Raw genomic sequence first — 110,435 nt, 5'->3', positions numbered from 1 at the left:
CGAGCAGCGTTGCAGTCGAGTCGGCGCCCGAGGCGCAGCCCGCCCCGTCGCCGTCCGGAGCGCATGTTCCCGAAATTGCCGAGCTCGTTGCGCGGATCGAGGCCTTCCGCCGGCAGCGGGCGGCGCGCAAGCCGGTCATGCCCGGCAATTCCCTGCCCGATGCGCCCCAACCGCGCGTCGCCGCCGCCACCGTGTCCGAGTTCAGCTTCGAGACGGATGCCGAAGGCATGATCCAGTGGAGCGAAGGTGCGCCGCGCGAGGAAGTGATCGGCGTGTCGATAGCCGTTGCCGCGCAGGCCGATCATGGGGTCGACGGCCATGCCGCCGGCGCATTCCGGCGGCGCGCGCCTTTCCGCGACGCGCGGCTGACACTGGCGCATGGCGGCGCGACCGGCGGCGAATGGCAGATTTCGGGCGTGCCTTTCTTCGAGGGCGTCAGCGGGCGCTTCCGCGGCTTCCGCGGCGGCGCGCGCCGTCCGCGCCCCGACGAGCGCGCCGCACCGATCGCGAATGGCCTCTATGGCTCAGGCCTGCCCGCCGATTCGCTCCGCCAGCTCGTCCATGAGCTGCGCACACCGCTCAACGCGATCATCGGCTTTGCCGAGATGATCGACCAGCAGATGCTGGGGCCGGCGGCGGCGGACTATCGCGGGCGGGCGGGGGCGATCCTCGACGACGCGCGGCGCCTGCTCGGCACGGTCGACGATCTCGATGTCGCGGCGCGGATCGACAGCGGCGCCGATCTGACGGGGGACAAGCGAGATGTCGCCGATGCGGCAGCCGCGCTTCGCGCCTGCGCGGCCGAAAGCGGCGCGCTGGCGGCGTTGCGCCGGATCGACCTCGATCTGCGGGTCGACCCCGCGACGCCCGCCGTGGGTGTCGACGCGCTGTCGCTCGATCGTATGTTCTCGCGTCTGCTGTCGGCGGTGATCGGCCTCGCGGCGTCGGGGGAGGCGATCGTCGCCGATCTCGCGCCGGGCGGGACCGCCATCCGCTTTTCGGTGAGCCGGACGCGCGCGATGTTGGGGCGCGACGAGCAGGCGCTGCTCGATCCCGGCTACTCGCCCGACGGCGACTGGCCCGATGCGCCGGCGCTCGGCCTGGGCTTCGCGCTCAGGCTGGTCCGCAACCTTGCGGAGGCGGCAGGCGGGCGGCTGATGATCGAGCCGGAGCGGTTCGTCTTGATCCTGCCCGGCGCGGTGGATAACCCGGTCGAGCGCGAGGGGCAGCGCTGAGGGAGGAGGCGCGCATGGGCGAGGGGGAAGGCAGGCTGGACCTGCCGCCGCCGCCCGCCCGGCTCGCTCGCCTGCCCGCTGCGCTCCACCGCCGCTACCTGATCGGCATCGACACCGAAGAGGAATTCGACTGGAGCCGGCGCCAGCAATGGCTGGCTTATGGCGTCAGCGCGGCGCGCGCGATCCCCGCCATGCATCGCCGCCTCGTCGATGCCGGTGCGCGGCCCATCTATCTCGTCGACTATCCGGTCGCCGATGCGCCGGAGGCCGTGGCGGCGATCACGGAAGCACTCGCCGAGGGTGGTGCCGAGATCGGCGCGCAGCTGCATCCCTGGGTCACGCCGCCCGAAGGGCTGGGTTCGACCTTTGCCGGCGCGCTGCCCGAAACGGACGAGGAAGCGAAGATCGCCGCGCTCGCCGGGCGGATCGACACGGCATTCGGAACGCGTCCCGTCATCTATCGTGCAGGGCGCTACGGCGTCGGCCCGAACAGCGCCGAGATACTGCTGCGGCAAGGTTTTGCGCTCGATCTCTCGCCGCGGCCCCTGTTCAACTATGCCCGCGAGGGTGGGGTCGATTTCAGGCGTTTCGGGCCGCAGCCCTTCTGGGCAGGCACGAACGGCGCGCTGCTTGCCCAGCCGCTGGGCGTCGCGCTGACGGGCGTGCTGCGGGGCGGGGGCTGGCGGCTCTACGCCGCACTCGCAAGGCTGCCTCTCGGCCTGTCACTGGCTGCGCGAGCGCAATTGCTGTCGCGCGTCGCGTTGACGCCCGAGGGCATGCCCTTTGCCGATGCGGCCGAAGCCGTCCGCCTAATGCTGGGCGAAGGCGTGCCGATTCTCAGCTTCGCTTTCCATTCGCCGTCGCTGGTCCCCGGCAACACGCCCTATGTCCGTGATCAGGGCGATCTTGTCGCCTTCCATCGCTGGTGGGACGCGATGTTCGGCTTGCTCGCGCGATTGGGCGTCCCCGCCATATCGGGGAGCGAGCTGATCGCGGCCGCGCACGCGATGCACGATTGAGCAAGGGCTGGCTCGCCGCGAATTTTCTGGGCTATGTCAGCGCTCTCTGGATCATCTGACAGGCGGGGGATGGGGCTATGCCGCCGGAAATCTCGGCATTCGTGAACAGTTTCGTGGTGCCTGTCGGGCTGATCGCGATCATGTTCAGCATGGGTTTGTCTCTGCGGCTTGCCGATTTTGCCGAGGCGGGGCGCAATCCTGTGGCGGTCGGGGCGGGGCTGACGGCCCAGCTCGTCGTGATGCCGCCGCTCGCGCTGGCCGTCGCCTGGCTGTTCGCGTTGCCCACGCCGATGGCGGCGGGGCTGTTCCTGCTCGCCATCTGTCCCGGCGGCGTGACGTCCAACGCGATCACTTTCGCGGCGAAGGCGAATGTTGCTCTTGCGGTGGTGCTGACCTCGCTGTCGAGCCTGATCACCGTCTTCACCATCCCCATCCTTGCCCGCTGGGGGCTGCAGCATCTCTATGTCGGCGGCGCGGCGCCGAAGCTCTCGATCCTGTCGACCATGGCGCAGCTTGCGATCATGACGGTGATCCCGATCGCGCTGGGCATGGCGCTGCGTAAGGCAAGCCCGGCCTTTGCCGAGCGTGCGGCGCCCTATCTCCGCCCGGCTTCGCTGATCGTGCTGATCGTGGTGATCGGCCTTTCGGTGGTCGCCAGCGCATCGCTGCTTCTCGCGAATCTCGTCCGTGCCGGGCCGGCGATCTGGACGCTCAATGCGCTCGGCATGGCGATCGGCCTCGGGCTTGCCGTGCTGATCGGGCTTGAGGCCAGGGATCGGCTGACCATCGCCATCGAGGCGGGAGTACATAATGCGACGATGGCGACGCTGCTGACGCTGTCGATCCTGAAGGATCTGTCGCTGGCGATCACGCCGACGCTTTACGGCGTGGTGATGCTGGTCAACGCCGGCCTTCTCGTGCGCTGGCTCCAGTATCGGCGTTCGGCGTGATGGTCGGGGAAGCCCCCCGCTGCCGGGCGGCGCGAGTCGGTCGCGACAGCTCCATTCCCCAAACTCGGCCGCCCATGGGTAAAAGCCCGCGCCGCCCGGCCGGGGTCTAGAGCTTCGATCCGCCGTCGACGCGCAGCGTATCGCCGGACACCCAGCGCGCCGCGTCGGAGGCGAGGAAGGCGATCGCGCCGGCAATGTCCTCGGGCTGGGCTACATGCTGCAGCGCCTGGATGCCGAGCGTGAAGGCGCGGCCTTCCTCCGTCTTCGCAAAGCTCGACATGTCGGTGGCGACCACGCCGGGCGCTACGGCGTTGACGCGTATGCCTCTCGGGCCGAGCTGGGCTGCGAACTGCTTGACCAGCGTGTCGATCGCTCCCTTGGTCGCGGCATAGGCGGCGATCGTGCCCACGGCGGCATGAGCCGCCAGCGACGAGACGAAGATCACACTCGATCCTTCTCGCAGGATCGGCAGCAATTGCTGGACGAGGAAGAAGGGCGCGCGGACGTTGACGGCGAACAGGGCGTCGAAATCCGCGATCGTCGTGTCCTCGATGCTCGCATTCTTCGCGATGCCGGCATTGGCGACGAGGATATCGAGCCGATCGCCGGCAATGGCGCGCACTTTCCCGGCAAGCTCGGCCGGCCCGTCGGGCCTGGAGAGATCAGCGCCGATTGCCTGGGCCTTGCCGCCCGCGGCACGGATCGCCTCGACCACGTCCCCGGCTTCGGCTTCGCTGCGGCCATAGTGGACGAGGACATGCGCGCCGGCGTGCGAAAGGGCGAGGGCGGCAGCGCGGCCGATGCCGCGCGACGCGCCGGTAACGAGCGCGACTTTGCCGTTGCAGTTGGCCATGGCTCGACCTCCCTCAGGCATTGGTGCCGCCGTCGACGGTCAGGTTCGCGCCGGTGATGTAGCCCGCCTCCGGGCCGGCGACGAACGCCACCATCGCGGCGACATCGTCGACATGGCCGTAGCGCTTGAGCGCAGTGGCCGCGATCTGCGGCTCGGCCCATTCCTGGTCGGCGGGGTTCAGATCGGTGTCGATCGGACCGGGCTGTACATTGTTGACGGTGATGCCGCGCGGGCCGACTTCGCGGGCAAGGCCTTGCGTGAACAGCTTCACCGCGCCCTTGGTCGCCGAATAGGCGACAAGGCCAGGGGTCATCACGCGCTCGCCCACGCAGGAGCCGATGGTGATGATGCGCCCGCCGTCGGGAATATGCTTCAGCGCCGCCTGCGTGGCGATGAACACGCCGCGCAGATTGATGTCGATCACCCGGTCCATTTCCTCCAGCGACGTTTCCTCGAACGGCTTGGGAATGGCAGTGCCGGCATTGTTGACGAGGATGTCGAGGCCGCCGAAGCGGGCGGTGGTCTGCTCGACTGCTGCCTGCACGGCCCTGGCGTCGGCCGCGTCGGCCTGAAACGCGACGGCCTTGCCGCCGGCGGCTTCGATGGATGCCACGACCTTGGCGGCGGCATCCGCGCCCTTGGTGTAGGTGATGGCGACGTTCGCGCCGTCCGCTGCAAGCCGCCTGGCGATCGCGGCGCCGATGCCGCGCGATGCGCCGGTGACGAGGGCGGTCTTTCCGTTCAATTTCGACATGACGAGATTCCTTTGCTTGGTAGGAGGGGAGAGGCGCGCACGCGGCGCACCCCCGGGTCAGGCGTTCAGGAACAGATTGGCTTCGGCCACGAACAGCTCGGGATATTGGTAGATCGAGCCGTGGTTCGAATCCGGGTAGATGATCAGCTGGGCATTCGGCAGGTTCTGCTGGAGCGTGACCGAATGTTCGGTGGGGATGATCACGTCGTTGCTGCCCTGCACGATCAACACGGGCTGCGTGATCGACTTGAGGTAAGCGAGAGCTTCTTCTTCCGGCGCGATCCACTTGCCGATTGCTTCGCCCTGCGCGGCGACGGTCTGCGCGCTCACCTCGGGATCGCGATCCTGGCGGCGCCACTTGCGCTCCAGGAAGGCGAGCCCGGCCTTGCGGCTGGTTTCGGAGGGCGAGAAATGGACCGCGAGCCACAGATGCTCGGGCGGATCATAGCTGCCGGCGAAGATCTCGTTCGAGCGGCTGGCGGTCATGTCGTTGCCGCGATGGCCGGTGCCGACCAGGATCACCTTGCGGACGAGGTCGCCGCCCTGCAGCGCGATCTCCTGCGCGACGAAGCCGCCGATCGAGATGCCGAGCACGTCGACCTGGCCGAGACCCAGCGCACGGATGAAGGCGATGGCATTGGCGCCCATTTCCTGGAAGCTGGACGGCGTCTCGCCCGACGAGCTGGAAACCCCCGCATTGTTGAACAGGATGACCTCGCGGGTCTGGGCCAGGCCGTCGGTCACCGCCGGGTCCCAATAGTCCATCGTGCCGGTGTAATGCTGGTTGAAGACGATCGGCACGCCGCCCGACTTGCCAAAGCGGCGATAGGCGAAGCGGATGCCATTGGCCTCGACGAACTGGGTCGGGGCGGTTTCATGCGTGTAAGTCATAACATGTCTCCTTGCGGCTGGCGGCGCCGGGCAGGGCATGGGCGCTCACGGAATCCGCTTTGCGGAGCCATGCCTTGTGGAACTGAACCTGATCTCGATGGCGGATAGATAGGCTGGCGTTGCGCCGATGAGAAAGACTTTCTATGCTCTCTAGCCATATCTCTCAGGCATGACTGTGGCATGGAACTGCGTCATCTTCGCTATTTCGTTGCGGTCGCCGAGGAGGGCAGCCTGACGGTCGCTGCGGAAAAGCGGCTGCACACCGCGCAGCCTTCGCTCAGCCGCCAGCTGCGCGATCTTGAGCTGGAGGTCGGCGCCCAGCTCTTCACGCGCGGCGCGCGTGGGATCGATCTGACGCCGGCGGGCCGCGCCTTTCTCGATCATGCCCGGCTGGCGCTGGGGCAGGCTGCGGAGGCGGTGCAGGCGGCGCGGCGCGCCGCGCGCCCGGCCAGGGCGGTATTCTCGGTCGGATTCCTCACCGGACAGGAAGTCGACTGGCTGCCGCATGTCACGCAGATCCTGCGCGCCGAACTGCCGAGCATCGAATTCAAGGTGAGCAGCCTTTACTCGCCCGACCTTGCCGATGCGCTGCAGAGCGGCGAGATCGACCTCGGCTTCCTTCGCGTCGAACAGCGACCCGACGTCGATTATCGCGTGGTCGCCCACGAACCATTGGTCGCGATCCTGCCCAGCGATCATCGCCTGGCGCGGGAGGCGGAGGTCGATCCCCGCGATCTGGAGGGCGAGACCTTCGTCGGCTTCACGGATGTCCCGCATGTCCTGCGCGCCGTGGTCGACGATTATCTGCGGCGGAGCGGCGTGGAGATCACCCCGAGCCACCATATCGACAATTTCGCGATGGGCATTTCGCTGGTCGCTTCGACGCGCGGCGTCGCGCTGCTCCCCGCCTATGTCGAGCCATTGCTGCCCTGGTCGGTGGTCAGCCGGCCACTCAAGGGCGAGCCGCCCACCATCGACCTTGCGATCGGCTATCGCGCCGACAATCCATCGCCGGTGCTGAGGGCGTTTCTCAGCCAGATCGATCGACTGGCGACCGGCCCGGCGGGGATCAGGAACCGGAGGTGAGGCGGGAGGTCCGATTTTGCCGTTCGCTCCGCGCTCAGCCGGCTGACGTCAGCGTGCCGCCGAAACCTCGGCCGCGACGCTTGCGACCAGCCCGCGCAGCCAGCGATGCGCGGGATCGTGCCGGTATCGCACATGCCATGCCATCTCGACCGGGAAGGAGCCGAGATCGACCGGCGGCGCCAGCAGCTTCAATCGCGGATCATGCGCCAGCCTGCGGCAGATCAGCCGGGGCAGGGTGGCGCAATAGTCGGTGACGGCGACCATTTCGGCGACCGCGAAGAAATTGGTGACGGACAAGGCGATATCGCGCCGCAGTTCCTGCCGCGCCAGCGCCTGGAACAGCCCCGCGCGCATCCGCCCCGGCGGTACGACATTGACATGGCGAAGCCCTTCGAACTGCCCGCGCGTGATCGTGTCGCCGATCCCGGGGTGATCCTTGCGGACGACGCATTCCAGCCCGTCGTCCATCAGATGCTGGACGACGAGATTGTCGGGCGGGTCGACGAAGCGCCCGATCGCCATCGCCGTCGTGCCCGAAACCACGCCGGTCTCGGTCAGGTCGTTGCCATAAGGCGTCAGCCGCAGCCGGATGCCGGGCGCGACGGCCTCCAGCCGCGCGACGATCGCGGGGACGAGTACATATTCGACATAGCCATTGGGTGCGATCGTGAAGAGGCGCTCGGCGGTCGCCGGATCGAAATCCTGCTGCCCCAGCACTGCATCGTCGAGCGTCGCCAGTGCGTCGGCGATCACCGGCGCCAGCTCGATTGCGATCGGCGTCGGCTGGATGCCGTAACGCTCGCGGATGAAGAGCTGATCCTGCAGCATCAGCCGCAGCCGCGCGAGCGCATTGGACAGGGCCGGCTGTGTCATCCCCAGCCGCTCGGCGGCGCGGGTGACGTTCCGCTCCTCCATCAAGGCGACGAAGATCGGCAGCAGATTGAGGTCGTAGCGCATGAGATATACTCTCATGGCAATATCTAAAATCCAAGAAATAAACTTCTGGAATGAGTGGGCAAGGCGCATCTGGTCCTCGTCCGGTTCGGACGCAGACTAGCAGGAGGCTCAGATGGCCAAGGGTAAAGTGCTTGTGATCGGTTCCAATGCCACCCGGATCGAAGTCCGGGGCGGCGGCTGGGGTGAAACCGGCCAGTATCTCAACGAAACCGTGGTGCCTGCCATGGCGCTGGTCGATGCCGGCTACGAAGTCGTGCTGGCGACGCCGAACGGCGCCAGGCCGACGATCGACGCCGCGTCGGACTCGGCCGACCATTTCAGGGGCGACGAAGCCGCCTATCGCAAGGCGCGCGACTATTTCGACCATGATCCGGCGATGAATATGGTCCGCACGCTGCGCCAGGTGATCGACGAGGGGCTCGACACCTACGCCGGCGTCTTCGTCCCCGGCGGGCAGGCGCCCGTCGTCGATCTGATGCAGGATGCCGAGCTTGGCGAAATCCTCCGCCACTTCCACGAAGCGGCGAAGCCGACCGCCTTGCTCTGCCACGGCCCGATCGCGACCACGGCGGCGATGCCGCACGCCCGCGAATTTCGCGCCGCGCTGATCGCCGGAGACATCGAAAAGGCCAGGCTGTGGGCGAAGGGCTGGCAATATGCCGGTTACCGGATGACCGTCTTCTCCGCGACCGAGGAAAAGGTCGTCGAGGATCATATCCTCCACGCCAGAATCTACTTCGACATGCCCTATGCGCTGGGCGCAGCGGGCGGCGAGGTGACCACCGGTGCCGTCGATTTCGAACCTAAGGTAGTAATCGACCGCGAGCTCATCACCGGGCAAAATCCCCGCTCGGATCGCCCGATCGCTGTGAAGCTGATCGAGGCCCTCGACGCGAAGCGCGTGGGCGCATGAGGACAAGAATGACAGGCGGGGCGCTTCGCCGGCGCTCCGCCGACCCGGCACATGGCAATGGGAGGCGCAAGATGACGACCAATGTGAAGATCGTGGCGGTACTTGAAGCGCTTCCCGGCAAGGCGGACGCCCTGAAGGCATTGCTGGACGGGATGCTCGCACCCTCGCGCGCCGAACCCGGCAATCTCCGCTATGATCTGTGGCGCGATCAGGCGGACGCCAGCCGCTTCCTGCTCGACGAGCTTTATGCCGATGCGGGTGCGGTGGCGAGCCACCGGGCGACACCCCATTTCCAGAACTATCTCTCCCACATCGGCGACCTCGCGGCGCGCACGGCCTTCGTGCTCGACGCTGCCTCGGTCGCCTGAAGCAAAGGATCATCATCATGGCACTCAAGGATATCCTTCCCGGCAAGCTCGGCTTCGGCGCCGCTCCGCTGGGCAACATGTTCCGTGACATTCCCGAGGCCGAAGCGCTCGCGACGGTCGAGGCGGCGTGGAACGACGGCATCCGCTATTTCGACAATGCGCCCTTCTACGGCGCTGGCCTCGCTGAAATCCGCATGGGCGATGCGCTCGCCGCCCGCCCTCGGCACGAGTATGTGATCAGCACCAAGGTCGGCCGCGTCGTGCTCGACGAGATCGAGGATGCCGGCGGCCGCGACAATGGCGAGAAAGGCGAGGTCTTCAAGCACGGCCGCCCCAACAAGGTGGTCAACGACTATTCCGAAGACGCGACGCTGCGCTCGATCGAGGATAGTCTGAAGCGGCTGAAGACCGACTATATCGATATCGTCTGGGTTCATGACGTCGCGCAGGATTTTTACGGCGACGAATGGCTCGGCATGTTCGAAAGCGCACGCAAGGGGGCGTTCAAGGCGCTCGACCGGTTGCGCGGCGAAGGCGTGATCAAGGCCTGGGGGCTGGGCGTCAATCGCGTCGAGCCGATCGAGCTTCTGCTCGAACTCGATGGGCCGCGCCCCGACGGATCGCTGCTCGCCGGGCGCTACACGCTGCTCGATCATGACCGCGCTTTGCAGCGCCTGATGCCCAGGGTCGCAGAACGCGGGCTCGGCATCGTGGTCGGCGGCCCGTACAGCTCGGGCGCGCTCGTCGGCGGACCCAATTTCGAATATGCGCCGGCGACCCCCGCGATCCTCGACAAGGTCGCGCGAATCAAGGCGATCGCCGATCGCTACGGCATCAGCATGAAGGCCGCAGGCCTGCAATTCTCGCTCGCCAACCCCGCCGTCGCAGCGGTGATCCCGGGCGCCAGCCGCCCGAGCCGCATCGCGGAGGACAGCGCGGCGCTTGCCGAGCAGATTCCGACCGACCTCTGGCGCGAGCTGCGCGAAGCCGGCCTCGTCAATCCCGCAGCCCCCCTCCCGGGGCTGGCCTGAACGGCCGGCCCCAGCTCTTCCCCCTCGGAGATCAACATGCCGCAACCGACTCTGTTCACGCCCTTCGGGCTTGGAAAAATGTCCCTCCGCAACCGCATCATCATCGCGCCGATGTGCCAATATTCGGCCGTCGACGGTTCGATGACCGACTGGCACCTCATCCACCTCGGCAACCTCGCGCTTTCGGGCGCCGCGCTGCTGACCATCGAGGCGACGGCCGTGCTTCCCGAAGGCCGGATCAGCTATGCCGATGTCGGCCTGTGGAGCGATGAGAACGAAGCGGCGATGGCGCGTACGCTGGAAAGCATCCGCCGCTGGTCGGACATGCCGATCGCGATCCAGCTTGCCCACGCCGGTCGCAAGGCCTCGACCGATCTGCCGTGGAAGGGCGGGGAGCAGATCCCGTCGAGCCACGTCAATGGCTGGCGGACGGTCGCGCCCTCGGCGCTCCCCTTCGAGGGCAGCGACGAGACGCCGATCGCGCTCGATCGCGCCGGCATGATCCGCATCCGCGATGCCTTCGCCGCCGCCGCCACGCGCGCCGCCCGGCTGGGAATCGACGCAGTGCAGATCCATGCCGCGCATGGCTATCTGCTCCACCAGTTCCTTTCGCCACTCTCCAACCGGCGCGAGGACGAATATGGCGGCAGCCTCGAAAACCGGATGCGTTTCCCGCTCGAAGTCTATGACGCCGTGCGGGCGGCCTTCCCGGCGGACAAGCCCGTCACGGTGCGCGTATCGGGCACCGACTGGGTCGACGGCGGCTGGACGATCGAGGAAACGATCGCCTTCGCCAAGGCGCTTGAAGCACGTGGCTGCGCGACCATTCATGTGTCGAGCGGCGGCCTCGATCCGCGCCAGGCCATCCCGGTTTCGCCCAATTACCAGGTTCCGCTGGCCCGCGCCGTCAAGCAGGCGGTCAGCACGCCGGTGGTGGCGGTCGGGCTAATCACCGACTTCGATCAGGCCGAGGCGATCGTCGCGACCGGTGATGCCGATTTCGTCGCGCTCGCCCGTGGCATCCTCTACGATCCGCGCTGGCCCTGGCATGCTGCCGCGCATCTCGGGGCGACGATCAAGGCGCCGGACCAGTATCTGCGCTCGCAGCCTTACCGCTATCGCAACCTGTTCTCGGATTGACATGATGACGGCCGGGCTGAGCCCGGCCGTTGGTCAATGGCCGCGATGGGGGCGCTCGACCAGCTCGGCCAGCGCTTTGGTGCTGAGCGGCTCCGCGCACAGAAAGCCCTGATAATAGGTGCAGCCTTCCTCGGCGAGGAGCGCCAGCTGTTCCTCGGTCTCGACGCCTTCGGCGACGACGCCCAGCCCCAGCGAACGCGCCATTTCGATCACGCCGCGCACCACCACGCGGTCGCGGCTCGATCCGGTGATGTCCTCCGACAGTCTTTTGTCGATCTTCAGATAATCGAGCGGCAGCGCCTTCAGATAGGCAAGGCTCGAGTAGCCCGTGCCGAAATCGTCGATCGCAACGCGGCAGCCGCCCGCGCGCAGAGCCGCCAGCAGGTCGGCAGCGCTGCTCAGATCGTCGATCAGCCCGCTTTCGGTCAGCTCGACCGTCAGCCGCACGCGCGGAAAACCCGCCGCATCCGCAATCGCCAGGAAATGCTCGGCAAAGCCCGGCCGCCCGATGTCGGCCGCAACGATGTTGACTGACAGGCGCAGCCGCGCGAGCGCGCCGTTCCACGCCGCCGCCTCGGCGATCGCGCGCCGCTGGATATGGTCGGAAAGCTCGACGATATGGTCCGAACGCTCGGCGGCGGCGAACAGCGTTGCCGCGCCCAGTTCGCCATAAGTGGGATGAATCCAGCGCGCGAGCGCCTCGACACCCACGATCTCGCCCGTCGCGATCGCGACCTGCGGCTGGAAGAGTATCTCGATCTCGTCCTGCGCCAGCGCGCGGCGCAGATCGACCGCCAGCGCATCGTCCCACGCCGCCGCCACCGCCTCGTCGCCGCTCAGCCGCCGGATCGGCGCGCCGTCCTGCTCCTTCGCCTCGGCCAGCGCGGCGCTCGCGCGGCGCAGCAGCCCGGTAACCTCGGCCCCGTCATCGTCGGCAATCGCGATCCCCACCCGACAACCTAGCACGAAAGTATCCGCGCCCGAGATGAAGGGGCGGGCGACCGCCTCGACAATATCCCCTGCCAGCAGGTCGATCCGTTCGGCCGACATGCCCGGCGCCACGCCGACGAGGAACTCGGCTCCCGCCATGCGCGCGACCAGAGTCCGCCGCCCGCTGGCGTCGAGCGCCACACGCTCGATCCTCCTCGCCGCAGCCTTGAGCAAGGCATCACCCGCCGCGCGCCCATAGGCGCTGTTGACCAGCTCGAAACGGTTGATCGAAATGAGGAGCAGCCCCGTCCCGGTGCCACGCCTGATCGCCTCGGCGATCCAGCGCCGCGCCTCGCCGCTGTCGGCCAGCCCGGTCAGCGCGTCGCGGTGACGCCGGCCTGGCGTGGTTTCCTGCGCGAGCGGCTCGATCGTGCCCGCGATGCCATCGGGCAGGCGGTGGAGATGGTGCGCGACGCTGGCGTCGCTGCCCGGCATCAGGTGCGTGAAGGCCGTCGCGTCCGCCCCGTCGCGCAGCCGGCGCAGCGCCTCGCGTGCGGCGCTTCGCCCTTGCGGATCGAGCAGTGTATAGAGCATCCGTGGCGCCGAGACCGCACCGATCTCGCCCGCCAACGCATCGCTCAGCATTATGCGCCCTCCGGTCAGGCGCCAGTTGAGCTCTTCGCTTCGGCTCGCGCCCGGCGCGCCCGACGAGCGCCAGCCGGCCGCCATCCTCTCGGCATGCCGCTCGGCGAAGCGCAAAGCCTGACCCAGCTCTGCCTCGCCGAACGGGCTGGCGAGATAATGGGTGGCGCCGGCCGCATGACATTCATCGAGCCGCTCGACGTCGCCGCGCGATAGCAGGATGAGCAAAGCTGCGGCATTGGACTGCGCCGGATCGGCAAGCGCACGCAGCGCCTCTACCCCCGCATCGAACGCGCCCCGCGCGTCGACCACGGCGATCGCCGCCCCGCTGCCGATGAACCGCCGCTCGATCCCCGCCGCGCGCCGCGCGGCGATCGCGCGCCAGCCGGCGCGCGAAACCGCAGCCGCCAGCTCGTCGCGATGCCTGAAAGACAGGATGAAGAGCGGCTGGCCGACGGAACTGTGCAAGGGCGCGATCGGCAACTCGGTCACGTTTCGGTCTCCAGACGAAACGATGCTAGCCGCGCTTTGCCCGCGCGCCAATGCCCTTGCCCCTGCCGATGCGACAGCCTACCTCACCGGGATGGCGACCGTCGCGCCCCCGAAGACCGATGTGCTCGTCGACCGCTATGGTCGCCGGATCACCTATCTGCGTATTTCGGTGACCGATCGCTGCGATTTCCGGTGCCGCTATTGCATGTCGGAGGAAATGACCTTCCTACCCCGCGCCGAGTTGCTCTCGCTGGAAGAGATCGCGACGATCGCCGATCGTTTCGTGGCCCGCGGCGTCGACAGGATTCGCCTCACCGGCGGCGAGCCGCTGGTCCGGCGCGGGATGGCGACGCTGGCGCGGAGCATCGGCGCGAATCTTGGCCACGGTCTTTCCGAGCTCACCATGACGACCAACGGCTCGCGCCTCGCCGAGGCCGCGCCCGAGCTCGTTGCGGCAGGCATGAAGCGAATCAATGTCAGCCTCGACAGCCTCGATCGCGAACGCTTCGCCTGGATCACGCGCCGCGATCGGCTCGACGATGTGCTGGCGGGCATCATGGCCGCGCGCGACGCCGGCCTCGCCGTCAAGATCAACATGGTGGCTCTTGCCGGTGTCAACGAGGATGAGATCGTGCCGATGCTGCGCTGGTGCGGCGAGCATGGCTTCGACCTGTCGCTGATCGAAACGATGCCGCTCGGCCGGATCGACGAGGACCGGCGCGACCGATTCCTGCCGCTGACCCGCGTGCGTGAGGAAATCGAACGCCAATTCGCCTTGCTGCCAACGCAGCATCGCACCGGCGGCCCCTCGCGCTATTCGCTCGTCGAGCCGCTGGGTATCCGGCTGGGCTTCATCTCGCCGCTCACCAATAATTTCTGCGACAGTTGCAATCGCGTAAGGCTTACGACGAACGGGCATCTCTATATGTGCCTGGGGCAAGAGGATCGGGTGGACCTGAAAACCGCACTCCGCGAAGGCGGCGTCGATGCGCTCGACGCTGCGATCGACCAGGCGATGGCCGCCAAGCCGCGCCGGCACGAATTCGACATCGATCGCGCGCGGCCGGCCGTCTCGCGCCATATGAGCGTCACCGGCGGATGAAGCGCGCGCTTGTCGCGTCACCGGTCGATGCAGCTCGTTCGGCCGAGGCAGAGCTGCGCGCGCGCTACGAATGGGTCGATCCACGCGAGGCCGATCTGATCGTCGCGCTCGGCGGCGACGGCTTCATGCTCCAGACGCTTCACGAAATGCTCGAGCGGCGGCGAATCGTACCGGTCTACGGCATGAATCGCGGTACGGTCGGCTTCCTCATGAACGCCTATGATGCGACCGGGCTCGACGCGCGGCTGGCGCGCGCGCGCAGTTTCGCCGTCACGCCGCTGCGCATGGAGGCCCTGACGATCGAGGATGAGCACTTCAGCCTGCCGGCGATCAACGAGGTCTCGCTGCTCCGCGAAACGCGCCAGACAGCCAAGCTCGAAGTCACGGTCAACGATCGCGTCGTGATCGAGGAACTCGTCTGCGATGGCGTGCTCGTTGCGACCCCCGCCGGCTCGACTGCTTATAATCTCTCGGCGAACGGCCCGATTCTCCCGCTCGGCTCGGGGCTTCACGCACTCACGCCGATCAGCCCGTTCCGCCCCCGGCGCTGGCGGGGCGCAGTGCTGCCCGAAAGCGCGCGCGTGCGTTTCCGCGTGCTCGATCCCGTGAAGCGCCCGGTCAGCGCCGTCGCCGACCAGCGCGAAGTGCGCGACGTGACCAGCGTCGAAGTGTCGATCGACCATTCGCTCCCGCTCAGCCTGCTGTTCGATCCCGAGCATGCGCTCGACGATCGGATCGCCATGGAACAATTTATGGTCTGACCGGCTTGCCTTTCCTGAAAAGCCGCTGCTATAGGCGCGCCTCGCCTAGAGCGTTCCCCGGTAGCTCAGCGGTAGAGCATCCGACTGTTAATCGGACGGCCGCCTGTTCGAATCAGGCCCGGGGAGCCATCCTTCTTCGGAAAATGGTTACACAGCGAACGTCGCCTTTCCATGGCGACGCTTCGGCTGCGCGCGTCATTCCGCGCCGCAATTTCGTCCGCCACCGACCTATACCAATATATAGTCTGGCATCTGCGCCTGCTTGTGCCAATTTCACCTTCGTCGCCGATGACCGGCGAAGAATTTCGGGGAGGGCAGGCTATGACGATGCAAGACTCCGATTCAACGACTGGCCACACTCTGGACGTCACGCGCCGCACAGCGCTTGGCGGCCTGACTGCCGCAGCCATTCTCGCTTCGCTTGCCGAGCCGGCGATTGCTGCCGTTCCTGCGCTTCAACATTCAAATGGAGACCATGACATGGGCATGATTACGACGAAGGACGGCACCGAGATCTTCTACAAGGACTGGGGTCCCAAGACTGCGAAGCCGATCGTGTTCCATCACGGTTGGCCGCTGTCGGCCGACGACTGGGATACGCAGATGCTGTATTTCCTGGCGCAGGGCTATCGCGTGATCGCGCATGACCGGCGCGGCCATGGCCGATCGAGCCAGACCGATCTCGGCACGGATATGGACACTTATGCTGCCGACGTCGCGGCGCTCACCGATCATCTCGATCTCAAGGGCGCCGTCCATATCGGCCACTCGACCGGCGGCGGCGAAGTCGCCCGCTATGTCGCGCGCGCCAAGCCCGGCCGCGTCGCCAAGGCCGTGCTGGTCAGCGCCGTCCCCCCGATCATGGTCAAGTCCGACAAGAATCCGGGCGGTCTGCCGATCGAGGTGTTCGACGGGCTGCGCAGCGCGCTCGCCGCGAACCGTGCGCAATTCTATCTCGATGTCGCCAGCGGTCCTTTCTATGGCTTCAACCGTCCCGGTGCGAAAGTCTATGAGGGCACGATCCGCAACTGGTGGCGCCAGGGCATGCAAGGCGCGGCCAAGGCGCATTATGACTGCATCAAGGTCTTCTCGGAAACCGACTTCACCGACGATCTGAAGGCGATCACCGTGCCGACGCTGATCCTCCACGGCGACGACGACCAGATCGTGCCCTATGAGGATGCCGGCGTGCTTTCGGCCAAGCTGGTCAAGGGCGCCGAGCTCAAGATCTACAAGGGCTTCCCGCACGGCATGCTGACCACGCACGCCGACGTGCTCAATCCCGATCTGCTCGCCTTCATCCGCAAGTAAGCGGCCTCGAGTTCGGGCGCTGGCCCAATCCCTCCCGGCCCGCGCCCACGCACCGATGCGCGCCATTCGTCCCTCCGAATGGCGCGCATATCGTTTGTGCGAGGCCGGACCGGGAATCTGGCGGACGGCTGCCTCCTGCGTGCTCAGCGGGACCGAAACAGCCAGGCGAGCGCGCGATCGAGCGACAGGGGGCCGCCGCTCAGCGCCATGACGCCCAGCGCCAGCCCAGCCCAGTATAGGTGGAAATTCGCCCAGCCCTCGGGAACGACCAGTTGGATCACGCCGGTCATGATCAGCAGCCCCAGCGCAGCGAAGCGCGTCGCGAGGCCGAGCAGAAGGAGCAGAGGCAGGGCGATCTCGGCACAGGCCGTCATATAGGCGAGCAGCATCGGCGACGGCAGGTCGACGAGTTGCCCGAAGAGGTGCAGCTTGAACTGATCCTCGAACAGGAACTGCGTTCCCAGCGACAGGGTGGGGAAGGGATCCCAGCGCGTCAGCCCGGATCGGAGGAAAGGTAACGCAAGCGCGATCCGCATCACCGGCGGTGCAGCGTAGCTGCCAATGACTCCGAGCGTCTGCGCCGCGCGCGCGGTCAGGCCGTCGCCCCGAGCCGTATGTCCGTCGTTAAAGTTCATCTTTCACAATCCCTGTTTGCTCGCCGGTAGCGAAGCCTGCGAAAGTCCCGGCTGCGAACAGCCGGGGGAGCATTTCGGTGACATTCAGACCGGGCTCGGCCTCGATCGCGCGGGGCATGCTGTCGGCGATGCTTTCCCCGGCCGCGATTGCGGACAGGAAAGTGAAGGCGCCGATCGATAGGTCGAGCACGGCCACCTCGGCACAGGGCCGCAGGATCAGCGCATGCTCCACTTTGTCTTCGATTTCGGGGACGGCAGGTGGGCCATCGCCCTGATGAAGGCGCCAGACCGAAAGCGCCGGGGTGGCGAAGCGCAGCAGCCGTGCGGAGGGATGCAGGATGAGGCGCAGGCCGGGCCAGCGCTCCGCAGGCAGGGCGCCGAGCGCCGTGGCGGGCATCGAATCGGCGTCGGCCGCGTGATAGCTTTCAAGCCAACGCCATTCGAGCTGTGCGACGTCGGCGAGATAGGTGATCGCGGCGGCGGGCTCGAAGCTGCCGATAAACGCCGGAAAATCTGCGCCATAGGCGAGGAGGACGGGCGAGGCAGGGGGGCTTTGCAGCGCGTGGGTGCGCGCCATCGCGCCGAAGAATTCCTGGCCGACCAGCCGGTCGACCACCGGGAAGCCAGCGCGCAGGGCCTCGATCAGGCCCACCGCGACATTGTTGCGATAGACGGCGAAGCGCTCGACCTCCGCCGCCCCCCGCCGTGTCGTCAGATCGGCGGGCAACGGCGCTTCCGGATCGCGCAGTGCACGGGCGAATGTGGCCTGACGTTCAGCAAGCGAGGGCATGGCGGGCTCCTGCGGCGACGGCGCTCATGCAGGCCTCGGCGCGTCGCGCCTCGGCATGAAGCTCGGTCCATTCGGGAATATCGGCGTCGCGCTCGATCAGCGTCGGGCGCGCGCCGATCAGGTCGATCGCGGCCTGATAAAGCTGCCAGACCGGTTCGGCCACCGGCCGGTCGTGCGAATCGACCAGCAAGGTCAGGCCATTCGCGTCGATACGCGGCGCGTGGCCGGCAAGGTGGATTTCCTCCACCCATTCGAGCGGGAACGCCGCCAGATAGTCGCGCGCCTCGCTGCCGCTGTTGGTCGTTGCGACGTGGACATTGTTGATATCCAGCAGCAGGCCGCAGCCCGTGCGCTTCACGACTTCGGCGATAAAGTCGGTTTCCGCCATCTCGCTTTCGCAAAAGCCGAGATAGGTGGACGGATTCTCGATCAGGATGCGCCGCCGCAACACGGCCTGCACATGATCGACATGGCCGACGACACGCCCGAGCGAGGCGCGAGTATAGGGAAGGGGGAGCAGATCGTTGAGGAAGGCGCCATCGTGCGACGACCAGGCGAGATGCTCCGAAACCAGGATCGGCTCGTAGCGGCGGACGAGCCCGGCAAGCCGATCGAGATGCGCCTCGTCGATCGCGCCGGCGCCGCCGAGCGAAAGGCCGACGCCGTGGATCGACAGCGGATAATGATCGCGGATCGCCCTGAGGTGAAGATGTGGTGGCCCGCCGGCACCCATGTAATTTTCGGCGTGGATCTCGAAAAAGCCGATATCGGGAAGCTCGGTGAGGATCGCCGGCACATGCTGCGGCTTCAGGCCTACGCCGCTGAGCGAAGGCCAGCCGGGCATGGCGTACCGGTTGATCATGCGAGGAGCGCGGCGGCGACCGCCAGCGTGGCGCCCCAGCCGGTCACGAACGCCAGGGTCCTGACGACCGGGATGCCTGCCACATAGACGCCGTAGTGGATGAGGCGCGCAGCCAGATAGATGCGCGCCGCCGGCGCGAGATGCGGGGCATCGGGCGTTGCGATCGTTGCAAGGAGGAGGAGCGGCGCGAACACGGCAAGGTTCTCGACCGCATTGGCATGTGCGCGGTGCGCGCGTTCGGCCCAGGCAGGCAGCGCCGGCGTCGCATCGCGGTTGCCCATCGCCGCCATAAGACCGCCGCGCACCATGAGCGCGACCGTGTAGGGTAGCCACATCAGCACGGTTGCGAGAGCGACCAGGGCGAGATCGGATTGCGCGGGCGAAAGCGCCATCGAAGATATGTCCGGACGAGAGGGGGCGGGTGCGATCGGGCGGGGGTGGACCGCCCGATCGCGTTTCGGGGGTCAGGCCTTGGGGGAAAGGCTGCCCGGCCCCTTGGGGGTCTTGATCGCGGTGCAGGTGCCCTTGGGGACGAGCTTGAAGGCATTGCCCTGATAATCGACTGTGCTGGTTCCGGCGCAGGTGGTGCCAGCGCCGGCATAGCAGTCATTCTTGCCCTTCAGCGCGGCCCCGAAGCACGGCTCGACCTTGCCGGCCTTCACCAGCGCAGTGTGATCGGCCTTCAGCTTTTCGCGCTGGGCCGGCGTATAGTCCTTGGCCGCGACGGGGGCGACGGCACCAGCAGCCGCCAGTGCGCCGATGATGAGAGTCGAGACTTTATTGGACATTCTTACCTCCAGAGGATGCCCCGCGCGCGCTGATGCGGCGGCGTTGCGTTATAGCTTCGATCCCCGCGACGTTCCGGCGCGAGAACCGACGACAGGGCTATGGGATCGGCGGCCCGCAATCTTGCGCGATGTTGCGGTACGTCGCTCCTCGTTGCGTTGCGGGCTGTCCCGTCATGCCGTCGGGGCGTCGCGCTGGGCGGTCGCGCGCCGTTGCGCGCTCATCTCGTAGATGATCCGGCGGAAGCGATTGACGCTGCCGAGCGGGCGGAAGCGCGCGGGCGCATTCCAGGGATCGAAAGCCATCATGTCGATTTGCCGGCGCAGCGCCTCTGCCTTGGCGCTCCCGATATTCTGCCGGGGAATGATCAGGCTCGCTATCTCGGCCGGGCGCGAAATCTCCGGAAGCCAGTCGACCGACGCATCCTCGATCGGCGTCCGCTCCGCATCCACATAGGGCTGGATCGCGAGGCGATATCCAATCCGTCCTACCGCGAGCCGACGGGCAAAATCGAGCGAGAGTCCATCGTCGCCATGGTCCAATGTGCTTTCGATCGGCGTGGTGTCCGCCATCGGTCGAAGCTCGAAACGGGCAGGCTGTTCGCCCCACAAATAGGGGACTGCGCTCCAGAAGCGCTCATCCGCCAGGCTCGTGCAGAGGCGAAAACACGCCTTCATCTGCCGGGCGATCCTGTGCGCCTCGCCTTCCCCCATGCTTTGCGCGATGCGCGCCAGAAACATGTCGGGGGCATCCGCCCGGACAAGGGCGAGATCGCGCGATTGCCGTGCGTTGCGGGCAAAGGCGATGGGGCAGTTGGTGAGCAGCAGATCGTGGACATGACCGCCCGGCAGCGTGAGCCGCATCGCGAAGCCGCGCATGTCGGGCATGCTGTCGGATTGAAAGGACGGGCTGGCGTTGGACAGGCGCAGCGTGACGGGCAGGCGGGTGCCGGGTTGGAAATGATCGACCGCCAGTTCGGCTGGCATGGCGCGATCGACGATCAGGACGGCGTTAGCGAGGCCAATGACGCCTTTTGCGAAGATCGGGCGCGATGCCGTCCCGTTTCTTCTCTCTTCGCTGTCGCCGCGCACCCGCGCCATGATGTCCAGCGCCCAGGACCGGAAGATGATCTCCTCCGACTGTAGCGAGGCGCCTTCATAGACCTCGGCCCAGCACATGCCCGATCTCATCCGGACGATATGTTTTTTTGTCGGCCAGCGGCGCCTGACGATCTCAGTCGTGCGATCGCGACATGCTTCGCCATGGCATCCCTCACAAATCCCCGCTTGCATCCTAATGCGCAAGCGCCTCCTTGCTTGAGGCTTGTTGCTCGGGATGGAACGGGATTGTCTCAGCGGCCGCGCGAAGGGTGATCGGCCAGCTTTTCCGTTTCCTCCGCAGCGGGCGGCGCCAGCGCTTCGATACGGGATTTCAGCCGCCTCTGGATCCGCGCGATCTCGGACAGGAAGGACCGCGTGACGACGGGGGCCGCGAGCGCGACGATCCCGCGGAAGCGCAAATGCAGATCCCGTCGCAGAAGCGTCGAACGCCCGGCAGGAATCAGGCTGTCCTCGACCCGGACGATGATCGTGCCCAGCCAGCGAGGGTTGAGCGTCATGGGCTGTCGGTATGCAATGCGATCGGGACGGTCCATCGCCGCGATCACGCCCCGGCGCGTGCCCCAGGGGCTGGTTTCGACATAGGTCGTGCCAACGCCGATCGGACCGGGCGAAATCGCGCTCGCCCCCCTGAAAACCAGCGAATGAGGCAGCCAATCGCCATAGTGGCGGAGGTCCGCCAATATATCGAAGATCATGGCGCGGTCGCACTCGATCAATATCTCTACTCGTCTGGTCAGCCGCATTGCATCCCCCCGTTGCAAGACGGTCAGTTGCGACGAACGGACCGGCGGCGGCCCATCTCGCGCGCATAGACCGCCGGCGTGCTGCCCATCTGCCGATGGAATCGGCGCGTGAAATGGCTCTGGTCGGCAAAGCCCGTCATCAACGCGATCTGGGCGAGCGGCAGATCGGTATCGCGGATCAGCGCTTGTGCACGGCGGACCCGACACTGTTCGATGAACTGGCTGGCGGTGTGGCCGGTGCTGCGCTTGAACAGCCGGGTGAAGTGGAAACGGCTGACGTTGACGACGGCGGCAAGATCCGCAAGGCCGATGGTGCGATCGATATTATCTTCGATGAAGCTCGTCAGCCGCGCCAGTTCCACCCGGCCGAGCGGCGTCGGATCATGCCGTTCGGGGGCCTCGAACGCATTGTAGCGGCGCAGCAGATGCGCGGCGATCGCGACAGAGATCGCATCGACGATCAGCGCCTGCGCGGGATGCGGCTCCATATCCATCTCGGCCAGCAAGGTCAGCGCCAGCCGCTCGATCACCGGATCGCGCACTTCGAACATGTTGCGGATCTCGACTTGCGAAACGCAACGCTTGCCGGTCTGCTCGGCGGCTCGGGTAACGAGCGCCGCCGGCACGCGCAGGCGCGCCGACGTGGCGGAATCGCCTTCCCAGGTCGAATCATAGCCAGCGGGCATGACCAGCGAGACCCCTGACGATATCAGGCTCTCGTGAACCGTTCCGGCGCGGCCTTGAACGAGCCGTCCGCTACCTGAGGCGCAATAGCTGATCAGATGGTGATCGAGGCCCGGATGGCTTTCGGCGCAATCGACACGCGGAGCGTGGACATCCACAATGACGCCGTCCCACCCCCGATTGCGGCTGGTGACGGTGGGGCGTTGCGGGCGGGCGTCGAGAATCTCGTCGATCGAGATCAGCTTGCGATTCAGCGCAGGATGTACGTGCGATGTCGCTATCATCGATGTCGCCAATCAGATTTACCGGTTTACAGATACTTGTGCGTGCCGGCGGAATAATTCCCCAGAACGTTGCAAGCGCATTGCGCCAACATCTGATTCTTCCCGATATATGACGCAACTCTTGTCTTTGGGGAAACGTTTGTCCGCCGAGACCATGGCCTGTGCACGGCATAGATATGCGAGCGCCGAATCTCTTGGACCGGGATGCGCTGTTTTGAACGGTGTTGCGCGGCACGCGCGTGGCTTAAATCACGGGCTTGTGCCCAGTATGCCGCTTGCCAGCGCGAGCGTCGCGGCGGCGGATAGCGCCATGCTGTAGGAGTCGCTGTATGCGTTTCGCGCCTCGAGCAGTTGCCGCTCGGCAAGCATGATATCGGTCGAGCTGCCGACGCCGTTGCGATAGGCCGCAAGCGCGGCGTCGAAGGTCGTCTGCGCTGCGACCAGCAGTTCGCCGGCTGCTTCGTGCGCGGCAAGACTGGTACGCAGCGCATTGTTCGCCACCACCATCTGCTGGATCGCGTCGTTCCTGACGCGGTCGAGCGTGGCGCGCGCGCTATCGGTGCGCGTTCGGGCCTGTTCGAGCGCGGCCTTGCGTCGCCCGCCGTCATACAGAGGAACGGTGACTCCGCCGACGACGGTCGCGCCCAGCCGCCGATTCGTGATATTGAGCGTCGGGCTGTCCCCCGATCCGATCGCGGGCAGCCCGCTGAGCGACAGATCGCCGCCGGCATAGGTGCCGTTCGCCGAAACGAAGAATTTGGGCAGGAATTCCGCCCGAGCCGCCCGCTCGCCTGCCTGGCTGGCCTTGAGCGAAGCATAGGCCGCCAGCACGTCGGGCCGCCGTCCCAGCGCCGACGCGATCACCTTGTCGACATCGTCGCCCAGTGCCGGGGTCAGCTTGTGGCCGGATGCATCGGCGATCGACATCCTGATGAGCGGCGGAATGCCGACGGCCGCGAGAAGATCGACATAAGTATCTTCCGTCGCACCCCTCGCCTGCACTTCGGCGAGGCGCGCCTGCGCTGTGGCCTGCTTTGCCTGCGCGACTTCGATCACCGTGCCGATGCCATGCTTGTAACGCTGCTCGGCCGCCTGCTGGACCGCCTGGGCGTCGGCAAGCGATCGGGTGGCGCTCGCCGCACGCGACCTGGCGGCCGCGTGGGCGTAGAAGGCGAGGCTGACCTGGTGGATCAGCGTCTGATGCGCGGCGGTGAAGCCGATATCCGCAGCGATCGTCGTCTGATCGGCGCCTTCAACGATCGCCCGCCTTTGCCCGAAATCGAACAGCAGCCATTGCAGCGAAAGCGCGGCGACGCCGCCCCCGACCGAATTGTCCGAACCGGCGCTGAGCCCGAGCGCTGAGGCGCGTCCATGCGAGGCCTGATAGCCGCCGAGCGCGGTTGCCGTCAGGCGCGGCAGATAGCTGCTCCGCGCAATGCCTGCGGCAAGGGCAGCCTCGCGCGCGGCGTTCCACGCCACGCGTGTCGCCGGGCTGTGCGATTCGGCGAGGTCGATCAGGTCGGCAAGATCGTATACGCGCGCCCTGTCGATCGAAGGTTCCGCCGGCAGCGTGGCCAGCGTCTCGTTGGTCGGCAGGACATAGCCGGCGGACACGGGCGGCGAAGACGCGGCCGGGCTACCGGGGATGATTTCGCCGTTGGCGGCGGTATCCGGACGCCATGGCCGATCCGGCGCATCGGGCGCCTGCTGGGCATGACGCCCTGCCGCGAATGTCGGAAACGCCAGCGCGGCAGCCGCCAGCGCGGCGAGCCACGTCGACATGACGAGGGGATCAGGCGCGCGCGGCAAGAGCAGTCTCCAACAGGTTGAGCTGGTCGCGCGCGCGTCGCTGGCGACCATTTACGGGGCGGGGTGCCGATTGGGCGGGTGGGGGATCGGGCCGGTCGCCCGAATGCCGAGCGAGGCGCTCCAGTTGCGCTGCCGCCGGCGTCCAGAAACGCGCATCGTCGTCGAGCAGCAACGGCTGTTCGAGCGCGGCGGCGGCGTCGAGCGCGTCGTCGCGCCGGGCGATCCAGTCGGCGGGCGGGCGCACCGAAGCGGGCTCATAGGGAATGAGCGCAAGATCGCCGCGCAGCGCGGCGAACCGGGCATGGATGGCCGGCGCGCCTCGCCGGCGCGCGTCGAGCGGCAGGCGCGCGAAGGCGGCGAGCGCGTCGAGCAAGGCAGCGAAGCTCTGCTCGATACGCTGCGCGACGCTGACCGGCCAGACGCGCGTGAACATCAGGTAGACGACGAGATTGCCGATCAGGATCCCGATCACCCGGTCGCGCGCGATCGTCAGGTCGAAGGCCGGGCCGGCGCCCTGGATCACGCAGAGGAAAAAGGCGAAGGCGAACTGGAAGCCGGCATATGCGATGCGCGGGCTTCCGGCGGCGATCCATCCGCCGCACAACGCGCCTGCGAAGACGACGGCCAGCAGCCCCCAGATCGAATCGAGCGCGGGCATCACCCAGACGATCGCCGCCGTGCCGATCGCGCCGCCCGCAAGGCAGCCCAGAATGCGCAGGCTGAGCTTTTCGACCGTCTCGCCCGTCGTGCCGAGCGCGACGATGTAGCAGGTGATGAGGCAGGTATGGATGCCCGGCCAGTCGAGCAACACATAAAGGAAGTAGCAGAGCATCGCCGCCGCCGTCGTCTTGATTGTATAGCGGAGATGCTCGGGATTGGTGAAGGCGTCGGACAGGAAGAAGCCGGCCTTCGCCGCTTCAGACGCCTGCGCCTCGGGCACGGGATCGGCGAAATGAAGCAGCACGGTATCGAAGTCCCGGACCAGCGCGCGCGAATCCGCAGGCAGGTCATCACCGCCCGCCGGCGGCGTGATTCCGACCGGATAACCGCCCTTGTCGAATGCGCGCGCCATCGCCTCCAGTGTTTCCGCCGCTTCGTCTCGCCACCGCGCCGTGATACCCGGCTCGGCGCGGATTGCGTCGACCTGCTGCAACAGGGTGGCGGTGGAATAAGCGGCGGCCGTCAAGCGAGGCGCCGCGTCTGCCGCGATCGTGCGTTCGACATGCGCGAGGTGGAGGCGTTCGAGTATCTCGCCGGCGCCTTCGTCGCGGTAGTGCGCAAACCGCTGGCGCTGCCCATCGGCGGGGTCGCGCAGCATTGCGGCGGCCGCGCGGAGGCGATCGGCAATCCCGCGTTCGGCGAGGCGACGCGGCGCGGGCGCGATGAGCAGGTTCACGACCAGCGAGACGCCCGCCGGGATGCCGACGAACAGCCAGGCGTAAAGCAGCGCCCGCGTCGCCAGGTCGCCGGATGGGACGAAGCCGAGCAGATCGAGCGCATAAGCGACGATCATCGCCAATATGGCGCCGATGGGACGCAGTTTGCTGGCCGAGGCGAGGAAGAGGAAGAAGATCGAGGTCATCGCCATTGCGACGACGCGCCATGCGGGCGCGTCGACGACGAGCATTGCAAGCAGCAGCACCAGCCCGATGACGATCGAGATCAGCACGGCGAAGGCAAGATTGAAGATCAGGCTCGTCGTGCGCTCGGGCCGGTTGAGGAAGAAAACGATATAGGCGGTCAGCGCCGGATCGGGGGTGCCGTAATATTGGGCGACGAAGGTCGTCAGCACGCAGATCAACGCCAGCCGGAAGGCCAGTTCGGCGCGGTCGCGCGTCGGCGCCAGCAACAGGGAAAGCGCCGCGCGCGCGCCGCTTCCCTGGTCAGCGGCAGGCTGCGCCATGACGCACTTCGATCACGGCGCTCGCGCCCAGCTTCATCAGTTGCGCGGGCGGGCCGTCGAGCTTCACGCGCACCGGGAAGCGCTGCGCGACCCGCACCCAGTTGAGCGATTTTTCGACATAAGGTACCGAACGCGGCAGGTTGACCCGATCAGTGTCGAGCACGCCCGATCCGATGCCGTCGACCTTGCCGCGGATCGCGTGCGAGCGGTCGATCAGCGAATAGACGGTGGCGCAATCGCCCAGCGCGACATGCCGCAGCGCGCCTTCGCGGAAATTGCCCACCGCATGCCATTCCTCATCCGCGACGAGCGTGAACAGCGACTGCGAGGGCGCGACCATCTCGCCGGACAGCACGGCGAGCCCGACCACCCGGCCATCGTGCGGCGCGCGTACCGTCGTGTCAGCGAGCGCTCGCTTCGCCAACACCAGCGCGGCTTCGCGCGCCTGCACCGCCGCCGTCGCGCCCGCGACCGTGTCGATCGCGGTATGCGCTGCGGACTGTTGTTCGCGGGCCTGCGCCAGCGAAGTATTGGCGTCGCGCAGCGCTACTTCCGCCTGATCGAGCTGCTGGCGCGGGATGTAACCGCTTTCGGCGAGCGGCTTCAGGCGTGCGACCGTGCGCGCGGCGAGCGCCTGATTGGCGGCGGCGCGGCCGACCTGATCGGTGGCGATCGTCGCCCCCGAACGCTGCGTCGCGACGGCGCGCCCCTGCGTGCCGAGCGCGGCCCTTGCCAGCGCCAGCTCGGCCTGTGCCTGCTCGACCGCCGCCTGATAGGGAAGAGGATCGATCTGAAACAGCAGATCGCCCCGGCGGACATGCGCATTCTCGGCGACCGCGATCTTCAATATCCGACCGCCGACCGCCGCGGCCACATGCACGACCTCCGCGTCGATCGTCGCGTCGTCGGTCGACGGATAGCGCTTCGACCGGTCGAGGCTGTAGGCGAGCAGCGCAATCGCGATCAGGACGATGACGAGCACGGCGATTTTTGCAGCGTTGCGGGTGCGGCGTTGGCCGGCGACTTCCATCGCTTATTGCCCCAGCCAGAGCCAGGCGAGACTGGCGGCGATCACGCCGACCGCCACGCAAAGCAGAAGCTGCGCTGGAATCGCTTCGGAAAGGCCGCTGGCCACCAGCGCCAGACGCGTCGCCAGCGCGGCCGCGGCGCCGACGATCCCGCAAAGGATCCAGATCGGAAAATAGGCGCCGAACAGGCTGAGCGTGGGCGCCGATCGCCGTGCGCACCCTGACACAAAAAAGCAAGCCGGAACCCAGACAGCCATGGATTTCAGCCGCATATACTTACCCCACTGTTGCGCCGTGAACCCGCAAGGGATGTAACCTGCGCTCCGACCCGCATCAATCATATAGCGGCCAATCCGGACGCTTTCGCCACGCCGGGGGAAATCCAGCGCCCGATGTCTCGCTCAGCTCGCGCTTCGCATCGGCCGCCGCGCAATGTTCGACCACAACCGGCCGAGGCTTTCGAGGCCGCCCACGGTCGAGCTGAACATGGTCGTGTCGCAGACAAGCAGGGTGCCGGGGAACGCTGCCTCGGTCGACTGGAGCAGCGCGTCGAACCGGTCTCGACCGTCGGCGGTGAAGGGGTGCGGCGGTGCCGCCATGTCGATGCGCTGGCGGGCAAGCACGTCGAGCCGTTCGATACCGTCACCGATCCGTTCGAGCTGCGGCAGATGGGCATGGAGATTGAAGGTATCGACGCCGTCCAGAAGGCCAAGCCGATCCAGCCCGCGCTCCGCGTCGACAGGGCTCGGCGCTCCATCGGCCTCGGCTGCGGGATGAAGCCCGAACCGGTTTTCGACGGGCACGCCAAGGCCGGCGAGCAGGGACCGTGCGAAGCCGCCAAAGCCTTGTCGCGGCGGGATCGCCTTGTCGCCATGGTGGCGATGCTCGGCCACGCGCTGCTCGGCGAGCGACTCCTCCGCGACGTCGTTCGCCTCGCCAATATCGTGATGCGGGCAGACGAAGATGAGGTGGTTGGGATCCTGGAGAAACTGACGGACGGCAGCGACTTCGACTTCGGTCGCGCTTTGCCCCGTCCTGAACGAGTCGAAACTGATCACGACGACGGTATCAACACGCGACAATATCGCTTCATCGAGCGCCGTGACGAATCCGTCGTCGGCAACGCGCTCGATCTGGATGGTCGCGCGCCCGGCCTCGGCGCCCATCTGCTCGGCGAAGGCAGCGAAATTGGGCTTCTGGACATGATCGAGGAAGCCGGCAATGCCCTGGTCGGTCGATGCCGGATCCGCCAGCGGCTCGAACGCGGGATAGAAAAGGCGACGCAGCTCGAAGAGCGCCGGAAAGCGGTCGTCTATGACGGGATAGGGGGCGCCAGCCTCGCCGGGGCGACTCCAGGCAAAGTACAGAAGAACACGGCGGACGGCCATTGGATCATCCCATCTCCGGCTGCGCTTCGGATGCGCATCGCCCGTCTAGGCGCTCGATGTCGCAGCTTATTGATCACGCTTGCTCATTTTGGAGCGCGTTGCCGCGTCGAGGCAAGCCCGGGAAGGATGCCGAATTCTTTAAAAATGGCGGAAGCGGTGGGATTCGAACCCACGATGCGATCTCTCGCATGCTCGTTTTCAAGACGAGAGCCTTCAACCACTCGGCCACGCTTCCCTATGGCCGCGCGCAATATCGTCACCGCGCGCTATGGCAAAGCGAAAAGGCGCGCGGCCTCTTGTGCCTGCCATGCGATGAGGCGAGTGTCATCGGCTCGCTCGCTGTGGCAATGTGGGTCGCTCAAGGGGAGGGCGATGGGCAGATTTTTTGCGGCGCTCGTCTCTGGCCTGATGCTGGCGGCAACGCCGGCTGCGGCGCAGGACGAGGCTGGTTTCCAGACATTCATCACCAGGCTGCGCGCGCAAGCGTTGGCCGAGGGCGTGACGCCGCGCACGCTTGATGCCGTGCTGCCGACGCTCAGCTTCAATCCGCGCGTCGTCCAGCTCGATCAGTCGCAGCCGGGGGGCAATCCCAATGCGCCGGCCTCGGCTATTCCGGCCTTCGCTCCTTATCGCGCGCGCCATGTCGATGCCGATCGCATCACGCGCGGGCAGGCCAAATATCGCGCCGTCCGCGGCCAGCTGCAACGGATCGAGGGCGAAACCGGCGTGCCCGAATCGATCATGGTCGCGATCTGGGGGCATGAGACCAATTACGGCGCCTATACCGGCGACTTCGATCTGCTCCGCTCGCTCGCGACGCTGGCCTATGATGGGCGCCGCCGCGATCTGTTCACCGCCGAGTTCATCGCCGCGCTCAAGATGATCGATCGCGGCGTGTCGCGCGATCAGCTGAAGGGAAGCTGGGCAGGCGCTACGGGCTATCCGCAATTCCTGCCCAGCGTGTATCTGCGTCTCGCGCGCGACGGCGATGGCGACGGACGCATCGATATCTGGACCAGCGCGCCCGACGCATTGGCCTCGATCGCCAATTATTTCGTCAACGCCGGCTGGCGGGCGGGCGAGCCATGGGGGATCGCGGTCAACGTGCCTGCCTCGCTCGATCGCGCCGCGATCGCATCCAGGACAAAATCGCCCCGCTGCCCGCGCGTGCATGATCGCCACAGCCGCTGGCTGACCATCGCCGAATGGCGCGCCAAGGGCATCGTGCCGCAATCGAGCGCCTGGCCGCGCGATGACGAGCTGGCGAGCCTGCTCGAACCCGACGGCCCGGGCCAGGCCGCCTATCTGCTGACCGGCAACTACCGCGTCATCCTCGATTATAACTGCTCCAACTTCTACGCGCTCTCGGTGGGATTGCTGGCCGATGCGGTCGCGCGCTGAGCTTCTGCTCCTTCTCCTCCTCGCCGGCTGCGGCGTCGCGGGGCGCGATCAATCGGCCGGCACGCGCGTCTCGACGCGCACGCCGGTGGCCGAGCCGATCAAGGTCGGCGATCTTTATATGGTGCGCGGCATCGCCTATCACCCGGCCGACGTCCGCGAATATGACGAGGTGGGCTGGGCAAGCTGGTATGGCGAGGAAGTGAAGGGCAACCGCACGTCCAACGGCGAACGCTTCAATCCCGACGGAATCAGCGCCGCGCACACCACCTTGCCGATGCCGTCCTATGTAGAGGTCACCGCGCTCGACACCGGCCGGACCATTCTCGTGCGTATCAACGATCGCGGCCCCTTCTCGCGGCGCAAGCTGATCGATCTGTCGCGCGGCGCCGCACGTCAGCTGGGGATCGAGGGGCATGGCAATGCCGCCGTCCGCGTGCGCCGCGTCGAGGCTTCGGTGGACGAGCAGCGCACCCTGATGCGCGGCGGCAAGGTGGGCGAGCGCCCGCGCGTCGCGCTCGATCAGCTCGCCATGCTCCGCCGCCGCCTCGCAACGCGCCCCGATCGCGCGCTCGCGCCGGTGGGCGAGGGCGTGCCGGCGGTGATCCGCCCCGGCTTCCAGCGCGCCTTCGTTCAGGTCGGCACCTTCGCCAGCAAGGCGAATGCCGAGCGGCTTGCGGCGTCGCTCGGCGGGCTGGCCTCGGCGGCCGGCAGCTATTGGCGTGTGCGGCTGGGGCCTTATGATCCCACCGCAGCGCGACGCTCGCTGGCGGATGTCGTCGCGAAAGGCTATCGCGATGCGACGATCGTCGGCGAGGCGATCAATTGATTTTCAGATATTGTTGAAGGCCTGACATGAAAGCTCTTGTTACCGCTTCTTTTTTTACCATCGCTCTCGCCACGCCGACTATTGCGGCCGCTCCGCCCTTCGAAACGACGGCACCGATCGCCTATATGGAGGACCTGTCCTCTGGCGCGGAGCTTTATGCCAAGGATGCCGATCGCCGGATGCCCCCCGCATCGATGGCGAAGATGATGACGGTCTATGTCGCCTTCGATCTGATCAGGAAGGGCGAACTGAAGCTCGACCAGACCTTCACCGTCCGCCCCGAAACCTGGCAGAAATGGCATGGCCCGGCCGCCGGCTCGACGATGTTCCTGTCGGTTGGCGAGCAGGTCAGCGTCAAGGATCTGCTCCACGGCATCGTCACCCTGTCGGGCAATGATGCCTGCGTCGTGCTGGCAGAAGGCATTCGCGGCACCGAAACCGCCTTCGTCGCCGAGATGAACCGCCACGCCCAGGCGCTTGGCATGGCCAACAGCCATTTCGGCACGTCGAACGGCTGGCCCGACAATGGCGTGACCTACACCACCGCGCGCGATCTGGCCCATCTCGCCGCTGCCACGGTCCGTGACTTCCCCGATCTGTACAAGCAATTCTACAGCCAGACCTCGTTCACCTGGGGCAAGACGCTGGGTGCGGGCGATCCCATCACCCAGGCGAATCGCGATCCGCTGCTGGGCCGCGTGCAGGGGGCCGACGGCCTCAAGACCGGCCACACCGAAGAAGCCGGCTATGGCTTCACCGGATCGGCGGAGCAGAATGGCCGCCGTCTGGTCATGGTCGTCGCGGGGCTCGACACCTTCAACAATCGCATTTCCGAATCCGTGAAGTTCATGGACTGGGGCTTCCGCGCCTGGACGTCCAAGCCGCTGTTCAAGAAGGGCGCCGAGGTCGAGACGGCCGAGGTCCAGCTTGGCGGCGTCAACAAGGTCGGTCTCGTCGCGCCGCGCGATCTGGCGGTGACGCTTCCCGGCGGCGCCGCGAGCGCGATGCAGGTCAAGGTCGTCTATAACGGCCCGGTCAAGGCGCCGATCAAGGCAGGCGACCATATCGCCGATCTCGTGGTTTCGACGCCCGATACCCCGCCGCAGGTGATGCCGCTGGTCGCCGCGAGCGACGTTGCCGAGGCCGGCTTCTTCGGCCGCGCCTGGGCCGGCCTCATGTCGCTCTTCGGGCGTTGAGCGGCTGTTTCATCTCGCTTGAGGGCGGGGAGGGGGTCGGCAAGTCCACCCAGGCCCGGCGGCTCGCCGCGGCGCTGGAGGCGCGCGGGACCGAGGTGGTGCTGACGCGCGAGCCCGGCGGTTCGGCGGGGGCCGAGGCGATCCGCGCGTTGCTGCTCGAAGGCGATGGCGGCCGCTGGAACGCCCGGAGTGAGGCGCTGCTCTTCGCCGCCGCGCGCGCCGATCATGTCGCGCGCACGATCCGCCCGGCGCTGGAACGCGGCGCCTGGGTGATCTGCGACCGCTTCATTGACAGCTCGCGCGCCTATCAGGGCGCGGGCGGGATCGAGGATGCCGACATATTGGCGCTCCACCGCATAGGCAGCGGCGGGCTCCTGCCTGACCGGACGCTGCTGCTGGCGCTCCCCGCAGGCGAAGCGGCCGCGCGCGCCGATCGCCGCGACGCCGGGACCGTCGACCGGATCGGCGGCCGCGATGCCGGCTATCATGCCAGCGTCGCGGCGCTGCTCGGGCGCTTTGCCGACCAGGAACCCGCGCGTTTCCGCGTGATCGACGCCAGCGGCGACGAGGAAGAGGTCACGGAGCGCCTACTTGCCGCGCTCGACGGACTGACGTCATGACGTCGCTCGTCGGCCATGCCGAACAGATATTGGCGCTGCACGAGGCAGCGAATGGCGGCCGGCTCCATCACGCCTGGCTGCTCGCAGGCCCGCGCGGCATCGGCAAGGGATTGTTCGCGCGGCTGGCGGCGCAGTGGCTGCTTGCCGATGCCGCGCTGCCCATGGCCGGAGCGCCCGGCTTCGCGGTACCCGAAGATCATCCGACCGCGCGGCTGATCGCTGCCGGCAGCCATCCCGACTACAAATTGCTGGAGCGCCTGCCGCGCGATACGGGCAACGATCTCGCGCGCAACATCAGCATCGCGCAGGTCCGCGCGCTCCAGCCGCTGCTCGGCAGCACGCCGTCCCAATCCTATCGCCGCGTGATCCTCATCGATGCGATCGACGATCTCGAGCGCAGCGCCGCCAACGCGCTGCTCAAGAATCTCGAGGAGCCGCCGGCCAACACGATTTTCTTCCTCGTCAGCCACGCGCCGGGCCGCCTGCTGCCGACGATCCGTTCGCGCTGCCGCGTGCTTCGCTTCCAGCCGCTGTCCCCGGCCGAGACCGATCGGGTGATCCGCACCCGGCTTCCCGATGCCGACAATGGCGAGGTCGATGCGCTTGTCGCGCTCTCGGAAGGATCGCCGGGCATGGCGCTGCGCTTCGCCGGTCTCGACATAGCCGGCCTCGACGCCGCGCTGGCGCGGCTGGCCGGGGAGGGGGATCCCACCAACGCCGAACGCTCCGCTCTGTCGCGTGCGCTTGCGACCAAGGCGGCCCAGCCACGCTTCGAGGCTTTTCTGGAACGTGCGCCGGCCTTCATCGCCGATCTCGCTGCCCGGCGCTCTGGTCCGGCGCTGGCGCAAACGATAGCGGCATGGGAAGCCGCACGTTCGCTCGCCGCCAGCGCCCAGCCGCTCGCGCTCGATCCGCAGGCCGTGGCCTTCGAACTCGGCACGCTCGTCGCCGGCCTTGCCCCCGGAGCGCCATCCGCTAAAGGCTGAGGCCATGGCGAAGCCCTTCTACATCACCACCGCGATCAGCTACCCCAATGGCCGTCCACATATCGGCCACGCCTATGAAGCGATCGCCGCGGATGCGATCGCGCGCTTCCAGCGCTTCATGGGGCGTGAGGTGCGCTTCCTAACCGGCACCGACGAACATGGGCTGAAGATGGCGCAGACGGCACGTGACCGGGGTGTTACGCCAAAGGCACTTGCCGATGAAATGTCTTCCTATTTCAAGGCAATGGATGATCGCCTTGGGATCAGTTACGATCGATTCATCCGCACGACCGACGCCGATCATCATGCCGCAAGCCAGGCGATCTGGCGCGCGATGGTTGCCAGTGGCGACATTTATTCGGGCCGCTATGAAGGCTGGTATTCGGTCCGCGACGAAGCCTTTTACGACGAGAAGGAACTTGTCGGCGGCGAAGGGGGCACCCGCCTGTCGCCGCAGGGCACGCCAGTCGAATGGACCGTCGAGGAAAGCTGGTTCTTCCGCCTCTCGGCCTATCAGGACCGGCTGCTTCAACATTATACCGACAATCCCGGCTTCATCCGTCCCGAAAGCCGCCGCAACGAAGTGATCCGCTTCGTCGAGGGCGGTCTGTCGGACCTGTCGATCTCGCGCACCAGTTTCGATTGGGGCGTGCCGGTGCCCGACAGCCCGGGCCATGTCATGTATGTCTGGGTCGATGCGCTGACCAACTATCTGACCGGCGCGGGTTACCCGGCTGCGGGATACGAGCATTTCTGGCCGGCCGATCTCCATGTGATCGGCAAGGACATTATTCGTTTCCATGCAGTCTATTGGCCGGCGTTCCTCATGTCCGCCGGCATCGCGTTGCCCAAGGCGGTGTTCGGCCACGGCTTCCTGCTCCATCGCGGCGAGAAGATGTCGAAGTCGCTCGGCAACGTCGTCGATCCGCTCGATCTTACCGATGCCTTCGGCGTCGATGCGCTGCGCTATTTCCTGCTGCGCGAAGTGAGCTTCGGGCAGGATGGCAGCTATTCGGCCGAAGCGATCGTGACACGCGTGAACGCCGATCTCGCCAACAGTCTTGGCAATCTGGCGCAGCGCACGCTCGCCTTCATCGTCAAGAATTGCGAGGGTAAAGTCCCTGTCGGCGGCAAGGCCGATCCGGCCGATGCCGAGCTGCTCGCGCTCGTCCGCCGCGCCTGCGCCGAGGAATTGCCTGCCGCATTCGAGGATCTGGCGCTCGCGCAGGGCATAGACGCCTGGATTCGCGCCGTCTTCGCCTGCAACCAGTATATCGATGCGCAGGCACCCTGGACGCTGCGCAAGACCGATCCCGATCGCATGACAGCGGTGCTGGCGACGCTTTACCGCGCGATCGCCGAGCTCGCGATCGCGATTGCCCCGGTTATCCCGGCTGGTACCACCGCGCTGCTCGATCAGATGGGCGTGCCGTTCGAAGAGCGCAACCACGCCTCCTTGATCGACGATGGCCGGCACGATCGCCTTGCCGCCTCGGGCTTCACGCTCGCGCCGCCGACGCCCGTTTTCCCGAAACTTGAATTGCCGGCCGAAGACGCCAGCTAGACCCTATGTTCATCGATAGCCATTGCCACCTGAACTATAAGGGCCTCGTCGAGGAGCAGGATGCGGTGCTGGCCCGCGCCCGCGCCGCTGGCGTCGCGACGATGCTCAACATCTCGACCCGCGAACGCGAATGGGATGACGTCGTCGCCACCGCCGAGCGCGCGCCAGACGTCTGGGCCACGATCGGCATCCACCCGCACGAGGCGGACGCGCATCACGATGTCGATACCGCCAAGCTGGTGGCGAAAGCCGCGCATCCGCGCGTCATCGGCATCGGTGAGACCGGCCTCGACTATTATTACGACCACAGCGATCGCGATCGGCAACAGGCGAGTTTTCGCGCGCATATCGCTGCCGCGCGCGAGACCGGTCTCCCGCTCATCGTCCACACGCGCGATGCGGAGGACGACACAGCGGCGATCATGGCCGAGGAAATGGGGAAGGGGGCCTATCCGGGCGTCATCCACTGCTTCACCGCCAGTGGAGCTTTTGCCGACAAAGCATTGGATCTGGGATTTTATATCTCGATCTCGGGGATCGTGACATTCAAGAACGCCCGCGATCTGCAGGAGACCGCCGCGCGGCTTCCTGCAGACCGACTGCTGATCGAGACGGACTCGCCTTTCCTCGCGCCGGTGCCTCATCGCGGCAAGAGCTGCGAGCCCGCCTTTGTCGCCGATACCGCGCGCTTCCTTGCTGGTCTGCGCGGCGTGACCGTCGAGGAACTGGGCGCGCAGACCAGCCGCAATTTCCACGCCCTGTTCGCGAAGGCGAGCGCGTGAAGGCTCGCATCCTCGGATGCGGCACCTCTTCCGGCGTTCCCCGCATCGGCAATGATTGGGGCAGCTGCGATCCCGCCGAGCCACGCAACCGACGCACGCGCGTGTCGATCCTCGTCGAGAGCGCGACGACGCGCATTCTGGTCGATACCTCGCCCGATATGCGCGAACAGCTACTCGCCGCTCATGTAGCGGCAGTCGATGCGGTGATCTGGACCCATGACCATGCCGATCACTGCCACGGCATCGACGATCTTCGGCAGCTTTTTCACGCAGCAGGACGCCCCGTCGTCGGCTATGCGCGCCCCGACACGCTCGCGTCGTTGGCGTCGCGTTTCGCCTATGCGTTCGAAGGGCGGGGCGGCTATCCGGCCACAGTCGAAGGGCGCGTGCTACCAGACAGCGTGATGATCGGAGATATAGCGGTTGCGGTGATCGATCAACCGCATGGCAGCATCACATCGGCCGGCCTGATCTTCGCTCACAATGATAAAATAATTGTATATTCAACTGATTTTAATATTATAACTGACGATATGCTGGCCGCATACGAGGATGCCGACCTCTGGATCGTCGACGCCCTGCGCGAACGGCCGCACCCCACTCATTCGGACCTCGCGACGACTCTGGCGGCCATCCGCGACATCGCGCCCGGGCTTGCCGTGCTGACGCATATGGATCAGTCGATGGATTATCAGGCGCTGGCGGCGAAACTGCCCGAGCGCGTCATTCCGGGGCATGACGGGCTGGACATATGGGTTTGAGCGAAAATGACTCCATCCAGATCGTATGGTCGATCGGCGCGCTGATCCTCGTCGGCAGCGGCCTGATCGCGCGGCGGTTGCCGATCGGGCAGACGCTGAAGCTGATCGCGCTCTGGATCGCGATCTTTGCCGGCGCGCTGCTGGTCGTCAGCTATCGCGGTGCGATCGCTTCGGCCTGGCATCGCATTGCGGGCGAGCTTGTCGGCAGCCAGACCGTCGGTAACACGCTGCGCATCCCGATGTCCGACGACGGGCATTTCTGGGTCAATGCCAGCGTCAACGGCGTCTCGCAGCGCTTCCTGATCGACAGCGGCGCGACGACAACTGCCCTGTCGACTGGCCTCGTCAGCAAGGCGGGGGTCGAGGTCGATACGGGCGCGATGCCACAACTGCTCAACACCGCCAATGGCGAGGTGCAGGCCCAGCCCGCGCGCGTCGCCGAGTTCGCTGTCGGCCCGATCCGTTCACGCGACCTGCGGATCGTGACCGCTCCGGCCTTCGGCGACACCAACGTCATCGGCATGAATTTTCTGTCGACGCTCAAGGCCTGGCGCGTCGAGGGGCAGACGCTGGTTCTCGAACCCTGGGGCGGGTAACGCTCAATCCCGCTTGAGCGACCAGCCGGCGGAATCCTTCCGCTCCCTGACGCGCAATCGCAGGTGAAGCGCATCCGCCACGCGCGCAAGGATTGCGAGATCGGGTTTTTCGGGGTCGGCGAGTGCGGCGTGAATGGCCTCGGCATCAAGCCCTGAATCTGCGGCGATCTGGGCAATCCCGCGCGAATGGGCGATTGCGCAAAAGGCGCGGCTCACCGCCGCTCCCTGCGCGCTGGCCAGCGCATCCTTGAGCGCGAGCAATTGGGAAATGTCGTCGCCGACGAAGGCGGCCTTGTTGGTATCGGGCATCTGATGCGGGGGCGGTTTTCATGATCGAGAAAGGCCGAGATTAGCGCCGCCCGCCGCCCTCCGTCTTTCCACTCTCGGGCCAATCTCTTGCCAGAATCCCGAATGACTGCGCGGCGTGAAACAGCGAACAACTTGTTGCCCATTGGAACATACTGTAAATTCAAAATATGGGAGAGCGGGCGAATATTCTTTCGGTTGCCACCGAAATAAGGCGTACCGGCAGCGGTGTGATGTACCAGGCCGATCACGCGCATCATCAGCTCGAATTCAATCTCATCATCAGCGGGAAGGGCACCTATTTCCTTGAAGATGGGCAGCATGATCTCGTCCCGGGCACGCTCGTCTGGTTGCTGCCGGGGCAGCCGCACCGGCTCATCCGCTCGCCCGATCTCGACATGTGGGTGGCGCTGATCTCGCCCGAGGAACTGGACGAGGAGCTGGTCCGCGAGGTCGCCGAACAACCCTGCCGCGTACTGGCGAGCGTTGACGCCATCGCGCTCGACCGTCTGCTCGCGCATATCTCGCAGGACAGCGACGAGCCGACGCTTTATCGGACCGGGCTCGAATATGCCTTTCGCAGCGCCTGGCGTGCAAGCCGCATCACCAATGGCGCGCCGCAGCGCGCTACGCATCCGGCGGTGATCCGGACGCTGGAGATATTGCGGTCGAGCGCGGAAACGCCCAGCGCCGCGGCGCTCGCCAGGATGTGCGGCATCTCGCAGGATTATCTCGGGCAGCTGCTCGTCGAGCATACCGGGCGCGGTTTTGTCGAATGGCGCAACCGCACCCGGCTCGAGCGCTTCCACATCCTTTATCCGCAAAGCGGCGATCTGCTCACCGCCGCCTTCGACGCCGGATTCGGTAGCTATACCCAGTTCCACCGCGTCTTTTGCGAAATGGTCGGCACGACGCCCGGCGAATGGGCGCGGAACGGTGCCGCGGTCCAGACGGTCGCGCTGCCGTCGGAGGCGAGGACGATCAGGGGCAGCGATGCCGAGAGCACGCGGATGATCTGGTATCCACTGGCTGAGATTTCGTTGCAGGCGGCGGCACGTTGGCTTGCGCCGTCATTCGGCGCACAGCTGCCGCCCAAGGGGCCGCTGCCGCATTCTACCATCCCCGTGGAGAGCGGCGTCGAATCCTATGCCGATCTGCGGCGATTTGAGCCCCTTCTGCTCGACGAGATTCGCGCGATCGATGCCGATCGCTGCGCCAAGCTCGAGCGTGCCTTCAGCCGCAACGATCTGTTTGAAACCTATCGCAGCTCGATCGGGCAATATGAACTCGGCGTCCAGGATCTCGCCAATCTCGTCGGGCTTTATATGATGTTCGCGTGGATCGCCGCCAATCACGCGCCGATCCCCAGCGTGCCTCAGCTTTTGCGGATCACCGGTGCGGCGCGTCATGCCATCGCGGCGGCGGGATGCTTCGATGCCGCGACGCCGGAGGAGCGCCGGCTCGCGGCCGCCGCGCTCATCGTTCAGATCATGATGCTGCGCGGTGCGATCACGGCGTCGCGAGCGGGCGGGGGAGATATGGCAGTCAAAAGGATCGCGCAGGCCGCCCGCAATACCGCATTGGCGACCCTCGGCGTCGACATAGCCGCGTTCCGCCTGACCGACTGAGTTTCGTCGAAACGAAAACCGGCGGCGGAGATGGTCTCCGCCGCCGGCCTCGAACAGCGCCGATGGAGGGATTAGCGCTGGTTGGCAGCCGTGGCAGCCATGCGGAGTTCGTCGTTCGCCTGACGCAGCAGGTCCTTGGCGCGCGCGGCGTGGCCGCCGAGGTCGAACTCGTTGGCTTCCTGCGCGGCAGTGACATAGTCGAACGCCTGACGGACGAGGTCCTGCGCATTGGCCAGATTGCCGTGGCGCGCGTGGCTGATGTTCTGGGCCGGCTCCTGCGCGGAAGCCAGGCTGGGGGCCGCCAGCAGCGAAAGGGCGCAAAGGAACTTCATGTTCTTGGTCATGCTTACATCCTCATTCCAAAAGAAAGGCTTGCGGTCCTGACGGGCGCAACCTGAAAACAAGCGATATTGCCCAATCCCTTAGGGGGGCTAAGGGAGCGGGATCGGGAATATCGCAACGGCCATCTTTTCCTTTGAGGAAGCCGATGGGTCAGGCCGTCGATCACATTGCATTAAATTGCGCCGACGCCCTTGATACTGCCCAGGCTGCGGCGATGGCGGCTTGATAGAGGTAATCGATTCGGGCGTCTTGTCACGTTCAGCGTATTTCATTTGCAAAATCCGGAAACCGCGTGCCGTCGTCACGATAAATGCAGATCTCTTTCTCCGATGTCCCGCAGCCACGTTGCGCACCCTTGCGACCACAGGCATTGACATGGGGTGTCATCTCGGGATGACAATTGTGTTTTACATAATGTATATTATCGGACTTCGCCGAACAAACCACTAACCCCCAGCGCTCAAATCGTGAACCTACGCCGAACGCCGGTTTCCAAATATTAGAACCGGGCCTTGCGGGGCGCGACCGTCGCGCCTTCACCGGCAGGACGCGCCACCGGATTGGCGGCAGCCTGCTCGATCACGATCCTCACAGTACGAGGAGATGCAGCAGACCGCGAACGGCGGCTGCGCACTCCTGCGGTACGACGCCGAGCGTAACCGCTGCGGCCACCACTCCGGCGAGCAACGGTTCGCCGGCCCGTCGAACGACGCGAAGAACGCCTCGCATAAGCCATTTCCTTTCTCCCGAGGCGGAATTGCCCCGGAGCGATTTAGACTCATAGTCAGGACTCGCCGTCAAGCTACTGACAGACTTATCCACAGCTTTATGCACCCGAATACATCCATTCCGCAGCGGTGCCATAATAGCCACCGGCCGTGTCCCACGGGCCGAACTGGAGACCGCGCGACAATCCGCCCTTAACAGCAGCTTGGGCGGCGGCCTTGCCAATGGTTCCCCACGCGCGGTCGCTGACTTGCTGGACGAACAGGTTCGCCAGCGCCTTGCGCAGATCGACCTCATCGAAATGCTGGTAGATCCGCAGCGCCTTTTCCTGTGGCGTCAGACCGGGCGACTTATACTTGCCAGGCAGCGCGGCATAGATCGCATTCACAGCGTCCACCGCTTCGGTAATGCCGCCGATGATCTTGCCGGGGACACCCCCAATGGAAAGGTTCAACTTGCGTTCCTTGGTCCCCTTCCCCGGTGGCTGCCGCACGTGCGGCTTAGGCTGGCCGCGCACGCGATTGCGAAGGCGCGGATCGATTTTCCACGACAACTCCCCGACCCCGCGAACGAGGGTGCGGGGTCCCCAAATCGATTGCTCATGCGGCGACAGAAAAGGATTCGGCTGCCGATACGGAATGAGCCGATACGGCACGGGAGCCTTTTCAGGCCCCGGCCGCGCAATCGGCACCGCCATAGGATTTACAGTCGGCTCCAGCGCGGGAGCGCTCTCCGGCCAAATCCATATATCAGGCTCACTGATGAACGCCGGTCGCGGCGCCGCCCCTGCGGGCGGGAGCGTATCGCGCGACCACGTCTCGACGTGTTCCATAGGATGCGTGAACGCATCGCCGCGATCATGGAAGAGCGAGAAGCTATACCAATATCGCTCGATCGCCGCTCCGACCTCGTCCATGCCGGGCGTTTTGGCCTGCCCGCTGATGCATGAGGGGCCGCTGGCGTTCACATACCAGCCGCCTTTCACGAGATGCGTCGGCGGCCCCGCGGTTGGACATTCGCTGCGCTTCACCCAAGGCGACCCATAGGTGGGATCGCTAGGGGCTATCACCAGCCCACCGTGACGGCGCATGATCGCGTCCAACGCGTCGATTGCATCCAGAACCCTCCAAAGAGGGTGTTGGCGGATAATCGTGAAGGCGCGTGCAAAGCCCCGTTCGCTCTTCCCAAACGGGACACGAGCGGCAATCCGCCTGAATTTCCTCGCCGTGTCTATGAAATTGTCGTTCGCCGCGAACCTGTTGTCGTTCGCTGGCGTTGGCAGCCTCCCCGGCTGTTGAAAGCCTTGGCGGTACGGCTGCGGTGCTGTCGGCCTGTAGCTCACCGGCCATGCTGACGCTGACATGTGCAGTCCCCATAAAAATTGACTTTTTTGGGGGGTCTATATTTTCCTCACGGATTTCCCCCTTCGGGTCAATCCTATGATCCAGATCGCAGAGGCTGCGCTGACCATAACCCTTCGACGCTCGAACTCTCGAGATCGCAGACTTGGTGAGATATTTCGTCACATAATTGGCGGCGGTATTTATGCCCTGGGCGACCAGCTTGAACATGGAAAATCCGCCCGTCCACTGCTTACGCAGGACACGTTCGCCAACTGGGGCTTCCGGCCGCACCTCATGGATGAGGCAGTGAAAATGCGGCAACCCCGACTTATGTGCCTCTACGACGAGGATATAGCGGAGCAAAGCCCCGCTCTCTTTTCGAACACGCTTGAGCCACAGCGTGATTTCCGGCCCGATTTCGCGGACGCGCTCGGAGAACTGCTCCTTCGCATCGAGCCTATCAAAATCAATGCCCTGCGCGGCCAGACGGAGGCGCGCTCGGGACACAGCTTTGAAATGAGCATCGGGACGAAGCGTCAACGTCCCGAACCATGTGCGACCTTCGGTCGCAGCGATCTCGCTTTGCGCTCGCAGCTTCCAATGACGTGCGCGGGCCTTGAGGCACTCGACGCACTGACGGCACCGCACGTCCATCTCAAGGACGTGCGACGGGCCACGATCATAGATCGCCGGTCCCCGCTGGTAGACCTTCACAACCGATCCCGGTTTCCTCATGGCCGCCGAGCCTACAAGCTCGCGGTAAACAGGCCGTAAGCATCGGCCTGCCACGTTCCAGCGCACGCGCGGAACGCCAAGGCGGGCGACCCGCCCGACCTTGTGGACGCTTGTCGCGTTACCCGCCCCCGAGGCGACGGCTCGGGCAGCGGTAATCTTCCAGCGGTCGAGATGCTGGTAGATCATGCGCGACCCCGTACACAGCCGGTGTCACTTGTGCGTTGATAGTCCAGTGGGCCTTCGGCCCGCGCCGCTTCGCGGCCCAACGCACAATAAGAGGGGGCGCCGCCCCCTGCCCGCGTCAAGGGGGCCGGGTCCTCGCGCTTCGCGCTGCGGGCCGCACCACCCCCCTTGACCCGGCCTCCCCCGCTCTCGCCGAGCGGCAACCTCCGGTTGCTGGCGCAACCAGAGGAGTAAAAAGGATGAACGACAATCGAGTGGACCGTCTGACCGATCATTTCACGCTCGCGGAGTTTTGCGTGACCGGATCGAAGCTGAAGAACGTGCCGCCAGCGGCCTACCACGGCCGTCTCCGCGCACTGGCGCGGACGCTGGAAATCATCCGAGAAGAACTCGGCGGCTACCCGATGCGGATCACGAGCGGTTATCGCTCGCCAGCGGTCAACGAAGCGGTGGGCGGGTCAAAAACGTCCGATCACATGACCGGTTACGCCGCAGACTTCACACACAGCCGCTACGGGACAGAGCAGGTCTTCAACGCCTGCCTGTGGCTGAAAGAGCGAGACATGCTCGCCTTTGACCAACTCATCCGATACCCGAGACACGTTCACATCAGCGTCGCGCCCGCCATGCGCGGTATGGCTTGGTGAACGTCGAGGGGGCAGCGTGACCCCCCGGTCCGCTGCCCCCTCCCCTCGCTCTAGAGCGAGGTGTCCTCGATCCGCGACAAAATGGTGAGATCGCATCGACCATCCATCTTGATCTTGTTCGACGCGGCGACCTTGAACAGCGCGTCCGCATCGGTCGAGGACGCATATTTGCGCTTAAGCGCCGTGGTGGGCAGCGCCACCAAGCCCGCATCGGTCGCGTCCAGGGCGAAATTCATGAACTGATCGCCGTGCATGAACAGATCGCGAAGATCGACCCAGTAGTCATTCGTGCCCGTGTTGCCGCCGAGCGGCCCCGCCGCAGCGGCGAACTTCTTGAGCGACGTATACGGCTCCGACTGGAGAACCGCAGGGAGCCACGAATAGGCGTCGTTCATCATCGAGACGCCAGCGCCCTTTTGCTTGCCGAAATACACCTTCGGGCGGGTCACAGACACGCCGAAGACGAAGCCGGGTTCCGCAAAGAACCGATCCTTGTCGGCGCGCTCCGCGACGGACCACGAACAGGCCGAACTAGGCGAGCCATCGGACGGATTGACCGTGTTGCTCGGATAGGTCCACTCGCGGATATAGCGGATAAGCTCGGGCCGGTGGGCCTCCTCCTGCGACTTCGGAACCTTGACGCCAAACGTCTTAAGCCAGTCCTCGAAATCGACCGCGGTAAGCTGCATCGAGCGCATAGCCTCCCAATGCGCATAATGCGCCGCGAACGCCGACATGTTCGCGGGGAGCGCGGGATTTTCGCCGGGGAACTCTTCGTTCGTATCGGCGACCTGACTATCGGGGATGGCGCTATCAAGCCAGTTATTCACGCCGATCTGCGCGAGCGGCAAGCCGTCTATCGCGGCATCCAGAACGGCCTCATCCTCGTCGCGGAAATATTCCTCGACGACGCGGTTAAGGCACATGGTTGCGAAGTCGGGGGCGCCGCCGACATGATAGGTCGAAACCTTCGCCGCCGAATTGAGAGCAGCCGTGCTGGCGTTCGTCACCAGAGCATCGGTCAGCGTGTCGCGCTCGTTCAGATCGCGCAGCTTGACGTAGAACAGGTAGAACTCGGTCCACCAGCCGATGAGCGGATTTTTGATCGGATCGGTGACGACACGCGCCTGCAAAAGCAGGTTTTTCATCGTCTCGCCCGGCAGCACCGGAGCAATGAGAAACGGCTGCACTTGCCACGGGCGCGTGCGAAGCTGAAAAGCGTGCGTCGGCCGACGCGACGTGCGGCCGACCTTAGGCAACTCATGAACTGCGACAAGCTGTGGGTTAATAGCCATAGTGAATACCCCCAGAATAAATCGTGTATAAACAGGGGGTTAGCAGTTTGTATATTATCGGACTTGCGTATTGCAAGCGCCAGATAGAAATGTCCCCCCTCCGTTAGATCGGAATGACATCAATGCGCGGCATGCCTCGGAGCTTGCCAGGCAACAGCGGCTCGATCACGTAGCACTCGAAGTGCAGTCAGATCGTATCTGCTCATACAAAGCCTGAATCAGAGTCCGCCATGAGTCTGAATTTAGGCGCCGCATTTGGCCTGCCATTCCTTCAACCTTGCGGGAGGAACGGCAGGTGCGGAACTCCCACCCCAACGATCCATTGCCCTGATCCGCCCGCGACTATTTAACCCCGCTATCAATGCCGGCGATACACTATCTTGCGTTTCGATTCTGGGCCTGCCACCCTCGTCAAACGTAGCAGTTGCAGGCGCCACGATCTGCTTTCGGCCGATCTTGATAACAATAGTCACCGGCTCGATAGTACCGTAGGGTTTTTCTTCTCGTTCAAAGGAATAATATAATTTCGTCAGTTTATCGATGCATGTGAAATCGAAAATGATGTCGTCTGATTCTGGTTTGCCATACATTAGGCTCACCTGCCTTGGCCCGTGCTCCAATACTATCCAGATACGTTCCCTATGAGCATCTGCCGATATTGGAATGGCAACGTAAAGAATGGCTGAAAAAGCGGTTATAGCCTGACAGGAAAGTGCACGGATCCTCATGCCCCGTGTATGCCTATCTGACTTGATGTCTGCAATTAGATCTACTCCTTTAGTTAGTGCTATGCACCGGCCCACTGCTGACGCGGCGGGTCCACAGCCGTCACTTCTACGTCAACGCGTCGGCAGGGTCTGCGCGGTGCCATAGAAAGCGTTCCACGCAGCCCCTTCTGTCCACGAGCATGTGACATTTCTATACGGCCGCGACTATGACTTCTCTAAATGGCAGGAACATATATGCAGGCTGATGCCAATCCCCCGCTTGGAAAACTGGTCGCGATCATGGCGCGCCTGCGCGATCCCGAAAATGGCTGCCCCTGGGATGTCGAGCAGGATTTCCGCACCATCGCGCCTTATACGATCGAGGAAGCCTATGAAGTTGCTGACGCGATCGAGCGCGACGATATGGCCGCGCTCAAGGACGAACTCGGCGATCTTCTGCTCCAGGTCGTTTTCCACGCGCGCATGGCCGAGGAAGCCGGCCATTTCGACGTCGGCGACGTGATTGGTGCGATCTGCGACAAGATGATCCGCCGCCATCCCCATGTCTTCGGCGACGCCGAAGCGCGTGACGGCAATGCCGTCCTTGCCAATTGGGAAACGATCAAGGCCGCCGAGCGCGCCGGCAAGGATGAGGACAAGAGCGCGCTCGCCGGCGTCGCCGCTGCGCTTCCTGCCTTGCTTCGCGCCGAGAAGCTCCAGAAGCGCGCCGCACGCGTCGGTTTCGACTGGCCCGATCCCGATGGCCCTCGCGCCAAGATCAGCGAGGAACTGGCAGAGATCGCCGGCGCTACGTCGCGCGACGAGATCGAAGGCGAAGTCGGAGACCTCATCTTTGCGACCGTAAATTTCGCGCGCCATCTTAAAATCGATCCAGAAACCGCTTTAAGAAAAGCAAATCTCAAGTTCGAAAAGCGTTTCCGCGCGATGGAGGCATCCGCCGGCGCGGCCTTCCCGGCACTCTCGCTCGACGCCAAGGAAGCCCTGTGGGAAGCCGCCAAGCGCGGCTGAAACAGCGCTCAGAATACGTGACGCGACTGGAAGCGATCCCAGTCCACGTCTGACAGGCGCACGTCGATCGCCACCTTGTTGTCGTCCGCGCGCCGATCGACGACTTCGCCATGCTGGTGCAGCCAGGCTACCGCCGCCCCGTCAGCCACGTCGAGCTCGACGTGGCGGATCCGGCTCGTGCTGGTGAGCCGCGTGCTGATCAGCCGACTGAGCGCGTCGACGCCCTCGCCCGACAAGGCCGAGATCACGACCACATCCTCACGCCGCGCCGCTTCGTTGCGCACGGCTTCGGCTGCGTCAGGATCGAGCAGGTCGACCTTGTTCCATGCCTCTACGCGAAGCGGCCCCCCTTCCCCGCCGGCCCCGATCTCGTCGAGCACCTGTTCGACATCAGCGGCCTGCGCATCGCTGTCGGGATGCGCGATATCGCGGACATGGACGATCAGGTCGGCGGCCGTCACTTCCTCAAGCGTCGCGCGGAAGGCCGCGACGAGCTGCGTCGGCAGATCGGAGACGAACCCTACCGTGTCGGACAGTATGGCCTTGTCGATGCCGGGCAACGAGATTTGCCGCATCGTCGGATCAAGCGTGGCGAAGAGCAGATCTTCCGCCATGACGTCAGCGCCAGTCATCCGATTGAAAAGAGTAGATTTTCCGGTATTTGTATAACCAACGAGCGCGACAACCGGCCAGGGCGCACGCCGCCGCCGCTCGCGGTGCAGCCCGCGCGTGCGCGATACAGTCTCCAGTTCGCGCTTCAGCTTGGCCATGCGGTCGCGGATCATCCGGCGGTCAGCCTCGATCTGCGTTTCGCCGGGGCCGCCAAGGAAGCCGAAGCCACCGCGCTGCCGCTCGAGGTGCGTCCAGCTGCGAACCAGCCGGCCCGCCTGATAGTCGAGATGGGCGAGTTCCACCTGCAATCGCCCTTCGGCGGTCGCGGCACGCTCGCCGAAGATTTCGAGGATCAGCCCGGTGCGGTCGATCACCTTGGTCTTCAGCGCGGTTTCCAGATTGCGCTGCTGCACCGGCGTGATCGCGCCGTCGACGATCACCAGTTCGGCATCGGCCATGCGCGCATGCGTCGCGATCTGCTCCACCTGGCCGCTTCCGAACAGCGTAGCCGGCTTGGGCGAGCGGATCTTGAGCGCAAGGCGATCGCGCACGTCGATGCCGATCGCCTCCGCAAGGCCCGCCGCCTCCTCAAGCCGCGCATCGGCATCGCGATCACCGCCGCCCCCGAGATCGGGGTAGGCGATGACCGCTGGCGCGCCGCGCGCGAAATCGTCATCCTGCTTGTTGAAGACGCTCAATCGTCCTCGCCTTCGGCCGCCAGATTCAGCGGATGAGCAGGCTGCACGGTCGAAATGGCGTGCTTGTAGACAAGCTGCACCATGCCCTCGCGCTGCAGCAGCATGCAGAACAGGTCGAAGGCCGCGATCTGCCCCTGCAGCATGACACCGTTCACGAGGAACATCGTCACCGGGTCGCCCGACTTGCGCACCGCGTTGAGGAAAATCTCCTGCAGCAGCGGGTTTTTGCGCGCGCCTTCCTCGAAGCCGTTCTGGAGCGCGGTGAGGTCGACGGGCGCCGCCGGCATCACCGTCGAGATGGCATGCTTGTAAACGAGCTGTGCATTGCCGTCGCGCCGCAGCAGGACGGAAAAGTTGTCGAACCAGGTAATGATGCCCTGGAGCTTGACGCCCTTGACCAGGAACATGGTCACGGGAGTCTTCGATTTTCTGAGGGAGTTCAGGAAGATATCCTGAAGATTATTGGTCTTTTCGGCCATTGCCGTTTCTCCGGTTGTTGGCGGGCTCTTGCCCGCTGGGTCGCGTCGTTGATCAACGTCTACGGCCGAGAGAAGGCCTCGCCGCGCGCCCTAGATAGGACGCCCGCACCCTTTCGTCACCCGGAGAATGGCAAAATCGGCTATTCGTCGTCGCGCGGATCGGACAGGCCGAGCAGCTTGAGCTTTCGGTGCAGCGCGGAGCGTTCCATGCCGATGAAGGTCGCGGTGCGCGATATATTGCCCGAGAAGCGCCTGATCTGGATGCGCAGATATTCGCGCTCGAACGTCTCGCGCGCCTCGCGCAGCGGTGCGCCCATGATCGCGCTCGCCGTCGTCCCGCCGGTCAGCGAAGGCTGGTCGCCCATTACTTCGGGCGGCAGCATGTCGATCTCGATCCGCCCGATCCGGTCGCCCGGCGCCATGATGATCGTGCGCTCGACGATGTTGCGCAGCTGGCGGACATTGCCCGGCCAGTCATAGGCCTGGAGCGCCGCGACCGCATTGTCGGCAATCTCGGGCGTCGGCACGCGCCGCTCGGTCGCGTAGCGCGCGACGAAATGCTCGACGAGCGACGGGATGTCCTCGCGCCGCTCGGTCAGCGGCGGCAGGTGAACGGGTACGACGTTGAGCCGATAGTAGAGATCCTCGCGGAACCGCCCCTCGGCGATCTCGCCGGCCAGATTCTTGGCGGTCGCGGAGACGACGCGCACGTCGACCTTGACCATGCGCTGCCCGCCGACGCGGTTGAAGCTCTGGTCGGTCAGCACGCGCAATATCTTGGCCTGCGTGGTCATCGGCATGTCGGCGATCTCGTCGAGGAACAGCGTGCCGCCGTGCGCCTGTTCGAGCAGCCCCGGGCGCACCATCTCGCCCGTCTGCTCGACGCCGAACAATTCCTCCTCGACGCGCTCGGGCGTCATCCGCGCCGCGCTGACCACCACGAAGGGCGATTCGCCGCGCAGGCTCCAGGCATGGAGCAGCCGCGCCGCTACTTCCTTGCCGACGCCCGCCGGGCCGGTGATCAGCACCCGGCTTCCCGTCTGCGCCACGCGTTTCAGCGTCGCGCGTACGCCGTTGATCGCCGCCGACGATCCCGTGAGCTCGTCGTCCAGCCCGATCTGCGCCTTCAGCGTGGCATTCTCGCGTTGTAGCCGTTCGGTTTCGGTCGCGCGGCGGACGAGGTGGAGCAGCCGCTCGGCCTCGAAGGGCTTTTCGATGAAATCGGCCGCCCCGCGCCGGATTGCCGTTACTGCCGTGTCGAGATTGCCGTGCCCCGAGATGACGAGCACGGGAAGCGAGGGATCGCGCCGCTTGATTTCATCGAGCAGATCGAGCCCGTCGAGCCGGGATCCCTGCAGCCACACGTCGAGCAGTACCAGCGACGGCCGCCGCTCGTCGATCGCGGCCAGCGCGGCGTCGCTGTCGGCGGCCAGCCGTGTGCTGTAGCCTTCATCCTCGAGCACGCCGGACACGAGCTCGCGAATGTCGCGCTCGTCGTCGACGATCAAAACGTCCAGGGCCATGATCTCAATCCGCCTTCATGCTTGTCAGTCGCTCCGGGCCTTTGGATGCGGCGCCCCCGCCCGTCTCCGATCCCGCCAACGTCGCCAGCGTCGCGACATCGAGCGACACCGTGACAATGGTTCCTCCCCCCGGCCGGTCGGCAAAGCCGATCGTGCCCATATGTTCCTCGACGATCTTCTTCACGATCGCGAGCCCCAGTCCGGTGCCGCGCGCGCGCGTCGTCACATAGGGCTCGACCAGCCGTTCGCGGTCGCCGGGCAAGCCGATACCGTCGTCGGCGACCTCGATTTCCAGCCGCGCTGCGCTCGGCATCGCGATCGTCATCGCGACCGCGCCCTGCGGCGGATCGCCCGTCTGTTCGATCGCCTCCACCGCATTCTTGACGATATTGGTCAGCGCCTGGCCAAGCTGGCGGCGGTCGCAGACGATGACTGGCGACGGCGACGGGGCGTCGAGCGAGAAGCGCACGCCCGGATGCGCGACTTCGTGGAGGAAGAGCGATTGGCGCGCGATATCCACGATCGATTCGGGCCTGAATACCGGCTTGGGCATCCGCGCGAAGGACGAGAATTCGTCGACCATCCGCCTGAGGTCGCCGACCTGCCGCACGATCGTGTCGGTCAGCCGCGAGAAAGTCGCCGGATCGCTTTCGATCTCCTTGCCGAACCGGCGCTGGAGCCGTTCGGCGGCAAGCTGGATCGGGGTCAGCGGGTTCTTGATCTCGTGCGCGATGCGGCGCGCCACGTCGGACCAGGCCGCGCGGCGCTGGTCGAGCAGCTGCTGCGTGATATCGTCGAAAGTCAGCACATGCCCGCCGGCATTGACGACGCGCCGCACCGCCAGCGTGCGCTGCTCTTCGCCATGCGCCATCTGCACGATCGCATCGCGCTCGTGCCCGTCGAGCATGTCGGCCAGTTCGGGTGCGAAGCGGCGCAGCGGTTCGCCCGTCACCGTCGCCGGATCGGCGCCCAGCAGATCCTGCGCCGACATGTTCATCATCCGGATGCGCTGCTGGCCGTCGACCGCCACCACGCCCGCCGACACGCCCGATAGCACCGCCTCGGTCAGCGCACGCCGGCTGTCGAGCAGGTCGTTGGCCGAAACCAGCGCGCTCGTCTGCTCCTCGAGCCGTCGCGTCATCCGGTTGAACGCATTGGCGAGCGTCGCGACCTCGTCGCGCCGGCGCGGTGTCGGCACGCGCGCGGAAAGATCGCCCGCCGCGACCTTGCGCGCCGCGTCGACCAGTTCGCCCACCGGCCGCACCAGCCGGTCCGCCACGGTCAGCGCGATCCACACCGCAACGCCCACGATCAGCAGCGAAATGAGCAGCAAGGCCGCATTGAAGCGCAGCTGCAGCGACCGCGACCGCTTGAGCAGCGCGTTATAGTCGGCCAGCACCGCATTGGCGCGCGTCAGCCCCTGCGGGTCGTAGAGCCGCGATGCATAGAGATAGATGTCGGAATCCGGCGCAAGTCGCGTCACCGCTTCCACGCGGTCCTTGGTCTCGCTGATCACGACCGGCTCTTTCTTCAGCCGATCGACGATCTCCGGCGTCACGCGCTGCTCGATGTCGCGTTCTTCAGGATTGATGATCGCCAGTGTCTGCGGCTGCCGACCCTTCGGCGCCTCGACGATCGCGGATTCGTTGAGCTTGCGGCCTACGACCTGAAAGGCATAGCCCTCGCGAAATTGCAGGCTGTCCGACCTGACCTGCGCCAGATAGGTGCGCAGGTCCGACGCCATGGTGACGGTCTCCTCCGCCACCTCGCGCCTTTGCTCGTTGTAGAATGAGCGAGCCAGCGCGCCAGCATTCTCCAGCATTCCGCGCGCGCGATCGGAAAACCAGAACTCGACGCCATATTGGAAGAGCAGCGACGCGAAGATCACGACGAGCAGCATCGGCACCGCAGCGATCAGCGAAAAGAGCGCGACAAGCCGCACATGCAGCCGCCCGCGCCCGCCGACCGGGGATCGCGCCGCCCTGTCCTGCGCCACGCGCCGCCCGATCAGCACGAGCAGGGCGATGCCCGGCACGAGGTTGGCGACGAGCAGCAATGCGACGAGCGGCGGCGTCAACAGCCGCTGGGCGTCATTGGTGCTGCTGATCAGATGATAGCTGAAGGCCCCGATAGCGACCGCGACAAGGAAGGTCGCGATCTCGGCCGCCGCCATCAGCCGGCCCGAACGATAGGCCGCCGTCAGTCGCCGCCGCCATGGTGGGGGCGCAGTCGTCGGCACTTCCGGGGGGGCACTCATCGTTGCATCGATACAACAAACTCGTTGCAGGCCAAACACACTATTTACCCTGCCCCGCAGATGCGCATGTGCCTGCCGGGGACGATTGCTGCGCCGTCCACGCTCGCGATCGCGCCTCAGCCCTTGCGCTGCCGCCCCGGCTGGATTCCGTGGTCGGAGAGCTTTTTGCGCAGCGTGTTGCGGTTGAGCCCCAGCAATTGTGCAGCACGCAGCTGGTTGCCGCGCGTCGCCGCCAGCGCGATGCGGAACAGCGGCCCCTCGACCTGCGCCAGCACACGGTCATACAGCCCGTCGTCGGGCAGGCCGCCGCCATGCGCCGAGAAATAGCGCGCCAGATAGTGATCGACCGCATCGCTCAGCTCGCCGCCGACGAAAGGCGATGTCTCGCTCTGCGCCGCACCCGCCAATTGCTGCGTCACCTGCGCGCCGCCGATCACTTCGTCGCGCCCCAGCGCCGCCAGCCGACGCATCAGATTCTCGAGCTCGCGGACGTTGCCCGGCCAGTCATGGGCCATCAGCCGGGCGACCGCCTCGCCGTCGAGCCTCCGGCGCGGCAGGCCTTCCTGTGCTGCGCGGTCGAGGAAGTGGCGCGCCAGCAGCCCGACATCCTCCATCCGCTGCCTCAGTGGCGGCAGTGTCATCGGCACGACGTTGAGCCGGTAATAGAGATCCTCGCGGAACTGCCCGGCCGCGACCATCTCTGGCAGCTTCTTGTGCGTGGCGGCGATGATGCGCACGTCGGTGCGGATCGCGCGCGCGCCGCCCACGGTCGTGAACTCCCCCGTCTGCAGCACGCGTAGCAGACGCGTCTGCGCCTCCATCGGCATGTCGCCGATCTCGTCGAGGAACAAGGTACCGCGCTGTGCCTGTTCGAAGCGCCCGGCGGTTCGCGCCTGCGCGCCGGTGAAGGCCCCGCGCTCGTGCCCGAACAATTCGGATTCGATCAGCTCGCGCGGTATCGCCGCCATGTTGACCGCTACGAAGGGGTCGTCGCGCCGCCGGCCGAGATCGTGGATCGCGCGCGCGACCAGTTCCTTGCCGGTGCCGGATTCGCCGAGGATCAGGACGGTCAGGTCGTTGCCCACCACGCGCGCGATGATGCGGTAGATATCCTGCATCGCCGGTGATCGGCCGATGAGCGGAAGCGCCTCCCCGCCATCCTCGCCCTCGATATCGGGAAGCCCCGGCGCGCGACGCAGCGCGGAGGCGACCGCCCCCGTCAACTCGTCGAGATCGAAGGGCTTGGGCAGATATTCGAATGCCCCGCGTTCGTTGGCGCGCACCGCCGTGGTCAGCGTATTCTGCGCCGAAAGCACGATCATCGGCACCTCGATGGGCTGGTCGCCGAGATGATCGAGCATATTGCCGTCGGGCAGCATCACGTCGGTGACGACGACCTGCGGCTTGAACTCGTCGAGCGTGCGCCGCGCCTCGGCGATGGTGCCGGCGAAACGCACATCGTGCCGCTCGCGGCGCAGCGCGGTGCCGATCACCATGCAGATCGCGCCGTCATCATCGATCACCAGGATACGCGCCATTCTCAACTTCCCCGTGCGCGCGGCAGCAGCAGCCTGAACACCGTCTGTTCAGGTTCGCCCTCGCGCGAATATTGAATGATCCCGCCCATATCGCGGACCAGCTTGTCGACCAGCGCCAGCCCCAGCCCACGCCCGTCGCGCTTGCTCGATACGAAGGGTTCGAAGAGATGCTCGATCATCTCGGCCGGCGCACCGGGGCCGTCGTCGATCACGCACAGCTCGATCGGCAACGACTGCCGCCCGACCTTGGGGCCGAGATTGACCGAAACGCCGTGACGATAAGCCGTGGTCAGCACGATCGTCCCGCCCGGCCCCGTCGCCTCGGCGGCATTCTTCATCAGATTGACGAGCACCTGGATCATCGTGTCGCGGTGGACCAGCACCGGCGGCAGCGAGGGGTCGTAGCGCTCGCGAAAGGTCACGGCAGCGCCAAAGCCCTGCGCCGCGACCTGCCGCGCATGATCGAGGATCGGATAGATATTCTCGGGTCGCGGCGGCAGCGAGCGCGTGTCGGTAAAGCCTTCCATCTGGTCTATCAGCGCGGTGATGCGATCCACCTCGGTGCGGATCAGCGCGGTCAGCGCCTTCGCCTCGCCGTCGACGCCCGCCTCGATCAGCTGCGCCGCGCCGCGAATGCCCGAAAGCGGGTTCTTGATCTCGTGCGCCAACATGCCCGCCGCGCCCATGGCCGCGCGCACGCCGCCGCTGCGCTCCAGCCGGTGCCCCATCTGGTGCGCCGCCGCGCCATGATGCAGCGTCAGCACGGTCCAGCCCGGCCGATCGGCCAGCGAGGTGACGATGAAGTCCGCGCGAAACCGGTGGCCGCGCGTCGTCATCAGCGGCAGGTCGTAGAGCGACAGGGCAAAGCCGTGCTCGGCGCGGTTCACATAGTCGAGCGGCAGGATCAGCACGTCCGACAGCGGGCGCGCGAGGATCAGCGATGCGCTCATGTTGAGCATCGCCTCGGTCGCGCTGTTCAGCTCGCGCACCACGCCTTCCGGATCGACGACGATCAGCGCCGCAGGCAGCGCGTTCAGCAGCTCGGCGGCAGGCGGAAGACTGCCCGTTCCGGTCAGGCCGCGGCCCGAGACAGCCATGGCGCGTAAAATTCCCGGAGCATGGCGAGGACGGTCCTGGGGTCGGCTTCCTGGTTCACGCGATTACGGAACTCGGCCGATCCCGCCAGCCCCTTGGTGTACCAGCCGATATGCTTGCGCGCCATGTTGACGCCGGTGAAGACGTCATAATGCTCGAGCATCGCCTGATAATGATCGACGATCAGGTGGTACTGCTCCTCGATCGTCGGATCGGGCAGATGATTGCCCGTCGCGAACCAGTGCATCACCTGCGACAGCAGCCACGGCCTGCCATAGGCGCCGCGCCCGATCATCACGCCGTCGGCACCCGACTGGTCGAGCGCGGTCGCCGCATCCTCGACCGAGCAGATGTCGCCATTGACGATCACCGGCAGCCCAACCGCATCTTTCACCTTGCGAACGAAGGCCCAGTCGGCTTCGCCCTTGTACATCTGGTTGCGCGTGCGACCGTGGACGGTGATCATCTTCACGCCCAGATCCTCGGCGATCCGCGCAAGCTCGGGCGCATTGAGGCTCGAATGATCCCAGCCCATGCGCATCTTGAGCGTCACGGGCACCTTCACGGCCTTGACCGTGGCGTCGATGATCTGGCCGGCCAGCTTCAGGTCGCGCATCAGCGCCGATCCGGCATCGCCATTGACCACCTTCTTCACCGGGCAGCCCATGTTGATGTCGATGATCGCCGCGCCGCGATCCTCGTTGAGCTTCGCCGCCTCGCCCATCTCCCGGGGCGCACAGCCGGCGAGCTGCATCGACACCGGTTCCTCGATCGGGTCCCACGCCGCCTTCTGCAACGACTGGCGCGTCTCGCGGATCATCGCCTGGCTCGCGATCATCTCGGTGACGTTGAGGCCCGATCCATAGCGCCGCACGATCCGCCGGAAAGGCAGATCGGTCACGCCGGTCATCGGCGCCAACAGCACCGGGCTGTCGATCCTTACCGGACCGACCTGGATGGGTTTGATCGTCGCCATGTCGAGAATTGCCTAAAAATCAGGCAGCCCCATAAACTGAAAGCTGCTGGCGGGCAAGCGCGCGCTGGGCTAGGGGCGCGCGCATGACAGAGCAGAGCCGGGTCGCAGCACTGGTCGTCGCCGCGGGCAAGGGGGAGCGCGCGGGCGGCGATATTCCCAAGCAATATAGGCGCATCGCCGGGCGAGCCGTGGTCGCGCGCGCCTGCGACGCGCTTGCCGCGCATCCCGCGATCGATTCGGTGCATGTCGTCATCGGCGCCGGGCAGGCAGAGCTGCTCGCCGACGCCTTCGGCGGCAATCCGCCCGCCTTCGTCACCGGCGGCGCGACGCGGCGCGATTCGGTGCGCGCCGGGCTCGCCGCGATCGACGCCGACATCGTCCTGATCCACGACGCCGCCCGCCCCTTCCTGCCCCCTGCCGTGATCGACCGGCTGGTCGCGGCGTTGGACGACACGGGCGGCGCGGTGCCAGCCCTGCCCGTCCCCGATACGCTCGCGCGCGGCGGCGACATGCTCGGCGACATCGTCGCACGCGCCGGGCTCAATCGCATCCAGACCCCGCAGGCCTTCCGCCTCGACCTCATCCGCGCCGCGCACGATGCCTGGCCCGAGGACAGCGAAGCCACCGACGATGCCCAGGTCGCGCGCGCGGCCGGCTACCGGGTCGCCCTCGTCGACGGAGACGAAGATTTGCACAAGCTCACCACTCCTGCCGATTTTGCCGCCGCCGAAGCCCGGCTCGGCACCGTCATGACGTCACGCACCGGCATGGGCTACGACGTCCACCGGCTCGAGGCGGGCGAGGAGCTGTGGCTCGGCGGCCTGCTGATCCCGCACGACAAGGGGCTTTCGGGCCATTCGGACGCCGACGTCGCGCTGCACGCGCTGACCGACGCGATCCTCGGCGCGATCGGCGACGGCGATATCGGCAGCCATTTCCCGCCCAGCGATCCGCAGTGGCGAGGCGCTCCGTCGGGCCGCTTCCTTGAGCATGCCGCCGATCTCGTCGCGGCGCGCGGCGGCATCATCGATCATGTCGACCTCACAATCATCTGCGAGGCGCCCAGGATCGGCCCGCATCGGGACAGCATGCGCGCCAATATCGCCCGGCTGTTGCGGCTCCCCGAACAGAGGGTTAGCGTCAAGGCGACAACGACGGAGCGGCTTGGCTTCACCGGCCGTGGCGAGGGGATCGCCGCGCAGGCGATTGCAACGGTCAGGCTGGGGGATTGAAATTGCACGATTCGACGCCCGAGAAGATCGACACGATCCTGCCGGCCGAACTGGTCGATGCCGCGCGCCGCGTGGTCGAGGCCAATCGCGCCGCCGGCCGCCGCGTGGCGCTGGCCGAAAGCTGCACCGGCGGCCTCGTCTGCGCCGCGCTGACCGAGATCCCCGGCTCGTCCGAAGTGCTCGAAAGCGGATGGGTCGTCTATGCTAACGAAGCCAAGCTGGCGCTCGGTCTCAGCCTCGACGTGCTCGAGACCTTCGGCGCGGTTTCGATCGCGGCGGCCTGGGGCATGGCGCAGCGCGCGCTCGCCAAGAGCAATGCCGACGTCGCTGTGGCAATCACCGGCATCGCCGGCCCGGGCGGCGGCAGCGAGAAGAAACCCGTCGGCACCGTCGTCTTCGCGCGCGCCGAAAAGGATGCGAATCCCGACAAGATCGTCGCCGATCGCAAGGAATTCGGCGATCTCGGTCGCGGCGGTATCCGCCTTCAGGCGGCGCTGTGCGCGCTCGAGCTGCTGATGCCGGACGCACCGGCGCCGTAAAGCGTCGCCGCGCGCGCCTCGAACGCGCCGATCATCTTGCGCAGCGCCGAATCGAACATCTGCCCGGCGATCGCCTCGAATATCCGGTTGCGGAACGCGAACTCGACCGAGAAGTCGACAAGGCATCCCCCTGCCCCGTCGCTGCGGAACGCCCAGTCATTGGCAAGATGCTTCAGCGGCCCGTCGAGATAGTCGACATGGATGGTCCCCGGCCGCTGCTTCACCACGCGCGAGGTGAAGCGCTCGCGCAGCGATTTGAAGCCGACGATCAGGTCCGCCACCATCTCGCTCGCGCTGTCCGATTTGACGCGCACCGCGACGACCCACGGCAGGAACTCGGCATAACGCCCCACGTCGGCGACGAGATCGAACATCTGCTCGGGCGTCCAGGGCAGCTGCCTCGTCTCGGCGTGGCGCGGCACTCCTTCTAGGCCTTCGCCGCCAGCTTCGCCTCGCGCGCGGCGCGCAGGCGCTCGAAATCGTCGCCGGCATGATAGCTGGACCGGGTCAGCGGCGAGGATGCGACGAGCAGGAAGCCCTTGGCGCGCGCGATCGCGGCATAGGCGTCGAAGGATTGCGGCGTGACGAACTCGGCGACCTTCGCATGCTTCGGCGTCGGCTGCAGATATTGGCCCATCGTCAGGAAATCGATGTCGGCCGATCGCATGTCGTCCATCACCTGATGGACTTCCAACCGCTCCTCGCCCAGCCCGAGCATCACGCCCGACTTGGTGAAGATCGAGGGATCGTGCCGCTTCACGCTCTCCAGCAGGCGCAGCGACGCATAATAGCGCGCGCCCGGCCGGATCGTCGGGTAGAGCCGCGGGACAGTCTCCAGATTGTGGTTATAGACGTCGGGCCGCGCCGCCACGATCGACTCGATCGCGGCTTCCGCCTTGTTGCGGAAATCGGGGGTCAGGATCTCGATCGTCGTCCTGGGCGTGTTGCGGCGAAGCGCCTCGATCACCTTCACGAACTGCGAGGCGCCGCCATCGGGCAGGTCGTCGCGATCGACCGAGGTGATCACGATATGCTCCAGCCCCATCTCGGCCGCCGCGGTCGCGACATGCTCGGGCTCAAGCGGATCGACCTTGCGCGGCATGCCGGTCTTGACGTTGCAGAAGGCGCAGGCGCGCGTGCACACGTCGCCCAGGATCATCACCGTCGCGTGCTTCTTGGTCCAGCACTCGCCGATATTGGGGCAGGCGGCTTCCTCGCAGACGGTGGCGAGGTTCAGGCGGCGCATCAGCGACTTGGTTTCGGCAAACCCGGCGGAGGTCGGGGCCTTCACGCGGATCCAGTCGGGCTTGCGCACGCGCGCGGGTCTGATTGCGGGGTCGGCTTCGCTCATGACTGCGCAAATAGCGATGCAATCGCCCCGTTGCCACCCCTCGCGCACATGCTAGGAACGCCGGCATGGCTGACTATAAAGAACTCATCGCCGGCTATCGCCGATTCCGCGAGAATGGCTGGTCGCAGCAGCGCGAACGCTGGACGGAGCTGAGCAAGGGCCAGAGCCCGAAGGTGATGATCATCGCCTGCTCGGACAGCCGGGTCGATCCCACGCAGATCTTCGATACCTCGCCCGGCGAGATCTTCGTCGTTCGCAACGTTGCCAATCTGGTGCCACCCTTTGAAGATGACGGCGGCCGCCACGGCGTCTCGGCCGCGCTTGAGTTTGCGGTCACCCAGCTTGAGGTCACCGATATCATCGTCATGGGCCACGGCGCGTGCGGCGGCGTCCATGCCGCGATGACGCAGCGCTTCGCCGGCGCGGCTCCGGGCGACGGCGGCTTCATCGCACACTGGGTCGATCTGCTCGACGATGCGCGCGAACGCATCCTCGAAACGCATGGCGACGGTCACGACGCGCTGCACGCGCTCGAGCTTGAAACCGTCCGCGTCTCGATCGCCAATCTGCGTACCTTCCCGTGCATCCCGGTGCGCGAGGCGAAGGGTAGCCTCAGGCTCCATGGCGCCTATTTCGCGATCGCGGACGGCGAACTGCATCTGCTCGATCCGGAGACGGACACCTTCGCCCCTGCCGGAACCTGATGCCGCACTGATCGTTCGGGGAGCGTGACAATCAGCTTTCGGAGATTGATGATGTCCTCGCGCAAGGCGCTCCTGATGATCGTGGCGACCCTCGCTGCGGTTCCTGCTTTGGCTCAATCGACGCCCGGTTCCGAAGCGCAGGAAGCGCTCGCCAAGGCCAATGATCCGTCGAAGCAGCCGCCGACCGTGACCTATTCGACCGATCCGGCGTCCGAAGCCAATTATCAGCGCGACATGGCCGCCTATCGCGCGCTGGTCACTGCCCGCAAGGTCGCGGTCGCAAGCGATGCCGTGCGCTATGCCCGTCAGCAGCGCGCCTATGCGGATGCGATGCAGGCGTGGCGCGTGCAGGCCGATCAATGCCAGCGCGGCAACAGCAAGGCCTGCAAGGCGCCGACGCCCGACCCCGCCGATTTCTACTGATCAATCGACGGATATCGCCTTTACCCGTCATTGCGAGCGCAGCGAAGCAATCCAGTGGAGCGTAGGGCATCGTCTGGAGTGCTTCGCTGCGCTCGCAATGACTGCGCCAGACCGACCTACCCCGCCATCCGCTCGATCAGGAAATCCGCCCGCGCCGCCACGCTGACGCGGGGCAGCTCGATCAGGTCGTAGCCATAGCGCTGCCAGGCATCGATCATCGCGTCGTGGGTCCGCTCGGCCTCGGCGAAATCCTGCCGGCGCTCGGCGTCCTGCACGAAGATCTCGGCCCAGGGCGGCGCGATGAACACGGGGCTGCGATAGCGCAGGTCGCGACACGCCTCCTCAAGCCGCGCTGGCACCCGCAGCCCCGACAGCGCCAGGAAACCGACGATGTCGGGAAAGCCGCGGTCAAACCAGGTCGGTTGGCCATCGGCCGTATGATAGGCCTCAAGCTCGCGATCGAGCATCAGCACGGCGAACGCCTCATGATCGGCCCAGGGCAGCGCCGTTCCGCCCGCCGCCATCTGCTCGCGGATGATGATCCGCGCCACTTCGTCGGAAGCCGCCAGCCCACGCCGCGCCAGTTCGTCGATCAGCGTCGACTTGCCCGTGCCCGGCCCGCCGGTGATGACGAAAAAGGGCGGCGCGCTCATGCTCACCGCAGTATCTCGTTATGGAAATGTACCGAAGACAAATTTCGCGGCGCCGGCCCCCTCCCCCACCCGGCCGACCATCTGGGATAGGCCGAGTGGGAGGCCGGGTGGAGGAGCGGGCCGGCGCCGCCCTGAATGCGTTGGAAACGCATTCAGCAATCCATCAGCGCGTCAGCTTCTTGTAGCTGAGGCTGGTCGGACGATCGGCCGCATCGCCGAGGCGGCGGCGCTTGTCCTCTTCGTAGGATTCGAAATTGCCTTCAAACCACTCGACATGGCTGTCGCCCTCGAACGCAAGGATGTGCGTCGCCAGCCGGTCGAGGAAGAAGCGATCGTGGCTGATGACCACGGCGCAGCCCGCGAAATTCTCGAGCGCTTCCTCAAGCGCGCGCAGCGTCTCGACGTCGAGGTCGTTGGTCGGTTCGTCGAGCAGCAGCACGTTGCCGCCCTTGCGAAGCATCTTCGCCATGTGGACGCGATTGCGCTCGCCGCCCGAAAGCTGGCCGACCTTCTTCTGCTGGTCAGTGCCCTTGAAGTTGAAGGCGCCGACATAGGCGCGCGAGGCGACCTCATGCTTGCCGAAGCGGAAGATGTCGATCTCGTCGGACACTTCCTGCCAGACATTCTTGTTGGGATCGAGGTGATCGCGGCTCTGGTCGACATAGCCGAGGCGCACGGTCTCGCCGATCTTGATCTCGCCCTCGTCGGGCTGTTCCTGGCCGGTGATCAGCTTGAACAGCGTGGTCTTGCCCGCGCCGTTGGGGCCGATGACGCCAACGATGCCGCCCGGCGGCAGGTTGAAGTCGAGATTCTCGAACAGCAGCTTGTCGCCATAGCTCTTGGTCAGGCCCTTGGCCTCGATCACGTTGCCACCGAGGCGCTCGGGAATCTGGATCAGGATCTGCGCCGCGCCCGGGCGGCGATCGGCCTGCTTCTCGACCAGCTCGTCAAATGCGCGGATACGCGCTTTCGACTTGGTCTGGCGCGCCTTGGGCGATTTGCGGATCCACTCCAGCTCTTCCTTGATCGCCTTCTGGCGGCCTTCTTCCTCGCGGTCTTCCTGCTCCATCCGCTTGGCCTTCTGCTCAAGCCAGTTGGAGTAGTTGCCCTCGAAGGGAATGCCGCGGCCGCGATCGAGCTCGAGCACCCAGTTGACGACATTGTCGAGGAAGTAGCGATCGTGGGTGACGAGGATGACGTTGCCCGGATAGTCGATCAGATGCTTTTCCAGCCAGGCGACGCTTTCGGCGTCGAGGTGGTTGGTCGGTTCGTCGAGCAGCAGGATTTCCGGCTTTTCGAGCAGCAGGCGGCACAGCGCGATTCGGCGGCGCTCACCACCCGACAGATTCTCGACCGAAGCCTCGCCCGGCGGGCAGCGCAGCGCTTCCATCGCGATTTCGAGCTGGTTGTCGAGCGTCCAGCCGTCGACCGCGTCGATCTTCTCCTGAAGCTCGCCCATCTCGCCGAGCAGCGCGTCGAAATCGGCGTCCTCGGGCGGATCGGCCATCAGCATGCTGATCTCGTTGAAGCGGTCGAGCATGTCGGCGACGGGGCGCACCCCGTCCATGACATTTTCCTTCACCGTCTTCTTGGGGTCGAGCTGCGGCTCCTGCGCCAGATAGCCGACGCGGATGCCTTCCGCCGCCCAGGCCTCGCCCGAATATTCGGTGTCCATCCCCGCCATGATCTTCATCAGCGTGGATTTACCCGCGCCGTTGACGCCGATGATGGCGATCTTGGTGCCCGGCAGGAACTGGAGATGGATGTTGTTGAGCACCGGCTTCTGGGCGCCGGGGAAGGTCTTGGTCAGGCCCTTCATGACGAAGCTGTACTGCACGGCCACGGGTCGAGCTCCACTCTATGGATGTGTTCGGGGATTTGCGCCGCCCGTAGCGGGTCACGCGCGCCTTGGCAAACATGGGAAGCCACGGCTATCCGGACAAGATGACAGAAAAGCTGCTCCCCCTGCTCGCCGGCGCGCTTGCGCTCTCCTCCCCTGCTCAGGCGGCGGGCGATCCCGTCGCCGCGCTGCGCGACGCGGCGCTGAAGGACAGCCTCGCCTATGAGATTACCGAAGGGCTGACGACCGAAGTCGGCCAGCGTCTTGCCGGCACCGAGGCCGAGGCGCGGGCGCGCGACTGGGGCGTCGCGAAGCTGAAGGCGCTTGGCTTCAGCAACGTGCGGATCGAAACGTTCGACATGCCCGTATGGGTGCGCGGCGAGGAACGGGCCGAGATCGTCAGTCCCTTTCCTCAGAAGATCGTCCTTGCCGCACTCGGCAACAGCGGCGCGACTCCGCCCGAGGGAATCGAGGCGCAGATTGCTTATTTCCCGACCCTCGCCGATCTGCAGGCCGCGCCTGACGGCAGCCTGAAAGGCAAGATCGCCTTCGTCAGCCACACGATGAAAGCGACGCAGGACGGCTCCAGCTACGGCTATTTCGGCGTCGCGCGGCGTCAGGGGCCCAATATCGCCGCGAAGAAAGGCGCCGCCGCGATCATCATCCGCTCGATCGGCACCGACAGCCATCGGGTTCCGCACACCGGCTCGACTAATTTCGATCCCGGAACGACCCCGATCCCCGCCGCCGCGCTCTCGATTCCCGATGCCGAAAATCTCGAACGCATGCTGAAACGTGATAAACCCCTGACAATGAAGCTGGTACTCACCCCCCGCTTCGCTGGCATCGCCAGATCGGGCAACGTCATCGCCGAAGTTCCCGGCACCGATCCGTCGGCCGGCATTGTCCTGATCGGCGGCCATCTCGACAGCTGGGATCTCGGCACCGGCGCGATCGACGACGCCTCGGGCGTCGCGATCACCACTGCCGCCGCCAAGCGGATCATGGCGGCCGGCAAGCCCCGCCGCACGATCCGCGTCATCTGGTTCGGGGCGGAGGAATATGGCGGCTTCGGCGGCATAGCCTATCAGAAGGCCCACGCAGCCGAAAATCATGCTGTCGCCGGCGAATCCGATTTCGGTGCGGATCGCATCTGGCGCTTCGGCGTAAAACTCGCCGCCGCAGCGAAGCCTGTCGAGGATCGCCTCGCCACTGCTCTCGCCCCCCTCGACATAGGTCGCGAGTCGGGCGCCGTCCATGGTGGGACTGACGTCACGCCGGTGATCGAGGCAGGCGCGGGCACGCTGTCGCTGGCGCAGGACGGGACACGTTATTTTGACATTCACCACACGGCGGACGACACGTTCGACAAGGTTGATCCCGATCAGGTCGCGCAGAATGTCGCGGCGTGGACGGCCGCTCTCGCGGTCCTCGCAAATGCTACGGAGGCGCTGCGGCCGGGCTCGTGACGGATACTTAGATGCAGCTTTTGCGTTGACGCTGTGTGAAATCCCTTTAATGGGGCCGCTCGCGACGGCGTTTTTCGGGTCGGCGCGTCTATAATGTTCTTTGGGAGCAACTCGAATGAAGAAGATCGCCTTTGTTCTGGCTGCCGCCGGCCTGATGACCCTGGCGGCGTGCAACAAGTCGGAAACGACCAACGTCGAAGCCGAGAATACCGCTGCGACGCTCGAGAATGCGGCCGACAACCTTGAGGCGATGGCCGACAACGCCACGACCGAGGGCGGCGAGGCGACCCTCGAGAACGCGGCTGACAACCTGCACGCGGCTGCCGACAACGCTGCCGACGCTGCGGCGAACGTCGCCAAGTAAGCCTTTCCGGTCGCTTCGGCGATCGATGGCAGGATTAGGGGCGGCCCCGACGGGCTGCCCCTTTTTCGTGCTCAACCGAATATCGCGCCGCTGCCGCCGCGTCGCCGCCGGTTGTCGTTCACGCCCCGCGGTCCTAGGTTATCGCCATGGGTTCGCACATTTCGCGCAGACAGCTTGTATTCTCGGCCGCTGGCATAGGCGTTTCTTCGCTTCTCCCCGCGACGGCGCGCGCCGCGACGCAGGACAAGCGGGACAATTTGCTGCGCGGCATCGCCTCGCGCGAATTGTCGCGTCTCGGCGGCGCGATCAAAAATCATGATCTGGTCGGCGTCGCCGACTTCTCGACCGCGTCTTCCACGCCGCGCTTCCACCTTGTCGATCTCGCCAGCGGCCGCACGACAAGCCTGCTCGTCGCCCACGGTCGCGGTTCCGATCCCTCTCACAGCGGCTGGCTCCAGCGCTTCTCCAACGATCCCGGCTCGGCCGCGACCTCGGAAGGCGCATTCGTCACCGCTGGCCTCTATACCGGCAAGCACGGCGCCTCGATGCGTCTCGTCGGCCTCGATCCGACCAACAACAACGCCGAGGATCGTGCCATCGTCGTTCATGGCGCCTGGTATGTCGGCGACGACATGCTTCGCCAGCATGGCCAGCTCGGCCGCAGCGAAGGCTGCTTCGCCTTTTCGGAGTCGGAGATCGCGATGGTCCTCGACCGGCTTGGCCCCGGACGTCTGATCGTTTCGACACGCATCTGATCCCCCTTGCCCGCTTTCGCCGTCTGTCTAAGAGAGGCGTGGGACTGGAGGGTTCGATCGATGAAAATGGTGAAATGCGCCGCCGCGCTCGCGCTGCTGACTGCGGCCGCACCTGCTCTCGCCCAAGGGGCGACGGCGAGTTCCCCGGCTGAGCTTGCGCGCACCGCCGGCACCCTCAAGCCCGGACAATGGGTCTGGGCGCCGCAGATAGCGCCCAGCGGCCCGGTGCTCGTCTATGTCGATCTGTCGCGCCAGATCGCAACTGTCTATCGCAATGGCGTGCGGATCGGCGTCAGCACCATCTCTTCGGGCAAGCCGGGCTATGAAACGCCGACGGGCGTCTTCACCATCCTTCAGAAGGATGCTGATCACCGCTCCAACAAATATAACAGCGCCCCCATGCCCTATCAGCAACGGCTGACATGGGACGGCGTCGCGCTCCATGCCGGCGGCCTGCCGGGCTACCCCGAAAGCCATGGTTGCATCCACCTGCCCTATGATTTCTCCCGCGCGCTTTTCGGCATCACCAGCCTGGGTGCGACGGTCGTCGTCGACGGCAACGCCGCCGACCATGTCCGCACCACGGATAATAGCCTGCTCCAGCCGCTCAACGCCGCCGGCGGCGCCACGCCGCCCGATCCGCTGACCAATCAGCAATATCGCTGGACGCCCCAGCTTTCCCCGACCGGGCCGATGACGATCATTGTCTCCAAGGCCGACCAGACGATCGTCGTCCTGCGCAACGGTATCGAGATCGGGCGCAGCGTAGCCAGCATCGACAATACCGATCCAACCTCGCACGTGATCAGCCTGACGGCGGGGCCCGACGGCAAACCGCGCTGGGTCTATGTCGGGCTGCCCGGCCATAGCGAGGATGCAGGCAAGCCGCTCGACGAAGCCACGCTCAATCGCGTGCGCATGCCTCAGCCTTTCTACGATGCGGTGAGGGCCGAGCTTCGCCCCGGCACCACCATCCTCGTTACGGGTTCCAGCGTGGGCGCCGACACCGGCAAGCGCATCACCGTGATGGACGCGGTAAAGCCCCAACTCTGAACCTCAAAGGCGCCCATGCCGCTGGACAGCGGCCAAGCGCCTCCGCTATCGGCGTGCCTTCGCATGGCGGGCCTGTAGCTCAAGGGTAGAGCTGGCCGCTCATAACGGCTTGGTTGCGGGTTCGAATCCTGCCGGGCCCACCATGCGTTTGCCGGTTGGCGCGGCGGTGGCCGCACTATATGGCCGTGGGCGTCGGGGAGTAGCGCAGTCTGGTAGCGCATCTGCTTTGGGAGCAGAGGGTCGCAGGTTCGAATCCTGTCTCCCCGACCACTTTATCGCTTTTTGCGAAGCAAATCCGCTCCAGTGCGCTGCGTAACTCGCCCAGTCGGGACGCCGCGCCGACATGGCCGGCGGCCATGAAGAAGCGCAAGCGGAGCCGTTGGCATCGGTGAAGGCATGGAGCTTGGCATTCAGCTCCACTTTGATGTGGCCGATCAGGCCCCTGAATGGTCTTGCGCTCGGCACGGGCCTCACAGCTGCGAGCGAACCCGCAAGATATGGACGTCAAGGGCCAGGTCGCTTCATCCTCGGCCCGATCCGCCAGATATCAGGACTGAACAGCCCCCAAATCCGGAGTCGCCCTCTGCTGTTTCCCGCCATTCATGGAGAATCGCATCAGGGCGACGCGCTGAAAAATTTACTTGAGATAAAGGGGTGATGGTGGAGCCGAGGGGGATCGAACCCCTGACCTCTACACTGCCAGTGTAGCGCTCTCCCAGCTGAGCTACGGCCCCATTTTACGACCCCGGCTGGTGCATCCGGCGGTCGGGAGGCGCCGCCTTTAGACAGGCGGCGCCGGGAAATCAATCTGCTTTATTCAGACGATCAATTTTCGTCTTCGGACTCGCCGGTATCGACGCCCAGATCGTCGTCGCCGCCGAGATCGACCTCGTCGTCAGGCGATTCCTCGCCATCTTCGTCGATGTCCAGATCCTCATCGGCACCCAGATCCGCATCGACATCCTTGTCGGTGTTCTCGGTCTTCTTGGGCGCGTCGAACGGCAGCGGCTGCTTCGACTTCAGGACGGGCTCGGGTTCCCAGACATTGCCGCATTCGATGCAGGTGACGGGATCGTCCTTGCCAAGATCGTAAAAGCGCGTCGCGCATTTCGGGCAGGTTCGCTTGCTGCCCCATTCAGGCTTCACCATGTGCCGCCTCGTGCCTCCGAAAATGAAAGGAGCGGCGCGTCGGGGGTGTCCGGCGGGCCGCAATCGCGGCGCGCCTTGCCATAGCGGAAGCCCGCTGTCAAAGACCCCCGCTGCTCAACAGGGATTCCGAATGTCCAGCGCCAGCCCCTTGCCCCATATTTCGCGCGCGTCCGCCCTGCTTGCCGGCACGGCGCGTGTGCCCGGCGACAAGTCGATCAGCCACCGTTCGCTGATGCTGTCGGCGCTGGCCGTCGGGCAAAGCCGGGTCACCGGGCTGCTGGAAGGCGAGGACGTGCTGGCCACCGCCGCCGCGATGCGCGCGATGGGGGCGACGATCGAGCGCGGCGCCGATGGGGCGTGGACGATCGAGGGCGTCGGCGTCGGTGGGCTGATGCAGCCGGGCCAGGCGCTCGACATGGGCAATTCGGGCACTTCGACGCGCCTCCTGATGGGGCTGGTCGCCAGCCATCCGATCAGCGCGACCTTCATCGGCGACGCGTCGCTTTCCAAGCGGCCGATGGGGCGCGTGATCGATCCGCTTTCGACGATGGGCGCAAGCTTCGAATCCAGCCCCGGCGGCCGGCTGCCGCTGATGGTACGCGGCCTCTGCCCCGCAGTGCCGATCAGCTATCGCCTGCCCGTCGCGTCGGCACAGGTGAAATCGGCGATCCTGCTGGCCGGGCTCAACACGCCCGGCACCACGCGCGTGATCGAGCCGGTGCCGACGCGCGACCATAGCGAGCGGATGCTGAAAGGCTTCGGCGCGTCGATCGAGGTCGAGACGATCGAGGGGGCGCGGCATATCGCGATTCGCGGCGAGGCCGAGCTGAAGCCGCAGCAGATCGTGGTTCCCGGCGACCCTTCGTCGGCCGCCTTCCCCGTGGTTGCGGCGCTGCTCGTGCCGGGATCGGCGGTGACGATCGAGAATGTCGGAATCAACGCGACCCGCGCCGGGCTGTTCGAGGCGCTGCGCATGATGGGTGCCGAGATCGCGTTCACCAATGTGCGCGAGGTCGGCGGCGAGCCGGTGGCGGATATCGTTGCCTGCCATTCGGCGCTGTCGGGGATCGAGGTGCCGCCCGAGCTCGCCCCGAGCATGATCGACGAATATCCCGTGCTGTTCGTCGCGGCCGCGCTGGCGCAGGGGCGTACGGTGATGCGCGGGATCGAGGAATTGCGCGTGAAGGAATCGGACCGGATCGCGACGATGGCCGAGGGGCTGCGCGCGATCGGCGCGCGTGTCGAGGAAGTCGAGGACGGGTTGATCGTGGACGGCACCGGCGGCGACCCGCTGGCGGGCGGCGCGACCATTGCGTCGAAGCTCGACCATCGCATCGCGATGAGCTTCGCCGTCGCGGGGATGGTGTCGCGCGCGCCGGTGACGATCGACGATTTCGCACCGGTGGCGACGAGCTTCCCCGGGTTCCTGCGGCTGATGGCGTCGCTGGGCGCGGGCGTTTAGGGCATGGCCATGGCCGACATGATGATCGACCGGAGGTTCCTGCTGGCGCTGCTTGGCGGCGTGGCCTGCGCGCCTGGCGCGCTTGCACGGTCGATGGGGCCGATCCCTGCGCCCGATCGTGAGGCGATGGTGCCGGTCAAAGGCGGGCGCATCTATGTGCGCGTCAACGGCGATCTGGCAGGCCCGCGCGCGCCGCTGATCCTGATCCATGGCGGACCGGGTGGCACGCATGCAGCGTTCCTTGCCGCGCTCTCCCTCGCCTCCGAGCGCGCGATCATTCTCTACGACCAGCTCGATTGCGGTCGATCGGACAGGCCGGACGATCCGGCAAACTGGACGGTCGAGCGCTTCGTCGACGAAGTCGATGCGATCCGCGCCTACTTCGCGATCGAACGCGTGCATGTGCTGGGGGCAAGCTGGGGCGGCACCGTCGCGCTCGAATATGGCGCGCGCCAACCCAAGGGGCTTGAGAGCCTGATCCTCGCCTCGCCGCTGATTTCGACGAAGAGCTGGCTGGCCGATGCGGCCATCCTGCGATCGGAGCTTCCGCCTGAAACGCGCGATACGCTTACGGCGTGCGAGACTGCGGCGACCCCGGCGCAACCCGTGTGCGACGCCGCCACCGCCGCCTTCTACAAGGCCTATAACCGGCGCGAACCGGCGTTCGACGAAGCGGTCGCCTACAAGGCGTCGATGCCGACGGCGTTCAGCAAGCATCTCTACGAGACGATGTGGGGCGCCTCCGAATTCGTCAGCACCGGGACGCTTCGCGATTATGACGGCGAACCGTTGTTGGCCCGGCTGCGCGCGCCGACGCTGTTCCTCGCCGGGCAATATGATGAGGCGCGGCCGGCGACCGTGGCGGGATTCGCCCGGCGCGTGAAAGGCGCGTCGTTTATCGAGATCGAAGGTTCGGCGCACGGGCTGTTCGACGATAGGCCCGAGGCGACACGTGCCGCCGTCGGCACATGGACAAGGGGACACGACAAGTCATGATCATCGCTGTCGACGGCCCGGCCGCCAGCGGCAAGGGCACAATCGCCCGCGCGCTCGCTGCCCATTACAAGCTGCCTTATCTCGACACCGGCCTGCTCTATCGCGCCGTCGCCCAGACGCTGATCGATCATGGCAAGGACCCGGCCAGCGAGAAGGACGCGCTCGCGGCCTGCCATTTCAAGGACAAGCTGTTCGCCGACCCGAGGCTGCGGAGCGCCGAGACCGGGCGGGCCGCATCGACGGTATCGGCCTTTCCGTCGGTTCGAGAAGCGCTGATCGAGCGCCAGCGCGCTTTTGCCGCGCAGCCCGGCGGCGCCGTGCTCGATGGGCGCGATATAGGGACAGTGATTGCGCCCGATGCCGATGCCAAGCTGTTCGTGCGCGCTACTTCGCAGATCCGGGCGCAGCGCCGGCACGACGAGCTTGCTGCGTCCGGATCGAAGACGAGCTTCGATCAGGTGCTCCGCGACATCAAGGAGCGCGACCTGCGTGATTCCACCCGTGCGACCGCGCCGCTGCGTCAGGCGGACGACGCAGTGCTGCTCGACACCAGCTATATGTCGATCGAGTCGGCCCTTCATCACGCGATCGATATCGTTGAATCCCGACTGAAAAATCGACGAACCGCATAGTTCTGCGCGACGAACGCCCCTGTTCGACTCATCCTAAAGGATGGTATTTCATCCGTTAGGATTAGTTCGGACGTGTAACGGGGCGGATGATCGAACAATTCACGCGACGGCAGATCGATACTGCGCTGGAGCATAACGATGTCGATCGCGCCGCTGTGATCGCCGAGGATGCGCTGCGTGAAGGCCAGCGCGATCCCATCTTGCTCAATCTCGCTGCATGGCGGTGCGAGGAAGCGGGCGATTATCGCGCGGCGTCCAGCCTGCTGGGGCAGGCGTTGCAGCTCAGCCCCGGCGATCCGCTGATCATTACCGCGATCGGCACGGTCCGGCGCAAGGAAGGGCGGCTGCAGGAAGCGCTCCAGACGCTCGATCAGGCGATCGGCATTGCCCCAAATTACGCCAATGCTTGGCTGGAACGCGCCTGTGCGTTCGAAGCCGGCGGCGCACTCGACGCCGCCGACATCAATTACCGCCGGGCGGCGGTGCTTGATCCTGAATGCGTTCCGGCGCTGGCAGGTATCGCGTGGATCGCCGCGCGCCGGTCGCAAAACGACGTCGGCCGCGAATTCGGCAATCGTGCGCTTGCACGCAATGCGCGCGATCCGGTGGCGACTGCGGCGCTTGCGCGGACCGACATACGCGAGGGGCTTGCCGGGCGGGCGATCGAACGGCTCGAGGCCTTGCTTGCAGACCCGAAGATTCTTCCTGAAAATAGGGTGATCCTGAACGAGCTTTGGGGGGATGCGCTTGATGCCGAGGGGCGGCACGCCGAAGCCTTCGAGGCTTATCAGGCGGCCAACGATGCAGCTTCGATCATCCACGACCGGCTCGCCTTCGGCGTGCGCAACGGGCTGAGTCAGACCGAGTTCATCGCGCGCATGTCGGCCGATCTTGCGGAGAGCGGTCTGGCGCCGGGCGCCAGTGGCGCCGGAATTGCGGGTGCGGCGCGGCAGCATATCTTCCTGCTCGGCTACCCGCGTTCGGGCACGACATTGGTCGAGAATATCCTCGCCAGCGCCAGCGACGTCGAAGCGCTAGAGGAAGCGCCGACGCTTGCCGACGCGGACCGGGCATTCCTGTCGGGCAACGATGGCCTTCGTCAACTGGGTGCGGCCGGAGAGGCGGAGCTGGACAAATATCGCATCGCTTACTGGCGTGGCATCGCCGCGCGCGGGCTCGATGTTGCGGGCAAGGGCTTCGTCGACATGGATCCGCTGAAGGGAATGAAGCTGCCGATCATCGCGCGGCTTTTCCCCAAGGCGCGGATCGTGGTGATGCGGCGCGACCCGCGCGACGTGGTGTGGAGCTGCTTCCACCACGGTTTCGCGCCGAGCGCTGCGGCTATCGAGTTCACCGATATCGAGCGGACTGCGCGCCATTATGACGCGCTGATGCGCTTCACCCGCCAGAGCATCGAGGCGCTCGGGCTCGACGTGCATATCCTGCGCTACGAGGATCTGGTCGTCGATTTCGACGCCGTGACGCAGCGCATGTGCGATTTCGTGGGGATCCAGTGGTCCCCTGCCCTGCGCGCCTTCGATCAGACGGCGAAGCGGCGTGGCATCACGACCGCCAGCGCCGATCAGGTCGGACGCGGCCTGTTCAATGGCGCAGGCCAGTGGCGGCGCTATCGCGATCAGATGGCGCCGGCGCTTGCCATCCTCCAGCCGTGGGTGGAAGAATTCGGCTATTCGGCGGAATAGCGCCTTTGCCTTGCCGAAGCGCGGCTTCGAGTTTATATGCGCGCCGTCCTGCGAGCGGAAAGGCTCGTGGAGGGGAAGGCGCGGAGGCATCGGCGGCAAGCCGATTTCGTCTCACGCGCCCTTTTCGCTTTTGCGATAGCGCCTTCACGAACCCTTTGCGCGCGCCGGATGCCGTGGGCGGCATGAGGCCCCTGCGGCGGCGTGGCCAAGACCACCGGAGACAACCGGTCGGCCAGCAAAATGAAGACAGGAACCAGTATTTATGGCCAGTACGGCATTTCCCACGCGCGACGATTTCGCGGCTCTCCTCAATGAATCTCTCGGCGGCGAAGACGAAGGCTTTGAAGGCCGCGTCGTCAAGGGCACTGTCACCGCGATCGAGAATGATCTCGCGGTCATCGACGTCGGCCTCAAGTCCGAAGGCCGCGTTCCGCTGCGCGAATTCGCTGCCCCCGGCCAGAAGGCCGACCTGAAGGTTGGCGACGAAGTCGAAGTCTATGTCGACCGCGTCGAGAACGTCCATGGCGAAGCGATGCTGTCGCGCGACCGCGCGCGCCGCGAAGCCGCATGGGACAAGCTCGAGTCCGAGTTCGGCGAAGAGAAGCGCGTCGAAGGCGTGATCTTCGGCCGCGTGAAGGGCGGCTTCACCGTCGACCTCGGCGGCGCCGTGGCCTTCCTGCCCGGCTCGCAGGTCGATATCCGCCCGGTCCGCGACGTGACCCCGCTGATGGACATCCCGCAGCCCTTCCAGATCCTCAAGATGGACCGTCGTCGCGGCAACATCGTCGTGTCGCGTCGCGCCGTGCTCGAGGAAACCCGCGCCGAGCAGCGCACCGGCCTCATCCAGTCGCTGCATGAGGGCCAGGTGATCGACGGCGTCGTCAAGAACATCACCGACTATGGTGCGTTCGTCGATCTCGGCGGCATCGACGGCCTGCTCCACGTTACCGACCTCAGCTACAAGCGCGTCGGCCACCCCAGCGAGATGATCAACATCGGCGACACCGTCCGCGTTCAGATCATCCGCATCAACAAGGACACGCAGCGCATCTCGCTCGGCATGAAGCAGCTCGAGAGCGATCCGTGGGACGGCGCGGCGGCAAAGTATCCGATCGGCGCCAAGCTGTCGGGCCGCGTGACGAACATCACCGAATATGGTGCCTTCGTCGAGCTCGAGCCGGGCATCGAGGGTCTGGTCCACGTCTCGGAAATGAGCTGGACCAAGAAGAACGTCCATCCGGGCAAGATCGTCTCGACCAGCCAGGAAGTCGACGTCGTCATCCTTGAGGTCGACCAGGAGAAGCGTCGCATCTCGCTGGGCCTCAAGCAGGCGATCAACAACCCGTGGGAGGCCTTCGCCGAAGCGCATCCGGTCGGCTCCGAGGTCGAGGGCGAAGTCAAGAACGCCACCGAGTTCGGTCTGTTCATCGGCCTCGACAACGATGTCGACGGCATGGTTCACATGTCGGACATCGCCTGGGGCATTTCGGGCGAAGACGCGCTCAACCTGCACCACAAGGGCGAGATGGTGAAGGCCATCGTGCTCGACATCGATGTGGAGAAGGAGCGCATCTCGCTCGGCATGAAGCAGCTTGAGCGCGGCGCCCCCGCAGCAGGCGTTTCGACCGACGCATCGCGTCTCAACAAGAACGCGGTCGTCACCGTCACCGTCCTCGAAGTTCGTGACGGCGGCCTCGAAGTCCAGGCCGGCGAAGACGGCGCGACTGGCTTCATCAAGCGCAGCGACCTCGGTCGCGACCGCGACGAGCAGCGTCCGGAGCGTTTCCAGGTCGGCCAGAAGTTCGACGCGATGGTTACCGGCTTCGATCGCTCGAAGAAGCCGACCTTCTCGGTCAAGGCGATGCAGATCGCCGAAGAGAAGCAGGCCGTGGCCCAGTATGGCTCCTCGGATTCGGGTGCGTCGCTCGGCGACATCCTCGGCGAGGCGCTGAAGGCTCGCGAGAACCGCTAATCGACGGTCAGGGCCACCCGCATCATCTTGTTATGATGCGGGTGGCCCCCCGAATGAATGATTTCCCCTCCGATACGGACCTGTTATTGAAGGGCCTAGCCGGGCGTCCGAGACCCGGCGGGATAAGCTGCTGGGTTGCAGGCTGAATCCCGGAACCGATGCGGTAAAACTGCACTGTTCCAGGGCTGACGCGCAGTCGTCGCTGCGCGTTCGTGCGACTGCAGAGGGTGACCATGATCCGTTCAGAACTCGTCCAGAAACTCTCCGAGGACCACCCCGATCTTTCGGGGCGTGAAATCGAGAAGATCGTCTCGATATTCTTCGATGAGATAAGCGAGCGGCTCGCCTCCGGCGGCCGTGTGGAGTTGCGCGGTTTCGGCGCTTTTTCGACGCGCCAGCGCGGCTCGCGCACGGGCCGCAACCCACGCACCGGCGAAACGGTCGATGTCGATGCCAAGCGCGTTCCCTATTTCAAGCCGGGCAAGGAAATGCGCGCGCGCCTGAACGTCTGATCGCAAGCGCTTGACGCGGCCGTCCTTCATGCCAAACGTCCGCGCCGCGCGGACGTGGCGAAATCGGTAGACGCAGCGGACTTAAAATCCGCTTCTCTGGGAGAGTGCGGGTTCGAGTCCCGCCGTCCGCACCAGCGATCAAATTGCATGCTTCGGCGCGCGTCGGGGGTTGGCGCGATGGCGTCGCCGCCATACACCCGAGCCTGACCTTGAGGCTGACAGCGCAATGATCTTCCGCATCGCCATCGCCGCCATCGCCGCCATCGCCCTGCTCGGCCTTGCCGGCTGCGGGAAGGATGCCGGCGCGCCGATCGATGTGAGTGTGATCGGCGGTTCCCTGTCGATCGCCGATCCCGATCGCGGGCCGATCAGCCCGGCGCAGGGCGTGCTGCTAGGGGCGGTTGCCGAGGGGCTGGTCGCGATGGACGCGACGGGCCAGATCGAGCCCGGGCTCGCCGAGCGCTGGATCGTCACCGACGACGGGCTCAGCTACATCTTCCGGTTGCGCAGGGCCGCGACCGCTTCAGGCAAGCCGATCGACGGCGAACGCATCGTCCAGCGCCTGCGCGCCGCGATCGCACGCAACAGCCGCAACGCGTTGAAGCCGGCGCTCGAGGCGATCGACGACATCGTTGCGATCACCCCCGAAGTGATCGAGGTGCGGCTGAAGACGGTCCGCCCACCCCTGCTCCATCTGCTCGCCCAGCCCGAAATGGCAGTATTGCTGCGCGGCGAAGGCGCCGGGCCGTTCCGCATGGGTACGACGCGTCACGGTGCGACGCCGCTATCGCCGATGCCTGCGCCCGATGACGATCCCGACGATCCTGCCACGCGCGGAGCGCATGTCATGCTGCGCGCCGATCGTGCGGCGGTCGCGGTGATCCGCTTCGCGCAGGGTGATGCGGATCTCGTGCTCGGCGGTGATTTCCTGACGCTGCCGCTGGTGCGCGCGGCCGATTTGCACGCGCGCGGCCTCCGGTTCGATCCGGCGGAGGGTCTGTTCGGGCTCCAGATCGTCGGCGCCGGGAAGTTTTTCGCCGATGCCGACAATCGTCGCGCGCTCGCCATGGCGATCGACCGGAAGGCGATCCTGGATCGGGTCGGCGCCCCCGGATCGACCCCGACCTTCGCCGTGCTGCCCGAGCGCTATCGGTCCGCCGCAGACCCGGTGACGCCGGGCTGGGCATTGCTCAGCCTCGACCAGCGCGTCGCGACGGCGCGTTCGACGATCGACGCCTGGCGCGGCGGATCGGGGGCGCCGCCTCCGGTGCGCGTGTTCATTCCCGCCGGTTCGGGCGGGCGCCTGCTGCTGGCGCGGCTTGCGGCGGACTGGGGGGCTCTCGGGCTCACGGTCGAAAAGGCAGCGTCTGCCGAGACGGCCGATGTGCTGCTCGTCGATCGCGTCGCGCCGGCGCCGAGCGCGATCTGGTATCTGCGCATGGCGGCCTGCACGAGCGCCGGCGATTGCGAGCCCAATGTCGGCGCGGCGCTCGACCGCGCGACGGCCGCGACCGATCTCGCGGCACGCGGACAGGCGCTGGCCGACGCCGATCAGGCGCTGAGCGGGTCGGCGCGCTTCATCATCATCGGGCGTCCGATACGCTGGTCGCTCGTCTCGCGCCGGTTGGGGCAGTTCCGCGAGAATCCGCGCGCCTGGCATCCGCTCAATCATCTGCTGGGGCCCGCCAGCTAGAAAATGCGCGAAACGCTCCCATATCCTCGGGCAGGAGGAGTGGAGCCCAGATGGACATCAATCAGGAAGCCTTTGCGCGGGTGATGGATACGCTGCCGGTCGGGCGCGATCCGCAGTCGATCCGCAAGCGCGTCGAGGCGATGGAAGTGCTGCTGGAGCGGCTCGTCGTGATCCCCGGCATCAACCGGCCGGTGGGGCTCGACGTGATGCTCAACATCATTCCCGTGGTCGGCGACCTGATCGGCACCGCGATGGGCGCCTGGATCGTCTGGGAAGCGCGCAACCTTGGCATGTCCAAGTGGCAGATTGCGCGCATGGCCGGCAATGTCGGCATCGATACGCTGCTGGGCGCGATCCCCTTCGTCGGCGCGATCCCCGATTTCTTCTTCCGGTCGAACAGCCGCAACCTGAAGATCATCCGCAAGCATCTCGACCGTCGCCATCCCGGCACGGTGACGATCGAAGGCTAACGCCAGATCCTGAGGCGCGCGCCTGGCGGCATCCCGCCGCTGTTGGGTTTGCAGCGCGTGTAGCGGCGGCCCTTGTCCAGGCAGAGCCAGACTTCCTCGAGCCAGCCCTGGCGATTGGCCCGGACCTTGACCATGTCCGCGCGCAGGCCGGGATTTGCGGCGGCGAAGGCCTGCGCGAAACGGCCTGCGGTTATGACGGGCGCACGCGACAGTGTCTGCATGTCAGGATAGCGCAGCTTGTTGTAGAGCGCGGTGGCGGCGGCGAAATAATCCTCGGGCCGCCTCGACATGCAGGGGCCATGCTTGGCCCATTCGTGCTGGAGACGCTGAACCACCGGTGTCGCGCAGATATTCCGGCGGATGACGGCGGGCGGGAGCAGTGCGACGGGTGCGCAATATTGCGGCCAGCTTGCCCCTTCCCCATCGGGCCACAGCCCGTGGAGGAAGAAGCCGAAGCGGTTGCCCGACGCGCAGAGGAAACGATTATCGGGATTGCGGCCATAGGCGCGGCATTCCTGCGGCGCCCAGATCAGCGCGAGCGTGTAGGAGCCGATGGGCATCCGGCGCACCGGCTCCTTGTCGCTGGGCCCGTCGAAGACCGGGCGGGGAAGCTGCGCCGGCACCTCGCATTTGAGCGCCTGCGCGCTCGCCATGACCGGCGTCAGCAAAACGAGAAGCGCGGCGATCAGGCTACGCATTGGCGAAATCGAGCCCGATGTCGGCGGCGGGGGCCGACTGGGTGAGACGCCCGACCGAGATGTAGGTGACGCCCGATTCGGCGATCGCGCGGATCGTATCGAGCCGGACCCCTCCCGATGCTTCGGTCGGCACGCGGCCGCCGACCAGCGTGACCGCGCCGCGCAGCGTCGGCGGGTCCATATTGTCGAGCAGCAGATGCGTCGCGCCCGCCGCGAGCGCAGGTTCGATCTGGTCGACGCGATCGACCTCCACGATGATCCGCGCGATGCCGGCGTCGCGCGCGCGGCGGACCGCTTCGCCGACACCGCCGGCGACCGCGACATGATTGTCCTTGATCATCGCCGCGTCCCACAGGCCCATGCGATGATTGGTCGCACCACCCATCCGCGTCGCATATTTTTCGAGGAGGCGAAGGCCGGGGATCGTCTTGCGCGTATCGAGCAGGATCGCGCCCGTGCCCTCGATCGCATCGACATATTGCCGCGTGAGCGTCGCGATGCCGCTCAGATGCTGGACGGTATTGAGCGCCGAGCGTTCGGCGGTGAGCATTGCGCGCGCAAGCCCGTGAAGGCGAAGTAGATCGCTGCCCGCCCGCACGCGATCGCCGTCCTCGACCAGCCGCTCGATCCGCACGTCCGGATCGAGCGTGCGAAAGAAGGCTTCGGCGATCGGCAAGCCCGCGACGGTCACGGCGTCGCGACTGTCCATCACGCCATCGAAACGCGCCGTGGCGGGGATGACGGCCTGCGAGGTGATATCGCCGCCCACGCCCAGATCCTCCGCCAGCGTTGCGCGGACGAAGGCATCGGGGTCGAAGCCCGGAATGGCGGAAATGCGTGTCATGGCCGGGCGAAGTTGACAAAGTTGACAGGCTGGAGCGGCATCGGCCCAGCCTGCGCATCGGGGCGGGCAAAGGCGAACATCGAGGGGCTTGGGCGGTGCATGGCATGCACCCTAGCGACGGGGCGCCGGGTAGGACAGCCCTGCCCGGCTTGCCGCCCCTCGCGGTTCAGTCGCCGCTGACCTTGGCCGGGCCGAGATCGCCCTGCCCCACGGTCGCGCTTGCCATTTCGAGCATGCGATCGAGCGACTTCTTCGCGCCGAGGCGCAGTTCCTCGTCCATCTCGATGCGCGGCTCGAGATCGCGGAGCGCGACATAGAGCTTCTCGAGCGTGTTGAGCGCCATATAGGGGCAGATGTTGCAGTTGCAGTTGCCGTCCGCGCCGGGCGCGCCGATGAAGGTCTTCTCCGGAACCGCCTTTTCCATCTGATGGATGATGTGCGGTTCGGTCGCGACGATCAGCACGTCGCCCGGCATCGTCTTGGCATAGTCGAGGATACCGCTGGTCGACCCGACATAATCGGCATGATCGACGATCGAAGGCGGGCATTCGGGATGCGCGGCGACCGGCGCATCGGGATATTGCGCCTTCAGCTTGAGCAGCTCGGTTTCCGAGAAGGCTTCGTGGACGATGCACACGCCCGGCCACAGCAGCATCTCGCGCCCCAGCTTGCGCGTCAGATAGCCGCCCAGATGCTTGTCGGGGCCGAAGATGATCTTCTGCTCCCTGGGGATCTGCGCGAGGATCTTTTCCGCCGAGGACGAGGTGACGATGATGTCGCTCAACGCTTTCACATCGGCCGAGCAGTTGATGTAGGTGAGCGCGATATGATCGGGATGCGCTTCCCGGAACGCCCTGAACTGATCGGGCGGACACGAATCCTCGAGGCTGCAGCCGGCATCGAGATCGGGCAGGATCACGATCTTCTCGGGGGAAAGGATCTTGGCGGTCTCCGCCATGAACTTGACGCCGCAGAAGGCGATGACGTCGGCGTCGGTCGAGGCGGCCTTGCGCGACAGATCGAGGCTGTCGCCCACGAAATCGGCAAGATCCTGGATCTCGGGCTTCTGGTAATAATGCGCGAGGATCACGGCATTGCGCTCCTTGCGCAGCCGGTCGATCTCTGCCCGGAGGTCCAGCCCCTTCAGGCTGCCGCCGATACCGCCACGTGCGTCCATTTCACTCCCACCATCACGCCTGACTCGCCGGGTGACATGGCCCGTCTTCAGCCGGGGTTCAAGGGCGATCGGGCTTCAAAGGAACGGCGGATCAGTTCGCGTTGCCGAGCACTTCGCCAAGGCTGCGCGAGCGATCCATCTGGCGATCGTCCGGCGTCTCGTCGGCGAAGCGTGCCTCGACGGTCGCGTCGAGCCCCGCCGCGCGCAGCGGCATGGCGAAGCTGCGTTCGACCGCGCGGCGCGTGGCATCGCGCGCGAGGCGCATCGGCACGGGCTCGCGCGCCTGGCGGACGAGCTCGTCCTGCCCGGCCTTGCGATTGGCGTCGTCGAGCGTCTGGCGCGCATCGGTGAGGCTGAGCAGCAGGCCGCCATCGTCATATTGGCGGATCTGGTTCAGATCGATCTGCGGGCCGACGATCTCGACCGGCGGCAGCGTGACGCTCAGCACTTTCGTTGCGGCATCCCATTTGACGTCGCGCTGGTTGAGCTTGCTGAGATCGACTTCGTAGCGGACCATGCCGGGCATGATCAGCGTGCGTTCGGCGCTCAGCATCCCGGCAAGGCGCTGCTGCTTCGAGGTGACGACGGCGACGTAGCGCGCGGCAAAGGCCGAAAGGCGGTTCTGCTCGCGCAGACCCTGCAGGCTGCTCGACACGATCGTCTCGGGCGCGGGCGCCAGCTTGTTCTCGACATAGCGCGCGGCGAGCAGGAAGGCCCCGCCGGCGATGACGACCGCGCCGAGGATCGCGAGCAATATCTTGCCGACGGTGCCCATCAGTCGCGCTTCAGCCATTGTTCGCCCTCCGCGGCCACGACGCCGCGTTCCTGAAGATCGATCAGATGCGCGAGCACCGATCGGCCTGCCGCGCCGTTGAGGCGCGGATCGAGGCCGACATACATGCGCTCGACAAAGCCGGATATGGTCTGCGGCCCTTCCCCCAGCAGGCGGAGGATCTGGCCTTCGCGCTGGCGCCGATGGCCGGCGAGACCGCGCACGAGGCGCTGGGGCCGATCGACGGGGTCGCCATGCGCGGGATAATAGATGCGGTCCTCGCGGCGCGAGAGCCTGTCGAGGCTCGCCATATAGTCGGCCATGTCGCCGTCGGGGGGCGAGATCACCGTCGTCGACCAGCCCATGACATGATCGCCGGTGAAGAGCGCGCCGCTTTCGGGCAGCGCGAAGCAGAGATGGTTCGAGGTATGGCCGGGGGTGGCCACCGCTTCCAGGGTCCAGCCCGGCCCCGAGACGGCTTCGCCATCGCCGAGCACGCGATCGGGCGCATAGCCGCGATCGAAGGCGGCATCGGCGCGCGGGCCGCTGTCGTCGAGCACGAGCGGCGCGCAGCCGACGATCTCGGCGCCCGTCGCGGCCTTGAAGGCGATGGCGGCGGGGCTGTGGTCGCGGTGGGTGTGCGTGCACAGGATGGCCGAGACGGTCTCGCCCTCGACCGCGCGGAGCAGCGCCGCGACATGATCGGGATCGTCGGGGCCGGGATCGATCACCGCAACCGTCCCCTCGCCGACGATATAGGTCTGCGTGCCCGAATAGGTGAAAGCGGACGGATTGGGCGCGAGCACGCGACGAACCAGCGGTTCGAGCGTGATGACGCGGCCGACGGGGAATTGCTCCATGCGCCCGATGTGGCGATTTTTGCGCCGCGTGCAAGCGGCATACCCGGCGGAAGCAGCCTTGGTGAAGGCACCCAGGGGACGAGAGCCTTGCTTCCGCCGGGGTCCGGCCGGACCTTATTGAGCCTTGAGCTCGGCGATCTTGCGATCGACCTCGGCCAGCGCCTGCGCGCGGGCGTCCTCGGTCAGCGCGCGGGCGTCGATCGCGGTGATGCTGATGCGCGCGGCCTTGAGCGCCTCGATCGTCGTGCGGCGGATCTCGGCTTCGTCGATGCCGCCATTCTCGCAGACAACCACGCGCTGGACCTTGTTGCCCTTGCTGTCGTCGCTCATGCTCGCCTCCATTTTCCCACCCTTGCAGTCCCGCATCACGATCTGCATCCGCAGCCCGTGCATCTGGCGCCGCGCATCGGCCATGGCGCGCTTGGCCTCGGCATTGGCGAGCGCGGATTCGCGGAACGACTGGCTCATCTCGCGCCGGGCCTCGGCCATCGCGGCCTGAACTTGGGCGGAGATGGTGTCGCCATCGACCCACACGCTCTTTTCGTGACGGGCGCTGGGCGGCGACGGCGGCACGGGAGGGGCCGGCGGAGCCGGGGGTGCGGGCGGCGGCGCGATGTCGGCATCCGACCAGTCGTCGACCTTCGCAGGCACCTTGGGTGGTTCGGCGAGCGCGACCTGCTCGGCCGGCTCGGCCTCCGAAATGGGTGAGACAGGCGAAACGGGGGGGAAGGACGTCCAGCCGGTCGTGCGGGCTACGGCCTGCTTCATCTCGGCCTTGACCGCCTGCTTGGTTTCGGCCGCGATCCCTCCCGACGCGGTGAGCAGCAGACCGCCCCCGGTCAGCAGCGTCGCGAGCGCCGCGCCGATCCGCACTGCACGGTCGCTCGGCCGACTATGTGCCATCATCTTCAATCTCCTCTTGAGGTCATCCCCGGCCCCAAGTGCGCACGCCGCCATCGGCAGACGGTCGCAGGTCGATTTCAGAAGCGCCGATCCATAGGCATGGCGTTCGGCGGGTGTCGCTTTCGCCAGCACGATCGCGTCGCAGGCCAGTTCCTGGTCGACGCGGAAGGCGCGGTGGGCGCGCCAGGCGATCGGATTGAACCAGTGCAGCGAGAGCATGACGAGCGCGGCGAGGTTCGCCGACATGTCGCAGCGGCGGTGATGCGCCGTTTCGTGCGCCAAGGCGAGGCGAAGCTCGTCGGCGTCGTAGCGGCGGCGATAATCCTCGGGCAGCACGATCGTCTTGACGAAGATGCCGGTGGCAAAGGGGCCGCGCACGGCGGGGCTGGCGCAGACCTCGATCCGATTGTTGTCGAGCATGGGCAGCGGCGTCGCGCGGCCGATCGTTCGCCGGACGAACAGGCTGTAGCTGCCGAGATGCCAGACGAAATGGATGAGCGCGCCGCCGAGCCAGACCGCGAGCATCAGCCCCAGCCAGTCGAAGCCGGCGACGGGTGCGGCAACCTGCGATGCGGTTTCGCGGACGATCTCGATCTCGAAGGGCGAAGGCACGGCCTGCGGGATCGCGGCCATCGGGTGCGGCGCGATCCACGCCGGGAGCGACGGCAGGATCATGCGCAGTGCAGGCAACAGCCACAGCGCATAGGCGACGCGCGGCCCGAAGGTTCGGCTGACCGGCCCGCGCAAAAGCAGCACTACGGCCATCAGTAGCGTCGTCGCGAACAGGGTTTCTGCGATCCATCCCGTCATTGCTTCAGCTCCCTCAGCAATGCCTCGATCTCGGCGATGTCATCGGGCGTGAGCCCTTCGCTCTGCGCGAAATGCGCGACCAGCGGCGTCAGACGGCCACCGAACAAGCGCTCGACCAGCCGGCGCGACTCGCTTGCGGCATGATCGGCGCGCGCGATGGCTGGACGGTAGAGATAGCGACGGCCATCCTCCTCATGCGCGACGGCGCCCTTGGCGACGAGCCGCGCGAGCAAAGTCTTGACCGTAGAAGCATTCCAGCCGCGCGTCGGATCGACGCGATCGGCGACATCGTTGGCGGTGAGTGGGCTGGCATCCCACAGCACGTCCATCACCGCATATTCGGCGTCGCTGATCCGCTCCGGGGTCGACTTGGCTACATCTGTGGTCATGGCGATTACAGATGTAGTCAATCGGCTGAACGGCAGGTGAACGGAGTCTCTCCACCTTTTGTCGGATAGTTTTACAAATGGCCCGGATGGTTAACACGCATTGACCTTCGAGCCCCGCGCTTTTCCGGGCGTGGAGGCAATTGGCACGCAGGCTGCACAGTGATGAGCGGTTCCAAAGCCAAGTATAGAGCGGTGGGCCGGCAGCTGTTCCCGATCTCGCGCCGGCCCACCCTCACCCGCCCCCGACATCGAAACCGGACAAACAAAAAGGCCGCCGCCCTGCGAAGGCGACGACCCTGATGTTTTTCGAATGAGCCCGGATCAGGCGGCTTTGGCGACGCCCTTGTCGGCCATCAGCTGCGCCAGCTCGCCGCTTTCGTACATCTCCATCATGATGTCCGATCCGCCGACGAATTCGCCCTTCACATAGAGCTGGGGGATGGTCGGCCAGTCCGAGAAGGCCTTGATGCCCTGGCGGATGCCCTGATCCTGAAGGACGTCGACGCTTTCATAGGCGACGCCGATGCGGTCGAGGATCGCGATCGCGCGGCTCGAAAAACCGCACTGGGGAAAGAGCGGCGTGCCCTTCATGAAGAGAAGAACGTCGTTCGATGCGACGAGATCACCGATCCGCGCCTGGGTTTCGTCGGTCATTGCCTGTTCCATGTCCCGCCTGGATAATGTTTCAGCTCGCAACATCGCCACGCGATGCGGTCAATTCAAGGGGTCGGAACCCCGGTGGTGAGCTGAAGCGCGTGAAGCACGCCGCCCATGCGCCCATCGAGCGCGGCATAGACCGCCTGATGCTGGCGCACGCGCGGCATGCCGCGGAAGCTCTCGCTCACCACGCGCGCGGCATAATGATCGCCGTCGCCCGCGAGGTCGGTGATCTCGACCAGCGCGTCGGGGATGGCGGCGCGGATCATCGCCTCGATCTCGTCGGCCTGCATCGGCATGGGATTACTTCTGCGCCTCGATGAACTGGCGGCGCGCCTCGACCGTCTTGTCCTCCAGCGCCTTGCGCACGGCTGCATCGTCGATATCGATGCCGGCCGAGGTCAGGTCGCCGAGCAGCTTGCGGATGACGTCCTCGTCGCCCGCTTCCTCGAAATCGGCCTGGACGACGGCCTTGGCATAGGCGTCGGTTTCCTCGGCGGTCAGCCCCATCTTCTCCGCCGCCCACTGGCCGAGCAGGCGATTGCGCCGCGCCGTGATGCGGAACTCGATATCCGAATCATGCGCGAACTTGGCTTCGAAAGCGCGCTCACGGTCGTTGAAACTGGTCATCACTCATATCCCCGTCGGAAACCCATGCCGCCCAGATAGGGCGAGCGCCGCCGGGGCGCAATGTCAGGCAGGCGTGACGACGAGCTTGCCGATCGCTCCGCGCCCGCCCAGCTTGGCGATCGCATCGCCGCCGCGCGCGAGCGGGAAGGTCTCGGTCACGCGCGGGCGGATCTTGCCTTCGCTCCACAGGCGGAACAGCGTCTCGACATGCGCGGCGTTGGCCTTGGGATCGCGCATCGTGAAGGCGCCCCAGAAGACGCCGCAGACATCGCAGCTCTTGAGCAGGGTCAGGTTGAGCGGAAGGCGCGGGATACCGGCGGGGAAGCCGACGACCAGATAGCGCCCTTCCCACGCGATGGCGCGCAAGGCGGGTTCGGCATAGTCGCCACCGACCGGATCGTAGATGACATTGAAGCCGCCCGGGCCGGCCTTCTCCTTGAAGGCATCGGCGAGCGCCTTCGACTGGTCCTTGTCGAACGGCGCGCGGCCATAGATGAGCACGTCGTCCGCGCCCGCGTCGCGCGCGGCGGCGGCTTTCTCCTCCGACGAGACGGCGGCGACGACGCGTGCGCCATAGGCCTTGCCGAGTTCGATGGCGGCGATGCCGACGCCGCCCGCCGCGCCGAGCACCAGAAGGCTGTCGCCCGCCTTCAGATGCCCGCGATCGAGCAGCGCGTGGATCGTCGTCGCATAAGTGAGGAGCAGTGCGGCCGCTTCGGTCATCGAGCGGCCCTCGGGCACCTTGAAGGCGCGCGCGGCCGGAACCGCGACTTTCTCGGCAAGGCCGCCCGAAGTGATCAGCGCGATCACCTTGTCGCCCGGCGCATAGCCGGTGACGCCCTCGCCCACCGCCTCGATCACACCGGAGACCTCGCCGCCGGGGGCGAAGGGGCGTTCGGGGCGGAACTGATATTTGTCCTCGATGATCAGCACGTCGGGATAGTTGATCGCGCAAGCCGTTATCGCGACGAGAAGCTCGCCCTTGCCGGCGACGGGATCGGGCACATCGGCCAGCTCGAGCGTCTCCGGGCCGCCGACGCTGCGCGACAACAAGGCTTTCATTGCATTCTCCCTCGGATCCTTGGCCTTTGGGTTAGCAAGCCCGACCGCCTGCGCAAAATCCCCTACGGCATAGCGGGATGGCGGAACGGCGCGCGATCAGGCCGCGATTCGCGGATGGCGGTCCTCGCCGCCATGATCGCCGCCGATCAGGTTCTGGAGATCGACGAGGCCGACGAGCAGCGAAAAGCCACGCGGCCCCGCGATGTAGCGCGGTTCCCAGACCGGGCCGAACTTGTCCTTGTAGGCGCGCAGCCCCGCGAAGGCGTAGAAGCGATCACCATGGCGGAAGATGAAGGATGCCGCCTTCGCCCACATCGGCGACAGTCGCCGCGCCTCGATCCCCGACAGCGGGGCGACGCCGAGGCTGAACCAGCCGAAGCCCTGCGCGCGGCCCCAGAGCATGAGTTGCGCGAAGAGATAGTCCATCGTCCCCGGCGGCATGGCGTCGACGTTGCGCATCAGATCGACGGAGAGTTCGTTATGGTTGGCGGTTGCCCAGATATTGGCGAAGGCAACGATCCGGCCCTCGTGACGTACGACGGCGCAATCGAAGCGCGCCATATAGGCGGGATCGAAGCGGCCGAGGCTGAAGCTTTTCTCGCCATGGCCCTTGGCGGCGAGCCACTGGTCGGAAATGGCGCGAAGCTCGTCCATGATCGCTGGAACGTCGGCCGCGAGGATGATTTCGAAGCTGACCCCGTCGCGCTCGGCGCGGCGCGCTGAATGGCGGAGGTTGCGCCGTGCCGAGCCGTCGAGCGAGAAGTTGGCGAGCGGGATGCGCGCTTCCTCGCCATATTTGACGATGTTCAGCCCCATCTCGATCGCCAGCGCGACGCCTTCGATACCGAGCTGGTAGAGCAGCAGCCTGCCCTGCGCCGCGTCGGCGCGCGCCCGCATAGCCCAGAGCAGGCCGGGCCAGGCTTCGCGCGGCCCGACGGGATCGCCCATCACGATCCAGCTCGCGCCCTTCACCTGATACATGAGGAAGGCATCGCCGGTTTCGGCGACGAGGAAGCGCTTGTCGCCGGTCCAGGCAAGCATCGCATCGGTGCGGTCGCAATCGGCGAAGGCGCGATCGGCGACGTCTGCAGGCAGTTCGGTGGTTTCCGCCAGGACGCGCGCGGGCGACATCAGCCGCCAGACGGCGATGCCGATCAGCAGCACGCCGGCGGCGAGGCTGGCGCGCAGGAAGCGCGACGCATCGGAGCGCATGGTGAAATGCCACCAGAGATCGTCCTGATAGGCGACATGCTTGTAAGCGAAGAAGCCGATCCACAGCGACACCCCGAACGCGGCCGCCGTCGCCACCAGCCAGCCGGGGCTGAGCGGTTCGGCAGTGAGCGCGGTGCGGCGGTAGAAGGCCGGGCGCGTCCATTGCAGCAGGCCGGCGATGACGAGGAGAACCGCAGCTTCCTCATAATCCAGCCCCTTGGCGATCGAAAAAACCGCGCCCGCGAGCAGCAAGGCGCGCGTCGCGAACCATGCGCCGTCGAGGCGGCGGAGAAGCCCGGGCGCGAGATAGAGAAGCGCAGTGCCGACGAGGCTTGCGGCGATGTGCGAAGCCTCGATGAACGGCATGGGCGCGAAGGCGTGGAGCGCGCGCAGGCGCTCCGGCAACGCGGGCAGCGAGCCCGATACGAGCAATACCACGCCGCCGGCAAAGGTGATGGCGCTGAGGAACAGCGGGGCGACGCCATAGGCGACCGACTGGACCCCGGACCAGCTCTTGCGGAGCGCGCGCCCCTCGACCGCGAGCATGATGATCGCCGCGACGCCGAGCGGCAGCAGATAATAGACGACGCGGTAGATAAGGAGGGCCGCGAGCAGCGCCGCATGATCGCCGGGGACGGCGGCGACGATCATCGCCTCGAAGATGCCGAGGCCGCCGGGAACATGGCTGATCAGCGCGGCGATGATCGCGAGTGCATAGCCGAGGAAGAAGGCCGGATAGGCGTGAACCGCGGCCTCGGGCACCAGCACGAACAGGGCGGCGCTGGCAGCGGCGAGATCGATCGCCGCCACGCCGGCCTGCGCCATGGCCTGTTTTGCCGACGGGAGCGGAAGCGACCAGCTTCCCAGCTTCAGCACCCGGCCCCCCGGCCCTGCGGCGATGACGAGCGCGATCCAGCCGGCGATGACCGCGCCGCCGATCATCCGGGCCGGTGCCTGACCAAGCCGGTATCCGCCAAGGTCGATCGAGCCGCCATGGACCAGCATCGCGATTGCCGCGACGAGGATCACGCCGGTCCAGAAAGTCACCCCGGCGATCGCGACGACGCGCGCGACATCCGCAGCGTCGAGGCCTTCGCGGCTGTAGATGCGGTAGCGCGCCGAGCCGCCGGTCAGCACCGAAAGGCCGAAATTATGGCTGAGCGTGTAGCTGGCGAACGAGGCGAGCGCGGCCTTGCGCCAGCCAAGCGGCTTGCCGATCACACCAAGCGCGATGCGATCGTAGAAGGTGAGCGCCAGATAGCTGATCGCGGTGAGCGCGCAGGCGGCGGCGATGCGAACCGGCGGCAAGGCATCGAAGGCCCTGATCACGGCGTGCGCGCTCACCTCGCGCGTCAGGTGATGCATGGCGAGATAGCCGACGAGGATCAGCGCGATCAGGACGGTGCCAACGATCGCGCCGCGATAGCGGTGCAGCCTCATGCGCAAAGCGCCGACGACGCTGGGCTGGTCTTCGGTCATGGCGCGAAATGGCCTGACGCGCTGTCGTCGATGGCCTTCAGCAGCGCCGCGTGGACGGCATCGACATCGCGGTGCATCGGGTGCCCGCCGGGCAGATCGACGCGGCGAAGATGCGGCAGATTGAGCAGCGGACAGAGGCTGTTGGTTTCCTCGACGCCACGCACGCAGAGCACATCGACCCAGTCGAGCTTGCTCGCGGTCGGAAGCGCATCGGCGTCGGGTTTCTGGAAGCCGAACAGCTCGCTCGGCGACGCGCGGTAATCGACGGTATTTTCAGGCACGATCAGCGCGACGAGCCGGACGCGCCGGCGCAGGTCGGCGGGCAATCGGGCAAGCCCGACATGGAGCATGTCGGCACCGAATGACTGGCCGACGAGAATGAGATGTTCGGCCTTGCCGATCGCAAGCGCCCGGCGCGCCGCCTGCTCGACGAGCGCGGCGGTTTCCACCGGCGTGCGGCGCGTTCGATAATAGGCCAGCGAGTTGACGCCGACGACGGCAATGCCGTCCTTCGCCAGACGCCCGGCGATCTGCGGCCCCATCCCGACCCCCAGGCCCATGTCGCCAGAAAGGAGAATGGCGACTGTCCCCTGCCTGCCTTGGCGCGCCGGGCCGGTGGCAGGAAAATTGGTGAAAACCGTACCGCCCAGATAGCCGATATAGAAAAAGGCGAGGATGACGAGTGCGGCCAGGGCAGCAGCGATCGCGGCGAGCCAGCGGCCGATACGCCGTTGCGGGCGCGCGCGTGCGGCAATCTCCTCCATGTCGGACACGCTATATCCCCCCGCCTTCGCACGCCGTGTATCGAAGGTGAAACATTGGTCATCCGGCGCTCATTCGGGTGTCAGGCTGACCTGGCTATGTCAACCGCATGGCAAGCCGGGCGAATGACAGCGAAATGGACGGCAGAAAGTCCCCCCGGCAGCTTCGGGGGACGATATGCGCGCGCACGGTCGCGTGGGCCCTGCTGGCACTGCTCGTCTGCTGCCTGCCCGCCGCATGGGTGCTCATCGCGCGGCCCGATCTGCTCCATACGGGCAAGCCCCGCCTCGCCCTGCCCGACGTCACCGTCGAAGCGACGCCCGACCCCGTCAATCATGACGGTCAGGCGCTGCTCGTCACCAGCCTGCGATCGGGCGCGGCGGCGGCGCGCGAGGGGCTTCGCGTGGGCGATCTGATCGAGGGCATCGACGGTCGTTCGGTCGCGACGGTCGACGAACTGGCCCGCGCGCTTGCCGACGATCGAAACATGGTGTTGACGCTTCACCTGCGTCGCGGCGATCATCCGCTCGACATGCGGCTTGATCGCCGTGCCGCGGGAGGAGCGAATGGCTCATAAGATATTGCTGGTCGAGGACGACGAATCGACCGCCGCCTATATCGCCAAGGGGCTGAGCGAAGAGAGCTTCACCGTCGACGTCACGCACAACGGCCGCGACGGTCTGTTCCACGCCATCGACGGCGCCTATGACGCGATCATCCTCGACAGGATGCTGCCCGGCATGGACGGGATGGCCGTGCTCGCCGCGATCCGCGCCGCCAAGGTCGAGACGCCGGTGATCATCCTGTCGGCGCTCGCCTCGGTCGACGATCGCGTCGGCGGGCTGACGGCGGGGTCTGACGACTATCTGACCAAGCCCTTCGCCTTTGCCGAGCTGCTGGCGCGGCTGCGGTTGCTGCTGCGGCGCGGATCGGGCGCCGCGCCGGAAACCAAGCTGGCCTGCGACGATCTCGAGATGGACCTGCTCGCCCGCAAGGTCCGCCGCGCAGGGCAGCCGATCGACCTGCAGCCGCGTGAGTTCCGCCTGCTCGAATATTTGCTGCGCCACAAGGAGCAGGTGGTGACGCGCACGATGCTGCTCGAAGGCGTGTGGGATTATCATTTCGATCCGGGCACCAACGTGATCGACGTGCATGTCAGCCGGCTGCGCAAGAAGCTCGACGAGGGCTTTGCGCGGCCGCTTCTCCATACCGTGCGCGGCGCAGGCTACAGGCTCGGCGTCGGCGACTGATGGCGGGGCTTCGCCTGCCGCCGCTCATCCACTCGGCCACATTCCGCTTCGCCGCGCTGGTGTTCGCGCTCCAGCTCGTCGCGGCGGGACTGATCATGCTCGCCGTGCGCCAGCTGACGCAGGACGAGCTGATCGGGACGACGCGCGCGCTGGCGATCGAGCTGCGCGACGACCTGCGCTCCACCTATGCGCAAGGCGGCGCCGCCGCGCTGGAAGCGACGATCCGTGCGCGGCTGGCGGCCTCGGACAAGGACGAGACGGTGCTGCTGTTCGCGCGTGCCGACGGGTCGCCGATCATCGGCAATCTGGGGGCCTGGCCCCCGCCCGTCCCCGGCGACGCGCAGTGGCGGATCATCAACCTCTACCGCGTGGATCGCGACAAGCCCGAACAGATGGGGCTCGTCGCGACGCAGTTGCCCGATGGAACGCGGCTGTTGGCCGGGCATGTGATCGAGAACAGCCTGCGGCTCAACCGCATCCTCGAAGGTGCGATGCTGAGCGCGCTGCTGCTCGCCTTGCCGCTGGCGCTGGTCGGCGCGGCGATCGCCGCACGCACGATCAGCGGGCGGCTGCAGCGGATCAACCAGACGGCGCGCGCGGTCAGCGAAGGCGATCTGTCGCAGCGCGTGGCGCCCGACGGGAGCGGGGACGCCTTCGAGACGCTGGGCCTGTCGATCAACGCGATGCTCGAGCGGATCGAGGCGCTGGTCGGCGAGCTCAGGATCATCACCGACGGGCTGGCGCATGATCTTCGCTCTCCCCTGACCCGTCTCAAGGCGCGGCTCGATCGTGCCATCGACGAGATTGGCGACAAGGATGAGCAGGGCCTGCTCCCTGCGGCACAGGCGGAAGCGGACACGCTGCTCGCCATGCTGGGCACTGCGCTCCAGATCAGCCGCGCCGAGGCCGGGATCGGGCGCGATCGCTTCACGACGACCGATCTGGGCGAGATGGTGAGCGATATCGGCGAGATGTACGGTCCGCTGGCCGAGGAGCGCGGTTTCTCGATCGAGACGCAGGCTTCGGGCGCGCTCACCCTGCCCGTCCACCGCGAGTTGACGGGCCAGGCGATCGCCAATCTCGTCGACAATGCGCTCAAATATGGCGGCGGGCGCATCCAGTTGCTCGCGCGCCGCGAAGGGCCATGGGCGGAAATCATCGTCGCCGACGACGGCCCCGGCATCCCGCCCGAGCGGCATGCCGAGGCGCTCCGTCGCTTCGGCAGGCTCGACGCCGCGCGCCATATCGGCGGTGCGGGGCTTGGGCTCGCGCTCGTCGGGGCAGTCGCGCGGCTTCATGAAGGCAAGATCGCGCTGGAGGATAACCGCCCCGGCCTGCGCGTCGTGCTGTCCATCCCTGCCGAGGTAGACGCGGCCTGACCGGCTATTGCTGCGCGGCGACCTTGCCGCTGCGCTCCAGCTTGCCCCAGCCGACCCACGGACCGCTCATCGCCGCGCCGACCGCGCGGATCACGACCGAATACATGAGTTGGCGGTAGACGAAGCGCTGGGCGAGCAGCAGGCCGACGGGGAAGCGCTTCTCGCGTGGCTCCAGCCGGTAGGCGATCCACCCGCAGACCACGTCGATCGCGGTGAAGGCCAGCCAGTAGACCGCCATGCGCAGCAGATCCGAATGGGTTTGCGCCCAGCCATGCTGGTTGACTTTGATCGCCGTCGAGATCGCGCTCGTCACCAGCGCCAGATCGATGACCGGCGAGATGAGCGCGAAGACGATCTGGAACAGCCACGCCTGCGGGATGCCGACGAGCGCGAGGCCGGCGGGCTTGCGCGTGCGCAGGATCGAGCGGTGCTTCCACAGGCACTGGAGCGTGCCGAACGCCCAGCGGAAGCGCTGCTTGGCGAGCGCGCGCAGCGTTTCTGGCGCTTCGGTCCAGGCGACGGCATCGACATCGTAGCTGACGAGCCAGCCCTTGCGCTGGATCGCGATGGTCAGATCCTGATCCTCGGCGAGTGTATCGACCGGATAGCCGCCGACATCGTCGAGCGCCTTGCGCCGCCACGCGCCGACCGCGCCGGGGACGACGGTGATCGCGTCGAAGCGGTCGAGCGCGCGCCGTTCGAGGTTCTGCGCGGTGACATATTCGACCGATTGCCAGCGCGTGGCGAGATTGATGCGATTGCCGACCTTGGCATTGCCCGCGACGGCGCCGATCCGGTCGTCGGCGAACCAGCGCGCGAGGCGCGCGATCGTCTCTGGCTCGAACTGGGTATCGGCATCGAGCGCGACGATGATGTCGCCATTGGCGAGCTTCAGCGCCTGGTTGAGCGCATGCGCCTTGCCACCGTTCTGCAGCGTGAGCAGGCGCACGCGCGGATCGGCGGAGAAGGCCTTTGAGACGATGTCGCTGGTGCCGTCGGTCGATCCGTCGTCGACGACGATGACCTCGAGCTTCACATCGGTGCTGGCGAGGACGCGGTTGACCGACGCCTCGATCACGCGGGCCTCGTTGAACGCCGGGATGATCACCGAGACGAAGCGGTCGGGATCGATCGCCGGGGGCATCGGGCGATTGGCCTTGGCGTTGGAGCGAACGGCGAGTGCCGCGATCAGCACGGCACGGCCGATGCCGAGCGTGATCGCGACGAAGAACAGCCATTTGAGCAGCCAGAGCAGGCCGGCGATGACGAGGAAGATGCCGACGTCGGCGCGCACCGCGACCAGATCGGCGCCAGCGACGGGCGGCATCGCCTGCTGGGGCGTGAGCCCGGCCAGCTCGGACACCGTGACGAACTGGTAGCCGCGCGCCTTGAGCTGATCGATGATCTTCGGCAGCGCATCGATGGTTTCGGATCGGTCGCCGCCGCCGTCGTGGAGCAGGACGATCTGGCCAGACCGTTCCTCGTCGCCTGCCTCGACGCCGCTGACCGCGTTGTTGATGATCGCGTCGACGCCGGGCCGCTGCCAGTCCTCGCTGTCCACATGCAGGCCGACATTCACATAGCCCGCCTGCTGCGCCAGCCATGCCGGTACCAGTTCGTCGGCGGTCGTCGGCTCGGCGTCGCCGAAATAGGGCGCGCGGAACAGCCGAACCGAACGTCCGGTATAGGCTTGGATCAGGCGTTGCGTCGCGTTGAGCTCGATCCGCGTCCCGCGCGCCGATTCGAGCGCGAGATTGGGGTGCGTGTAGCTGTGGCTGCCGACTTCATTGCCTTCGCTGATGATACGGTTGAGCAGCGCCGGGTGCGCCATGGCGTTCTCGCCGATGACGAAAAATGTGCCCGGCACGCCCTTCTGCTTGAGGATGTCGAGGATCTTCGGCGTCCAGTCGGCATCGGGGCCGTCATCGAAGGTCAGCGCGATCTTGCCGGGGATATAGCCGGTGCGGCGGACGACATAGGGCGTCGGCAGCTTCGAGAAGACCTCGTCGCTGATCAGCCCGCGCGAATCGACGGTGATCGCGCGCTTGCCGTCGGTCGGGACGCTGTCGATGTGCAGGATCTCGCCATTGCCCTCGACATCGACATTGCCGACGGGAACTACGTCCGAGATGTTCGGCACCTGCGCCTTGCCGTAGGCAGCGAGCACCGGCCAGATGCCCGGATCCTCGCTGCCGAGGCGCCAGAGCGAGATGCCGCCGACGCCGGCCATGTGCGTTGCGCGGAGCTGGTTCCACGCCGATGCCGCGTCGAGGATCCAGACATGATGGGCGACGCCGCCTTCTTCGTAGGAGAAGGTCGCGTTCCCGCTCGCCTGATCGAACTTGATCGCCGCGTCGCTGTCATGTGCCGCGAGCCAGGCCTCCTCGACCGACAGCGCATCGACCTCGCCGTGCCAGTCATAGGCATAGCTGCCGATCGCCATGATCGCCTTGGCCGGTCCTATCGCCTTCACCGAGGCGCGGAGCTGCTCGACGAACCAGGGCTGCGATGCGATCGGGCCGGGCTCTCCGCCCATATAATGTTCGTCATAGTTCATGACGAACAGCCGGTCGGCGACGCGCGCATAGGCTGCGAGGTTCCAGTCGGGATCGCCGACGGGTACGGTCGCGGTGACGAGCAGCCCCTGCGGATTGAAGCGCGCGCGTGCTTCGGACAGGAAGCGCTGATAGTTGCGATGCGCGTTCGCGGGCAGATCCTCGAAGTCGAAGACGACGCCCGCCGCATGCTCGGCGGCAAGCATCTGCGCCGTCTGATCGAGCACCTTCTTGCGCGCCGCGGGGTCGGCGAACATCGCGGCCGCTCCCTTGCCGTCCCAACCGCCGTCGGCCGCATTCTGCAGCATCGGCAGCACCTTCGGGCGCTGCATCTGGCTGTTCACGATGCGCGTGAAGATCGGGTCATGGCGATAGCGGAAATCATGGTTCGGCCCGGTGACCGTCGACAGCCCGGGGATCACCCAGTCGAGCTGCTTGACGTTGCGCTGGAGCGAGGCGCGGCTGCCATCGTCCCACGGCACGTAGAAGGCCGAAACGATGGGGTTGTCCGCTCCGCGCGGCGCCGGGGTCTTGGGGAGCCAGCCGAGCTTGCGCTCGGCATCCTTCACGCCGCGCGACAGGCTATGGCGGATCTTGGCGATCTGGGCCGGTAGCGGGCGCGGCTGCGGGCGTTCCATGCGCAGGGGCAAGGGATCGGGCACCGGCACCGCGACGATGCTAGCGCCGAGCACGACGGCTGCACCCGCGATGACGAGCAGCAGCGCGAAGATCGCGCGCAGCATCCATTTGCGTCTTTTGCCGCTGGCGTCGAAGAAGATTGGCCTGGTCATGGCCCTGTTTGGTCCTGAGCCCCGTAGCGCGGAACGGCACCCGGTAACGGGGGCGCCGGGTGCCGTTCCGCGTCGTTCGAACCGACTGGAGGAGACAGGTCCGACGAACCTTCCCCTAGCCCCCGGTCGGTGGTCCGGCGATGACCGAACCATGAAACATCTGTAAGGTGGCCATAACCCCGACCAACCGCCTTTGGAACTATACTTGCGTGTCATGCGTGATTTTCGCCGAAACGCATGGCATGATCAGGCGATCGGAGACGATGCGGATGGACGGAACGCCACCTTATGGCAGCGGCGGAGACGGGCGCGACGAGCGCCGCGTCTCGTTGTCTATCGAGGTCAAGCTGCGCCTGAGCGGCGACAAGCCGGTGTCGACTCGATTGCGCGACTTGTCGACCATGGGTTTCCGGACCGAGTTCGTATCGCATCTCCATGTCGGCGACCGTGTGTGGTTGAGCCTGCCCGGGCTCGCCCCGCTGGCCGCGAGCGTGACGTGGAGCGACGGCGTCGTCACCGGATGCCGGTTCGAGACGCCGTTGCATATCGCCGTGTTCGAGAGGGTCGCCGCGAATTGCGGCTGACTGCGCAGCACTCGCCTCTGTTCCATGCCGATTTCAGATACTAACCTGCCCGCCGAATCAGATTCGGAGGGTCCCATGCGTTATCGCTTGTCCACCATCTCGCGCGCGGCGATCGTCGCGGCGATCGCGATCACCGTGCCGGCGATTGCTGCGGGGCCGGCCGACATTGTTGCGCAGCGCGTGGCTGCCTTCAAATCGATGGGCGGATCGTTCAAGGCGATCAACGATGCGGTGAAGGGCGGGGCGACCGATGCGAAGGCCCTCGCGGCGCCGGCTGCGAACATGAATGCGCAGGCCAAGACGCTGACGACGCTCTTTCCCGCCGGCACCGGGCCGGACAAGGTGAAGACCGGCGCGCTGCCGCTCGTCTGGGCTCAGAATGCCGAATTCAAGACGCTGCAGGTCAAGCTCGTCACCGAGACCGCCAAGCTGCAGCAGGCGGCGGCGAGCGGGAGCATCGACGCGGTGAAGGCTCAGATCCCGCAGGTCGGCGGCGCCTGCAAGGCCTGCCACGACAAGTTCCGCGGCAAGGCCGGCTGAGCCAGGTGGCGCGCGACCGCTCGCCGATCTGGGACTGGCCGGTCAGGCTGTTCCACTGGGCGCTGGTCATCCTGATCCCGACGGCCTGGTATCTGGCCGAGACGGGCAATCTCGAATGGCATCGCAAGGCCGGCTACACGATTGCCCTGCTGCTGATCTTCCGCCTGCTGTGGGGGGTGTTCGGCAGCGATACCGCGCGATTCTCCCGGTTTGTCAAAGGTCCGGGGCCGACCTTCGCCTATCTGCGGACGAAGATGTTCGATCGTTCGGCGCCGGCCGATCCGGGGCATAATCCGCTTGGCGCGTGGAGCGTGGTTGCGATGCTCGCACTGCTCGCCGTCCAGATTGGGCTTGGCCTGTTCACCACCGATCTCGACGGGCTCGAATCAGGCCCCCTCTCCTATCTCGTCGATTTCGAGACGAGCCGGCAGATCGCCGAATATCACGAGCTGGTGTTCAACCTGATCCTCGCGCTGATCGCGCTCCATGTCGGCGCGATTCTCTTCTACCTCGTCTACAAACGACACAATCTGGTCGGCCCGATGATCGCGGGCGGCAGCCGCGAAGCCACAGCGGCCCGCCCGCGCTGGTGGGGCGCGCCGCTGCTGCTGCTCATCAGCATCGCGGCGGTCTCCACCTTTATTCGTATCTTCGGGACCTGATCAGGGTTTCCGGAGCAGCGCGACCGCGCCGTGGCCGCCATCGGCGCAGACGCTGACGATCGCCCAGGACCCGCCCGGCAGCGCCGCCAGTTCCTTGACCGCCTGGCTGAGGTCGCGCGCGCCGGTCGCCGCGAAGGGATGGCCGATCGCGACCGATCCGCCATTGGGATTGACGCGGCTCCAGTCGAACGGGCCGAAATCGAAATCAACGCCCGCCCGATCCTGCGTCCAGCCCGGTTTCTCGAGCGCGGCGACATTGGCAAGCACCTGCGCCGCGAACGCCTCGTGGATTTCCCACAGCGCGACATCGGCATATTTGAGGCCGTGCCGCGCGAGCAGGCGCGGAATGGCGAAGCTGGGCGCCATTAGCAGCCCGTCGACATGATGATCGACGGCAGTGATCTCGAAATCGACAAGCTCGGCGTTGTGCGTTCCGGCCGGCAGCTTCTGCAGCCCTGCCGCAGTCGCAACCCAGACAGCGGCGGCGCCATCGGTGATCGGCGAACTGTTGCCCGCGGTCAGCGTGCCCTTGCCGCTCTTGTCGAAGGCTGGCTGGAGCGAGGCGAGCTTTTCGGCCGAGGTGTCGGCGCGGGGATTGGCGTCGCGCTGGAGCTCGGGAAGCGGCAGGACGAGATCGGCGAAGAAACCGCTTTCCCAGCCCGCGACCGCGCGCTGGTGGCTTTTCAGCGCCCAGTCATCCTGCGAGGCGCGCGTGATTCCCCACTGCTGCGCGGTTTCCTCCATATGATCGCCCATGGTGCGGCCGGTGATGCGGTTGGCCCAGCCCTTGACCGGCAGCGTCAGATCGTCGGGGCCGAGCGCCTTGAGCGCCGCGAAGGCTTCGGCCGGGTTCTGGCGGAAGAGCTTGGTGATGCGCTTCGACGCTTCGAGCTTCAGCCCGATGGGCGGGTTGCTCATCACTTCCGCACCGCCGACGAGCGCAAGATCGGCATCGCCGCCCAGCATCCCGCCGGCGGCGAACGCAGCGACGATGCTCGTCGCGCAGGCGAGCACGGCGGAGAAGGACGGCACGGTCGGGTCGAGTTTCGCATCGAGCCAGATCTCGCGCGCGATATTGCTCCAGCCCAGGCTGGGGATCACCGTGCCCCACACGGCGAAATCGGGGCGAGCTATGTCGGCCATCGCCTTGGCGAGCGGAACCGAAAGGCTGATCGCATCATGATCGGCCAGCGCGCCGCCGCCGCGCCCGAAGGGCGTCCGCAGACCGCTGGCGATATAGACGGGCTGGGCGAAGCGGGCATTGGGGCGAGGCATGGGGCAATCTCCTGATTGGTCGATCGAAGATGGTATGACAATCATCAGATAACAAGAGGCTGCCCGTCCGCAGAAATGCGCCGCGCGTCCCCTTGAAACTCCCGAAGCCTAGACCAGATTCCAGGGCGTGACGATTGCCGTTCGGGGTCGTTGCACGGCGATGCCGGTTCCGGGTCGCTGATTGGAAATGTCATTTTGCTCATTGGAGAATTTGACCATGCGTGCCTTTGATTTCACCCCTTATCGCCGCTCGACCGTGGGCTTCGATCGCCTGTTCGACCTGCTCGAGAATAATCGCGGCCAGGCCGACAATTATCCGCCCTTCGACCTCGAGCGCCTTGGCGAGGACCGCTACCGTGTCACGATCGCCGTCGCCGGCTTCAAGCGCGACGAGATCGAGATCGTTGCCCAGCAGAATTTGCTGCTCGTGAAGGGCAGCAAGGATCAGGCGTCGCAGGATCGCTCGAAATTCCTGCATGTCGGCATCGCCAACCGCAGCTTCGAGCGTCGCTTCGAGCTGGCCGATTTCATTCGCGTGACCGGCGCCGACCTGGCCGACGGGCTGCTGACCATCGATCTGGTGCGCGAAGTGCCCGAGGCGATGAAGCCGCAGAAGATCGCGATCGGCAGCGAAACCGCGACCGTCGACCATGTCGACGATCGTCGCGACGCCGCCTGATCAGCCGCTTTTCAACGGCCTGAATGACGGGGCGACCGGACGCATGCCCGGCCGCCCCTTTTATTTACCTTTCGCCAACCCGGATGGCGCATGATCGCGTGCATGATCCCGATGCGATCCCGCACGATCTTCCGCAGCCGGTGGATGGCGCTCATCTGGGCGGCGGGGATTATCTGGTTCGCGATGGAAGTCGCCGTTCCCTCGGCTACCACCGACAAGCCTGACGACGGCGATCAGGCGGCGAACATGGCCGCTACCCAGCTTACCCCCGAACAGGAAGACGCGCTGAACAAGCTGGCGACGCTGGGACAATAATCGTCCAAATGCTCGAGCTTTCGCCGGAGCACTTGGGTAGGATCAGACCAGTCGCGACTGCTTGACCGCCGCTTCGATGAAGCTCGCGAACAGCGGGTGCGGATCGAAGGGCTTGGACTTGAGTTCCGGGTGGAACTGCACGCCGACGAACCAGCTATGGTCCGGGCGCTCGACGATTTCGGGCAGCGTGCCGTCGGGCGACATGCCCGAGAAGACCAGCCCGCCCTTCTCCAGCGCATCGCGATATTTGAGGTTGACCTCATAGCGATGGCGATGGCGCTCGCTGATATCGTCGGCGCCGTAGATCGAGTGGACGACGCTGTTGCCCGCCAGCTTCGCCGGATAGGCGCCGAGGCGCATCGTGCCGCCCAGATCGCCGTTGGCCTCGCGCTTCTGCAGGCCTTCCTTCGACATCCATTCGGTGATCAGGCCGACGACGGGCTCGTCGGTCGGGCCGAACTCGGTGGTCGAGGCATCGCCGATCCCCGCGGTGTTCCGCGCGCCTTCGATGCAGGCCATCTGCATGCCGAGGCAGATGCCGAGGAACGGCACGTCGCGCTCACGCGCGAAGCGCACGCTGGCGATCTTGCCCTCGGACCCGCGCTCACCGAAGCCGCCGGGCACGAGAATGGCATTCATCGGCTCGAGTTGCGCGGCGATCTGGTCTTCCTGCTCGAACAGCTCGGCGTCGAGCCATTTGACGTTGACCTTCACCCGATTGGCGATGCCGCCATGGACCAGCGCTTCGTGAAGCGACTTATAGGCATCGGGCAGGCCGACATATTTGCCGACCACGCCGATCGTCACTTCGCCTTCCGGGTTGGTCAGGCGATCGACGATCTCGCTCCAGCGCGAAAGGTTGGGGCTGCCGTCGACCTCGATCCCGAAGGCGCGGAGCACTTCCTTGTCGAGACCCTCGGCATGATAGGCCTCGGGCACCGCGTAGATGCTCTTGGCATCGAGCGCGGGGATGACGGCTTCCTTGCGGACATTGCAGAACAGCGCGATCTTGGCGCGCTCGCCCTCGGGCAAAGGCTGTTCGCAGCGGCAGACGAGCACGTCGGGCTGGATGCCGAGCGAGGTCAGTTCGCGCACGCTGTGCTGCGTCGGCTTGGTCTTCAGTTCGCCGGCGGCGGCGATGTAGGGCACCAGCGTCACATGGACGAAAACGCTGTTCTCGCGCCCGATATCGTTGCGGAGCTGGCGGATCGCCTCGATGAAGGGCAGCGATTCGATGTCGCCCACCGTGCCGCCGATCTCGCAGAGGACGAAATCGAGGTCCTCGGTATCGGCCTGCGCGAAAGCCTTGATTGCATCGGTGACGTGCGGGATGACCTGCACCGTCGCACCCAGATAGTCGCCGCGCCGCTCGCGCTGGATGATCGTCTGGTAGATGCGGCCAGAGGTGACGTTGTCGCTCTGCCGGCTCGGAACGCCGGTAAAGCGCTCATAATGGCCGAGATCGAGATCGGTCTCCGCCCCGTCGTCGGTCACATAGACTTCGCCATGCTGATAGGGACTCATCGTCCCCGGATCGACGTTCAGATAGGGATCGAACTTGCGAATGCGGACCCGATAGCCACGCGCCTGGAGGAGAGCGGCAAGCGATGCCGCCATGAGACCCTTGCCAAGCGAGGAGACCACGCCGCCGGTGATGAAAATGAACCGCGCCATGGGAACTACTGCCTAGCCGCGAACCATACCCGACGACAAGCGCGCGAATCTCTTCGGCGCCCAAAAATATCGGGCAAGGGCGGCCAGGCCCTTTATGCTTGAGTTAACGGATCAGCGCGTGGTGGGCGCGGGCGAAGGCGTGGCCGGAGCCGGGGTGGCCGGGGCCGAAGGCGCGGTTCCGGCCTGCTGCGCGGCGGCAGCGAGCGGATCGTCGCTGGGCGGTGCCTGGGCCGGCGCGGGAGCCGACTGCTCGGTCGGCGCACCCTGCTTGGCAAGGCTGGTGTCGATATCGCCGGTGCGGTGCTCGCGCGCGGCGAGGAAGGCCAGACCGATGCTCAGCAGGATGAAGGCGGTCGCAAGAATGGCGGTCGCGCGCGTCAGGAAGTTCGATGCGCCGCGCGCCGACATCAGGCCGGCGGGGCTGCCGCCCGTCCCGAGCCCGCCCCCTTCGGAGCGCTGGACAAGGATGACGCCGACCAGAAAGGCGGCGATGATCGCCTGCACGACAAGGAGGAAAGTGAACATCGGCTTCTCGATTCCGCGTGAATTGGAAGGGGCGCCCGGCGCCGGTTGGCGGCGACTTAGCGACTCGGGGGCTGCTGTTCAACCGCTGCGGCGATAATCGGCGCGAAGTCCGCGGCCTTAAGGCTCGCACCGCCGACCAGCGCCCCGTCGACATTGGCGACGGCGAGCAGTTCGGCCGCGTTGGAAGGTTTCACCGACCCGCCATAGAGGATGCGAACTCCTTCCCCTTCTCCGCCGTAGAGCGCGACGAGCACCTTGCGGATCGCGGCGTGCATTTCGGCAACGTCGGCGACCGACGGCGTGCGGCCGGTGCCGATCGCCCAGACCGGTTCATAGGCGACGACGAGACACCCGGCTTCTGCCGGCAGCGATCCCGAAAGCTGCGCCTCGACGACCGCGACCGCGCGACCCGCATCGCGCTCGGCCTCGGTCTCGCCGACGCAGACGATCGCGGTCAGCCCGGCGGCGATCGCCGCGCTCGCCTTGGCGCGGACTTCGGCATCGGTCTCGTGCTGGTCGGCGCGGCGCTCGCTATGGCCGACGATGGCGAGTTCGGCGCCGGCTTCGATCAGCATCGCGGCCGAGATACAGCCGGTGTGCGCGCCGCTTTGCGCCTGATGGACATCCTGCGCGCCGATCGCGACGCCGCGCCCGGTTGCCGGGGCGATCAGCGTGAAAGGCGGACAGATGGCGACGTCGACGCCCGGCGCAGCGCTTGCCGCCCGGCTTATCAGGTCGATCTCGCCCAGCGCGGCGCGAGCGCCGTTCATCTTCCAGTTTCCGGCGATCAGCTTGCGCAACGTCTTCCCCCAAAAGACTCGTTTATCTTGTCGGCGCCTTCTGGTCTTTCGCGCGCTAAATGTGAAGGGCATCGCTCCCGCCTTGATGCGGCTCGCGCTCCCCCGTAAAGCGTCGCTCTTTCTGACGCAGTGACGGACAACGCATGCTTCCCTTCTTCCGCCGGCTGACCAATTCGAAAATGGGCCTCGCCATCGTCGGCCTGTTCCTCGTCGCGATCGCGGCCGGTTTCGTGATCACTGACTATAATAGTTTGGGGCTTAACGCGGGTGCGGACGGCGCGACGGTCGCGACGGTCGGCCGCGAGAAGGTCGGCGCGAACGAGATGTGGACGCGCGTGCAGCGTCAGCTCGAACAGGCGAAGCAGCGTGATCCGCAGCTGACGATGCAGCAGCTCGTCTCCGATGGCGGCGTGGAGCAGATCCTCGACCAATATGTCGGCGGCGTCGCGATGCAGCAGTTCGCCAAGGCGCAGGGCATGATGGTCAGCCGCCGGCTCGAGGACGGGCAGATCGCGAGCATCCAGCAGTTCAAGACCTTCAACGGAACCGTCGATCGCGCGATGATCAACCAGTTTCTCGCGCAGCAGCGCATGACCGAGAAGCAGTTCCGCCAGGAAATCGATCGCGACGTGCTGGCCACGCAGCTGCTGTTGCCCGTCACTGGCGCGACGCGCGCGCCGGCAGGCGTCGCCCTGCCCTACGCCTCGATGCTGCTTGAGACGCGCGAGGGGCATCTGGGCTTCGTGCCCGTATCCGCGATCAACACCGGCGCGGCGCCGACCGACGCCGAGCTGAGCGCCTATTTCCAGCGCAACGCGGCGCGCTATTCGATCCCCGAGCGGCGCACGGTGCGCTACGCGCTCATCTCGCGCGATGCGCTGGGTGCGGCGGCAGCGCCGACCGACGCCGAGATCGCTAAATACTACAAGGATAACGAGGCGAAATACGCCGCGAGCGAGACGCGCAAGCTGAGCCAGGTCATCGCGCCCGACGAGGCGACCGCGAAGAAGATCGCCGCCGCCGTCGCGGGTGGCGCCTCGCTGGAAGTGGCCGCCAAGGCCGCCGGCTACGAAGCCGCGACGCTCGACAAGCAGACCAGGCAGGGTTTCGCCACCGCCAGCACCCCGGCCTTCGCCGACGCCGTCTTCACGGCACCGGCGGGCCAGCTGCTGCCCCCGGCCAAATCGGCGCTGGGCTGGCACATCGTCCGCGTCGATGCGATCGAAGGCAAGCCGGGCAAGACGCTGGAACAGGCGCGCACCGAGATCGTCGATGCGCTCAAGGCCGAAAAGGGCAACCAGCTGCTGTCCGACGCGATCGCCAAGATCGAGGATGCGATTTCGGACGGTTCGACCTTCGACGAGGTGGCGCAGGCCAACCACCTGGCCGCGCAGAAGACCAAGCCGCTGTTCGTCGGCGGTGTCGATCCCGATGCGCCGACCGCGCCGATCGCACCCGAGGTCGTGGTCGCCGCCAAGTCGGGCTTCGCATCCGAAGTCGACGACGATCCCACGGTCGAGCAGGTCGTCGCCAACCAGAGCTTCGTTCTCGTCGACCTCGACGCGATCACGCCCGCTGCCCCCCCGGCGCTCGCGAGCATCCGCGACAGGGTGCTGAAGGACATGCTGACCGATCGTGCGCTCGACGCCGGGCGCAAGATCGCCGATGCCGTCGCCGCCAAGCTCAACGGCGGCACGCCCTTTGCGCAGGCGATTGCCGGAGCCGGCGCGCCGCTTCCCGCGCCGGCGCCCTTCGGCGGCCGTCGTCAGGAGATGCTGCAGCAGGGCACGCGCCCCAAGCCCGAGATGGCGCTGCTCTTCTCGATCCCCGAGCATAAGGCGAAGGTGCTCGAAGCGCCCGACCGCACCGGCTGGTATATCGTCTATCTCGACAAGGTGACGCCGGGCGATGCGCGCGGCCGGCCCGATCTGCTGAGCGCCACGGAGATGCAGTTGTCGAGCGTGATCGCCGACGAATATGCGCAGCAGTTCGTCGCGGCCGTTCGTGCCGAGACCAAGGCGACGCGCAATCCGGCCGCGATCGACAAGCTGAAGCGCGACCTTATCGGTGGCGTCCAGGGCCAGCAGTGACGGGCGGCGATGATGCAGCCGCCCGGGCCGCGCTGGCTTCGGGCAAGCCGGCGATCGTCTGGCGCCGGCTGATCGCCGACACCGAGACCGCCGTTTCGGCGGCGCTCAAGCTGATCGAGCCGGGACGCGGCGATTATGTGCTCGAATCGGTCGAGGGCGGTCAGACGCGCGGGCGGCACAGCCTGCTCGGCCTCGCCCCCGATCTGGTGTTCCGCGCCGAGGGAGACGCGGCGGCGATCAATCGCGACTGGGCGCATGACCGCGAAGCCTTCGTGCCGACCGGCAAGGGCGCGCTCGAATCGCTCCGCGCGCTCGTTGCGGAATGCAGGATGGATCTGCCGCCCGAGCTGCCGCGCGCGCTCGCCTGCCTTGTCGGCTATTTCGGCTATGAGACGGTCGGCCTTGTCGAGCGGCTGCCCCGCCCCGCGCCCAATCCGCTCGACTTGCCCGACATGCTGTTCGTGCGGCCGACGCTGATCCTCGTCTTCGATAGGCTGACGGACGAACTGTTCCTGATCGCGCCCTTGTGGGGCGCCGCCGATCCCGACGCGGCGATCGCCGGCGCCGTCGAGCGCATCGAGGCTGCGGGCGCCCGGCTGGCCGGCGCAGTGCCTGTGGTGCGCCGCGAGGCGTCGCTACCCGCTGTCGTGCCCGCGCCGATGCTCGCGCCCGGGCGCTATGGCGAGATGGTCGCGGCGGCCAAGGCCTATATCGAGGCCGGCGACATCTTCCAGGTGGTGCTGGCCCAGCGTTTCACCACGCCCTTCACCTTGCCGCCCTTCGACCTCTACCGGTCGCTCAGACGCATCAATCCCTCGCCTTTCCTCTATTTCCTCGACCTGCCGGGCTTTGCGCTGATCGGCAGTTCGCCCGAAATCCTCGTCCGCGCGCGCGACGGCGAAGTGACGATCCGCCCGATCGCGGGAACAAGGCCGCGCGGCAAGACCGCGGCGGAGGACGTCGCCAATCGCGACAGCCTGCTCGCCGACCCCAAGGAGCGCGCCGAGCATCTGATGCTGCTCGATCTGGGGCGCAACGATGTCGGCCGCGTCGCGGCGGCGGGCAGTGTGCGCGTGACCGACAGCTATACGATCGAGTTCTACAGCCATGTCATGCACATCGTCTCGAACGTCGTCGGCCGGATCGCGCCGGGCAAGGATTCGCTCGACGCTCTGTTTGCGGGCTTCCCGGCGGGTACGGTGAGCGGCGCGCCCAAGGTCCGCGCCTGCGAGATCATCGCCGAGCTGGAGCCCGAAACGCGCGGCGCCTATGCCGGGGGCGTCGGCTATTTCTCGCCCGATGGATCGATGGATTCGTGCATCGTCCTGCGTACCGCGGTGGTGAAGGACGGCATGATGCATGTGCAGGCAGGCGCGGGCATCGTCGCCGATAGCGACCCTGCCGCCGAACAGCGCGAGTGCGAGGCCAAGGCCGGCGCGCTGTTCGCCGCCGCGCGCGAAGCGGTGGCGCGCGCCGGCGAGGCAAGATTTGGCCAATAATGGGACAAAGACGCCTTCCATATACTTTACAACATTCTAACGACTGACTAATTCCGCCGCATAAAAGGTCGCAAACCAGCCCGTTTGAACCGCCATCCTGTTCGGATGGAGGATGAGCATCCTTGGGGGAGTGTTTGGGAATGCGACGTTTTATCCAGATTCTTGCGGCTGGCGCCGTGCTTTCGGCCGGTGTGGCCGCCAATGCCGCGCTTCCGGCCGGCTTCAACGTGACGATCGAAGCGCCGGGCGTTCAGCAGAACACCTCGGCCACGTTCGACGCCTATGGCATCGAGACCTTCAACAATCTGACGCCGGGCAATTACGCCACCTACACCACCGATTTCGGCGGCAGCCCGATCACCGGCACCTACAGCTCGCTCAAGGTGCTTGCGGCCGACCAGTATGGCGGCGCGGGCGGCACCGGCGACTATGCGGTCGCGGGCCTCGGCTATGGCAACAACAGCTACACGCTGACGCTGGGTGGCAATGACGGCCAGCCGATCAACTATTTCGGCTTCTGGCTGTCGGCGCTCGACGCGGGCAATGTGCTCGAATTCTACGACCAGGGCACGCTGCTGGGCACCTTCACGCCCACCGACGTTCTCGCGCTCGTCGGCAATAGCGGCCCCTATTTCGGCAACCCGAACAATGGGCAGAATGGCGGGCAACCCTATGTGTTCGTCAATTTCTACAAGCTGAGCGGCGGTTTCGACCAGATCATCTTCCGCCAGACCGATCCGGGCGCCGGCTATGAGTCGGACAACCACACCGTGGGCTGGTGGAAGGATCAGGGCGGCAATCCGGTTCCGGGCATTCCCGAACCGTCGACCTGGGCGATGCTGATCGCCGGTTTCGGCATGATCGGCATGGCCACGCGCCGCCGTGCGCGCGTCACCACCGCCACCGCCTGATCGAGAGCCTTTCGTCGGAACGCCGCCGTCCGCGAGGATGGCGGCGTTTCCCTATCCGCGGCTGTCGATATGTAGCCGTCCAGGCGTCGATATCCTTTACAGTTGTTTAATGGATGCCCGTCCTCGCGGCGCATAAAGCGGCCTCAGAGGCCGGTTGGCCCGCATCCTGCTTATGATGGCGGCGTAACGTTTTTTGGGGAGTAGTTTCAGTATGCGTAAGGGTATCCAGTTCCTCGCGGCGGCTGCCGCGCTTTCGGTCGGCGCGGGCGCGAATGCCGCGCTTCCGGCCGGTTTCAACGTCACCATCGAAGCGCCGGGCGTTCAGCAGAACACCTCGGCCACTTTCGACGCCTATGGCGTCGAGACCTTCAACAACCTGACGCCGGGCAACTACACCAGCTATGCCACCACCTTCGGCGGCAGCCCGATCACCGGCACCTACAGCTCGCTCAAGGTGCTTGCGGCCGACCAGTATGGCGGCGCGGGCGGCACCGGCGACTATGCGGTCGCGGGCCTCGGCTATGGCAACAACAGCTACACGCTGACGCTGGGTGGCAATGACGGCCAGCCGATCAACTATTTCGGCTTCTGGCTGTCGGCGCTCGACGCAGGCAACGTGCTCGAATTCTACGATCACGGCACTCTGCTCGGCACCTTCACCCCCACCGACGTGAAGGCGCTGGTTGGCACCGGCGGGGCCTATTACGGCAACCCGAACACCGGCCAGAACAGCGGCGAGCCCTATGTGTTCGTCAACTTCTACAAGCAGGTCGGCGGCTTCGATCAGATCGTCTTCCGCCAGACCAATTCCGGCGCCGGCTACGAATCGGACAACCACACCGTCGGCTGGTGGACGCAGCAGGGCGGCAACCCCGTTCCGGGCGTTCCCGAACCCGCGACCTGGGCGATGCTGATCGCCGGCTTCGGCATGATCGGCATGGCTTCGCGCCGCCGTTCGCGCGCCACCGCCGCGCTCGCCTGACCGAAAGCATTTCGTCGGAGCGCCGCCGTCCGCAAGGATGGCGGCGTTTCCGCGTCTGCGACGTGCGCAAGGTTTGCCAAGCGGCGAGCCCCGGCGCTAAGGCAGCGCCATGATCCTCGTCATCGACAATTATGACAGCTTCACCTGGAACCTCGTCCATTATCTGATGGAGCTTGGGGCCGAGGTCGAGGTCGTGCGCAACGATGCGATCTCGGCGGGGCAGGCGCTGTCCTCGGGCGCCGAGGCATTCCTGATCTCGCCGGGGCCGTGCACGCCGAACGAAGCAGGCATCTCGCTCGATCTCGTCGCGGCCGCAGCCGATGCGAAGCGGCCCTTGCTCGGCGTGTGCCTGGGCCATCAGGCGATCGGCCAGCATTTCGGCGGGCGCGTGGTGCGCGGTGGGCTGATGCACGGCAAGACCTCGCCGGTGGAGCATGACGGCACCGGGCTGTTTGCCGGCCTCCCCTCGCCGTTCACCGCCACGCGCTATCATTCGCTGATCGTCGAGGACATCCCGCCCTCGCTCGTCGTCAATGCGACCGCGCCCGACGGCAACGTGATGGGCTTCCGCCACGAAAGCCTGCCGATCCACAGCGTCCAGTTCCACCCCGAAAGCATCGCGACCGAGCATGGCCACGATATGCTCGCCAACTTCCTGAAGATCGCGGGCATCGCGGTGGCGGAACGGGCATGACGCTGATCGCCGTCCTCCCCGATACGGCCGCGCCGCTCGACGAGGCGACGGCGGCGGCGGCGTTCGACGATATTTTCGAAGGGCGCGCATCGGATACCGAGATTGCGCGCTTCCTGACCGGACTGACCGAGCGCGACGAGACGAGCATAGAGATTGCCGCCGCCGCGCGCGCGTTGCGGGCACGAATGATCCCGGTGACGGCCCCGGCGGGCGCGATCGACGTGTGCGGCACGGGCGGCGACGGGGCGCACAGCCTCAACATCTCGACTGCGGTCGCGATCGTCGTCGCGGCGTGCGGGGTGCCGGTGGCGAAGCACGGCAATCGCGCTGCTTCGTCCAAGGCGGGCGCGGCGGACACGCTCGAAGCGCTGGGCCTCGATCTCGACCGCGCTTCGGCGCTTGCGGAATCCACGCTCGGCGACATCGGCATCGCCTTCCTGTTCGCACAGGCGCATCATCCGGTGCTGGGTCGGCTTGCCGCCGTGCGTCGGTCGATCGGGCGCAGGACGATCTTCAACCTGATCGGGCCGCTGGCCAGCCCGGCGCGCGTCACGCGCCAGCTGATCGGCGTCGCGCGGGTGGATTATCTGCCGACGGTTGCGGGCGCGCTGGAGCTGCTGGGCGCCGAAGCGGCGATGATCGTGGCGGGCGAGGAAAATCTCGACGAACTCTCGATCGCGGGGCCGAGCCGCGCGATCCGCATCGGCGCCTGCGGGCAAGGCGACGATCGCGTCGTGCCCGAGGATGCCGGGCTCCCCCGCCATCCGCTCGACGCGATCCGGGGCGGCGATGCGGCGTTCAACGCGGCGGCGCTTCGCGCGCTGCTGATCGGCGAGCCGGGCGCCTATCGCGATGCCGTGCTGCTCAACAGCGCGGCCGCGCTGGTCGTCGCGGGGCATGCCGCGACGCTTTCCGAAGGTGTCGAGGAAGCCGCCGAAGCCATTGACCGCGGGCTTGCCAAAGCGCTGCTCGATTGCTGGATCGCGACCTGCGAATGACCGACAAGCTCACCGAGATCGTCGCCACCAAACGCGATCATGTCGCCCGGCAGAAGGCAGCGGGTATCGATCGCCCTGCCCCCACGCCGCCGCGCGGATTTCGCGCCGCCCTCGAAGCGAAGGTTACAGCGGGAGGCTTCGGGCTGATCGCCGAGATCAAGAAGGCAAGCCCGTCCAGGGGCCTGATCCGCGCCGATTTCGACCCGCCGACGCATGCCCGCGCCTATGAAGCGGGGGGTGCCGCGTGCCTGTCGGTGCTGACCGACGAGCCTTATTTCATGGGGCATGACGACTATCTGGTCGCCGCGCGCGCCGCCGTCTCCCTGCCCTGCCTGCGCAAGGACTTCATGGTCGATCCCTGGCAGGTGGGGGAAGCGCGCGCGCTGGGCGCGGATGCGATCCTGATCATCGTGGCGGCGCTTGACGACGGCGCCATGGCCGAGATCGAGGCGGCGGCGATCGACGAAGACATGGACGTTCTGGTCGAAGTGCATGACGAAGCCGAGCTGGACCGCGCGCTTGCGCTCAAGTCGCGGCTGATCGGCGTCAACAACCGCAACCTCAAGACCTTCGCGGTCGATCTGGCGACGAGCGAGCGCCTTGCCGCGCTTGCCCCCGCCGGCTGCACATTGGTCGGCGAAAGCGGGATCTTCACCCCCGCCGATCTGCGCCGGCTATCCGATCATGGCATCAACTGCTTCCTCGTCGGCGAATCGCTGATGCGGCAGGAGGACGTCGCGGCCGCGACGCGGGCGTTGCTCGCGCGATGAGCCGTCTCACCCATCTCGACGCCGAGGGCGCGGCGCACATGGTCGACGTGTCGGGCAAGGACGTGACCGCGCGCGAGGCAATCGCCACCGGGCATATCGCGATGAACGCGGAAGCGCTCGCCGCCATCCGCGACGGCAGCGCCAGGAAAGGCGATGTGCTTGCGGTCGCGCGCGTCGCGGGGATCATGGCGGCGAAGCGGACGAGCGATCTCATCCCCCTTTGCCACCCCATTCCGCTTTCCTCGGTCTCGATTGAACTGACCCCCGGCGACGGCGGCGTCGCCGTCACCGCCACTGCGCGGACGAGCGGACAGACCGGCGTGGAGATGGAAGCGCTCACCGCCGCATCCGTCGCGCTGCTGACCATCTACGACATGGCGAAGGCGATCGACCGCGCGATGGTGATCGGCCCTGTCCAGCTCGCCGCCAAGCGCGGGGGCAAATCGGGCGACTGGATGCGCGCATGATCAGCGTCGCCGAGGCGCAGGCGCGCCTGCTCGCGCTTGCCGAGCCCGTTGGCATCGAGCGGCTGCCGCTGCTGGCCGCCGCCGGGCGCTGGGCGGCCGAAACCGTCCCAGCGCTCCGCACCCAGCCCGTTGCCGATCTGTCGGCGATGGACGGTTATGCGATCCGCCATGCCGAGTTGCCCGGGCCGTGGCGCGTGGTCGGCGAAGCGGCGGCGGGTGGCGCGGCTCTTCCCGCGCTCGCGCCGGGCGAGGCTGCGCGTATCTTCACCGGCGCGCCGATCCCCGACGGCGCCGACACCGTGATGGTGCAGGAGGAAGCCGCGCGCGACGGCGACATTCTGCGCCTCGATGGCGAGGGACCGCCGCGTGTCGGCGCCAATATCCGCCGCGCAGGATCCGATTTCGCAGTCGGCACGAGCTTGATCGCGGCGGGCGAGCGGTTGAATCCC

110 protein-coding genes and 6 tRNA genes (2 of these 116 cut by a window edge) are annotated in these 110,435 nt (G+C 66.2%); 60 read left to right on the top strand and 56 right to left on the bottom strand.

Annotated features, from left to right (window positions below; translation table 11 throughout):
* The 3 genes from AC3WT0_RS01350 to AC3WT0_RS01340 all read left to right on the top strand — a co-directional run.
* Positions 1–1,235 carry the 3' portion of a histidine kinase dimerization/phospho-acceptor domain-containing protein gene (locus AC3WT0_RS01350; RefSeq protein WP_492750814.1) on the top strand. 433 nt of this gene lie to the left of the window's left edge, so the window shows 1,235 of its 1,668 coding nt (coding positions 434–1,668); the start codon falls outside the window, past its left edge; it ends in the stop codon at positions 1,233–1,235.
* 14 nt (positions 1,236–1,249) lie between these two features.
* Positions 1,250–2,254: a polysaccharide deacetylase family protein gene (locus tag AC3WT0_RS01345; protein WP_492750812.1), complete on the top strand. Its 1,005-nt coding sequence runs from the start codon at positions 1,250–1,252 to the stop codon at positions 2,252–2,254.
* A gap of 77 nt (positions 2,255–2,331) precedes the next feature.
* Entirely contained in the window at positions 2,332–3,204 is an 873-nt protein-coding gene (locus tag AC3WT0_RS01340) for a bile acid:sodium symporter family protein (protein WP_492750810.1), read from the top strand.
* 106 nt (positions 3,205–3,310) lie between these two features.
* Here the strand turns inward: AC3WT0_RS01340 and AC3WT0_RS01335 are convergent, their stop codons facing one another.
* Genes AC3WT0_RS01335 through AC3WT0_RS01325 form a run of 3 tightly spaced genes read right to left on the bottom strand, consistent with a single transcriptional unit; the run spans position 3,311 to position 5,702 of the window.
* Complete coding sequence (locus AC3WT0_RS01335; RefSeq protein WP_492750808.1) at positions 3,311–4,057, bottom strand: SDR family NAD(P)-dependent oxidoreductase; 747 nt, start codon at positions 4,055–4,057, stop codon at positions 3,311–3,313.
* Positions 4,058–4,070: 13 nt separating this feature from the next.
* Positions 4,071–4,811: a 3-oxoacyl-ACP reductase family protein gene (locus AC3WT0_RS01330; protein WP_492750806.1), complete on the bottom strand. Its 741-nt coding sequence runs from the start codon at positions 4,809–4,811 to the stop codon at positions 4,071–4,073.
* Between the two features lie 57 nt (positions 4,812–4,868).
* Positions 4,869–5,702, bottom strand: coding sequence for an alpha/beta fold hydrolase (locus AC3WT0_RS01325; protein ID WP_492750804.1), 834 nt, complete (start codon positions 5,700–5,702; stop codon positions 4,869–4,871).
* Between the two features lie 180 nt (positions 5,703–5,882).
* Here AC3WT0_RS01325 and AC3WT0_RS01320 point away from each other — a divergent pair, with 180 nt between their 5' ends.
* Positions 5,883–6,788: a LysR family transcriptional regulator gene (locus AC3WT0_RS01320; protein ID WP_492750802.1), complete on the top strand. Its 906-nt coding sequence runs from the start codon at positions 5,883–5,885 to the stop codon at positions 6,786–6,788.
* A 48-nt stretch (positions 6,789–6,836) separates the two neighbouring features.
* Here the strand turns inward: AC3WT0_RS01320 and AC3WT0_RS01315 are convergent, their stop codons facing one another.
* On the bottom strand, positions 6,837–7,760 hold the full coding sequence (locus AC3WT0_RS01315) for a LysR family transcriptional regulator (protein ID WP_492750801.1): 924 nt from the start codon (positions 7,758–7,760) through the stop codon (positions 6,837–6,839).
* A gap of 97 nt (positions 7,761–7,857) precedes the next feature.
* Here AC3WT0_RS01315 and AC3WT0_RS01310 point away from each other — a divergent pair, with 97 nt between their 5' ends.
* The 4 genes from AC3WT0_RS01310 (at position 7,858) to AC3WT0_RS01295 (ending at position 11,197) form a co-directional block, all read left to right on the top strand.
* Complete coding sequence (locus AC3WT0_RS01310; RefSeq protein ID WP_492750800.1) at positions 7,858–8,658, top strand: type 1 glutamine amidotransferase domain-containing protein; 801 nt, start codon at positions 7,858–7,860, stop codon at positions 8,656–8,658.
* 71 nt (positions 8,659–8,729) lie between these two features.
* Positions 8,730–9,026: a putative quinol monooxygenase gene (locus AC3WT0_RS01305; RefSeq protein ID WP_492750798.1), complete on the top strand. Its 297-nt coding sequence runs from the start codon at positions 8,730–8,732 to the stop codon at positions 9,024–9,026.
* Positions 9,027–9,043: 17 nt separating this feature from the next.
* On the top strand, positions 9,044–10,057 hold the full coding sequence (locus AC3WT0_RS01300) for an aldo/keto reductase (RefSeq protein ID WP_492750796.1): 1,014 nt from the start codon (positions 9,044–9,046) through the stop codon (positions 10,055–10,057).
* 36 nt (positions 10,058–10,093) lie between these two features.
* Positions 10,094–11,197, top strand: a complete 1,104-nt coding sequence (locus AC3WT0_RS01295; RefSeq protein WP_492750795.1) for an NADH:flavin oxidoreductase/NADH oxidase — start codon at positions 10,094–10,096, stop codon at positions 11,195–11,197.
* Between the two features lie 33 nt (positions 11,198–11,230).
* On the opposite strand, the gene AC3WT0_RS01290 is transcribed toward AC3WT0_RS01295, so the two are convergent.
* On the bottom strand, positions 11,231–13,261 hold the full coding sequence (locus tag AC3WT0_RS01290) for a putative bifunctional diguanylate cyclase/phosphodiesterase (RefSeq protein ID WP_492750793.1): 2,031 nt from the start codon (positions 13,259–13,261) through the stop codon (positions 11,231–11,233).
* A gap of 91 nt (positions 13,262–13,352) precedes the next feature.
* On the opposite strand from AC3WT0_RS01290, the gene moaA reads away from it, so the two are divergent.
* The 4 genes from moaA to AC3WT0_RS01270 all read left to right on the top strand — a co-directional run bounded on the left by moaA (position 13,353) and on the right by AC3WT0_RS01270 (position 16,435).
* Positions 13,353–14,363, top strand: a complete 1,011-nt coding sequence (gene moaA / locus AC3WT0_RS01285) for a GTP 3',8-cyclase MoaA (protein ID WP_492751182.1) — start codon at positions 13,353–13,355, stop codon at positions 14,361–14,363.
* On the top strand, positions 14,360–15,124 hold the full coding sequence (locus AC3WT0_RS01280; RefSeq protein ID WP_492750791.1) for an NAD kinase: 765 nt from the start codon (positions 14,360–14,362) through the stop codon (positions 15,122–15,124). Before moaA ends, AC3WT0_RS01280 begins: the two co-directional genes overlap by 4 nt.
* A gap of 54 nt (positions 15,125–15,178) precedes the next feature.
* A tRNA-Asn gene (locus tag AC3WT0_RS01275) sits at positions 15,179–15,253 on the top strand.
* A 351-nt stretch (positions 15,254–15,604) separates the two neighbouring features.
* A complete protein-coding gene (locus AC3WT0_RS01270) occupies positions 15,605–16,435 on the top strand; it encodes an alpha/beta fold hydrolase (RefSeq protein WP_492750789.1) in 831 nt (276 codons plus the stop codon).
* A 143-nt stretch (positions 16,436–16,578) separates the two neighbouring features.
* Here AC3WT0_RS01270 and AC3WT0_RS01265 read toward each other — a convergent pair whose 3' ends face one another.
* The 14 genes from AC3WT0_RS01265 to AC3WT0_RS01200 all read right to left on the bottom strand — a co-directional run bounded on the left by AC3WT0_RS01265 (position 16,579) and on the right by AC3WT0_RS01200 (position 28,703).
* Positions 16,579–17,070: a DoxX family protein gene (locus tag AC3WT0_RS01265; RefSeq protein ID WP_492750787.1), complete on the bottom strand. Its 492-nt coding sequence runs from the start codon at positions 17,068–17,070 to the stop codon at positions 16,579–16,581.
* Positions 17,060–17,860 carry an HvfC/BufC N-terminal domain-containing protein gene (locus AC3WT0_RS01260; RefSeq protein WP_492750786.1) on the bottom strand — a complete coding sequence of 267 codons (801 nt, stop codon included), beginning with the start codon at positions 17,858–17,860 and terminating at the stop codon, positions 17,060–17,062. The genes AC3WT0_RS01265 and AC3WT0_RS01260 overlap by 11 nt, the downstream gene beginning before the upstream one ends.
* Positions 17,844–18,722, bottom strand: a complete 879-nt coding sequence (gene bufB / locus AC3WT0_RS01255; RefSeq protein ID WP_492750785.1) for an MNIO family bufferin maturase — start codon at positions 18,720–18,722, stop codon at positions 17,844–17,846. Before bufB ends, AC3WT0_RS01260 begins: the two co-directional genes overlap by 17 nt.
* Positions 18,719–19,114: an MAPEG family protein gene (locus AC3WT0_RS01250; protein ID WP_492750784.1), complete on the bottom strand. Its 396-nt coding sequence runs from the start codon at positions 19,112–19,114 to the stop codon at positions 18,719–18,721. Before AC3WT0_RS01250 ends, bufB begins: the two co-directional genes overlap by 4 nt.
* A 72-nt stretch (positions 19,115–19,186) precedes the next feature.
* The gene (locus AC3WT0_RS01245; RefSeq protein ID WP_492750783.1) at positions 19,187–19,510 is read right to left on the bottom strand and encodes a BufA1 family periplasmic bufferin-type metallophore; all 324 of its coding nucleotides are present in this window, start codon (positions 19,508–19,510) and stop codon (positions 19,187–19,189) included.
* Positions 19,511–19,681: 171 nt separating this feature from the next.
* A complete protein-coding gene (locus tag AC3WT0_RS01240; protein WP_492750781.1) occupies positions 19,682–20,686 on the bottom strand; it encodes a catalase family protein in 1,005 nt (334 codons plus the stop codon).
* A 173-nt stretch (positions 20,687–20,859) separates the two neighbouring features.
* Positions 20,860–21,372 carry an SRPBCC family protein gene (locus tag AC3WT0_RS01235; protein ID WP_492750779.1) on the bottom strand — a complete coding sequence of 171 codons (513 nt, stop codon included), beginning with the start codon at positions 21,370–21,372 and terminating at the stop codon, positions 20,860–20,862.
* Between the two features lie 23 nt (positions 21,373–21,395).
* A complete protein-coding gene (locus tag AC3WT0_RS01230) occupies positions 21,396–22,340 on the bottom strand; it encodes a helix-turn-helix domain-containing protein (RefSeq protein ID WP_492750778.1) in 945 nt (314 codons plus the stop codon).
* A gap of 249 nt (positions 22,341–22,589) precedes the next feature.
* Positions 22,590–24,149, bottom strand: a complete 1,560-nt coding sequence (locus AC3WT0_RS01225) for a TolC family protein (protein ID WP_492750776.1) — start codon at positions 24,147–24,149, stop codon at positions 22,590–22,592.
* On the bottom strand, positions 24,133–26,052 hold the full coding sequence (locus AC3WT0_RS01220; RefSeq protein WP_492750774.1) for an FUSC family protein: 1,920 nt from the start codon (positions 26,050–26,052) through the stop codon (positions 24,133–24,135). Before AC3WT0_RS01220 ends, AC3WT0_RS01225 begins: the two co-directional genes overlap by 17 nt.
* Complete coding sequence (gene mdtN / locus AC3WT0_RS01215; RefSeq protein ID WP_492750772.1) at positions 26,033–27,082, bottom strand: multidrug transporter subunit MdtN; 1,050 nt, start codon at positions 27,080–27,082, stop codon at positions 26,033–26,035. Before mdtN ends, AC3WT0_RS01220 begins: the two co-directional genes overlap by 20 nt.
* A gap of 3 nt (positions 27,083–27,085) precedes the next feature.
* Positions 27,086–27,352: a hypothetical protein gene (locus tag AC3WT0_RS01210; RefSeq protein ID WP_492750770.1), complete on the bottom strand. Its 267-nt coding sequence runs from the start codon at positions 27,350–27,352 to the stop codon at positions 27,086–27,088.
* Between the two features lie 129 nt (positions 27,353–27,481).
* The gene (locus AC3WT0_RS01205) at positions 27,482–28,468 is read right to left on the bottom strand and encodes a hypothetical protein (RefSeq protein ID WP_492750769.1); all 987 of its coding nucleotides are present in this window, start codon (positions 28,466–28,468) and stop codon (positions 27,482–27,484) included.
* A gap of 145 nt (positions 28,469–28,613) precedes the next feature.
* Positions 28,614–28,703 (bottom strand) — tRNA-Ser (locus AC3WT0_RS01200).
* Between the two features lie 137 nt (positions 28,704–28,840).
* On the opposite strand from AC3WT0_RS01200, the gene AC3WT0_RS01195 reads away from it, so the two are divergent.
* Genes AC3WT0_RS01195 through AC3WT0_RS01155 form a run of 9 tightly spaced genes read left to right on the top strand, consistent with a single transcriptional unit; the run spans position 28,841 to position 37,200 of the window.
* Positions 28,841–29,869: a lytic murein transglycosylase gene (locus AC3WT0_RS01195; protein WP_492750768.1), complete on the top strand. Its 1,029-nt coding sequence runs from the start codon at positions 28,841–28,843 to the stop codon at positions 29,867–29,869.
* A complete protein-coding gene (locus AC3WT0_RS01190; RefSeq protein ID WP_492750767.1) occupies positions 29,853–30,695 on the top strand; it encodes a septal ring lytic transglycosylase RlpA family protein in 843 nt (280 codons plus the stop codon). The genes AC3WT0_RS01195 and AC3WT0_RS01190 overlap by 17 nt, the downstream gene beginning before the upstream one ends.
* Before the next feature lie 26 nt (positions 30,696–30,721).
* Entirely contained in the window at positions 30,722–31,891 is a 1,170-nt protein-coding gene (locus AC3WT0_RS01185) for a D-alanyl-D-alanine carboxypeptidase family protein (protein WP_492750765.1), read from the top strand.
* A complete protein-coding gene (gene tmk, locus AC3WT0_RS01180; protein WP_492750763.1) occupies positions 31,888–32,511 on the top strand; it encodes a dTMP kinase in 624 nt (207 codons plus the stop codon). Before AC3WT0_RS01185 ends, tmk begins: the two co-directional genes overlap by 4 nt.
* A complete protein-coding gene (locus AC3WT0_RS01175; protein WP_492750761.1) occupies positions 32,508–33,497 on the top strand; it encodes a DNA polymerase III delta subunit-related protein in 990 nt (329 codons plus the stop codon). The genes tmk and AC3WT0_RS01175 overlap by 4 nt, the downstream gene beginning before the upstream one ends.
* Positions 33,498–33,501: 4 nt before the next feature.
* Entirely contained in the window at positions 33,502–35,061 is a 1,560-nt protein-coding gene (metG, locus tag AC3WT0_RS01170) for a methionine--tRNA ligase (protein ID WP_492750759.1), read from the top strand.
* Between the two features lie 5 nt (positions 35,062–35,066).
* Entirely contained in the window at positions 35,067–35,843 is a 777-nt protein-coding gene (locus AC3WT0_RS01165; RefSeq protein WP_492750758.1) for a TatD family hydrolase, read from the top strand.
* The gene (locus AC3WT0_RS01160; protein ID WP_492750757.1) at positions 35,840–36,604 is read left to right on the top strand and encodes an MBL fold metallo-hydrolase; all 765 of its coding nucleotides are present in this window, start codon (positions 35,840–35,842) and stop codon (positions 36,602–36,604) included. The genes AC3WT0_RS01165 and AC3WT0_RS01160 overlap by 4 nt, the downstream gene beginning before the upstream one ends.
* Complete coding sequence (locus tag AC3WT0_RS01155) at positions 36,601–37,200, top strand: retropepsin-like aspartic protease family protein (protein ID WP_492750755.1); 600 nt, start codon at positions 36,601–36,603, stop codon at positions 37,198–37,200. The genes AC3WT0_RS01160 and AC3WT0_RS01155 overlap by 4 nt, the downstream gene beginning before the upstream one ends.
* 3 nt (positions 37,201–37,203) lie before the next feature.
* Here AC3WT0_RS01155 and AC3WT0_RS01150 read toward each other — a convergent pair whose 3' ends face one another.
* Positions 37,204–37,509, bottom strand: a complete 306-nt coding sequence (locus tag AC3WT0_RS01150; protein WP_492750753.1) for a hypothetical protein — start codon at positions 37,507–37,509, stop codon at positions 37,204–37,206.
* A 230-nt stretch (positions 37,510–37,739) separates the two neighbouring features.
* Between AC3WT0_RS01150 and AC3WT0_RS01145 the strand changes: the two genes are divergently transcribed.
* Positions 37,740–39,134 (top strand): helix-turn-helix domain-containing protein, encoded by a 1,395-nt coding sequence (locus tag AC3WT0_RS01145; RefSeq protein ID WP_492750751.1) that lies wholly within the window; start codon positions 37,740–37,742, stop codon positions 39,132–39,134.
* A gap of 71 nt (positions 39,135–39,205) precedes the next feature.
* On the opposite strand, the gene AC3WT0_RS01140 is transcribed toward AC3WT0_RS01145, so the two are convergent.
* The 3 genes from AC3WT0_RS01140 to AC3WT0_RS01130 all read right to left on the bottom strand — a co-directional run bounded on the left by AC3WT0_RS01140 (position 39,206) and on the right by AC3WT0_RS01130 (position 42,466).
* Positions 39,206–39,478: a hypothetical protein gene (locus AC3WT0_RS01140; RefSeq protein ID WP_492750750.1), complete on the bottom strand. Its 273-nt coding sequence runs from the start codon at positions 39,476–39,478 to the stop codon at positions 39,206–39,208.
* An 824-nt stretch (positions 39,479–40,302) separates the two neighbouring features.
* Entirely contained in the window at positions 40,303–41,232 is a 930-nt protein-coding gene (locus tag AC3WT0_RS01135) for a hypothetical protein (protein ID WP_492750748.1), read from the bottom strand.
* Positions 41,233–41,257: 25 nt separating this feature from the next.
* Complete coding sequence (locus AC3WT0_RS01130; protein WP_492750747.1) at positions 41,258–42,466, bottom strand: rolling circle replication-associated protein; 1,209 nt, start codon at positions 42,464–42,466, stop codon at positions 41,258–41,260.
* A gap of 236 nt (positions 42,467–42,702) precedes the next feature.
* Between AC3WT0_RS01130 and AC3WT0_RS01125 the strand changes: the two genes are divergently transcribed.
* On the top strand, positions 42,703–43,110 hold the full coding sequence (locus tag AC3WT0_RS01125; protein WP_492750745.1) for a D-Ala-D-Ala carboxypeptidase family metallohydrolase: 408 nt from the start codon (positions 42,703–42,705) through the stop codon (positions 43,108–43,110).
* Between the two features lie 50 nt (positions 43,111–43,160).
* Here the strand turns inward: AC3WT0_RS01125 and AC3WT0_RS01120 are convergent, their stop codons facing one another.
* Together AC3WT0_RS01120 and AC3WT0_RS01115 are read right to left on the bottom strand one after the other, a co-directional pair.
* Positions 43,161–44,405 (bottom strand): hypothetical protein, encoded by a 1,245-nt coding sequence (locus tag AC3WT0_RS01120; protein ID WP_492750743.1) that lies wholly within the window; start codon positions 44,403–44,405, stop codon positions 43,161–43,163.
* Between the two features lie 242 nt (positions 44,406–44,647).
* The gene (locus AC3WT0_RS01115; protein WP_492750741.1) at positions 44,648–45,133 is read right to left on the bottom strand and encodes a hypothetical protein; all 486 of its coding nucleotides are present in this window, start codon (positions 45,131–45,133) and stop codon (positions 44,648–44,650) included.
* A gap of 234 nt (positions 45,134–45,367) precedes the next feature.
* Between AC3WT0_RS01115 and mazG the strand changes: the two genes are divergently transcribed.
* Complete coding sequence (gene mazG, locus AC3WT0_RS01110) at positions 45,368–46,141, top strand: nucleoside triphosphate pyrophosphohydrolase (protein ID WP_492750740.1); 774 nt, start codon at positions 45,368–45,370, stop codon at positions 46,139–46,141.
* A gap of 8 nt (positions 46,142–46,149) precedes the next feature.
* Here mazG and hflX read toward each other — a convergent pair whose 3' ends face one another.
* The 7 genes from hflX to dusB form a co-directional block, all read right to left on the bottom strand.
* Positions 46,150–47,451 carry a GTPase HflX gene (hflX, locus tag AC3WT0_RS01105; protein WP_492750738.1) on the bottom strand — a complete coding sequence of 434 codons (1,302 nt, stop codon included), beginning with the start codon at positions 47,449–47,451 and terminating at the stop codon, positions 46,150–46,152.
* Positions 47,448–47,930 carry an RNA chaperone Hfq gene (gene hfq / locus AC3WT0_RS01100; protein WP_492750736.1) on the bottom strand — a complete coding sequence of 161 codons (483 nt, stop codon included), beginning with the start codon at positions 47,928–47,930 and terminating at the stop codon, positions 47,448–47,450. Before hfq ends, hflX begins: the two co-directional genes overlap by 4 nt.
* 140 nt (positions 47,931–48,070) lie before the next feature.
* On the bottom strand, positions 48,071–49,453 hold the full coding sequence (gene ntrX, locus AC3WT0_RS01095; RefSeq protein ID WP_492750735.1) for a nitrogen assimilation response regulator NtrX: 1,383 nt from the start codon (positions 49,451–49,453) through the stop codon (positions 48,071–48,073).
* A 4-nt stretch (positions 49,454–49,457) separates the two neighbouring features.
* Complete coding sequence (locus tag AC3WT0_RS01090) at positions 49,458–51,710, bottom strand: sensor histidine kinase (RefSeq protein WP_492750734.1); 2,253 nt, start codon at positions 51,708–51,710, stop codon at positions 49,458–49,460.
* A 116-nt stretch (positions 51,711–51,826) separates the two neighbouring features.
* Positions 51,827–53,248, bottom strand: a complete 1,422-nt coding sequence (gene ntrC / locus AC3WT0_RS01085; RefSeq protein ID WP_492750732.1) for a nitrogen regulation protein NR(I) — start codon at positions 53,246–53,248, stop codon at positions 51,827–51,829.
* A gap of 2 nt (positions 53,249–53,250) precedes the next feature.
* Positions 53,251–54,345: a two-component system sensor histidine kinase NtrB gene (locus tag AC3WT0_RS01080; protein ID WP_492750729.1), complete on the bottom strand. Its 1,095-nt coding sequence runs from the start codon at positions 54,343–54,345 to the stop codon at positions 53,251–53,253.
* Positions 54,321–55,319 carry a tRNA dihydrouridine synthase DusB gene (gene dusB, locus AC3WT0_RS01075; protein WP_492750727.1) on the bottom strand — a complete coding sequence of 333 codons (999 nt, stop codon included), beginning with the start codon at positions 55,317–55,319 and terminating at the stop codon, positions 54,321–54,323. Before dusB ends, AC3WT0_RS01080 begins: the two co-directional genes overlap by 25 nt.
* A gap of 83 nt (positions 55,320–55,402) precedes the next feature.
* Between dusB and AC3WT0_RS01070 the strand changes: the two genes are divergently transcribed.
* Together AC3WT0_RS01070 and AC3WT0_RS01065 are read left to right on the top strand one after the other, a co-directional pair.
* Positions 55,403–56,551, top strand: coding sequence for a bifunctional 2-C-methyl-D-erythritol 4-phosphate cytidylyltransferase/2-C-methyl-D-erythritol 2,4-cyclodiphosphate synthase (locus tag AC3WT0_RS01070; protein ID WP_492750726.1), 1,149 nt, complete (start codon positions 55,403–55,405; stop codon positions 56,549–56,551).
* Positions 56,548–57,090, top strand: a complete 543-nt coding sequence (locus tag AC3WT0_RS01065) for a CinA family protein (protein ID WP_492750724.1) — start codon at positions 56,548–56,550, stop codon at positions 57,088–57,090. The genes AC3WT0_RS01070 and AC3WT0_RS01065 overlap by 4 nt, the downstream gene beginning before the upstream one ends.
* Here the strand turns inward: AC3WT0_RS01065 and AC3WT0_RS01060 are convergent.
* Both AC3WT0_RS01060 and lipA read right to left on the bottom strand, forming a co-directional pair.
* Positions 57,036–57,512 carry a type II toxin-antitoxin system RatA family toxin gene (locus AC3WT0_RS01060; protein ID WP_492750722.1) on the bottom strand — a complete coding sequence of 159 codons (477 nt, stop codon included), beginning with the start codon at positions 57,510–57,512 and terminating at the stop codon, positions 57,036–57,038. The genes AC3WT0_RS01065 and AC3WT0_RS01060 overlap by 55 nt on opposite strands.
* 5 nt (positions 57,513–57,517) lie before the next feature.
* Positions 57,518–58,441 carry a lipoyl synthase gene (lipA, locus tag AC3WT0_RS01055; protein ID WP_492750720.1) on the bottom strand — a complete coding sequence of 308 codons (924 nt, stop codon included), beginning with the start codon at positions 58,439–58,441 and terminating at the stop codon, positions 57,518–57,520.
* 65 nt (positions 58,442–58,506) lie between these two features.
* Between lipA and AC3WT0_RS01050 the strand changes: the two genes are divergently transcribed.
* On the top strand, positions 58,507–59,145 hold the full coding sequence (locus AC3WT0_RS01050) for a carbonic anhydrase (protein ID WP_492750718.1): 639 nt from the start codon (positions 58,507–58,509) through the stop codon (positions 59,143–59,145).
* 75 nt (positions 59,146–59,220) lie between these two features.
* On the top strand, positions 59,221–59,568 hold the full coding sequence (locus tag AC3WT0_RS01045; protein ID WP_492750717.1) for a hypothetical protein: 348 nt from the start codon (positions 59,221–59,223) through the stop codon (positions 59,566–59,568).
* Between the two features lie 116 nt (positions 59,569–59,684).
* Here AC3WT0_RS01045 and AC3WT0_RS01040 read toward each other — a convergent pair whose 3' ends face one another.
* Together AC3WT0_RS01040 and ettA are read right to left on the bottom strand one after the other, a co-directional pair.
* The gene (locus tag AC3WT0_RS01040; RefSeq protein WP_492750716.1) at positions 59,685–60,221 is read right to left on the bottom strand and encodes an AAA family ATPase; all 537 of its coding nucleotides are present in this window, start codon (positions 60,219–60,221) and stop codon (positions 59,685–59,687) included.
* 163 nt (positions 60,222–60,384) lie between these two features.
* Positions 60,385–62,064, bottom strand: coding sequence for an energy-dependent translational throttle protein EttA (ettA, locus tag AC3WT0_RS01035; protein WP_492750714.1), 1,680 nt, complete (start codon positions 62,062–62,064; stop codon positions 60,385–60,387).
* Between the two features lie 101 nt (positions 62,065–62,165).
* Here ettA and AC3WT0_RS01030 point away from each other — a divergent pair, with 101 nt between their 5' ends.
* From AC3WT0_RS01030 to AC3WT0_RS01005, 6 genes are all read left to right on the top strand, one after another.
* Positions 62,166–63,530, top strand: a complete 1,365-nt coding sequence (locus AC3WT0_RS01030) for a M28 family peptidase (RefSeq protein WP_492750713.1) — start codon at positions 62,166–62,168, stop codon at positions 63,528–63,530.
* Between the two features lie 115 nt (positions 63,531–63,645).
* Positions 63,646–63,894, top strand: coding sequence for a hypothetical protein (locus tag AC3WT0_RS01025; RefSeq protein ID WP_492750712.1), 249 nt, complete (start codon positions 63,646–63,648; stop codon positions 63,892–63,894).
* A 146-nt stretch (positions 63,895–64,040) separates the two neighbouring features.
* Positions 64,041–64,649: a murein L,D-transpeptidase catalytic domain family protein gene (locus AC3WT0_RS01020; RefSeq protein WP_492750711.1), complete on the top strand. Its 609-nt coding sequence runs from the start codon at positions 64,041–64,043 to the stop codon at positions 64,647–64,649.
* 60 nt (positions 64,650–64,709) lie between these two features.
* Entirely contained in the window at positions 64,710–65,702 is a 993-nt protein-coding gene (locus tag AC3WT0_RS01015; RefSeq protein ID WP_492750710.1) for a L,D-transpeptidase, read from the top strand.
* A 68-nt stretch (positions 65,703–65,770) separates the two neighbouring features.
* Positions 65,771–65,845: transfer RNA gene (locus AC3WT0_RS01010), tRNA-Ile, on the top strand.
* A 50-nt stretch (positions 65,846–65,895) separates the two neighbouring features.
* Positions 65,896–65,972, top strand: a tRNA-Pro gene (locus tag AC3WT0_RS01005).
* Positions 65,973–66,360: 388 nt separating this feature from the next.
* Here the strand turns inward: AC3WT0_RS01005 and AC3WT0_RS01000 are convergent.
* Positions 66,361–66,436: transfer RNA gene (locus AC3WT0_RS01000), tRNA-Ala, on the bottom strand.
* Positions 66,437–66,527: 91 nt separating this feature from the next.
* Positions 66,528–66,851, bottom strand: coding sequence for a TIGR02300 family protein (locus tag AC3WT0_RS00995; protein ID WP_492750708.1), 324 nt, complete (start codon positions 66,849–66,851; stop codon positions 66,528–66,530).
* 130 nt (positions 66,852–66,981) lie between these two features.
* Between AC3WT0_RS00995 and aroA the strand changes: the two genes are divergently transcribed.
* The 9 genes from aroA (at position 66,982) to AC3WT0_RS00950 (ending at position 76,291) form a co-directional block, all read left to right on the top strand.
* Entirely contained in the window at positions 66,982–68,313 is a 1,332-nt protein-coding gene (gene aroA, locus AC3WT0_RS00990) for a 3-phosphoshikimate 1-carboxyvinyltransferase (RefSeq protein WP_492750706.1), read from the top strand.
* A gap of 3 nt (positions 68,314–68,316) precedes the next feature.
* Complete coding sequence (locus tag AC3WT0_RS00985) at positions 68,317–69,309, top strand: proline iminopeptidase-family hydrolase (protein ID WP_492750704.1); 993 nt, start codon at positions 68,317–68,319, stop codon at positions 69,307–69,309.
* Entirely contained in the window at positions 69,306–69,941 is a 636-nt protein-coding gene (gene cmk / locus AC3WT0_RS00980; RefSeq protein WP_492750702.1) for a (d)CMP kinase, read from the top strand. Before AC3WT0_RS00985 ends, cmk begins: the two co-directional genes overlap by 4 nt.
* Positions 69,942–70,027: 86 nt before the next feature.
* Positions 70,028–71,644 (top strand): tetratricopeptide repeat-containing sulfotransferase family protein, encoded by a 1,617-nt coding sequence (locus AC3WT0_RS00975; protein ID WP_492750701.1) that lies wholly within the window; start codon positions 70,028–70,030, stop codon positions 71,642–71,644.
* Between the two features lie 262 nt (positions 71,645–71,906).
* Complete coding sequence (rpsA, locus tag AC3WT0_RS00970; RefSeq protein WP_492750699.1) at positions 71,907–73,616, top strand: 30S ribosomal protein S1; 1,710 nt, start codon at positions 71,907–71,909, stop codon at positions 73,614–73,616.
* Positions 73,617–73,849: 233 nt separating this feature from the next.
* Positions 73,850–74,128, top strand: coding sequence for an integration host factor subunit beta (locus AC3WT0_RS00965; protein WP_492750697.1), 279 nt, complete (start codon positions 73,850–73,852; stop codon positions 74,126–74,128).
* Positions 74,129–74,176: 48 nt separating this feature from the next.
* Positions 74,177–74,262, top strand: a tRNA-Leu gene (locus AC3WT0_RS00960).
* Positions 74,263–74,354: 92 nt separating this feature from the next.
* Complete coding sequence (locus AC3WT0_RS00955; RefSeq protein WP_492750696.1) at positions 74,355–75,821, top strand: ABC transporter substrate-binding protein; 1,467 nt, start codon at positions 74,355–74,357, stop codon at positions 75,819–75,821.
* 50 nt (positions 75,822–75,871) lie between these two features.
* Complete coding sequence (locus AC3WT0_RS00950; protein WP_492750695.1) at positions 75,872–76,291, top strand: DUF4112 domain-containing protein; 420 nt, start codon at positions 75,872–75,874, stop codon at positions 76,289–76,291.
* Here the strand turns inward: AC3WT0_RS00950 and AC3WT0_RS00945 are convergent.
* The 13 genes from AC3WT0_RS00945 to AC3WT0_RS00885 form a co-directional block, all read right to left on the bottom strand.
* A complete protein-coding gene (locus AC3WT0_RS00945; protein ID WP_492750694.1) occupies positions 76,288–76,989 on the bottom strand; it encodes a ribonuclease T2 family protein in 702 nt (233 codons plus the stop codon). The genes AC3WT0_RS00950 and AC3WT0_RS00945 overlap by 4 nt on opposite strands.
* Complete coding sequence (gene nadC, locus AC3WT0_RS00940; protein WP_492750693.1) at positions 76,982–77,833, bottom strand: carboxylating nicotinate-nucleotide diphosphorylase; 852 nt, start codon at positions 77,831–77,833, stop codon at positions 76,982–76,984. The genes AC3WT0_RS00945 and nadC overlap by 8 nt, the downstream gene beginning before the upstream one ends.
* 166 nt (positions 77,834–77,999) lie before the next feature.
* The gene (gene nadA, locus AC3WT0_RS00935; protein ID WP_492750691.1) at positions 78,000–79,010 is read right to left on the bottom strand and encodes a quinolinate synthase NadA; all 1,011 of its coding nucleotides are present in this window, start codon (positions 79,008–79,010) and stop codon (positions 78,000–78,002) included.
* Between the two features lie 91 nt (positions 79,011–79,101).
* Positions 79,102–79,803, bottom strand: a complete 702-nt coding sequence (locus AC3WT0_RS00930) for a DUF4230 domain-containing protein (protein ID WP_492750690.1) — start codon at positions 79,801–79,803, stop codon at positions 79,102–79,104.
* A complete protein-coding gene (locus tag AC3WT0_RS00925; RefSeq protein WP_492750688.1) occupies positions 79,785–80,642 on the bottom strand; it encodes an MBL fold metallo-hydrolase in 858 nt (285 codons plus the stop codon). Before AC3WT0_RS00925 ends, AC3WT0_RS00930 begins: the two co-directional genes overlap by 19 nt.
* A 114-nt stretch (positions 80,643–80,756) precedes the next feature.
* Complete coding sequence (locus tag AC3WT0_RS00920) at positions 80,757–82,355, bottom strand: M56 family metallopeptidase (protein WP_492750686.1); 1,599 nt, start codon at positions 82,353–82,355, stop codon at positions 80,757–80,759.
* A complete protein-coding gene (locus AC3WT0_RS00915) occupies positions 82,352–82,744 on the bottom strand; it encodes a BlaI/MecI/CopY family transcriptional regulator (protein ID WP_492750685.1) in 393 nt (130 codons plus the stop codon). Before AC3WT0_RS00915 ends, AC3WT0_RS00920 begins: the two co-directional genes overlap by 4 nt.
* 321 nt (positions 82,745–83,065) lie before the next feature.
* Entirely contained in the window at positions 83,066–83,398 is a 333-nt protein-coding gene (gene grxD / locus AC3WT0_RS00910; RefSeq protein WP_492750684.1) for a Grx4 family monothiol glutaredoxin, read from the bottom strand.
* 65 nt (positions 83,399–83,463) lie between these two features.
* On the bottom strand, positions 83,464–83,700 hold the full coding sequence (locus AC3WT0_RS00905) for a BolA family protein (RefSeq protein ID WP_492750682.1): 237 nt from the start codon (positions 83,698–83,700) through the stop codon (positions 83,464–83,466).
* 4 nt (positions 83,701–83,704) lie between these two features.
* Complete coding sequence (locus AC3WT0_RS00900; RefSeq protein ID WP_492750679.1) at positions 83,705–84,031, bottom strand: DUF1476 domain-containing protein; 327 nt, start codon at positions 84,029–84,031, stop codon at positions 83,705–83,707.
* 63 nt (positions 84,032–84,094) lie between these two features.
* Entirely contained in the window at positions 84,095–85,093 is a 999-nt protein-coding gene (locus tag AC3WT0_RS00895) for an NADPH:quinone oxidoreductase family protein (RefSeq protein WP_492750678.1), read from the bottom strand.
* Positions 85,094–85,189: 96 nt separating this feature from the next.
* On the bottom strand, positions 85,190–87,784 hold the full coding sequence (mprF, locus tag AC3WT0_RS00890; protein WP_492750677.1) for a bifunctional lysylphosphatidylglycerol flippase/synthetase MprF: 2,595 nt from the start codon (positions 87,782–87,784) through the stop codon (positions 85,190–85,192).
* The gene (locus tag AC3WT0_RS00885) at positions 87,781–88,548 is read right to left on the bottom strand and encodes an AcvB/VirJ family lysyl-phosphatidylglycerol hydrolase (RefSeq protein WP_492751181.1); all 768 of its coding nucleotides are present in this window, start codon (positions 88,546–88,548) and stop codon (positions 87,781–87,783) included. Before AC3WT0_RS00885 ends, mprF begins: the two co-directional genes overlap by 4 nt.
* Before the next feature lie 134 nt (positions 88,549–88,682).
* Between AC3WT0_RS00885 and AC3WT0_RS00880 the strand changes: the two genes are divergently transcribed.
* The 3 genes from AC3WT0_RS00880 to AC3WT0_RS00870 are packed head-to-tail and all read left to right on the top strand — an operon-like array spanning position 88,683 to position 91,175.
* Positions 88,683–89,123: a PDZ domain-containing protein gene (locus AC3WT0_RS00880; protein ID WP_492750675.1), complete on the top strand. Its 441-nt coding sequence runs from the start codon at positions 88,683–88,685 to the stop codon at positions 89,121–89,123.
* The gene (locus AC3WT0_RS00875; protein WP_492750674.1) at positions 89,113–89,796 is read left to right on the top strand and encodes a winged helix-turn-helix domain-containing protein; all 684 of its coding nucleotides are present in this window, start codon (positions 89,113–89,115) and stop codon (positions 89,794–89,796) included. The genes AC3WT0_RS00880 and AC3WT0_RS00875 overlap by 11 nt, the downstream gene beginning before the upstream one ends.
* Positions 89,796–91,175 carry a sensor histidine kinase gene (locus tag AC3WT0_RS00870; protein ID WP_492750673.1) on the top strand — a complete coding sequence of 460 codons (1,380 nt, stop codon included), beginning with the start codon at positions 89,796–89,798 and terminating at the stop codon, positions 91,173–91,175. The genes AC3WT0_RS00875 and AC3WT0_RS00870 overlap by 1 nt, the downstream gene beginning before the upstream one ends.
* Positions 91,176–91,179: 4 nt before the next feature.
* Here AC3WT0_RS00870 and AC3WT0_RS00865 read toward each other — a convergent pair whose 3' ends face one another.
* Complete coding sequence (locus AC3WT0_RS00865; RefSeq protein WP_492750672.1) at positions 91,180–94,521, bottom strand: trifunctional glycoside hydrolase family 18/polysaccharide deacetylase/glycosyltransferase family 2 protein; 3,342 nt, start codon at positions 94,519–94,521, stop codon at positions 91,180–91,182.
* A 242-nt stretch (positions 94,522–94,763) separates the two neighbouring features.
* Here AC3WT0_RS00865 and AC3WT0_RS00860 point away from each other — a divergent pair, with 242 nt between their 5' ends.
* The 3 genes from AC3WT0_RS00860 to AC3WT0_RS00850 all read left to right on the top strand — a co-directional run bounded on the left by AC3WT0_RS00860 (position 94,764) and on the right by AC3WT0_RS00850 (position 96,307).
* Positions 94,764–95,105: a PilZ domain-containing protein gene (locus tag AC3WT0_RS00860; RefSeq protein ID WP_492750671.1), complete on the top strand. Its 342-nt coding sequence runs from the start codon at positions 94,764–94,766 to the stop codon at positions 95,103–95,105.
* Positions 95,106–95,180: 75 nt separating this feature from the next.
* The gene (locus AC3WT0_RS00855; protein WP_492750670.1) at positions 95,181–95,645 is read left to right on the top strand and encodes a c-type cytochrome; all 465 of its coding nucleotides are present in this window, start codon (positions 95,181–95,183) and stop codon (positions 95,643–95,645) included.
* A 5-nt stretch (positions 95,646–95,650) separates the two neighbouring features.
* Complete coding sequence (locus AC3WT0_RS00850; RefSeq protein WP_492750667.1) at positions 95,651–96,307, top strand: cytochrome b/b6 domain-containing protein; 657 nt, start codon at positions 95,651–95,653, stop codon at positions 96,305–96,307.
* On the opposite strand, the gene AC3WT0_RS00845 is transcribed toward AC3WT0_RS00850, so the two are convergent.
* Positions 96,308–97,582, bottom strand: a complete 1,275-nt coding sequence (locus AC3WT0_RS00845; RefSeq protein WP_492750665.1) for an acetyl-CoA C-acyltransferase — start codon at positions 97,580–97,582, stop codon at positions 96,308–96,310.
* A 217-nt stretch (positions 97,583–97,799) separates the two neighbouring features.
* Here AC3WT0_RS00845 and AC3WT0_RS00840 point away from each other — a divergent pair, with 217 nt between their 5' ends.
* Entirely contained in the window at positions 97,800–98,261 is a 462-nt protein-coding gene (locus AC3WT0_RS00840; RefSeq protein WP_492750664.1) for an Hsp20 family protein, read from the top strand.
* Positions 98,262–98,351: 90 nt separating this feature from the next.
* Positions 98,352–98,576, top strand: coding sequence for a hypothetical protein (locus AC3WT0_RS00835; protein WP_492750662.1), 225 nt, complete (start codon positions 98,352–98,354; stop codon positions 98,574–98,576).
* A gap of 42 nt (positions 98,577–98,618) precedes the next feature.
* Here the strand turns inward: AC3WT0_RS00835 and pyrG are convergent, their stop codons facing one another.
* The 3 genes from pyrG to tpiA form a co-directional block, all read right to left on the bottom strand.
* On the bottom strand, positions 98,619–100,250 hold the full coding sequence (pyrG, locus tag AC3WT0_RS00830) for a CTP synthase (protein WP_492750661.1): 1,632 nt from the start codon (positions 100,248–100,250) through the stop codon (positions 98,619–98,621).
* A gap of 111 nt (positions 100,251–100,361) precedes the next feature.
* Positions 100,362–100,775 (bottom strand): preprotein translocase subunit SecG, encoded by a 414-nt coding sequence (secG, locus tag AC3WT0_RS00825; RefSeq protein WP_492750660.1) that lies wholly within the window; start codon positions 100,773–100,775, stop codon positions 100,362–100,364.
* 56 nt (positions 100,776–100,831) lie between these two features.
* Positions 100,832–101,575 carry a triose-phosphate isomerase gene (gene tpiA, locus AC3WT0_RS00820; RefSeq protein ID WP_492750658.1) on the bottom strand — a complete coding sequence of 248 codons (744 nt, stop codon included), beginning with the start codon at positions 101,573–101,575 and terminating at the stop codon, positions 100,832–100,834.
* 143 nt (positions 101,576–101,718) lie between these two features.
* Here tpiA and AC3WT0_RS00815 point away from each other — a divergent pair, with 143 nt between their 5' ends.
* The 9 genes from AC3WT0_RS00815 to AC3WT0_RS00775 all read left to right on the top strand — a co-directional run.
* Entirely contained in the window at positions 101,719–103,665 is a 1,947-nt protein-coding gene (locus AC3WT0_RS00815; protein WP_492750656.1) for a peptidylprolyl isomerase, read from the top strand.
* Positions 103,662–105,164 (top strand): anthranilate synthase component I, encoded by a 1,503-nt coding sequence (gene trpE / locus AC3WT0_RS00810; RefSeq protein WP_492750654.1) that lies wholly within the window; start codon positions 103,662–103,664, stop codon positions 105,162–105,164. Before AC3WT0_RS00815 ends, trpE begins: the two co-directional genes overlap by 4 nt.
* Before the next feature lie 140 nt (positions 105,165–105,304).
* A complete protein-coding gene (locus tag AC3WT0_RS00805; protein ID WP_492750652.1) occupies positions 105,305–106,075 on the top strand; it encodes an Npun_F0296 family exosortase-dependent surface protein in 771 nt (256 codons plus the stop codon).
* A 211-nt stretch (positions 106,076–106,286) separates the two neighbouring features.
* A complete protein-coding gene (locus tag AC3WT0_RS00800; protein ID WP_492750651.1) occupies positions 106,287–107,057 on the top strand; it encodes an Npun_F0296 family exosortase-dependent surface protein in 771 nt (256 codons plus the stop codon).
* A 109-nt stretch (positions 107,058–107,166) separates the two neighbouring features.
* On the top strand, positions 107,167–107,751 hold the full coding sequence (locus AC3WT0_RS00795; RefSeq protein WP_492750649.1) for an anthranilate synthase component II: 585 nt from the start codon (positions 107,167–107,169) through the stop codon (positions 107,749–107,751).
* Positions 107,748–108,749, top strand: a complete 1,002-nt coding sequence (trpD, locus tag AC3WT0_RS00790; RefSeq protein ID WP_492750647.1) for an anthranilate phosphoribosyltransferase — start codon at positions 107,748–107,750, stop codon at positions 108,747–108,749. Before AC3WT0_RS00795 ends, trpD begins: the two co-directional genes overlap by 4 nt.
* Positions 108,746–109,519: an indole-3-glycerol phosphate synthase TrpC gene (gene trpC, locus AC3WT0_RS00785; RefSeq protein ID WP_492750645.1), complete on the top strand. Its 774-nt coding sequence runs from the start codon at positions 108,746–108,748 to the stop codon at positions 109,517–109,519. Before trpD ends, trpC begins: the two co-directional genes overlap by 4 nt.
* Positions 109,516–109,986: a cyclic pyranopterin monophosphate synthase MoaC gene (moaC, locus tag AC3WT0_RS00780; protein ID WP_492750643.1), complete on the top strand. Its 471-nt coding sequence runs from the start codon at positions 109,516–109,518 to the stop codon at positions 109,984–109,986. The genes trpC and moaC overlap by 4 nt, the downstream gene beginning before the upstream one ends.
* Positions 109,983–110,435: the start of a molybdopterin molybdotransferase MoeA gene (locus AC3WT0_RS00775; protein WP_492750642.1), read on the top strand. Its footprint extends 726 nt past the window's final position; only the first 453 of its 1,179 coding nucleotides appear in the window; its start codon is at positions 109,983–109,985; its stop codon lies off the right edge, out of view. Before moaC ends, AC3WT0_RS00775 begins: the two co-directional genes overlap by 4 nt.

The sequence above is a fragment of the Sphingomonas sp. EU05-FHT14C10 genome, from assembly GCF_058790595.1.
Note: the sequence above shows the minus strand (reverse complement) of the source record. Positions and strands in the feature narration are given on the sequence as shown.

What these genes read in the sequence shown, in the direction of transcription:
- AC3WT0_RS01040 (WP_492750716.1), bottom strand. Translation starts at nt 60,221, where the DNA reads ATGAGCGCGCCGCCCTTTTTCGTCATCACCGGCGGGCCGGGCACGGGC.
- AC3WT0_RS00985 (WP_492750704.1), top strand. Translation starts at nt 68,317, where the DNA reads ATGGCCATGGCCGACATGATGATCGACCGGAGGTTCCTGCTGGCGCTG.
- pyrG (WP_492750661.1), bottom strand. Translation starts at nt 100,250, where the DNA reads ATGGCGCGGTTCATTTTCATCACCGGCGGCGTGGTCTCCTCGCTTGGC.
- AC3WT0_RS00945 (WP_492750694.1), bottom strand. Translation starts at nt 76,989, where the DNA reads ATGCGTAGCCTGATCGCCGCGCTTCTCGTTTTGCTGACGCCGGTCATG.
- AC3WT0_RS01115 (WP_492750741.1), bottom strand. Translation starts at nt 45,133, where the DNA reads ATGAGGATCCGTGCACTTTCCTGTCAGGCTATAACCGCTTTTTCAGCC.
- AC3WT0_RS01270 (WP_492750789.1), top strand. Translation starts at nt 15,605, where the DNA reads ATGGGCATGATTACGACGAAGGACGGCACCGAGATCTTCTACAAGGAC.
- mazG (WP_492750740.1), top strand. Translation starts at nt 45,368, where the DNA reads ATGCAGGCTGATGCCAATCCCCCGCTTGGAAAACTGGTCGCGATCATG.
- trpD (WP_492750647.1), top strand. Translation starts at nt 107,748, where the DNA reads ATGACGCTGATCGCCGTCCTCCCCGATACGGCCGCGCCGCTCGACGAG.
- AC3WT0_RS01175 (WP_492750761.1), top strand. Translation starts at nt 32,508, where the DNA reads ATGACGTCGCTCGTCGGCCATGCCGAACAGATATTGGCGCTGCACGAG.
- secG (WP_492750660.1), bottom strand. Translation starts at nt 100,775, where the DNA reads ATGTTCACTTTCCTCCTTGTCGTGCAGGCGATCATCGCCGCCTTTCTG.
- AC3WT0_RS00905 (WP_492750682.1), bottom strand. Translation starts at nt 83,700, where the DNA reads ATGCCGATGCAGGCCGACGAGATCGAGGCGATGATCCGCGCCGCCATC.
- AC3WT0_RS00930 (WP_492750690.1), bottom strand. Translation starts at nt 79,803, where the DNA reads ATGGCTGAAGCGCGACTGATGGGCACCGTCGGCAAGATATTGCTCGCG.
- AC3WT0_RS01335 (WP_492750808.1), bottom strand. Translation starts at nt 4,057, where the DNA reads ATGGCCAACTGCAACGGCAAAGTCGCGCTCGTTACCGGCGCGTCGCGC.
- AC3WT0_RS01185 (WP_492750765.1), top strand. Translation starts at nt 30,722, where the DNA reads ATGAAAGCTCTTGTTACCGCTTCTTTTTTTACCATCGCTCTCGCCACG.
- AC3WT0_RS01150 (WP_492750753.1), bottom strand. Translation starts at nt 37,509, where the DNA reads ATGCCCGATACCAACAAGGCCGCCTTCGTCGGCGACGACATTTCCCAA.
- AC3WT0_RS00860 (WP_492750671.1), top strand. Translation starts at nt 94,764, where the DNA reads ATGATCAGGCGATCGGAGACGATGCGGATGGACGGAACGCCACCTTAT.
- AC3WT0_RS01280 (WP_492750791.1), top strand. Translation starts at nt 14,360, where the DNA reads ATGAAGCGCGCGCTTGTCGCGTCACCGGTCGATGCAGCTCGTTCGGCC.
- AC3WT0_RS01320 (WP_492750802.1), top strand. Translation starts at nt 5,883, where the DNA reads ATGGAACTGCGTCATCTTCGCTATTTCGTTGCGGTCGCCGAGGAGGGC.
- AC3WT0_RS01305 (WP_492750798.1), top strand. Translation starts at nt 8,730, where the DNA reads ATGACGACCAATGTGAAGATCGTGGCGGTACTTGAAGCGCTTCCCGGC.
- nadC (WP_492750693.1), bottom strand. Translation starts at nt 77,833, where the DNA reads ATGACACGCATTTCCGCCATTCCGGGCTTCGACCCCGATGCCTTCGTC.
- AC3WT0_RS00900 (WP_492750679.1), bottom strand. Translation starts at nt 84,031, where the DNA reads ATGACCAGTTTCAACGACCGTGAGCGCGCTTTCGAAGCCAAGTTCGCG.
- AC3WT0_RS01050 (WP_492750718.1), top strand. Translation starts at nt 58,507, where the DNA reads ATGGCTGACTATAAAGAACTCATCGCCGGCTATCGCCGATTCCGCGAG.
- AC3WT0_RS00800 (WP_492750651.1), top strand. Translation starts at nt 106,287, where the DNA reads ATGCGTAAGGGTATCCAGTTCCTCGCGGCGGCTGCCGCGCTTTCGGTC.
- AC3WT0_RS01190 (WP_492750767.1), top strand. Translation starts at nt 29,853, where the DNA reads ATGCGGTCGCGCGCTGAGCTTCTGCTCCTTCTCCTCCTCGCCGGCTGC.
- AC3WT0_RS00895 (WP_492750678.1), bottom strand. Translation starts at nt 85,093, where the DNA reads ATGAAAGCCTTGTTGTCGCGCAGCGTCGGCGGCCCGGAGACGCTCGAG.
- AC3WT0_RS00915 (WP_492750685.1), bottom strand. Translation starts at nt 82,744, where the DNA reads ATGACCACAGATGTAGCCAAGTCGACCCCGGAGCGGATCAGCGACGCC.
- AC3WT0_RS00870 (WP_492750673.1), top strand. Translation starts at nt 89,796, where the DNA reads ATGGCGGGGCTTCGCCTGCCGCCGCTCATCCACTCGGCCACATTCCGC.
- AC3WT0_RS01230 (WP_492750778.1), bottom strand. Translation starts at nt 22,340, where the DNA reads ATGATAGCGACATCGCACGTACATCCTGCGCTGAATCGCAAGCTGATC.
- ntrX (WP_492750735.1), bottom strand. Translation starts at nt 49,453, where the DNA reads ATGGCCCTGGACGTTTTGATCGTCGACGACGAGCGCGACATTCGCGAG.
- AC3WT0_RS00875 (WP_492750674.1), top strand. Translation starts at nt 89,113, where the DNA reads ATGGCTCATAAGATATTGCTGGTCGAGGACGACGAATCGACCGCCGCC.
- AC3WT0_RS01165 (WP_492750758.1), top strand. Translation starts at nt 35,067, where the DNA reads ATGTTCATCGATAGCCATTGCCACCTGAACTATAAGGGCCTCGTCGAG.
- AC3WT0_RS01310 (WP_492750800.1), top strand. Translation starts at nt 7,858, where the DNA reads ATGGCCAAGGGTAAAGTGCTTGTGATCGGTTCCAATGCCACCCGGATC.
- AC3WT0_RS01020 (WP_492750711.1), top strand. Translation starts at nt 64,041, where the DNA reads ATGGGTTCGCACATTTCGCGCAGACAGCTTGTATTCTCGGCCGCTGGC.
- AC3WT0_RS00815 (WP_492750656.1), top strand. Translation starts at nt 101,719, where the DNA reads ATGCTTCCCTTCTTCCGCCGGCTGACCAATTCGAAAATGGGCCTCGCC.
- mdtN (WP_492750772.1), bottom strand. Translation starts at nt 27,082, where the DNA reads ATGGAAGTCGCCGGCCAACGCCGCACCCGCAACGCTGCAAAAATCGCC.
- AC3WT0_RS01025 (WP_492750712.1), top strand. Translation starts at nt 63,646, where the DNA reads ATGAAGAAGATCGCCTTTGTTCTGGCTGCCGCCGGCCTGATGACCCTG.
- AC3WT0_RS01210 (WP_492750770.1), bottom strand. Translation starts at nt 27,352, where the DNA reads ATGCGGCTGAAATCCATGGCTGTCTGGGTTCCGGCTTGCTTTTTTGTG.
- AC3WT0_RS01090 (WP_492750734.1), bottom strand. Translation starts at nt 51,710, where the DNA reads ATGAGTGCCCCCCCGGAAGTGCCGACGACTGCGCCCCCACCATGGCGG.
- AC3WT0_RS00965 (WP_492750697.1), top strand. Translation starts at nt 73,850, where the DNA reads ATGATCCGTTCAGAACTCGTCCAGAAACTCTCCGAGGACCACCCCGAT.
- trpC (WP_492750645.1), top strand. Translation starts at nt 108,746, where the DNA reads ATGACCGACAAGCTCACCGAGATCGTCGCCACCAAACGCGATCATGTC.
- AC3WT0_RS01250 (WP_492750784.1), bottom strand. Translation starts at nt 19,114, where the DNA reads ATGGCGCTTTCGCCCGCGCAATCCGATCTCGCCCTGGTCGCTCTCGCA.
- cmk (WP_492750702.1), top strand. Translation starts at nt 69,306, where the DNA reads ATGATCATCGCTGTCGACGGCCCGGCCGCCAGCGGCAAGGGCACAATC.
- AC3WT0_RS00855 (WP_492750670.1), top strand. Translation starts at nt 95,181, where the DNA reads ATGCGTTATCGCTTGTCCACCATCTCGCGCGCGGCGATCGTCGCGGCG.
- nadA (WP_492750691.1), bottom strand. Translation starts at nt 79,010, where the DNA reads ATGGACGCACGTGGCGGTATCGGCGGCAGCCTGAAGGGGCTGGACCTC.
- hfq (WP_492750736.1), bottom strand. Translation starts at nt 47,930, where the DNA reads ATGGCCGAAAAGACCAATAATCTTCAGGATATCTTCCTGAACTCCCTC.
- AC3WT0_RS00950 (WP_492750695.1), top strand. Translation starts at nt 75,872, where the DNA reads ATGGACATCAATCAGGAAGCCTTTGCGCGGGTGATGGATACGCTGCCG.
- AC3WT0_RS00845 (WP_492750665.1), bottom strand. Translation starts at nt 97,582, where the DNA reads ATGCCTCGCCCCAATGCCCGCTTCGCCCAGCCCGTCTATATCGCCAGC.
- AC3WT0_RS01125 (WP_492750745.1), top strand. Translation starts at nt 42,703, where the DNA reads ATGAACGACAATCGAGTGGACCGTCTGACCGATCATTTCACGCTCGCG.
- AC3WT0_RS00885 (WP_492751181.1), bottom strand. Translation starts at nt 88,548, where the DNA reads ATGGAGGAGATTGCCGCACGCGCGCGCCCGCAACGGCGTATCGGCCGC.
- AC3WT0_RS01145 (WP_492750751.1), top strand. Translation starts at nt 37,740, where the DNA reads ATGTACCAGGCCGATCACGCGCATCATCAGCTCGAATTCAATCTCATC.
- AC3WT0_RS01030 (WP_492750713.1), top strand. Translation starts at nt 62,166, where the DNA reads ATGACAGAAAAGCTGCTCCCCCTGCTCGCCGGCGCGCTTGCGCTCTCC.
- AC3WT0_RS00975 (WP_492750701.1), top strand. Translation starts at nt 70,028, where the DNA reads ATGATCGAACAATTCACGCGACGGCAGATCGATACTGCGCTGGAGCAT.
- AC3WT0_RS01120 (WP_492750743.1), bottom strand. Translation starts at nt 44,405, where the DNA reads ATGGCTATTAACCCACAGCTTGTCGCAGTTCATGAGTTGCCTAAGGTC.
- mprF (WP_492750677.1), bottom strand. Translation starts at nt 87,784, where the DNA reads ATGACCGAAGACCAGCCCAGCGTCGTCGGCGCTTTGCGCATGAGGCTG.
- AC3WT0_RS01045 (WP_492750717.1), top strand. Translation starts at nt 59,221, where the DNA reads ATGATCGTGGCGACCCTCGCTGCGGTTCCTGCTTTGGCTCAATCGACG.
- AC3WT0_RS01330 (WP_492750806.1), bottom strand. Translation starts at nt 4,811, where the DNA reads ATGTCGAAATTGAACGGAAAGACCGCCCTCGTCACCGGCGCATCGCGC.
- AC3WT0_RS01220 (WP_492750774.1), bottom strand. Translation starts at nt 26,052, where the DNA reads ATGGCGCAGCCTGCCGCTGACCAGGGAAGCGGCGCGCGCGCGGCGCTT.
- AC3WT0_RS00840 (WP_492750664.1), top strand. Translation starts at nt 97,800, where the DNA reads ATGCGTGCCTTTGATTTCACCCCTTATCGCCGCTCGACCGTGGGCTTC.
- AC3WT0_RS00920 (WP_492750686.1), bottom strand. Translation starts at nt 82,355, where the DNA reads ATGACGGGATGGATCGCAGAAACCCTGTTCGCGACGACGCTACTGATG.
- moaC (WP_492750643.1), top strand. Translation starts at nt 109,516, where the DNA reads ATGAGCCGTCTCACCCATCTCGACGCCGAGGGCGCGGCGCACATGGTC.
- AC3WT0_RS01205 (WP_492750769.1), bottom strand. Translation starts at nt 28,468, where the DNA reads ATGGCCGTCCGCCGTGTTCTTCTGTACTTTGCCTGGAGTCGCCCCGGC.
- AC3WT0_RS00995 (WP_492750708.1), bottom strand. Translation starts at nt 66,851, where the DNA reads ATGGTGAAGCCTGAATGGGGCAGCAAGCGAACCTGCCCGAAATGCGCG.
- AC3WT0_RS01325 (WP_492750804.1), bottom strand. Translation starts at nt 5,702, where the DNA reads ATGACTTACACGCATGAAACCGCCCCGACCCAGTTCGTCGAGGCCAAT.
- AC3WT0_RS00865 (WP_492750672.1), bottom strand. Translation starts at nt 94,521, where the DNA reads ATGACCAGGCCAATCTTCTTCGACGCCAGCGGCAAAAGACGCAAATGG.
- metG (WP_492750759.1), top strand. Translation starts at nt 33,502, where the DNA reads ATGGCGAAGCCCTTCTACATCACCACCGCGATCAGCTACCCCAATGGC.
- AC3WT0_RS01315 (WP_492750801.1), bottom strand. Translation starts at nt 7,760, where the DNA reads ATGAGAGTATATCTCATGCGCTACGACCTCAATCTGCTGCCGATCTTC.
- lipA (WP_492750720.1), bottom strand. Translation starts at nt 58,441, where the DNA reads ATGAGCGAAGCCGACCCCGCAATCAGACCCGCGCGCGTGCGCAAGCCC.
- AC3WT0_RS00805 (WP_492750652.1), top strand. Translation starts at nt 105,305, where the DNA reads ATGCGACGTTTTATCCAGATTCTTGCGGCTGGCGCCGTGCTTTCGGCC.
- AC3WT0_RS01245 (WP_492750783.1), bottom strand. Translation starts at nt 19,510, where the DNA reads ATGTCCAATAAAGTCTCGACTCTCATCATCGGCGCACTGGCGGCTGCT.
- AC3WT0_RS01340 (WP_492750810.1), top strand. Translation starts at nt 2,332, where the DNA reads ATGCCGCCGGAAATCTCGGCATTCGTGAACAGTTTCGTGGTGCCTGTC.
- AC3WT0_RS01260 (WP_492750786.1), bottom strand. Translation starts at nt 17,860, where the DNA reads ATGCCCTCGCTTGCTGAACGTCAGGCCACATTCGCCCGTGCACTGCGC.
- moaA (WP_492751182.1), top strand. Translation starts at nt 13,353, where the DNA reads ATGGCGACCGTCGCGCCCCCGAAGACCGATGTGCTCGTCGACCGCTAT.
- AC3WT0_RS01300 (WP_492750796.1), top strand. Translation starts at nt 9,044, where the DNA reads ATGGCACTCAAGGATATCCTTCCCGGCAAGCTCGGCTTCGGCGCCGCT.
- AC3WT0_RS01080 (WP_492750729.1), bottom strand. Translation starts at nt 54,345, where the DNA reads ATGGCTGTCTCGGGCCGCGGCCTGACCGGAACGGGCAGTCTTCCGCCT.
- AC3WT0_RS01265 (WP_492750787.1), bottom strand. Translation starts at nt 17,070, where the DNA reads ATGAACTTTAACGACGGACATACGGCTCGGGGCGACGGCCTGACCGCG.
- AC3WT0_RS01235 (WP_492750779.1), bottom strand. Translation starts at nt 21,372, where the DNA reads ATGCGGCTGACCAGACGAGTAGAGATATTGATCGAGTGCGACCGCGCC.
- grxD (WP_492750684.1), bottom strand. Translation starts at nt 83,398, where the DNA reads ATGACCGACGAAACCCAGGCGCGGATCGGTGATCTCGTCGCATCGAAC.
- aroA (WP_492750706.1), top strand. Translation starts at nt 66,982, where the DNA reads ATGTCCAGCGCCAGCCCCTTGCCCCATATTTCGCGCGCGTCCGCCCTG.
- ntrC (WP_492750732.1), bottom strand. Translation starts at nt 53,248, where the DNA reads ATGGCGCGTATCCTGGTGATCGATGATGACGGCGCGATCTGCATGGTG.
- rpsA (WP_492750699.1), top strand. Translation starts at nt 71,907, where the DNA reads ATGGCCAGTACGGCATTTCCCACGCGCGACGATTTCGCGGCTCTCCTC.
- AC3WT0_RS01140 (WP_492750750.1), bottom strand. Translation starts at nt 39,478, where the DNA reads ATGACCAAGAACATGAAGTTCCTTTGCGCCCTTTCGCTGCTGGCGGCC.
- AC3WT0_RS01015 (WP_492750710.1), top strand. Translation starts at nt 64,710, where the DNA reads ATGAAAATGGTGAAATGCGCCGCCGCGCTCGCGCTGCTGACTGCGGCC.
- AC3WT0_RS01195 (WP_492750768.1), top strand. Translation starts at nt 28,841, where the DNA reads ATGGGCAGATTTTTTGCGGCGCTCGTCTCTGGCCTGATGCTGGCGGCA.
- AC3WT0_RS00795 (WP_492750649.1), top strand. Translation starts at nt 107,167, where the DNA reads ATGATCCTCGTCATCGACAATTATGACAGCTTCACCTGGAACCTCGTC.
- AC3WT0_RS01070 (WP_492750726.1), top strand. Translation starts at nt 55,403, where the DNA reads ATGACAGAGCAGAGCCGGGTCGCAGCACTGGTCGTCGCCGCGGGCAAG.
- AC3WT0_RS00955 (WP_492750696.1), top strand. Translation starts at nt 74,355, where the DNA reads ATGATCTTCCGCATCGCCATCGCCGCCATCGCCGCCATCGCCCTGCTC.
- AC3WT0_RS01345 (WP_492750812.1), top strand. Translation starts at nt 1,250, where the DNA reads ATGGGCGAGGGGGAAGGCAGGCTGGACCTGCCGCCGCCGCCCGCCCGG.
- dusB (WP_492750727.1), bottom strand. Translation starts at nt 55,319, where the DNA reads ATGGCGACGATCAAACCCATCCAGGTCGGTCCGGTAAGGATCGACAGC.
- AC3WT0_RS01240 (WP_492750781.1), bottom strand. Translation starts at nt 20,686, where the DNA reads ATGTGCTGGGCCGAGGTCTATGAAGGCGCCTCGCTACAGTCGGAGGAG.
- AC3WT0_RS00835 (WP_492750662.1), top strand. Translation starts at nt 98,352, where the DNA reads ATGATCGCGTGCATGATCCCGATGCGATCCCGCACGATCTTCCGCAGC.
- bufB (WP_492750785.1), bottom strand. Translation starts at nt 18,722, where the DNA reads ATGATCAACCGGTACGCCATGCCCGGCTGGCCTTCGCTCAGCGGCGTA.
- AC3WT0_RS00925 (WP_492750688.1), bottom strand. Translation starts at nt 80,642, where the DNA reads ATGGAGCAATTCCCCGTCGGCCGCGTCATCACGCTCGAACCGCTGGTT.
- AC3WT0_RS00880 (WP_492750675.1), top strand. Translation starts at nt 88,683, where the DNA reads ATGGACGGCAGAAAGTCCCCCCGGCAGCTTCGGGGGACGATATGCGCG.
- AC3WT0_RS01295 (WP_492750795.1), top strand. Translation starts at nt 10,094, where the DNA reads ATGCCGCAACCGACTCTGTTCACGCCCTTCGGGCTTGGAAAAATGTCC.
- AC3WT0_RS01130 (WP_492750747.1), bottom strand. Translation starts at nt 42,466, where the DNA reads ATGATCTACCAGCATCTCGACCGCTGGAAGATTACCGCTGCCCGAGCC.